Source organism: Lunatibacter salilacus, assembly GCF_009797935.1.
Classification (GTDB): Bacteria; Bacteroidota; Bacteroidia; order Cytophagales; family Cyclobacteriaceae; genus Lunatibacter; species Lunatibacter salilacus.
In genome coordinates, this window is sequence record NZ_VOLC01000003.1 from 346,029 (window position 1) to 455,990 (window position 109,962).

Here is a 109,962-nt window from a genome sequence, read left to right on the forward strand (position 1 = left end):
TTGGGGTTCAAGAAGTCTTAGCCGCCTATGTGGCTGGTACCCTAATCAAGTGGCCCAACGATTTTGTTCACATTTCGCAGGGCAAATTGGGCGGCATGTTAATTGAGAATTCTGTAAGCGGAAACGGAATAGAAATGTCAGTGGTAGGCTTGGGGTTGAATATTAACCAAGTGGAATTTCCTTTCCCTACTGCCACATCATTGGCTAAAATAGGAGGATCCGCCATTTATTTAGAAGAGTTTTTTAGAGTGCTGATAGCTTCTCTAGAAAAATATTATTTGCTTCTAAAGCAAGGAAAAAGGCAACAGATTCGGGAGGCTTATCTCCGTCACTTATACCGGCTGGGGCAATGGGCTTCCTATGCCGACAAAGATCCTTTTACTGGCAAAATAATTGGTGTGAGTCCATCAGGGAAACTTTTAATAAAAAAACAAAATGCCGAAACGGTGGGTTTTTCTTTTAAAGAGGTTACGTTCCTATAATCCAAATTTCCTTTTGTCTTTATAAATGTTTATTTTTGAACTTTAAAAATAAGCTAAAAAATTTATTTCAATTTGTATGTCAGATATCAAATCAAAAAAATATACCCAATTTAAGGTCAAAGATATATCCTTGGCTGAATATGGCAGGAAAGAAATCCGCTTGGCAGAAAGTGAAATGCCTGGATTAATGGCACTGCGAGAGGAGTTTGGCCCTACACAACCACTAAAGGGAGCTAGAATTGCAGGTTGCCTGCACATGACTATTCAGACGGCTGTTTTGATTGAGACGCTTGTTGCGTTGGGTGCTGAGGTAACTTGGTCATCTTGCAATATTTTTTCTACGCAGGATCATGCGGCAGCCGCAATCGCCGCTGCTGGCATCAGCGTTTATGCATGGAAAGGCTTAACTGCTGAGGAATTTGATTGGTGTATTGAACAAACGCTTTTCTTTGGAGAAGACCGTAAGCCTTTAAATATGATTCTTGATGATGGCGGGGACCTTACCAATATGGTCTTGGATCTATATCCTGAACTGGTAAAGGAGATCAAGGGGCTTTCTGAAGAAACAACTACCGGAGTGCACCGACTTTATGAACGCATGAAAAATGGCACCCTCCCAATGCCTGCCATCAACGTTAACGATTCCGTGACCAAGTCAAAATTTGACAACAAATATGGGTGTAAGGAATCACTAGTTGATGCAATTCGCCGCGCTACGGACATCATGATGGCTGGCAAAGTGGCTGTCGTGGCAGGATACGGTGACGTGGGGAAAGGCTCTGCGGCATCTCTGCGGGGAGCTGGTGCACGTGTGATTGTAACTGAAATAGACCCGATTTGTGCATTGCAGGCGGCTATGGACGGTTTTGCAGTGAAAAAAATGACTAGCGCCGTAAAAGAAGCGGATATCATAGTTACTGCTACCGGGAATAAAAATATTATCGGAGAGGTTCATTTTAGATCTATGAAAGATAAAGCCATATTGTGTAACATTGGCCACTTTGACAATGAAATAGACATGGCTTGGCTAAATAAGAACTATGGCAATACCAAAGATGTCATCAAACCACAGGTGGATTTGTACAATATTGACGGTAAAGATATATTAGTGCTAGCCGAAGGAAGATTGGTGAATCTCGGATGTGCGACAGGACACCCATCCTTTGTAATGTCCAACTCATTTACCAACCAAACACTGGCCCAATTGGAACTTTGGACAAACACCTCTGCTTATGAACCGGGAGTATATGTACTTCCCAAGCACTTGGACGAAAAAGTTGCAGCGCTCCACTTGGCGAAACTGGGTGTGGAATTGGATGAGTTATCAGAAGAACAAGCGGAATATATTGGAGTTAAACCTGAAGGGCCTTACAAACCGGAATATTATCGCTACTAAGTATTGTTGATGAGTGATTTAGTAGAAAAAGCTCCGTAGATCTACGGAGCTTTTTTCATTTCTACACCTTCGTCAAGTTGGATGATGGTATGGGTAGTACAGTCAGGTTCCCTGTGGAATGTAAGGCGGTGAATTACATTTGAGGTGCTACTACGGCTGACTGTCCATGTCTCTTGACCCGAACTGGGACGCACCAGGGGTTGATCAAGGCAGTCTAGCTGGATAAATTTTGGCTCGGTTATCTCCCAGTTTACGTCTCTTCCTACCCAGTTTCTTGCGTTGCCTGTCCCTGTGCTGTGCCCTTGGATAATTGAGTCCCCAGAAATCATTAATTCGTGAGCGATGTTAATGTTCACCCTACTGCTGGACTGATTTTGAGCTGTAATCAACACATTAGATGCGCTATCGGAAAAAACCCGCTTATCCCTATTTTGGGCGGTTATTTTCAAAATTCTTGAGCCTGAATAAGAATTTCCCTGAAAGCTATATTTGTCATAAATCACAGTCAGACTATATCCTTGAAAAATTGGTAAAGGGGTGTAAGAAAGTAAAAGTTTACCTGATCGGACGCTACTCATATCTGGACAGGTAACGCCTTCGTAGTCTAAAGTAACTTGGTTTGTTGCGGTATCCAAAGTCACCAAAGGACAGTCGGGAATACCGGCAAGTTTGGTACTATCTTTATAGAATGACATTGGTTGCCAAAGTAGAAAAAGGTGTTCATCCAGTAGTTTGGAAATCAAGTAAGCTTCTTCCCCCTCAAAAGATTGGTCTGTCTGCAGGCGGCGGATGCTATCTTCGACACAACCTGCCATAACTGCTAAAAACAAAGCTCCCAGCCATAATTTTTTTATCATAATTTTCTCTACTCAAATTGAATACCAATTTCAAACGGTTGACGGCTCAACAAAAGTACGTATATTCGTAGAAAGCTGTACTAAGAGCTTGACAAGTGGGACTATTTTTGTCTCAAAAAAAATCAGATGCATATGTCCTATAAAGATGGAATGTTGCGCGACGGAGCGCTGGAAGATAAGGTGATACTAGTTACTGGCGGAGGGACCGGCCTAGGCAAATCCATGGCAGCTTATTTTCTGAGCTTGGGTGCCAAAGTAGTCATCTCAAGCCGGAAAAACGCCGTGTTGGAGGAAGCGGCAAAAGAACTTAGCGAAGCGACCAAGGGTGAAGTCCTACCTTTGGCCTGTGATATCAGGGACATGGATCAAGTCCAGAATATGTTGGAAGAGGCCGTTCGTCATTTTGGCCGGGTCGATATTGTAGTGAATAATGCGGCTGCAAATTTCATTAGTCCCACAGAACGTCTTTCTGCCAATGCATTTCACACCATTCTAGATATCGTCCTGAAAGGAACTGCGAATATGACACTCGCAGCGGGGAAATATTGGATTGATGGGGGAATGCCCGGCGTTTTCCTAAACATCGTTACTACCTATGCCTTTACAGGATCGGGGTATGTGGTGCCCAGTGCCGCAGCCAAGGCAGGCGTGCTAGCCATGACAAGGTCTCTTGCAGTAGAATGGGCCAAATACAAAATCAGGTCCAATGCCATCGCTCCGGGACCTTTCCCGACCGAAGGAGCCTGGACCCGTCTGCTGCCGGGAGATTTGGCCGCCAAGTTTGATCCAGCTAATAAGGTGCCGCTTGGAAGGGTAGGGGAGCACCAGGAACTTGCAAATTTGGCGGCTTATCTGGTTTCTGACTTTTCAGCCTACATGACTGGCGAGATTATTACCATAGACGGAGGCGAGTGGCTAAAAGGTGCTGGACAGTTTAACGGATTCGACGCTGTACCAAAGCCCCTTTGGGACCAAATGGAAGCAAGTAGGGGGAAGAAATAAGCAATTAAGCAAAATTATTGGATTGCATCCGGGTCTTCTTTGAATATAGAAGGGGATTTAAAAGGAAGTGCCAGGCTGTTGTCCCAGTTGGGAAGTACCTTCTTTACGTTGCGCTCATCAATGGAAGTAGTCTCTATGAAATACCAGTTCTCCCTTTGACGGGTACCCACCGCAATGATTGTCGAAGGGGTAATCATCAAACCCCCGGGGACTTTTAATGTGGTAACAATTGGAACCAATGCGTGGATTTCGTCCAATACATGGGAATATACAATTGGTTCTTTTATTTCCAGCTCCTTTACTGTTTGTCCCTCATTGATTCTGGTCTGATGAATCTGGCCAAGTATTCGCTTCATGGCCTCCGGCCCTCCTGCTTTATCGATAAGTTCCGGATATGTAAAATCAAGTAAAATATCCTGGTCACCATGCATCTGAGCGAAGGCATAAATCTGCCCCGCAGTCTTAATTTCATCAATAATCTGTGCTTGGACATTCGTTGTCCACAAGTAGAAAAAAATCCCTAAAAAGCATGCGGTTCTAGCCATAAAATATTTTTTAACGCTGCTAAAATAATAATTTTGTAATTGAGTCTATGAATTTATTCTTTTTTTTACAATAAGCATCATCAAAACTTTTTATGTGAACTACTGTGAACTATGTGGTTAAAAAATGACCACGGAGGGCACAAAAAAGGCACAGAGTTTTTTTTAGAAATTCTCGGCGTCCTCTCCGCTTCCTCTATGGACTGGGGTCGTGTTCTTTAATTTAAGGCAGATACCTCAAAGAATGCGCAGAAGTCGCTACGAATATCAAAACTCTCTATGTGCACTACTGTGAACTATGTGGTTAAAAAAAAACACCACAAAGAAGGTATAAAGAGAACGGTTTTTTTATAAAATCCTCAGTGTCTTCTGTGTAATCTCCGTGTTCGTGGTTCCCTTTTTTTAAACACGTAGTATCTTTTTCTGTGGTTCCACTACGTAATTGCTTCAATTTTAATACATAAAGCCAAAGAGCCATAGCGGGATTCGTTTTAGAGTTCCGTATTCAATATCATCCGCTGCGATAAAGCTGCCTTTTACTCCCTTTATTTGATCCGTTGTTTTGTTTTTGCCCCCCACCTCGAAGATAAACTTTCCGTCAATTCTAAAATCCCCGTCCTTGACATACTCTACCGTATGGGAATTGGAGAGTTGATTGATAAAAAATGTCTCCCTTAAGTTGCCCAAGTCCGCATTTTTCGGGGTAAAGGCAAACTGGAAATTGGTGTTTTCCAGGTAAATCTTTTCCGGTTTCTGCATCTGCGTGATGCCTTTGATATCCTTGTAGAGGTTTTTGGTCAAATGGGCCTCCTGTAGGAAAAAAAGGTAGCTAACCAAGGTATTGCGGTTGATACCGATACGTTCGGCAAGCTTGGTCACATTGGGAATAAAGGGTACAGACTCGGATATGATATGCAATAAATGCTTCAATCGGGGTACGTATGAAATGTCCACACTTCGGAGCAGCGGCAATTCTATCTCCAAGGTCATATTCACCACTTCCTCCAGCCGCTGATGGTACAACGTCGGTACCTCCTGAAAGAACGGGAAGTACCCATGGTTCAGGTAGGAACCAAAATGCGCCAAAGGCTTTACTTTTTGAAGGATCTCTCTTGAAATGGAAACATGATTCGCAATTATTTCTTCCAAGCTATGTACAGCAAATTCCTGTCCGGTCTTAATTGCCAAATACTCCCGAAAAGACAATCCTTGCATGTGGTAGATCACCGCCCTCCGGCTTAGATCAGCTCTGGCATTTAGGATCTCCAACATGGAGGATCCAGTGAAGACAATTTTCAACTCAGGGAAATCATCGTAGATGTTTTTGATTTCAATAGACCAGTTTGGGTATTTGTGTACCTCGTCTAGAAAAATGTATTTGCCACCTCTTTTTGCAAAATCATCCACCAAATCCACCAGGTTGTTTTGTGCAAACCAGATATTGTCCAAACTCACATATAAGGTGCTGTGGTCTATGGGTAAGTTTTTCTTGATGTATTGTAAGAGAAGGGTAGTCTTGCCAACTCCCCTTGGCCCCTTGATGCCGATTAACCTAGCCTCCCAGCTAATCTTGTCAATCATGCTTCGGATGAAGGTTAATGAAGTGGCGTCGATTTTTTTCAGAAATCGTTCATCGATGGATTCCATATTTTTGCTTATCTTAATAAGCAAAAATAACTTATATTATTTACTTCACAAAGTATTTTCATGTAAAATTGCTTATTATAATAAGCAATTTTTTGACTTTATTGGTTATTATGCCAAGCAAATTCACTTAGGCAATTACTTAGAACTGGCTACTTGTTTTGGGTACGATTTATATGAAGTGGCTGGAAAACAACTAATAGAAATGAGGGATAATACTATGCAAGATCGAAATAGAGTACATCGGTCGGTAGTGTGGAGGTAAGCAAATGTGGGACATTTGTCGGCTGTACACCGAGCACAAGACATCTTCCATTAATACCAAATTTATTAGGATGATAAATTTATAAACTCTTGTAAAAGAGTAATTTATTGATGCATTTAAAGAATTAATTCAATTTTAGTAGGATGAAAAATCATATAAAAATAATTATATAGAAATCTATTTGTATGTGTAAATATAAGATTAATTTTACAAAAATTATTTAAATGAAAAAGTTTTTACCTGTCCTGATTTTTATGGGGCTCAGTGTCGTTTCGAGTTTTGGGCAGGAGCAAAGTCGTTCTGAGAGGCTTCCTGATGTTACGGGAAGCAGCGGGTACAGTGTAGGTATCAACACCCAATTTATGTTAGATGGGCTTTTTGACCAAAATACGATGACACCCTTTGAGCTAATGGTTCGGAAACGGACAAAATCCAACCAAGTCTTGCGGGCTAGATTAGGGGGAATGGCTACGCATAGTAACCGCGCAAATGCAGATGAGGAATTAGAAAGCCGTAAGACAAACTGGAATGCGGCAATAGGCTATGAGTGGCACGAAAGTCTGGGGAAGAAATTTGGATTTTATTATGGGTTTGATATGGAGGCGGCGTTTTACAACGAAAATAGGTCACGTAAAGTAGATAACTTTGGTACCCCGATTGGTGATCTTATTTCAGTGATAAAAGTTAAAGTACGAGAACAAACATACAGTATAAAACCGATGGTCGGTGTAACCTATCAGTTAACTAAAAGTCTGTACGCTTCAGGGGAGCTAAGACTTCAATTTTCATATAGGCAAGATAAACAAAACTACAATTGGTTTAACGCCACAACGGATGCCCCATCTGATTTTTCCCCTGGTTCGTATTCAATGATTAATAATTACCAGTTTGATCTCAGTCTTATGCCACTTGCAAATATTTTTATCCACCTTAAACTTTAAAAAAATTGAAACAGTTAAAATAATTTTTATAAAAAGACAGGTTTTAATTAACAAGTACATAAGCTAGTCGAGTTGTGAAATCAAGTAAGCGAATCTAGTATAATCCTTTCATTTTCAATAAGATATGAGAATAATTTTGATTTCGTTTTTATCCTATTTACTAACCTGCTTCGTTGGTTTTTCCCAAACCAATGCTATGCTAATACCATCGGAAGCGGATTCTATACCTGCGAGTAGGTTCGAGCTGGGCGTTAATACCTATTTTGCCATTAGCCGTCTTTTTGACCAGTCCGTAAGAGCCCCTATGGAGTTACTTATTCGCAAACGAATGAAGCGACAAAACCAAATGCTACGGTTGAGGGCATTTGGAGATTTACAACGGTTGAAATATGTAGAATTTACATATAGCGATGAAAGCCAAGATTTTTTGTATGGGCTTGCCTTAGGCTACGAGTGGATAAAGCCCATTAATGAACGATGGGAGGGTTACTATGGGTTGGATCTGGAGGGCAGTCAGAAACGTAGCTTCGACACTAATACTCGTGACGGTTATGACCCCGAGGCGGATCCGATTACGTTTAGGGAAAAAACAAACGTCTACCAACATACCGATAGAATCGCCCTATCTCCATTGCTTGGCATTCGGTTCTCGCTATCCAAGAAACTGCTCTTGAGTACGGAATTCCGGTTGGCGAATTATATGGAATGGACCAAAACCGGGGAGGAATATTCAACCAAACCGATGGAAGGGAATGGGGACTATCAAATTCAGACCCGGTCAGAAGAAACAGTCAAAGAGAAGGGGATTCGTTTTCGACCATACACGGGTATCTTTTTAAACTACCGATTTTAATCAAAAGGCAAAATAGGATAATGGATCATATTGGCTGATAATCATGCTTCAAAATGTTCATCTTCAAAAATATCATCAATCAGTAGTTGATCATCTCCACAAACATACATTTTTTCAGAAGCCAAAAACTTATTCATCGCTGCGAACGCTGCGACTCCCGTTGCGCCCGCTGCGTGAAATCAAACCCTTCCCAATCTCTTTGAAAAATTTGCTGAAAAAACCGACCAATATAAACTCTCACAAAAATTCTGTAAATTTGTTTATCAAAACCTTCATATCTTTGAAGCGTAAATACTACCGTGAAACAATCCATCAAAATAGCACTCCTATTACTTTATGTGTTTTTCAACGCAGGGCTGAGCTATTCCATGCATTTTTGCGAGGAGGATTTTAAGCGGATTAACCTTTTTGCGGAAGCAAAAACCTGCTGTGAGTCCAATGAGCCCATGCCTGGTTGTTGCGATGATGTTTCTAATTTGGAATTACCCAATACCGATCAGCAGATTTCAGATTTACTGGGTTTTCAGCCATTAATGGCCGGTTTTCCAGCAACGGTTTTGCAGTTCGAGTTGCCGTTATTTTTTTTCAGTACAGAGAAAACAGCTTTCACTGATTCCTCACCCCCGATACTTCAACACACTCCGAAATATATCTTTTTTCAGGTCTTTTTGATATAGCCTTTTGCCTAAGCGGGAGGAAGCTGAATGCTACAAGACATCTTTGGTTAGAGAGACCTGGAAGGTTTTAAAAACCTGCCAGGTCTGAACCCCTAATTTATCATCCCCTTCAAGTTTCCCCAATCAAAGTTCAATTCTCGGTAATCAATATCTACCAATATCTAATATCAACAAATATCTGATAATTCTACCAATCAGGTAAACCAGATATTTAGAGCTTAATTTCAGCATTTATGCTCAATAGAATCATCAAATTCTTCCTCGAAAACAAACTGGTTACAGTTATCCTTTTGGTACTTGTAGTACTTTGGGGGGTAGTTGTTGCACCTTTCAACTGGAATACCGGATTTTTGCCCAGCGATCCTGTCCCGGTAGACGCTATACCGGATATAGGCGAAAACCAGCAGATTGTCTTTACCGACTGGATGGGGCGCTCCCCGCAAGATGTAGAAGACCAGATAACCTATCCGTTGACCACTTCCCTACTGGGAATGCCCGGAGTAAAGTCCATTAGGAGCACTTCCATGTTTGGGTTTTCGTCCATTTATTTGATTTTTGAGGAGGATATCGAATTCTATTGGAGCCGGTCCAGAATTTTGGAGAAGCTTAATGGGTTGCCCTCGGGATTATTGCCAGAGGGAGTACAGCCGAAGCTTGGCCCGGATGCTACGGGATTGGGACAGGTTTATTTTTATACATTGGAAGGAAGAGATGAAAAAGGGAATCCAGCCGGAGGATGGGACTTGCATGAACTTCGAAGCATTCAGGATTATTACGTACGCTACGGTTTGGCAGGAACATCGGGGGTAGCGGAAGTCGCAAGCATTGGTGGGCATGTGAAGGAATACCAAGTGGACTTGGATCCTGTGGCTATGAAAGCACACAATGTCTCCATGATGCAGGTGATGAACGCTATCAAACAGTCCAATTTGGATGTGGGTGCCAATACGATGGAGATCAATCAGGTGGAATTTATCGTTCGTGGTTTGGGCTATGTGAAATCACTGGAAGATATCGAATTGGCAGTTGTCAAGATGACCAATAATGTTCCGTTGAGAATTAGGGACATTGCCAGGGTGAACATTGGGCCAGCCAGCAGGGCAGAGCGGGCAATTTTGGATAAAGGTGGGGCGGAAGCGGCTGGAGGTGTGGTCGTAGCCCGCTATGGGGACAACCCACTGCAGGTGATCGATGCCATCAAATCAAAAATCAACGAAATATCCCCCGGGTTACCAAGCAAAACGCTGGAAGACGGCACGGTGTCCAAGGTGACTATCGTACCTTTTTATGATCGGTCCGGGTTGATCAAAGAGACGTTGAATACGCTAAATGAGGCCATTAGTCTTCAGATTTTGATTACCATCATTGTAATCATGGTCATGGTTTTCAACCTGAGGGCATCTCTTCTAATTTCAGCACTCCTTCCTATGGCGGTGTTAATGTGTTTTATCATGATGAAATACGTCGGGGTGGATGCCAATATTGTTGCCCTTTCAGGGATTGCTATTGCGATTGGAACTATGGTGGATTTGGGGATTATTCTAAACGAAAATATTCTACGGCACCTAGAAGAGTCAGGGACTCAAAAATCCAAACTTCAGGTGATATACGAAGCGACCGCTGAAGTTAGTTCTGCGATTTTAACAGCCGTTTTGACTACGATTGTCAGTTTTTTACCTGTGTTTACCTTACAGGCTGCGGAAGGGAAACTCTTTGGTCCATTAGCCTATACGAAAACTTTTGCCTTGATAGCAGCATTGATTTTTACGTTGGTATTTATGCCCGCTTTTGCCCATTGGATTTTTGGTGTGAAATTGAAATCGAAAAACTACAAATCCATCCTTAATTTCAGCGTGTTGGTTTTGGGATTAATCCTGCTGTTTTATTTTCCATGGGGAGGACTTGTACTGATAGCATTTTCCCTCAACAATTTGTTTCATGCTTTCTTTCCTGAGAAAACAGCCAATGGGAAATTCAAAGAATGGATTTCTGTTGGGATTGCCGTTATAGCTGTGGCTGTTCTCTTGGCCTATGAGTGGAGGCCGTTGGGCTTGACGCAGTCGGTGTTTACTAATTTTGTTTTCATAAGTCTTATTGTGGGGTTCGTTTTGGGAGGGTTTTCTTTATTTATCCGATTTTATTCCAACATGCTAAAATGGTGCTTAGAAAATGCAAAGACTTTCTTTCTCCTGCCTGTACTGATTATCCTATTTGCTGTAAATATTTGGCTTGGCTTCAATAGTATTTTTGGTTTCGTAGCCAGAGGATTTGATCAAGTAGGTTGGAATATCCGGACGACTAGTGTTTGGGCAGGACTAACGCATGCCCTTCCCGGAATGGGCAAGGAATTTATGCCGGCTTTAAATGAAGGTTCTTTTCTTTTGATGCCGACTTCCATGCCGCATTCGGGTGTGGAGGCGAATATGCAAATACTCAAGCAACTGGATATGTTGGTGCAGGCGATCCCTGAGGTGGAAATGGTGGTGGGAAAAGCAGGCCGTGCCGAAAGTCCCCTTGATCCGGCTCCCATGTCCATGTACGAAAATATCATTAATTATAAGACGGAATACCTACAGGACGATAATGCCCAAAAACTTCGATTTAAGATCGATAGAGAAGGCAATTATCAGATTGAGTTGGATGGTAAATTGTGGTGGTATGACCGCAGGGATGGAGCCATTTGGGATGAGGATGATAATTATTTGGAAGAAGGCCAAAGAAGGGCAGCCCTTAGAAACATAGCCAACTATTTAGTCCCCGACGAGAGGAGAGGACAATATTTCCGGCAGTGGAGGGATGAGATCCGAACTCCGGATGATATCTGGGATGAAATTCAGGTCCGCACTTCCAATATTCCGGGAGTGACTTCCGCACCGAAGTTACAGCCGATAGAAACCCGGTTGGTGATGCTTCAAACAGGTATGCGGGCACCCATGGGGATGAAAGTATATGGCCCCGATTTGGAGACCATAGAGAACTTTAGTTTAAAGTTGGAGGCTTTACTCAAAGAAGTGCCGTCAGTTAAGGCTGAAGCCGTATTTGCGGACCGTTCCTTAGGGAAACCCTATTTAGAAATTGATTTGGATCGGTCCAGGCTCGGGCGATATGGACTGAACATCGCAGATGTGCAGGAATTTATTGAAGTTGCTATCGGGGGGATGACGCTGAGCACAACGGTAGAAGGTCGTGAGCGTTATGCAATCCGAGCACGATACGCCAGAGAATACAGGGACGACCCGGAGGCGTTGAAGCGAATCCTAGTCAGCACTCCGGCTGGTGCGCAGATTCCATTAGGTCAACTGGCAGAAATCAATTACCGTCCCGGACCCATGATGATCCGTGGGGAAAACACGTTCTTGGTCGGCTATGTACTCTTTGACAAACGGGATGGTTTTGCGGAAGGATCGGTAGTGGATAACGCCCAAGAATTCATCCAACAAAAAATCACTTCAGGAGAGCTCGACGTGCCGGCAGGTGTATCGTACACCTTCTCGGGCAGCTACGAAAACCAAATCCGAGCTGAGAAGCGTTTGGCGGTTGTAATCCCACTTTCCCTCGCAGTGATTTTCCTGATACTCTACTTTCAGTTTAGGTCAACGGCGATGGTATTGATGATTTTCTCGGCAATAGCCATGGCTTTTTCCGGAGGGTTTATGATGCTGTGGTTTTATGGGCAGGATTGGTTCCTGGATTTTAATTTTTTGGGAACAAATATCCGGGAACTCTTCCAAATGCGGACCTTCAATCTTTCTGTCGCCGTGTGGGTTGGCTTCATCGCGCTCTTTGGAATTGCCACAGATGATGGCGTTGTGATGGGGACCTACTTGAAGCAGAGTTTTGACCGCATTCGACCCGATAATGTGACGGAAATTCGCAAGGCCGTATTGGAAGCGGGTTTGAAACGAGTTAGGCCCTGCCTGATGACTACTGCCACTACACTGCTGGCCTTACTCCCTGTCCTGACCAGTTCCGGCAGGGGATCCGACATCATGATTCCCATGGCTATTCCGGCTTTTGGGGGGATGACAGTGGCGTTGATTTCGTTGTTTATTGTACCGGTGCTTTATGGGAAATATAAAGAACTGAAAATGAAAAATGATATTCGTTGATATTGGATATTTATTGATATTGGTTTGTAGGATGCAGTTTTAATTAAAGTTTGAATCTTTATGGAAGGAAAAAAGGAATATATAAAACTTGAGGATTTAGAGGTTTATAAATTATCCAGGGAGCTTTCGAGGTTGGGCTGGGAGATTTATTCAAAGTTGAATTGGCAAAATCGAAAAATCATTGGGGATCAATTTATAGAATCCATTGATTCTGGTGGGGCAAATATTGCAGAGTCCTACGGTCGGTTTCACTATTTAGATAGAATTCGATTTTTGTACAACAGTCGGGGATCTTTATTTGAGTCAATCAATCATTGGCTCGATTTATTGTTAGAAAGGGGAATTGTCTCAAATGACGAGTTACAAGAATTGAAATTGATATCCGATAAACTTTCCCTAAAACTTAACAATTATATTCAATCAATTTATAATGCGAAAAAGGAACTGAAATGAATAAAGCACTAAATTTTAGTTATCGATTCGGGCGATTTGAATTTGTTGCCGGCCCAAAACGCCAATATCAATTAATATCAAATATCCATAAATATCTTTTCCTAATCGCATTATTGGTATGCTTCAAAGGAAATTCCCAAAGTTTAGATAAATACCTTGAAGAAGCCGCAGATAACAATTTCGCACTTCAATCTTCCTTTAAACTGTATCAAGCTAGCCTTGAAAGAACAAATCAGATTAGTTTGGAAAGTCCCCAATTAAATATTGGAGTTTTTACGAGACCTATGGAGTTGTTGATGGGAAATCAGCGGGCGGAGGCTTCGGTGATGCAGATGTTTCCATGGGTTGGGATGCTGAAGACCCAAAGGGATGAAGCTACTCTGATGGCCGAAGCGAGATACGAGGAGTTTAGGCTGGAGCGGAATATGGTGCTTTATCAGGTAAAAGAAGCGTATTTTCAACTACAACAAACCCAAAATACAATAGATATTACTGAGGCTAATTTGGAGATCTTGAGGTCATTAGAAGAATTGGCAATTATCCGGTATCAGGGAGGGAATACTTCTGAGGCTGCGTCCACGGTTTCCAGTACGGTACGAAATTCTTCAAGGTCCAATCAAGGCACTGCTCTGGATGGAATGGGGATGGGAGGAGGTGGATCTACTTCATCTTCCGGTGGTGCTGTGTCATCGGGGGGGGCTTCGCCAATGTCATCCATGGGATCAAGTGGAGGGGGATCGGGAAAGCTGACTGATGTCCTCCGCCTTCAGGTGCAAATAAAAGCAATGGAAAGTGACATTGATCAACTTGAACAGGATAAAAAACCACTTTTGGTTCGATTTAACCAACTGCTAGGAAAAGATAGAAAGGAGCCTGTAAATTTTGAAACGGTCATTGATACTGAAAAAAAAATGGATTGGGAAATTTTGATGTTGGAAAATATCCTTGCAACCAATCCCATGCTTTTGATGCTGGATAAAGAAGGTATGGCATACCAAAAACAAGGGGAGATGGCCAAATTGGAAGGAAGGCCCATGTTTGGTTTGGGTTTGAATTTCATGGTTTTTTCCCCGAGGCCTGAATCGGGTATGGTAGGAGGGATGAACGGAATGGATTATATGCCCGCCGGGATGGGAGGTAATATGGTGATGCCTATGGCGACGGTGACTTTGCCAATCTACAGGAAAAAATATAAATCCCAGCAGGCTGAATCCAGACTTTGGTGGGAGGCCAATGAGAGGCAGACGGAGGATTTGCGGCGAAGTTTGGAAACTGAATTTGAGACCATTCTTGCTTCCATTAGGAATGCTGATCGAAAGATTAAATTATTGGAGGAACAAATTGAATTGACCGAGCAGACCATGGAACTTTCCGTCACAGCGTATGCCACAGACGGAAGCTCCTTCGAAGAACTCCTCAATATTCAGCAGGATTTACTCGAATTCAGACTCAATTCTTTGAATACAAGGGTTGAAAGGGAGCTGGGTTTTGCAAAGTTGGAGACTTTGGTGGGCCTATAACCTTTGAGGTCTTTTTTTGACCTCGAAGGTTTGAAGGTTGAGTGAATGGATACTGGTTGATATAAATAATTGAAATAATATGGAAATATGGCCTACGTCCGAAATATGCTTGATTGGATATTTGTTGATATTAGATATTGGTGGATATTATTGACGGGTTATTTGGAATACAATGGATTGTCCTTGAGCAAAATATCTATCAAATTCAATATCAATGAGTATCCAATATCCATTAATATCCAACAGAAAATATAGAAAAAGTATTGAATACAAAAGAGACATGAAACAGCAAAAAAGTATAATAATAATCATCTGCCTTTTCCTTGGTATTGTAATAGGTTGGATGATTCGGGGTGGGGGTGAGGATCATCCTGATGGCGAACATACACATATGGGAGAAAATGGAATAGAATATACCTGCTCCATGCATCCACAAATCCGTCAAAATGAACCCGGCCAATGCCCGATTTGTGGCATGGCATTGATACCGCTCGGTAGTAAAAAAGGAAAGGAGAGTGGCCCATATGTTCTTGAGATGACTCCTGAAGCGGTTGCGTTGTCCAATGTGCAGACCTCTTTGGCGAAACAGGATACGGGCACTGGGAAGCTGGTGTTGTCTGGAAAAATCCAATCCGACGAGCAAAGAACAAAAAGCCTGACTGCCAATTTCGCGGGACGTGTGGATCACCTTTATGTGAATTTCACTGGGCAGGAGGTAAAAAAAGGAGAGAAGCTGGCGACACTTTATTCTCCTGAATTGGTCAACGTCCAAAAGGAACTTTTGGAAACAGCGAAGATCAAAGACCGACAGCCGGCATTGTATCAGGCTGCCAAAGAGAAATTGAGACTATGGAAAATTTCTGAAGAGCAGATTGCTTCGATCGAAAGCTCTGGCAATGTGCAAACACAGTTTGATATTTTTTCAGATATTTCTGGCGTCGTGATGGCACGCAATGTGTCAGTAGGTGATTTTGTGAATAGGGGTACGCCGCTTTTTGAATTGGTGGATTTGAGCAACGTTTGGGTGATGCTGGATGCTTATGAGTCCGACCTGGGAGCTGTTAAAAAAGGGGATGAATTGAGTTTTCAGGTTTCCGCATACCCTGGAAAGGAATTTAAGGCCAAAGTGACCTATATAGACCCGGTATTGAATCCGGATACCCGAACGGTAGGGATACGTGCTGAAGCTGTAAATAGGAATGGAGAATTGAAGCCGGAGATGTTTGTGTCAGCTGCTATTTCTGTTTCCCAAGCGGGACAATCTGGCCTGATGATTCCTAAGACTGCTTTATTGTGGACTGGTCCAAGGTCGGTGGTTTATGTCCAGAAAGGCAGCAAAGAGGCACCTGCATTTGAAATGCGGGAAATTGAGACTGGAGCAAGGGTAGGGGAAGATTATTTGGTGATTTCCGGATTGGAGGAAGGGGAGCAGGTTGTCAGCAATGGAGTTTTTGCGATAGATGCGGCGGCCCAATTGAGTGGTAATTATAGTATGATGACACGGCCGGACGTTAAGACACTAGAAGTGCCAGAGGAATTCAAAACACAATTGACTGCTTTAATTAAAAGCTATCTGCTAATAAAGGATGCGTTGGTGGAAACAGATGTCAAAGCCACTCAAGAGGCAGCCAATCCAGCTAAGTCCAGTCTTACCCAAGTTGATATGAAATTGCTGGACAGCAAAGCCCACGAAAGTTGGATGGGATTGATGAAACCGATCCAGAGCAGTTTGGATAAAATCGCCCAGATCAACGATGTAGAAGAGCAAAGAAAGCATTTTGAGACTCTGTCAGATAATTTGATTGAGGCTGTGGAGATTTTTGGAATTTCCGGCGATTCCTTTTACAAGCATTATTGTCCGATGGCATTCAGAGACGAAGGCGCAGTATGGCTTAGTTTGGAAGAGGAAGTTAGAAATCCCTACTTTGGAGAAAAGATGTTAACGTGTGGTGAAATTCAGAAAACATATCGGTCAGAGTGACAGTATAGACAGCGTGAAAAGGTCTTGGAAGGTGTATAACCAAGAGATAAAGTCGGTTATTTCTATATCTGAAATATTGTCGTTTGTTTTTTTTAAAATAATTTACATTTTCCCTTATATTTGGTGATAGTTAATTTTGAAGTAATAGATTTTGAAAATCAGCTACCAAGCTGCATAGAAGGGTATGGGAAGATATTTTTTGTTTTTGCTTTTGCTAATAGGTACGATTGAGTCAGTTTTTGCACAGAATGAAAGCGAAACAATTTTGCGCCATTTGGCAAAAGCAGAAGCATTGCAGTATGAACTGAAAGACTCAGCAATTTACCATGCAACGATAGCCGAAGATTTGTCCCAAAGACTGGGGGACAATAGTCTGTTGGCGAAGACTTACAACCGTCAGGGTGCGGTACATTATGTTTCAGGAAATTACAGTAAGGCCATGGAAAGATTTTCCATGGCCTGGGAGATCTTCGATGAAATCGGGGATATGAAGGGGAAGGTGTTTGCAATGAATGGGCTGGGATTGATTTATTTGACCGAGGATGAATTTGAACAGGCCATAGACCTTTGGGAGCAATGTCTGGAAATTAACCGTAGTCTTGGGGATTCAGTCTCAGTGGCGAAAAACCTTTTCAATATAGGAATAGGACATTGTGAGCTCCTACAGCATGAACAAAGCTACGCTGCATATTCTGATGCGTTAATTTTTTTAAAAGGAAACGAAGGTCATGGTTTGAATTTGATGATCAGAAACCGAATGGCTAAGCACTTTTTTGATATCGGAGATCCTCAGCAATCCCTTTCCAATTATTTGGATGTTTTGGAGAATGTAGAAAACGTCAGTACTTGGGAGAAAGCCTATGCATATACCGGGTTAGGGGAAGTTTATTTAAGTATTAATGATCTCCAAAAGGCTGAAGAATACGGGGCTAAAGGATATGAAGAAGCACAACAGATAGGCGCACACTGGGACTTGGAACGGGTAACTTCACTGTTGTCAAAACTCTATCAACAAAATGGAGATATATCCAACGCATTATTTTTCACCCAACAGAATAAAGCGCACAGTGACAGTCTTTATACTTCTACGAAAAACCGGCAGATTTCCCGCTTGCAACTAAAGGTGTCCCAAGCAGTAAACGAGAGCCTAATAGCTGAAAATGAGGCCGCCCTTCAAAAAGTCAAGTTCAGAAATATCGCTCTGATCCTTTCTTTAATTGGATTAATAATATTGGCTGGGCTTATTTTTGTCATGGGCAAAAATATCAAATTAAAAGAGCGATTCAACAAGGAGCTAAAAGAGTTGAACAGTTCCATAAGGTTCCAGAATGATCAAATTGCCCAGCAGAATGCGAGTCTCTCAGCTATCAACCGAACCAAGGATAAGCTCTTTTCTATTTTATCACACGACCTTCGTTCCCCCATTCATTCGATTCTACAAACTTTGGAATTGCATCAGATGGGGTATTTCGACGAAAGCCAAAAAAATGAAGCGATGGATCTGCTCTACAAGCAAGTTTCCAAAACTGACAGCATGCTCAACGACCTACTTAAATGGGCAAGTGAGCAGACCGAAAACATCCATGCTAAATTCTCCTCGGTGGATGCAGGGAGCGTGATAGAAGAACTTGTCGAAGTGTATGATTTCCAAGCCCGCGCAAAAGACATACAGGTGCGGCATCAGCTACGTCCAATATCACCTATATGGGTTGATAGAAATCAATTTCGCATTATTTTCCAAAATTTATTCCACAATGCAGTTAAATTCACACCCTCATACGGTGAAATTTCCATTTTTTATGAAGAAGACGAATTCAGCGTTACCGTGTATTTGAGAGATTCCGGCGAAGGAATGGACGAACAATCCCTGCTTAGTTTTTCAGGGAAAAAGGAAGTTCGCATGCATTCTATGGTGGGGACTGCTGATGAGAAGGGATCTGGATTGGGCTTACTTCTGGTAAGACAGTTTGTTGCGCAAAATAAGGGTTTCATCGGATTGTCGAATTTGCCTGTTAAGGGAACAGAATTTAAAGTTACTTTTCAGAAAGCTAGTCCGGTACAAATCAACAGTTAAATCGAAATCTTTTATAAAGATCAGAGAAATGCGCCTAACTTCATTTGCTAAGCGCTAGTTTGACCATAATAAATTCAGAGATATTTTCTTGGTCAATCATACCTAAAAAGAGGTTTTCCTCATATACCAGCGCTACTTTTTTATTTTCAGTAGACATTAGTTTATACGCTTCTTCCAATGGTTGATAAACCTCTAAATTCAAGGGGTTTAGGTTGGCAACCTTTTCCACAGATGTACCTTCGTTTCCTTCTTTCAGGCCTCTCATTATTTCCTCCCTACTAATTGTGCCTATGGGATCGTCATCTTTGACCACCACAAAATGGGTAGACTGTCCATCCAGAAGCTTTTCGATGGCTTTTGACAAGGGTGCATCAAATGCGATGATTGGAAACTTCCGCATCAATACATCCTGAACCGAGAATCCTTTCAAGATGGAGGTTTGTGTGGTATGTGTAATTTCCGCCTGTGCACCCAGGAAAATAAAAATCCCTATCAATACCAAAATTGGGTTGTAAAACAATCCAATAAAAACGAAGGATATCCCCATAAACTGACCTATGCTTCCAGCAATTTGTGTTGCTTTGACCCGAGGCATTCGCAGTGAAAGTAGGGCTCTGAGTACCCTCCCTCCGTCCATGGGAAAGGCAGGGAGTAGGTTGAAAAGGGCCAAAAAGAGATTTGCAGACGCCAGAAAGAGAAGAATAGTGCTTCCATCAACGTGAGTATCCTCGACCAGTTCTACATTAAAACCCTTTAGGTAAACAACAATAGAAAGTAAGAAAAAAATAACTATGTTGACCAATGGTCCAGCCAAAGCAACATGCAGCTCCTGTCTTGGATCCTCTGGGATTTTCTCCAGTCGGGCAAGTCCGCCGATAGGTAGCAGAATTATGTCCTTAGTCTTAATCCCGTATTTTTGGGCTGTCAGCGCATGGCCGAATTCATGCAAAATGACACAAAAGAAAATAGCCAAAATGAATAAAAGAGACCATCCCGTATCACCAATGGCTACTCCAGATCTAGAATTGGATATAATAATCCATAGTAATAATATGGAGAATGTCCAGTGTATGAAAACTTTAATCCCCTTATATTTACCAAGATACAACGATACTTTCATGTTATTTTAAAATTTTTGGTGGAATCATGGTTTAATTTAGGGTATTTTTAGGATATTTCAGCTACGTTTTTAAAAACTAATGATTAACTGAAGTAAAGGTAATCTCTTTTGTTTAATAGATTACTCTGGGATATTGGAAATATGATGTTCGTTCAAAGCCCACCTTTAGTCGTTCTTCCCCAAGAAAGGGAAGATAACTGAAAATTTATAGCATGCAGCACCCTTATTCACTTAAAAACCCAATAAGAATCGTCACCGCAACTTCGCTATTTGATGGACACGATGTCTCCATCAACATCATGCGCAGGCTCATACAGGCTGCTGGTGTAGAAGTTATTCATCTGGGTCATAATCGATCCGTACATGAGATTGTGAATTGTGCCATTCAAGAGGACGTGCAAGCGATTGCCTGCACATCCTACCAAGGGGGGCATATGGAGTTTTTTACCTACATGTACGACCTCCTGCGTGAAAACAATGCAGGACATATAAGGATCTTTGGTGGGGGAGGGGGGACAATCCTGCAGGAAGAAATGGATCAATTACACGCCTATGGTATTACCAGAATCTACTCTCCTGATGATGGAAGAGCCATGGGATTGGAGGGGATGATCGCTGACCTGGTACAGAAATCGGATTTCAGTTTGAAGGGAAATACCCGAACAGGGGATGAAAATTTTGAGTTAACCAAGGAATTTTTACCCAGACTAATCACTCTTGCTGAAAACGCTCCGGAAGTTCTTGCTCCGATTATCTCCCAGCTAAGAGAAAAAGACATTCACCACAAAATTCCCGTGGTTGGAATAACCGGAACAGGAGGTGCTGGGAAGTCCTCATTGGTAGACGAACTGGTTCGGCGGTTTTTAATGGCCAATGTGGACAAGCAAGTCGCCATTCTCTCTATAGATCCCACCAAACGGAAATCTGGTGGAGCACTTTTAGGGGATCGAATCAGAATGAATGCTATCGACGATGCCAGGGTATATATGAGGTCTATGGCGACAAGGCAATCAAACCTTGCCCTATCCAAGCATATTTCGGAAGTCTTGACAGTAATGAAAGCGGTAAAGTTTGATCTTATTCTTTTAGAGACATCCGGCATCGGTCAGTCCGACTCGGAGGTTGTCGAATTTGCAGATGTGTCTGTCTACGTAATGACGCCGGAGTATGGTGCGCCGACGCAGCTTGAGAAAATTGACATGCTGGATTTCGCCGATCTCATTGTATTAAACAAGGCCGACAAGAAAGGAGCGGAAGATGCCCTTAGGGATGTGAAAAAGCAATACAGACGAAACCACTTGGCATGGGATTTACCAGAGGGGGAGTTACCGGTTTTTTCCAGCATGGCTTCTCAGTTCAATGACCCTGGAATGAACAGGATCTATAATTCCCTAATGAAAATGCTAAGTCACCGCAGTGGCATTCAATTTTCGGGTTTGAACACTGGAGGCGAAGAATTCAAGCAACCTACCTATATAATTCCTTCGTCCCGGGTAAGGTACTTATCCGAAATCACCGAAGCAAACAGAGAATATGACAACTGGGTGATTCGTCAGAAGGAGATTGCCCAGCAGCTATTTGGAATCAGTAAAGCTCTTGAAGTGATGGACATGGAGAATGCCGATGAAGTACATCCTTCCAGAATGATGTTAGAGGGGCTACGTGAAAAATTGGAGAACCGAATGGATCCAAGGTCCTTGGAATGGCTGCAGAACTGGCCCCAAAAGTCCCAAAAATATAAGGAAGAATATTTTTCATTTACAGTCCGTGACCGCGAAATAAAGGTTAAGACCTCATCGGAATCGCTTTCATCCACCCGCATTCCAAGAGTTGCATTGCCCAGTTACGAAGCATGGGGAGATTTATTGAAATGGGGCCTCAGGGAAAATTTCCCAGGGGAATTTCCATATACGGCAGGCGTATTCCCCTTTAAGCGAGAAGGAGAGGAACCTACCCGAATGTTTGCAGGAGAAGGTGGACCCGAACGTACCAACCGGCGCTTTCATTACCTTTCAAGGGGATTGCCTGCCAAGCGGCTCTCCACCGCTTTTGATTCCGTCACCCTCTATGGGGAAGACCCGGATTTCCGGCCGGATATATTTGGGAAAATCGGAAATTCGGGAGTAAGTATATGTACCTTGGACGACGCCAAGAAGCTCTATTCGGGATTTGATTTAGCAGATGCGATGACCTCTGTCTCCATGACGATAAATGGCCCTTCCTCCATTATTACGGCCTATTTCTTGCACGCAGCCATTGATCAGCAATGTGAAAAATATATTTCGGCCAACGGCATGGAAGGGGAAATTAAAGAAAAAATAAAGGAATATTATCAGAAGCTATCCACTGAAGTACCAACCTATGCTGCGGCCCTTCCTGAGGGTCATGATGGGTTGGGATTAATGCTTCTTGGTGTAAGTGGGGCTTGGATACTTCCTCAGGATGTCTACCAAAAGATAAAATCGGACACCTTATCCAGGGTACGCGGAACGGTACAATCTGATATCTTCAAAGAAGATCAAGCTCAGAATACCTGTATTTTTTCCACTGAGTTTTCTCTCAGGCTGATGGGGGATATGCAGCAGTATTTTATTGAACACCGGGTTCGAAATTTCTATTCAGTTTCCATTTCCGGATACCACATTGCGGAAGCAGGAGCCAATCCGATCACCCAGTTGGCTTTGACGCTTTCTAACGGCTTTACCTATGTGGAATACTACCTTTCCAGAGGAATGAATATAGATGATTTTGCACCCAATCTTTCATTTTTCTTCTCCAATGGCCTTGATCCCGAATATGCCGTAATTGGCAGGGTGGCCCGGAGAATATGGGCAAAGGCCATGAGGTTGAAATATGGCGCAAATGAACGTTCGCAGATGCTTAAATACCATATTCAGACCTCGGGAAGATCGCTCCATGCCCAAGAGATCGATTTCAATGATATTCGCACAACACTTCAAGCACTTTATGCTGTGTTCGACAATTGCAATTCCCTTCATACCAACGCCTATGATGAGGCCATTACTACACCAACTGAAGCCTCCGTGCGAAGAGCAATTGCCATTCAGTTGATAATCAACAAAGAACTGGGCCTTGCAAAAAATGAAAACCCATTGCAGGGGTCATTTATCATCGAAGAATTGACGGATTTGGTAGAAGAAGCGGTATATTTGGAGTTTGATAGGATCAATGACCGGGGAGGAGTGCTGGGAGCGATGGAAACCATGTATCAGCGGGGTAAAATACAAGAGGAGAGCATGCGCTATGAGACGCTCAAGCATTCCGGTGAGTATCCAATTATCGGTGTAAATACGTTTCTGTCCAGGGCAGGTTCACCTACTGTCACACCCGGAGAAATTATCCGCGCTACTAACGTAGAAAAGGAAAATCAAATACAAAATGTATTGTCACAAAAGCGTGCATTTGCCGGGGAGTCGAAAAATCATGTTGGTCAGGTGCAACAGGCATCTACAAGCGGTCAAAATATTTTCCATCAGCTTATGGAAGCCGCAGCCTATTGTTCGTTAGGAGAACTGACTCACGGGTTATATGCTGTGGGTGGTCAATATAGAAGAAACATGTAGCTCAATTCGGAACATAATAATTTAAATTGGTATTTTAAAAAGATATGTCTAAACGATCAATTACGCTCACAATGAAATCTGACCATGAATATGAGTCAGTAAATGCTACGGGAAATGTGGTGGGAATAGATATGTATGCTGGTGATGAAAAAAACCATCAGGCACCCATGGAACTTCTTTTGTCAGCCCTTGCGGGTTGCTCCGCCATAGATACTGTTCTAATGATGAAGAAAAAACGAAGGGAAATAGCTGATTTTAGGATAGAAGCAACGGGGGAAAGGCACGATGGAATCCCGGCTTTCTATACATCTATACATATGAAATTTACGTTGGTTTCTCCCGATGCTACACCCGAGGAGTTCGAAAAGGTCGTTAGGTTGGCAGTTGAAAAATATTGCTCTGTTGCCTCCTCCTTAAAACCGGAAATAACTTTTTCTACCGTTTTACTTCGGGAGATATGAGGATAGTGAGGGAACTCGTGAAAGAAGGGATTAGAATCAGCGTTTTTTCATGGAACAATAAATATTTGCTCAAGTTTGAAGACGGGATGATCGAACAGACCTTTAAAGTCAGCGAGTTGGATCTGACTTCGGAAAAAGATATAGATTTTTTTTTCGAGGGGGAGTTTTGGGAAAGGGTTAAAAAAAGATCCGATGAAATGCATCAAATGCTTAGAAATCAATTGGGAAATATGTAAATTTGAATAATATTTAATTATTCGAAGATGAAATATAGTGTTTTTGCATTAAAATTCGCTTTAATAACTTTTTTCGGTTGTAATACTGAAAAGAGATTTGATGATAGTACCGAGTTTGAACTATTGGATTCAATAATTACAACCCTCGAAGTTGAGCTATTGCCTTTAGAATTAGAAATTGTGGAGTTAGCCGCGTTTTCATCTCAATTGTATGCAAAAGAAGATAGCCTTATTTTTGTTGCGGAAAAGGAGAAGTATATAATAGATAAAAATGACTGGTTTTTTAATCCCAATCTGGCAAACAATGAAAGTACGGTGTTTATCTCTCTTCTCGCTCCAAACAGGACTCAGTCCGTTGATGAAGTCTATCTGACAGAACCTCTGGATCAGAAGTTCAAAGATATTGTTGAAAGATATCCCATGGTGGCTCAGGTTTATTACAATACCGAAAGTCAGCTGTCCAGGCTATACCCACCGTATGATTTGGTCAATACCATTGATCCTGATATTGACGTGACAGCATTTAATTTTTACTATTTGGGTGATGAGATCCGTAATCCGGAGAGAAAGCATTTATGGGTAGAGGAAATTTACATTGATCCCGCAGGGAGGGGGTGGATACTTTCCATTATACATCCAGTTTATTTCAACAATGAATTCAAGGGTGTTTTGGGTATTGACATTACATTGGCAGACCTGATGCGGTATTTTCTGGCCAAGTTTGACGAAAGTCTCGTTATAATAGATAATGATGGAACAATTGTAGCTGGATCCGGCAAAGCAATTGAGGCATTGAGTATGCCACCTTTGAGAAATCACACGTACGTTCAGACTATACTCGCCGACAATTTCAGAAAGGAGGACTTTAATTTGTTCAAGAGTAAAAGTAAGGAAGTACGGCAGATGGCCTCTAAATTCTTATTGGAAAAAGAAAGTGCCTTTGAATTTAATTTGGAAGGATATGATTACAAAGCATTTTGTAGAAAGATGAATATGATGAACTGGTATTTAATTAATCTTCAACAATAACATCGGAAAGAAATGCGAATAAATGAAGGCAAGGTATCAGAAAAATTTTCATGGCTCTTAAGCTTTGGGATTTTTTCTGTCGTTTTGACAATCTTGCTTGCCTTGTTTTTTTATCGGGCACTTTCAGACAACTTGATCGAGACAAGACAGATATTCCTGAATAAGCAAGTAGAGCTTGCTGCCAATGAAGCACAGCGGAGATTTACCAATCTCAATTCAGAGATAATATCCTTTGCCAACTCCCCTGAAAATCTAGACATTTTAGATCTGGAGGTCCAGGAGGTCTTTTATGATGCAAGGGCCCGTAGAATCCTAAATAGTTATTATAGCTTGATTGATACACTTTATATTCAACAACGGGGAAAGACCATCTATTACAGGCTTAATACCAACAATTATTTCGAAAAAGGTACAGTCCAAAAAGAACTTACCAAGGCGTCCTGTCACACCTGTCTTTTTGCGGCTTCAACGAGAAGTAATGTTAAGATTTTGCTGAAATTGAATTTGTATAATTTTTTCGCCGAGTCCACCTTGAATTATTATCTGGGAATGGGTGCTTACAAATTTGCCTTTCAAGATGATGAATTGCTAGAACTTCATACATCTAGTAATTTTCCAAATGGGGCCATAAACAAAACAGTCTATGACCGTATGTACCGTGAGATAACGGGTGGGCTGAGGGGGAGTTATGAAGGTGAACTTATAGACGGAGAAGGGCGGCGGGAACCTGTTCTCATAGTGCAATATCCCTTTAACCTACATGAATTGGGTCGGGGGTATGGTTTTGTTTTTGTCCAGGAGAAATCCCATGTTACCTCAGGCATTTATGGGACATATTTTTTTATTTTTGCGGCTTTATTTGGATTACTTTTGGTCATTTTGGTGTTTATTTTCAAATATTTAAAAACCTCAAACGAAAAAAATCTACTCCTCGAAAAGAATTCTAAAGAATTAGCGGAATTGTTTAGGCAACAAACCATGTTGCTGCAGCAAACCAAAGGGTTTATTTATTATCACGACAAGAATTGGAAACTGTATCAAGTCAGCGAAAATGTCAAAAATGTCTTAGGATATGAGACGAAGGAAATGCTTGAAACAGAAAAGAGCGAAATTTTTGAAGGGAATTTTCAGGCTTATCTAGACGAAATTGAAAAGAGTGTTAGGGAAAAAAGTGAATATTTCTATTACGAGTCCCATATTCGGGGAAGAAGTCGAGAGCAAATCCGAGTCAAGTTGTTTGAAAAGCTGTTTTACGATACCACAGGTGCGTTTAGCGGCGGAGTAGGCATTTGTACTGACATTGATGAGAAATATTTGGCGGACCAGGAGCTCATTAAAAGTGAAAACAGGCTTAGATCCGTACTAAAAAGTCTCCCTGACATCATATTCATATATGACAATGAAGGGGTTTATTTAGATTATTATGTCCAGGATGAATCATTGCTTCTGGTGCCGCCGGAGTTTTCAATGGGAAAAAGCATAAAGGAGGTCGTTCAGGGGGCTAAGGGGGAGGAACTTATGGAGGCATTCTTTAAAGCGGCTCGGACGGGGAAAATGCAAACCAGAGAAATGGAGTTACTGCTTGACATAGGCCGCAGGTTTTTCGAAATACGTTTTTTCAAATTGGACGAAAACCGAATTATGTCTGTGGGTAGGGATATAACAGGCCAAAAGCTCTGGGAAAGAGGCCTTAAGGAAGCCAAAGAAGCTGCAGAGCAAGCAAACATTGAGAAATCCCGCTTTTTGGCTAACATGAGTCACGAGATCAGAACTCCCATGAATGGGCTATTGGGCATTATAGGCCTTTTGCAAAATACCCGGATGACAATTGAGCAGGAAAAACTTGTGCGGGTCATCTCGGATTCAGGGGAATCGCTTCTCTCAATTGTCAATGATATTTTGGATTATTCTAAAATAGAAGCAGGCAAGTTGGAACTCAACCCCTTAAGTTTTGATATCCGAAAGGAATTGAATCGAATCATCAATGTGTTTACAGGGATGGCTCATTCCAAAAAAATCAAAATCCGTCTCAATATTGATAAAGAAATCCCGGAATTCGTCGAACTTGACAAGGATAAACTCAGCCAGATTTTTGTAAATATTATCGGAAATGCTGTTAAATTTTCCCACTATGAAGGAAAAATCTCGGTTGTAATTAAAGGAGAGATCTTATTTACTGACAACCTCATACTTCATTGTGTGATTAAAGACAATGGCATTGGTATTCCTGAAGACAAAGTTTCAATGTTGACCATGCCATTTACCCAAGTAGGAGAGTCCCAAAATTCAGAATATAAAGGCACCGGTCTTGGATTGGCAATTGCAAATCGGCTGATTGAATTAATGGGCGGTTCATTGCATGTGGATAGTGAAGTGGGGACTGGCTCTACTTTTTCATTTACACTGATGGCGCGGACCAAAAACAAGGAGACACCACTTTTGCAAAAAGAAGATTCCCAAGATACTCCCACAGATTTGGAGAATATTGCCGAATCTTATCCGTTGAAAGTGTTACTTGTAGAGGACAGTGAAATTAACCTTCAATTTATGACCATGCTAATGAGCCAAATGGGATATAAGGTTTCTGTTGCTACAAACGGGCTGGACGCAATTAAGATGGTGGAAAAAAAGCAATTTGACCTGATATTCATGGATAACCAAATGCCGGGAATGGACGGTATCGAAGCCACTAAATTAATTCGGGCTATTCCATATGGATACAACGCGTCCATCATAGGATTGTCTGCGAATGTTTTCAAAACAGATATCGACATGGCCCTAAAAGCCGGCATGGATGACTACCTTACAAAGCCTGTACGAATTAAAGATATTATCGACAAGATCAAAGATTGCCACAACGGGCTATACGGGAAAAAATAGTCATGTTTATTTAAATACAAATACCGTATTTTATTTTTTTCAGACGACGGTATTGGGGTCAAAATCCTCCAGATAATTGGCAACTTGTTTTACAAACATTCCACCTAAGGCTCCATCAACCACCCGGTGATCATAAGAATGTGACAGGAACATTTTGTGCCTGATGGCGATAACATCTCCGGAAGGTGTTTCCAACACAGCGGGTTTCTTCACTATCGTACCCACTGCCATGATACCGACTTGTGGCTGCATTATTATCGGCGTTCCCATAATATTGCCAAATGATCCAACATTGGAAAGCGTGTAGGTGCCACCGGAAAGTTCGTCAGGCGACAATTTGTTATCCCTGGCCCGTTTGGCCATGTCATTGATTTTTTTAGAAAGGCCGTTTAGGCTAAAGGTGTCAGCATTTTTAATCACTGGAACAATTAAGTTCCCATTTGGTAAGGCTACTGCTATCCCGATATTAATACTCTTTTTCTTAATTATTTGATCTCCCTCAACCGAAATATTTATCATCGGATAGTCTTTTAGTGCCTTTGCTATGGCTTGCACAAAGAACGGAGTGAAGGTTATACTCTCACCCTCCCGCTGTTTGTAGTCATCTTTAATTCTGTTTCTCCAGAGAACCAGAGCGGTAAGATCCGCCTCTACAAAAGAAGTGACATGTGCTGAGATGTTTCTGGACTCTATCATGCGTTGCGAAATCATGCGCCGCATCCGGTCCATCGTGATGATTTCATCCTCTCCACTACTTATTGGCTGAGCTTTCGCAGAGTTGCCATAAGCTTTGGGGACGCTACCACGGACTTTGAGATAAGCAAACATATCCTCCTTAGTTACCCGTCCCTCTTTACCAGTACCAGGAATTTGGGACAGTTCTTCTGGATATATGCTTTCCTTTTTGGCTATACTTAGCACCAGTGGCGAGTAAAATCTGGAGTCGTTTTCAGTAATGTAATTCTTCGGACTTGTCTCAGAATGCGTGATCAAAGCAGCAGTATTTGCGGGAGCAAGAGTCAATAATTCATCCTTTTGAAGGATATCCTCTCTTGTATTTACTTGATCATTTATTTCTTCTTCATCGCTAATCTCTATCAGGGCAATTGGTTTGCCTACCGCTACTACGTCTCCTTCTTTTGCTAATATTTTCTTCAATATGCCGGCATTGATAGCGGGAACCTCCGTATCTACTTTGTCTGTAGCAACTTCTAAAACAGACTCATCCTGTTCGATCTTGTCACCCTCCTGTTTGAGCCAGGTAAGGATAGTCCCCTCGATGATGCTTTCACCCATTTTGGGCATTATCATTTCAACCTCTGCCATGATAAACTATTTTATTGGGTTATATTATCAAGATTAAAATTATATTCCAAATTTTAAACTAATAATCGAATAATCAAAATTTTCAATCAGTCAACTCTAAAATACACATTCGTAACAAGTTCAGTGCCGATATAGCAGTCAGGTGAATATTTATAGACCGGTCAGCGGTGAGGTGCAACAACTTCGTGGCAACTCCCTTCGGATGGCTGCACGCAATCCAAACAGTCCCGACAGGTTTGTCAGGTGTTCCCCCGGCCGGTCCCGCAATACCACTACTGGCTACACCATAATCAGCGGCAAACTTTCTTTTAACTGAATTTGCCATTTCAATCACCGTTTGCTCACTTACGGCGCCCAAGGTCTTTAAGGTTTCTGTAGATACTCCTAGTAGATTTGATTTGAAATCATTGTGGTATGGAATCAGGGCTCCCTGGAAATAGCCACTCGAACCACCAATACTCGTAATCAAGTGGGAAATATAACCACCCGAACAGCTTTCCGCAAATGCCACTTTCTTCCCTTGTGCTAAAAGCAGTTGCCCCACAGCTTCTTGTAGGCTGATTTTGTCGTAGCCATAGATGTATTTTGAAATAAGAGGGTAGACTTTTTCCAATTGGGTCCCCACAGCCTCTTCCACAAAGGATTGGCTATCTCCAAAAGCAGTCAGCCTTAATTTTACCTCCCCCAAGGACGGCAAATAGGCCAGCCGGACATGACGTGGAAGTGAAAGTTCCCACACCTTTATTAAGTCCGAAAGCCAACTCTCACCTATACCTACCGTCTTTATTACCCTGTGATAAATTACGGGTAGGTCATAAATCGTTTTAAGCTTAGGAAGGACGAAATCCTTCATCAATTTTTTCATTTCATGGGGCACTCCAGGCATTGATATCCAGACAGCTCCATTCTCTTCAAACCACATGCCAGGCGCAGTCCCTACCTCATTTTCCACATAAGTACATTTGGTTGGCAAATGAGCCTGCAACTTATTGGTGTCGGTCAATTCCCTTCCTCTTCGTTCGAAAAACCTCCTGACAGATTCCAACGCCTCTGGAACGAGTTCGATGCCGCAACCGAAATACTCAGCAAGTACGGGTTTGGTCAAATCATCCGAAGTAGGGCCGAGTCCGCCAGTGATAATAACTACATCAGCAACTTTCTCCGCAGCCTCAAAGGCATGAAGCATATCGTGTCGATTGTCCCCCACTGTCGTTCGACGTACTACCCGCACACCGATTTTATCAAGTTCCTGACTGATCCAAAGACTGTTTGTATCTTGAATTTGTCCATAGAGCAGCTCATCACCGATAGCAAGGATTTCCGCAGTAACGGTTTTTTTCATGGGTTAGAAATTTTCAAGGGCTAATTTAACGAATTTCGTCAAGCCACTGACTAATTGCGGACAATTTTCGGACCTGTTGCAATCATCAAGAATAGAAATAACTGTAAATCAATGAAATTGATTGATGACGGGTGTTGAAGTCGGTGAGTTGCTAGCCAGGTCTTGGGAATGAATCGTTAAATGTTTTATCTGGTACATCCTATGTGCTAAATGGAACATATTTTTCTCTATTCCAAATTAACTAGGGCTAAGGTTTCCCAGCCGTTGAGTTCCTTGTTGTGACCCACAGTTTCCATTGCCTGTGAAATTTTATTTTTGAACGCCCAGCATGTCTCCCGCCGCAGTTCCAAAATCTCGGAGAGTTCGTTTAGAGTCAAATCAATGTCTTTTCTATTGGATAGGTAAAGAATATAAAATGCCTTTTCTATCGGAAACTTAAGTTTGTGAAATAGCGTATCCACTGTTGGAGACTCTAGGTAGTTACAGTTTTTACACCGCTTGCTGTGGCTCTTTCCATCAGAGTACTTATTATACCCGCATTTTTTACACCTAAAGCTTCCTTTCCATTTTAATTCAGAAAGAAATTCGAGACAGGCGTCTTTGCCGGGAAATACTTTTTTGAAGTCGTCAAAATCCAAGCCTTTCATCAGTGCCAAATTTTTGGTGACCTCTTCCACGCTAATCCGTAACTGCTCGTTGTTTTCTTTGAGATAATTGTTGATCAAGGTGACCTGGGAATTCAATTCCTGCAGAGTCAGGTTGGTCGTCTGAAGGGAAACATTTTTACTGGCCAAATCGGCAGCCATTAATTCAATCTCTCGAGTTCTTTCTTTGACTTTTTGTTGAAGCTGAGCATTCATTTCCTGAATCAGACGATTTTTTTCTTCAAGCGTTTGGGTTTTTTCCCGGGTAGCCTCTTTGTATTTATCTTGCAAAAATTTGAGTTGTTTGAAAATGGATAGGGAGAAAAATACGACTTCCAAAAAAATCACAGGATGTACAAAATACCAATTGAGTACAGGGTCATCAAAAAAAGCAAATTCTTTGGTATAGGAATGAACGATAACCAAAAACAAACAAGCATAAGCAAAGGTGTAGGACATAGAAAAAACCTTAACTTTCAGCAACATGACCAGCCCGGTGACGAAGGGTACCAAAAGGATCAATATAGTCCCAAAAATATAGGCCGTGGGAGCTATTGTATAACTGGCTGTCTGATTCATGAACAGAATCAACTTTAAAACTACAGCTACCATGGTGATATATATAAGCTCCTTCCTTTTGGTGTATTTTTGGACAAAGTGGTTGGAAAAAAGCAATGTGGATAAAATGACGCCTAATTCCGTAATACTATGAATGGTAAACTTATTAATCCAAGGGGAAGTTGGCCAGAGGTATTGAAAACCCAGTCCATCTCTACCAAGAGAGAACCAGATGCAGGCCAAAAGCAAGATTGAAAAGTAGATATACAGAAAATCCTTCAGTTTTATAAACAGGTAAACAGTAAAGGACAGGATAAGAACTAAAACTCCGTAATAGATGCCCAAAAGAAAGTATTCATTCAAAGAATGGGAAATGAATCTTTCATTGGTCCGAACGTGAAAACTAAATCCAAGTGGATAACTTCTTCTTACTTTTAGATAATAGACTTTTTCATCTCCCGGTCTCAGGTCTAGAAAAAAGTTGAAATTTTTATGATTGACCTTCCTGTTGGTAAAATCAAGATCGTACCCCGCCGCTGTCGGAACAAAGCCTTCGGTTTCACTTGGGAAGTAGAAAGTAATTTCATCTATGTCAAAACCCCAACTTTCGAAATACCAGGAATGGTCGGAATTACTTTGCCGATTTCGAACAATCATCCGTAGCCAGATTTCATCTTCCAATGACTCCGGTACGATATTGTCAGAAGTAACTGGCTGAAACCTGTCTTGATACATCGGCGAAGATATCTCCTGAACAGATTTACTGGCGGTGGTATCCACATAAAAATCAATTTTTCGGATTACGGGCAAATGAAAATCCCCATCTTCCAGCTTTATAACAGAAGGTGACCCTTGCTCAGCCAGTGTTACAAAACAGCAAGATAATATTCCTAGAATTGTTAGGTAAGCTTTATATCCCACAGGTCAAATAAAATCTAATTTTGACATTTCAGTCTCCGCCATTATCCAAGGCTTCGAATAGTCGAAATATAAATTACCTCCGACAATTTTACAATTTCAGATGATAAATAACATTTAAATAGTTGATAATCAATGATTTTATTTAAGCGCAATAATTTTTGATTACAATTCGCCTACCCGAAGTTAATCAGCATCTATAAACTGTTTTAACCAGCCATTTTTAATTAAATTCTAACTACACCCTGAAATGTAAATCTTTTACATTTAGATCAATTTAATTTCAATTTTGAATTAATTTTCCGCAATTTTTTGAATAATATGCATTGAAGTGGAGTTTGAAGAGAGGTTTAAGAATGTTAAAAAGCAATATCTTAGAAATAAATTGTCATCCAACACATTCCTTCAATTTCCCTGTCATTTAAGCACATTGAATCATTTAAACATTTGAATATCAAGTTATTGAAAAATTTAATACATTTTTTGTTTGTTGAGTTTCTTGTTAAGTTTGTTTCGTTCTGAACATGCTAACTAGTAGAAATAAGAACAGTCTGTTTCTAACCCTGTAACCACATGCGAAAATCGAATTTTACATTTTTAAATTCCTCAATAATCCTCGTTCTGGTGACATGCTTGTCATTCGTGCCACAGGATCCTGGAGTAAAGGATATTTTTGATGAGGACTTTTATATAGGTGCCGCTCTGGGGTCTTTTACTGTTAGAAATAATGACGCAGCAGTTCGCATGGTTCTGGAACAACATTTTAATAGTATCAGTCCTGAAAATTTGCTTAAATGGCAGTCAGTTCATCCTAGATTAGGGGAATATAATTTCAAAGATGCTGACGCATTTGTAGAAATGGGTGAGAAATTAAATAGTTTCATTGTTGGTCATACACTCGTTTGGCATAATCAGACACCTAAGTGGGTATATCAAGGTGAAGACGGATCACCTCTTGAAATGACTGAACTTTTAAGCCGTATGGAAGACCATATTGAGCAAGTGATGGGCAGGTATAAGGGACGGATCCAGGGTTGGGACGTGGTTAATGAAGCCTTTACTGACGATGGAAAGTATCGGAATTCAGAATGGTTTTCAGCAGCCGGAGTTGATTTTATAAAAAGAGCATTTCAGAAAGCTTCCGAAGTAGATCCTTCCGCAGAGTTATATTATAATGATTACAACATGTGGAAACCTGCCAAAGTGGATGCTTCAATAGCAATGGCCAAGGAAATGAGGGATGAGGGTATCAAAATAGATGGTATCGGTATGCAGGGCCATTATGGACTGACGAGTCCAAGTTTAGATCAGATCGAGCTCTCTATAAACAAAATATATGAAGCAGGCTTCACAGTAATGATAACGGAATTTGATATCGATGTTCTTCCCAACCCATCAAATAGGCAGGGAGCTGACATTGATGATAATTTTGGGTATGATGCAGCATTCGATCCTTATAAGGAGGGATTGCCGGATGAGATAAAGGAGAAGTTGGCAGCACGGTACAGGGAAATTTTCCAGTTGTTCCACCTCCATCGTGAGAAAATTAGCAGGGTGACATTTTGGGGAATAAGGGATCAGGATAGTTGGTTGAATAATTGGCCGATAAGGGGTAGAACAGCTTACCCGCTCTTATTTGACAAAAACTACCAAGTCAAGGAATATATTTTTGAACAGTTAAAGGGAATTAATTCCTGATTAAAAATATGAATCCTTTTAAAAATGAATTATTTATCAAACCTATAAATCAATGCTAGTGCCCTGGATTGACAAAATCCAGCTAAGAAAAATCTGAAGGCGGGTGGACTATATCCATTTGCATTCAGATTTTTTTGTTTATGTATCTTTAAAACCTATTAGCCGATATGTACAAAAAACCACTTCTTGCTCTTGCCATTCTATGTGGAATAGGTTGTTCTGGTAACGAAAGCACCACTCAGGAACAACAGGAAAATTTGGACACTACTAGCGTGTCATTCAGGAATCAGCCTTTGATTGAAAACATGTATACGGCTGATCCTTCTGCCCATGTTTTTGAAGGCAAATTGTATATTTATCCTTCCCATGATGTGGAATCAGCGGTGGAGGAAGATGATCTAGGATCACATTTCAATATGATGGATTATCATGTGTTCTCCATGGATTCTCCTGACGGGGAAATTACTGACCATGGAAAGGTGCTTGATATTGCGGATGTTCCCTGGGTTGGCCGGCAGATGTGGGCACCGGATGCTGCGGAAAAAGACGGGAAGTATTACTTTTATTTTCCTGCCAAGGATAAGGAAGATGTCTTTCGCCTTGGTGTCGCTGTAGGAGATAGTCCCGCAGGCCCTTTCACTGCTCAACCTGAACCCATGGAAGGCAGTTTCAGTATTGACCCCGCGGTCTTTAAAGACGACGACGGTCAACATTATATTTACTGGGGTGGTATTTGGGGTGGTCAACTTCAAAAATGGCGCACTGGGGAATATGTGTCAACCGGAGACAGTCCCTCTGCGGATGAACCCGCAGATGATGAACCTGCGATTGCACCGCAAGTAGCTAAGTTAAGCGAAGACATGCTTCAATTTGGTGAATCTCCAAAAGACGTATTAATTTTAGATCAGGAGGGAAATCCTATTACCGCTGGGGACCATGAAAGACGTTTCTTTGAAGCAGCTTGGATTCACAAGCATAATGATGTCTACTACTTTTCCTATTCTACGGGAGATACGCACAATATAGCCTATGCCAGCGGCGATAGTCCTTACGGTCCTTTTACTTATCAAGGTGTACTTCTTAAACCGGTGCAAGGTTGGACGAACCACCATTCTGTAGTAAAAATGGATGATCAATGGTATGTGTTTTATCACGACACGCAGCTTTCAGGAGAGACGCATCTGAGAAATATAAAGATGGCTCCGTTAAACCATCTACCTGATGGTTCTATAGAAGCCGTTGACCCCATGTCGGTAAATTAATCGGATATTACTTTATAAAAGCGTAAGGATGAATAACGAAGTAGCCACATTGGGATTGAGTAAAATGAGATTTGGATCAGTAGTAAACGCCTTGGTTGCTATTGCCTTTTTGTTGGTGTCTTGCAAATCTGGCGAGGAGAATGCCACAAATGAAAACGCTTCCGAAACAGAGACGTTTGAAAATCCAATTCTGCCTGGATTTTATCCGGATCCCAGCGTTTATCGTGTGGGCGAAAATTATTATCTGGTCAATTCTTCATTTGCCTATTTTCCTGGGGTGCCCATTTTCCAAAGTACTGACTTGGTTAACTGGGTTCAGTTAGGCCATGTACTGGACCGGCCGGAACAGTTGGATCTGGAAGGACTGGGGATCTCAAGGGGCATTTTTGCGCCTACCATTCAATATCATGAAGGCACCTATTATATGTTGACAACATTGATAGATAATGGAGGTAATTTTGTCGTTACGGCTACCGATCCAGCCGGCCCATGGAGTAATCCGCATTGGCTACCCACTGTTAGAGGGATAGATCCGTCACTCTATTTTGATGAAAGTGGCAAATCGTTTGTCATCTATAACGGTGATCCTCCAGGAAGGCCGCTCTATGACGGCCACCGGGCAATTCGGATGATAGAGTTTGACCTAGCTACATTAAAAACTATTGGAGAAGACAGGGTATTAGTCAATGGAGGAGTAAATATTGATGAAAAGCCTGTTTGGATAGAAGGGCCGCATATTTTTAAGCGTGGAGAATTTTATTATTTATGTGCTGCTGAAGGGGGTACCAGCGTCAACCATTCCCAGGTTATTTTCCGAACGAGGGATTTGAATGATCCCTTTATCCCGTATGAAAATAACCCCATCCTAACCCAAAGGCATATGGATCCAAATCGGGAAAACCCGGTTTCTGCTACGGGACATGCAGAACTGGTCCAAACTCAAAATGGAGAATGGTGGGCTACTTTTCTGGCTACACGTCCCTATGACCTTGACGATTCATATAATATTGGTAGAGAAGTTTTCCTAGCCCCTGTTACTTGGACAGAAGATGACTGGCCGATTATCAATGCCGATTTTGAGGCTGTTCAATTCAGTTATCCTCTCCCTGACCTTCCAAAGAGCAATCAACCTATGGACTTCCCCAAATCCGGCTCTTTTACGTTGGAAGATAGATTTGATTCAGAAGAGCTGAAACCCTACTGGATGTTTATCCGGGTTCCAAAAGAAGAATGGTTTTCATTGAGTTCTGATGGGATTGAAATGAAACTCCGGGAGGAAACAGTAGGAGGTACAAGTAATCCATCCTTTATTGGAAGAAGGCAACAACATCAGGTTGGATATGCCACCACTGATTTGGACTTCTCTCCTAAGGCTCCTGCTGAAAAATCCGGTCTGTTGCTTTTTCAAAATGAGACCCACCACCTGCTATTTGGTAAGTCACTTAATGGCGAAGGCGAGGTGGTTTTGGGATTGTGGCAGTCTGATGACAATGGAGAGTTAAATCTTCTGCAGGAGGAGGTATTGGAGTCAGATGGGAAAATCCAGTTAAAAGTAGTTTTCGACAAAGCCCTTTATAAATTTGAATATCGAACAGCGGTCAGTGAAAATTGGGAAGGATTTTATGATTTTGAAGAAGGGACTTTCCTAAGCACCCGTGTTGCGGGGGGATTTGTTGGTGTTGTTATGGGCCCATATGCTTCTTCTTCCGGAGAACCATCGTCAAATACGGCGCAATTCAGCCAATTTACCTATTCAGGAGAGTGATAGTAACGCCAAGCTTGAATTTTATTTACAGTTCAAGCTGGCTTCCATATTTTAGGAAGCTGTGGCAGGTAAAAGACGGTGTTTATCAATGGGTGATAGCGGTGATTCTGGGAGAGATGATTGTTTTGGATGTCAGCAAGGTTACTGCGCCTTTGACGGTCAGGTATGGATGGGCGCATAATCCGGGGAAAGCCAATTTGGTTATTAGGGAGGGGTTGCCTGCTTCGCCTTTTGAAAAGGTGGTTCAGGGTAATGATAAAAATAACTAAGTGTTACTTTTTTTAATACTCTAATGAGATGATAGGGTCAAATTCACAATACAAGTAAAAATAGCACAAAGAATTGTTTGATTTCAAATTCACTGGTTGATTTTCAGGTAGCCCAAATTTAAGGTCGAATTGTATATTCTATATGAACTCGTTTGACATATTTAATGTCCATTTGGTGTGACTTCTGCATTCTTCTTTTCTCAAAACATAAAGGTTTATTGTTTAAAAACAATGAGTTAGGTAAAAGCAATTTTTTTATAAATTTAGAAAAAAATAATAATGGAATTAGATGAGGATTTTTTTTCTTCCAGAAAGAGTTTAAGCCGAAAAATCAACATGTTTTTTGTTTTGCTAGAGGCTCATTGAATGTAAGAGGATCTTTTTCTATTTCCTTTTTTCAAGTTGACTCTGAAAAAAGCACCTAATCGAATCACGAGGGTGATTCCGTCGGATATGGTTCTAACCTGGCAATATATTCTGTTTTGATTCTTGAATATATTTTATTAATATCTCATTCCCCAATATCCCAGATTCTTTACCAATTCAGGATTATTGGTAAGCCAAATATTTGAGATCTATTTCGGCCGTAGGCCATATTTCCACTCTATTTCAGCCGTAGGCTATATTTCTTTTTCTTCCAACCCCAAAACCAAAAAAGGGCGTATCTAGACGCCCTTCGTTGATGTACTTCTTAAATTGTTGACCGACCAGGGCTCGAACCTGGACTCTTCTGAACCAAAATCAGACGTGTTGCCAGTTACACCATCGGTCAATTTTGATCCCCTTTTTTTAAGGTGTCACAAATGTAGGCGTACTTTTTTTTTAATGCAAATCTAAACCCAATCATTTCCCGTGTTTTTTTTCCAGACCGACTACGGATATGGAATTTTTTCGCCACCTGATCAAATAATATCATAATAATCAGTCATTTATTTTGAGGGATTCCAAAAATAATCTTTTTTCACCCCTACGGTAAATAATTCCAGTTTTGGACGTTAACCAATAATTTGACCATATAACACCTCTTTTTTGCTCTGACATAATTTAAATAGTTCTGTATCTTTCAAGGTCCCAACTTGCAAACAAATAAGGATTTATTATCTAATATCAATTTCATGCTTAAGCTTATTTGTCCCATTATTTTGGCTCTTGTTTTTTCATCGTCTTTGTATGCTCAGGAAACCTTCAAAGGAAAAGTTATCGACAAACAAAGCAAGGAGGAGCTCTTTGGCTCCTATGTTTTTCTGAAAACAGACGATGGAGAAACCCTAAGTTCCACATTTACGGATTTTGACGGCACCTTTACCATCAAAAAGCCTAGCCAGTCTGAATTTGTGGTGGAAATCTCTTTTATTGGTTACAAACCATTTGCGCTGAAAACCACGGCACCTGCTAACAATGATCTGGGGACCTTTGAAATAGAAAGTGATGGACAGGAATTGGAAACCTTTGAGATATCAGCCGATGCACTCGGCGGGGAAGTAAGGGGGGATACGGTTGCTTTTAATGCGGCGGCTTTTAAAACTAGACCTGAGGCAGATGCGGATGAATTGGTTCGAAAAATGCCGGGTGTAGTCATCCAAAACGGCGTTATTCAGGTTCAGGGAGAAGAGGTGATGGAAATATTGGTAGACGGCAGACCGTTTTTCGGTGATAATCCGGCCGCAGCCCTTAAAAACCTTCCTGCCGAAGTCATTGAAAGAGTGGAGTTTTTAGACAGAAAGAGTGACGAGGCTCAACTGACGGGCTTTGATGACGGGGAAACTGTTAAGACAATCAATATCATAACAAAACCCGACAGACGGGCGGGTAGATTTGGGAAGTTCTATGGGGGGTATGGAACGGACAACAATTACCTGGCAGGTGGAAACATGAACTTCTTTAACGGTGCCCGAAGGCTTTCCATATTGGGTCTGAGTAACAATATCAATCAGCAAAACTTTGGATCTGACGAATTGGGGGATTTGGAAGGCGATGATAGCCGTAGAGGCGGAGGATCAGACCTTACCGTGGGTAATTTGCCCGGCGTCACAACTACCAATGCCATTGGTGCGAACTTCTCTGACGAATACTTGGACGAGAAATTAAAATTGACGGGAAGTTACCTATTCAATAACCGGGACAACGTGCTAAATACAACCTCATCGAGGGAATATATTTTGCCTAATGACAGCCTGCAACTGTACAACGAGTCGAGGCTAAATCAAACAAATACAGAAAGTCACCGGATGAATTTTAGAATTGACTACAACATCACTGAAAGGCATGCGATCATATTGCGACCTCGATTTGGATATGATAAAAGCAGCTCTGTAAATATCCGGGATGCCATTAACCTTTTTGATGCGCAAAACCCTATTAGCAGAAATAATAATACAACAGAAAATAACAGGGAATCCATGAATTTTGGAAATTCCCTGATTTACCGATATAAGTTTGCCAAAGAAGGAAGGGTACTCTCCACTAGTTTGAATACCAGCGTCTACGACAGCAGAAGCTATTCGGATTTGGTTGCAGTGAACGAAAATTATCAAAATTCAAATATTGACAGCCTTATACAGTTTAGAGACAACGGCTACAACAGCACATCTTACAGAGCCCGAGTAAGCTATTTTGAGCCATTAAGTGAAAAATCCAACCTTCGGGTAAACTACAGCATTTCAAATAACCTTTCGGATACGGAACGAATCGTAACCTCCCGGGAGCAGGAGACAGCATTGGTTTCTCTGGATACTGCGCTTTCCAATCAGTTTGAAAACATGTACCTATCACAGTATGCCGGTGTAGGGTATAGCTATCGGTCCGATAAGATGTCGGTATATTCGAATTTAAACCTACAGTCGGCAAAAATCGACAGTGACAGGATTTTTCCTGGATTTGAAAATACACAACGCAACTTTACCAACTTGCTTCCACGGGTTGTAGTAAACTACCAATTTAACGAGTTGAGCAATATGCGGATTGACTACAACACCAGTACTACAGCTCCTACCATCCGGCAGCTTCAGGACGTCATCAGCAATGCCAACCCACTCCAACTTTCTAATGGAAATCCGGACTTGAATCAAGAGTACAGCCATCGTTTGTTTACGCGTTACCGTAGGATCAACCCGGAAACGAATAAGTCACTTATGCTATTCCTTTATGGGAATCTCCGAAGGGATTTTATAGGAAATGAAACGTTTGTTGCCAATCGGGACACCCTAATTCAGGGTGAGGTGTTGCTTCCTCAGGGGGGGCAGTTCAGCCGGCCAGTTAACTTGGATGATTATTGGTATGTCAGGGCCTACGCTAGTTATGGATTTCCGCTACGCTTTATGAAGAGCAACTTGAGTGTAAATACAGGCTTACGGATGAATAACCGCCCGGGAATCATTAACGGTGAATATAATTTCAACCGAAACACAGGCATTTCTCAGGGCATCAACCTAAGTAGCAATATCAACGAACGAATTGACTTCAACCTGTCCTCAACCGGAAATTATAATATCGTCCGAAGCAGTTTGCAGCAGGAGCTTTCAAACAACTTCTACACGCATAATACCCGAATGGATTTGTTCTGGAATTTCGCGGGTGGCTTCTTTGTAGGCAACAGTGTAAACCACCTCGTATATTCCGGTTTGGGGGAAGATTTTGATCAATCCATATTATTGGTCAACTTGGAAATGGGCTATAGAATACCTCCTTCCAAAAAGGCGGAGGTTAAGCTGACAGTTTTTGACTTAATGAATCAGAATACCAGTATCGACCGAAACGTTACGGATGTTTTTGTGGAAAATGTCCGTACTCAGGTTCTTCGTCAGTTTTTTATGCTTACAGTTACCTACAACCTTCGAAGGTTTGGTGGGTATAGTATGAATATGTAATAAAATGTAAAGACCTGGCAGGTTTTTAAAACCTGCCAGGTCTCTTTTCAATTAGCTATTCCGAGAAGCAACCCAATTCCTAGCATTGATAAATGCTTCGATCCAAGGGGAAATTTCCTCGTCTTTTCTTTCACGTGGATAATGGGGCCAATTCCAAGAAAAGATAGATCGCTCAATATGGGGCATAATGGCTAAATGCCGCCCATCAGCGGAAACGATTCCAGCCGTAGCAAAGTCTGATCCGTTTGGATTACCTGGATAGGCCTCATAGCTGTACTTCATAGCGATGTCATAGCTTTCTATTGATTGGGGAAGACTGAATTTCCCTTCTCCATGCGCCACCCAAACTCCAAGCCGTTGCCCTCCAAGTGATCCGAACATCACGGATTTGTTTTCTGGAATAGTGACGTTGACAAAGGCAGATTCAAACTTGTGACTTTCATTGTGCAGCATTCTTGGCTGCTTGTCGTGCTCGGGATATACCAATCCCAACTCCACCATAAGTTGACACCCATTGCAAACGCCCAGACTGAGGGTGTTGGGTCGATTGTAGAAATTGTCCAAGGCCCGCTTGGCTTTGTCGTTATAGAGAAAGGCTCCAGCCCATCCTTTGGCAGAGCCCAAGACATCGGAATTGGAAAATCCGCCGACAAATACAATAAGCTGTACATCCTCCAAATTCTCAGCACCGGATATCAGGTCAGTCATATGGACATCCTTCACATCAAACCCAGCCAACCATAAGGCATAAGCCATTTCCCGGTCTCCATTCACTCCTTTTTCCCGTATAATCGCTGCCTGGGTACCGGAAGGTGTCGCTCGATAAGGATCGAGACCTATTGCACTCAACCTTCCTAGCCAGTTTTTGCCAAATGAATATGAAAGGGGCTGCTGCGCAAAATTTTCCTTTCGCATTTTTGCCAATTTTTCCCCACTTTGCTTTCTATCCAGCAGATACGAAGAAAGAAACCAATTTTCCCGGTATGAATTTACATCTAGGGAGATTTCTTCACCGTCGAACCTGACAAGGGCATCCTGAGTAACTTTGGCAATGATTTCAGCTTTTATTCCTTCTTGGTTTAGTAAATTTATAGCTTCGCCTCCGGCTTCCACTTGTAAAACTACACCTGGATTTTCTGAAAATAAAGTTTGGACAGGGTCGGAGCCTAGGAATTTTTCCTTGAGTAGAAGACCAGCATTTTCCGTAGGAAAACACATTTCAAGTAACGTAGTGATCAATCCGCCAGATGAGATATCGTGACCTGCTAAAATCAACCCTTTTTCTACCAGCGTTTGGACGGTTGAAAAGGCCTTTGCAAAATATGCTGCATCCTTGATATCCGGAACCTCGTTCCCTACTTGGTTAAGTACCTGCGCGAGGCTACTACCGCCAAGTTTTAAATCATCACTTGAAAAATCAATCAAAACTAATACACTTCCGGAAACGGGAGTTAAATCCGGAGAAACGGTTTTTCTAATGTCAGCACATTCCCCTACAGTAGAGATAATCACTGTTCCCGGTGAGTAAACAGTTTGCCCCCCGGGATACTTTTGGGTCATAGACAAAGAATCCTTTCCGGTAGGAATATTAACGCCCAGTGCTATGGCGAATTCGCTGGTTGCTTTTACCGCTTGATAAAGTCGGTAGTTTTCTCCCGGGTTTTTGGCGGGCCACATCCAATTGGCACTTAGGGAAACCCCTTGTAACCCGTCTGTGAGGGGTGCCCAAATCAAATTCGTCAATGACTCCGCAATGGCCAGCCTGGAACCAATTTCCGGATCCGACAAGGCGGCTACCGGAGCATGTCCAATTGAGGTGGCAATGCCTTTATTACTTGTGAAGTCCAGGGCCATTACAGCCACATTATTTAGAGGGACTTGGATGGCTCCGGTACTTTGTTGGGTAGCTACCCGGCCGGTTACAGAGCGGTCCACTTTGTTGGTTAGCCAGTCTTTGCAGGCTACTGCTTCCAGTTGAAGTACATCGACCAGGTAGCTAATCCAGTTTTCTTTTTCATAGGATAGGGGAGGGAATGCCTGCGTTGGTTTTTGATCCTCCAGAATCGTTTTGGGTGAGGATCCAAACATATGTGCTAGGTTCCAGTCCACCGGCTTCTCTCCGGTACTTTCATTTTCAAATTTGAAATGCATATCCCCGGTAGTCTCCCCGACATCATAAATAGGTGCTCGTTCCCTATCCGCAATCCGCTTTAATGTTGGTAGATCCTCAGGCTTCACGACCAGCCCCATGCGTTCTTGGGATTCGTTGCCGATGATTTCTTTGGCAGACAGGGTTGGATCTCCCACTGGGAGTTTATTTAAATAAATGGTACCACCTGTTTCTTCCACCAGTTCGGAGAGACAATTTAAGTGTCCTCCTGCACCATGGTCATGAATGGAGACAATAGGGTTATCATTGCTTTCAGCCATGGCTCGTATCACATTGGCGACCCTTTTTTGCATTTCGGGATTGGACCGTTGGATGGCATTAAGTTCGATGGCATTGCTGAATTGGCCGGTATCTACGGAAGACACCGCACTTCCACCCATCCCAATCCGGTAATTGTCACCTCCCATTACAACGATTCTATCACCTTTTCCAGGTTTTCTTTTCAGGCTATAGGGAGCTTTGGTAAATCCAACTCCACCTGCGAGCATGATTACCTTATCAAAACCAAATTCCTTGTCCCCTTCTTGGTGTTCAAAGGTTAGCACACTTCCGCAGATCAGTGGTTGGCCAAACTTATTTCCAAAGTCACTGGCACCGTTGGAAGCTTTGATCAGGATATCCTCCGGAGTCTGGTAGAGCCATTTTCTGGAAGGGAGGTTTTTTTCCCAATTTCTGTCCGGTTCGGTTCGGGGATAGGCCGTCATGTACACAGCCGTTCCTGCCAGCGGAATAGAGGCGGTACCGCCAGCCAATCTGTCCCTGATTTCACCCCCGGCTCCGGTAGCGGCTCCATTGAACGGCTCCACGGTAGTGGGGAAATTGTGCGTTTCGGCTTTTAAGGAAAGGACCGTTTCCATGGGGGTAAGTTCAAAAAAATCGGCCTTATCCTGACTTTTTGGAGCAAACTGATAAGCAGAGGGGCCTTGTATAAACGCCACATTGTCTTTATAAGCGGAGACGATTTTTCCCGGATTTGCTTTAGCCGTTTGTTTGATCAGCTGAAACAAGGTGGCTGGCTGCTCCTCCCCATTTAAAATAAATGTTCCGTTGAAGATTTTGTGCCTGCAATGTTCGGAATTTACTTGACTGAATCCAAAAACCTCGCTGTCGGTCAAGGGTCTCCCCAGTTGCTGGCTTACCTGCTCCAGGTAATTAACTTCTTCGGGGTTTAAAGCCAGACCTTCTTGAGCATTATACCCAGCGATATCAGAAATGTGCCTAACGGGCTCTGGAGTGACATTTATTCTGAAAATCCCTTGATCCATTTGATCATAAATAGCCTGAAGCATGGGATCAAAGGAATCACCTTCCACAAACCTTTCGAATGATTCTATGCGAAGGATATCCGTCAACCCCATATTGTTGGCTATTTCCACCGCATTGGTGGACCATGGGGTAATCATCTCCTTTCTAGGGCCTACAAACTTTCCTTCAAGCTGGCCTACTTCTAGGAATGATGCATTGCCAAAGAGCCAAGAAATCCTTTCTATTTCAGTGACAGCCAAGGCCCGTGAAGCTTCAAGTGCATAGACTTGGTCGGGGGAGTATTGGAAAAATAAAATCATTGATTGAATCGCTATTTTATGGAAGGACAAAGGTAAGAAAAGGCATCATAAGTTCGCATCCGTTTTATAACCAATTTAACTTCCTTCAAAAGTGTCCGTTTTTGAAGATATTCTTCGGGATAATGGCCGTTATTGAACAGGTAATCATCCTGTAGATTTTTGACCTTTTCGGATTTGTTTAAATAATTTTATAGGTTAAACTAGTTTTTTAAATAATTTTTTCTGATATAAAAATCTGTCAGTTTCATAAAAATAGAATAATATATGGTGAGTGAATTGATTTAAGAATGAATATACTTCTGATTAACCCAAATTAGAAAATCGTTCAATATTCGCCCATTCAAAAAAACTTTGGAAACTTTGAACTAAGCAATAGTTTCCAAAGTTCTTGGACTGATATTTAGACTAGGTGCCGTTTGGAGACAAGAGAAAAGATAATTAAAGTTGCCATTAAGGAGTTTTCCCAGTTTGGGGTTAAATCCGTGACAATGGATCAAATCGCACGGGAGGCGGGGATGTCCAAAAAGACCATTTACCAAGAGTTTTCTGATAAGAAACAATTGGTGTATGAAACATTTTCGGGCGAGTTAGAAGTAAATGCCTGCAGAATGATGCAGCTTGAGGATGATGCGGATGGAGTTATTGAGCATTTGATAGCTTTTTCCAAATTTCTTAGGGAGCGGTTTACGGATATGCACCCTATGGTTCTCAACGAAATCAAACGGTATTATCCAGAAAGCTGGGCACTGTTTGAAAAGTTCAAAGAAGATTGTGCCATCTCTAATTTGGAAAATTTGTTGGAAAGAGGAAAAGAACTAGGCTATTTCAGGCCCGAGATCAATTCAAGACTTTTGGCGATGATGCGGCTGGAACAAATCTCATTTCTGTTCGACCCTGTCAAGTTCAACCCGGTAAGAATAAATCTTGTGGAATTACAGCTTCAAATGTTTGAGCACTTTCTTTACGGTATTTTTACCGACAAAGGAAGAGCTGCCTATGAGGAAAAAATGAACCATCAGCATTAATACTATGACAATTAAAATACACTTACTTTTAATTGGGTTTTTCACTTTTGTAGTGACTGTCAATCCCATATTTGCGCAGGAAACATTACAGTTGACCTTGGAAGAAAGTATCCGCTATGCATTGGAGAACAGTGTAGAGGCTAAGAATGCCCAATTGGAAGTTATGATTGCCAAAGCGACGATTGGCGAGCAGCGGGCACAAGGCCTTCCCCAGATTAACAGTACACTGGAATTTACCAAGAACCTACAACCGCCCTTGCTTATATTGCCCGCCGAGGCAGGTGACGTTATTGGAGGAGGCGGTGATAATGGTGGGGGGGGAGCTCCCGGGAACACCCCTTCGGACATTACCGTTATACCCTTTGCGGTAAATTACCAATCCAGTCTTACAACCACTGTGGAGCAGATGATTTTTAACGGTTCCTATTTCGTAGGTCTGAGAGCAGCGAAGACACTCAGGGAATTGACCGATTTCGATAGAGAGAAGGCCCAAATCGATGTGGTGGAAAATGTAAAAAAAGCATATTTCACGGTTCTGGTCAATGAAGAGCGAAAAGTATTGATCAGTTCCAACTTGGAAAGGCTGGATCAGTTGCTTACAGAAACCACAGCTATGTATGAGGCTGGCTTCGCGGAGAAATTGGACATCTCTAGAATCAAAGTTCAATACAACAACGTGAAAACTGAATTTGACCGAATAAATACTTCAATAGAAGTAAGCAAACAATTGCTTAAAGTTCAGTTAGGAGTTCCCCTTCATTTGGAGGTAGTTCTGGAGGAAAGTTTAAATTCCATGGGAGACGATGAACGGGATTTTTATTCGCTATTGGATGCCCAAATGCTAGACCGCGTAGAGATCGGGCAGCTCGAGAAAAATATGGAATTGGCTTCTTTGGATTTGAAAAATAACCAAGTGCAATACATGCCGAATTTTACTGCTTTTGGTACATTCCAGCGTGTAACAGGTGCGCAGGACTTCCGTAATGTCTATCAGGCCGACCGTTGGTTTTCAACATCTTTTGTTGGATTTAGAGTTGCAATTCCGATTTTTGACGGGTTACGGAAAAGCTATGTCATTCAACAGAACAGGCTTCAGATCAGACAGCTTGAAAACGTGAAATACAACACCCTTCAAAATATCCAAGTAGAGGAGTTCCAGGCGAAAGCAAACCTTAGAAACAGCCTCTCCGCTTTAAATGTACAACGCGAAAACAGGGAACTTGCTATGGAGGTTTTCAATATGACGAGAATAAAATATCAAGAGGGTGTCGGGTCAAATTTTGAGGTGGTCGAAGCTGATGCAGCCCTTAAAGAAGCAGAAACCAATTATTATTCAGCACTATATGATGCCTTGATTGCCAAGGTTGATGTGGAAAAAGCTTTAGGAATTTTAAAATAACAGGACGTTACGAACAGATGAAAAGGTATTATACATTTTTGATGATTGCATTGGCAGGTTTTGTAATCTCTTGCTCGAAAGAAAACTCAGACCTAGACCAGAAAAAGAAACAGCTTCAGGAATATCAAAATGAAGCTGCTGAACTTAAGGTAAAAATGGACGAACTAAGTACGGAGATCGCTCAATTGGATCCTGAGTTTGCCCGAAGTGAACGGAAGGCGGTCCTTGTTACCACCACTCAACCCAAGACCGGCACATTTACACATTATGTGGAAGTAACTGGGTCGGTATTGTCCAAGAAGAATGTAAATATTAGCGCGGAGGTAGCGGGTCGGATACAGGAGGTAAAGGCCATGGAAGGAATGCGGGTTCGAAAAGGTGAGGAGCTTGCGGTAATTGATGCGGAATCGGTGGATAGAAATATCGATGAGCTTAAAGGCCAACTTGAACTGGCTACCACCATTTTTGAGAAACAACAGCGACTTTGGGATCAGCAGATAGGAACGGAAGTTCAGTTTTTAGAAGCAAAAAACCGAATGGAAAATCTGGAGAAATCCTTGGCTACCTTAAATATCCAAAAAGACAGGACGGTGGTTCGGGCTCCCTTTGATGGGACAGTAGAATCGGTGATGGTACGGCTAGGTGAGTTGGTGCAGGCAGGATCTTCCATGTTCAACTTTGTAGGAGAGAGTGACTTGTATATAGAAGGAGATGTCTCCGAGAAATACGTGGGGGTATTGCAGCAAGGAGATTCGGTTCAGGTCGTGTTTCCATCTATAGACAAACAACTGGATACCAAAGTAACTGCAGTGGGTGCTGTAATAAACCCCAATAACAGGACCTTTAAAGTTGAAGTTTTCTTACCACGGATGGATCTGGTGAAACCGAATATGCTTTCGGTGTTACGGATTAACGACTATCAAAATAAAGAAGCCATTGTCGTTCCGAGCTATCTGATCCTTCAAGATAATCAGGGCGATTACGTGTTTGTGGTTGAAAACGATACAGCTAAGAAAAAATATGTCAAACGAGGCATGACACAACGGGATGATACAGAAATCATGGAAGGATTGGATGGTAGTGAGACCCTGATTGATAAAGGTTTCCGGGAAGTGGGCAATAACGCACGAGTTAACATATCAAGATAATCTATCCATAGCTATGCAGGATGAAAATAAAAAAGAGGTTATAAGGGAGTTTGGACTCACCACCCTCGCAGTGAATAACCGCACTTCGGTAATAATCCTTTCTTTTATAATTGCGTTTATGGGGATTTTCGCATATACCACCATGCCCAAGGAAAGTTTTCCGGAGGTGGTGATCCCTACCGTATATGTCGGTTCCGCATATCCTGGTAATTCACCGGTGGATATGGAAAACTTGATTACCAGACCTATTGAAAAGGAGTTGAAGTCGATCAATAACGTCAAGGATATAAAATCCACTTCTGTTCAGGATTTTTCATCCATTGTGGTTGAATTTAATCCCAATGTGGATATATCTAAAGCCTTGCAGGATGTAAAAGACGCAGTGGACAAGTCCAAAAGTGAACTGCCCACCGACTTGGACAGGGATCCGGATGTGCTGGAAGTGAATACTTCTGATTTTCCTATTATGAATATCAACATTTCCGGAAATTATTCAGAGGTAGAGCTTAAAAAATTCGGCGAATACCTCGAGGACGAGGTGGAAAAGCTTCCGCAAGTATCCAAGGCGGAACTTCGCGGAACCGTAGAAAGGGAAATCCGAATTGATGCGGATATCTTCAAAATGGAAGCCATGAAAGTCAGTTTCTCGGATATCTCAGAGGCAGTACAGGCAGAAAATGTAACTATCTCTGGAGGAAATCTACTATCTGGCGATTTCCGAAGGTCGCTTCGGATTACCGGAGAATTTGAATCCCCCAATGAATTGGAGGATATCATTGTAAAAACGGAAGAGAATAAAATCGTTTACCTGCGGGATGTGGCGGTAGTACGGGATACTTTCAAAGAGCGGGAAAGTTATGCCCGTAGTAAGACGTTACCAGTAGTTACCGTCAATGTGGTAAAGCGAAGCGGGGAGAATTTGTTAGATGCTGCCGATGAAATCAAGAAAATAATAAGCGATGCTGAGGCAAATCGATTTCCGAACGATTTGGAGATATCTATTACCAATGACCAGTCTAAAACAACCCGAGCTCAAGTTAAAGATTTGGAGAACAGTATTATTCTAGGGGTTATTCTAGTTGTATTGGTTTTGATGTTTTTCCTTGGGTTCCGTAATGCCCTCTTTGTGGGTATTGCAATTCCTTTATCGATGTTCATTTCTTTTCTGGTTTTGAACTCGCTTGGCATTACGCTTAACCTGATGGTGCTATTTTCTCTGATACTAGCTTTGGGGATGTTGGTGGATAATGGAATTGTGGTAGTTGAAAACATTTACCGCCTAATGCAGGAGGGCAAAAGTTCCGTGCGGGCAGCAAAAGAGGGTGTCGGCGAAGTGGCATGGCCGATTATTACATCTACGGCTACAACATTAGCGGCTTTTTTGCCGCTGGCATTTTGGGATAGTATTGTTGGTGAGTTCATGAAATATCTGCCTATAACCCTTATCATTGTGCTCTCTTCCTCCCTTTTTGTGGCCTTGGTGATCAATCCGGTGTTGACGGCGATGTATATGAAAATTCAGGATCTTTCAAAAGAAAAGCCAAAGCGAAACACCTTAATTTTCGCTGCGATTGTGGGAATTGTTGGTGTCATCTTATATTTCCCAGGATATACTACGCTGGCCAACGCCTTTGTATTGATTGCCCTACTTACCCTTTTTAATTTGTTTTTTATGCGTAGGGCTATTACATGGTTTCAAAATGTATTTCTGGCAAATTTGGAAAATTATTATGAAAACGTTCTTCTTCGGGCACTTAGAGGTCCCTACCCTTATGTTTTCTTCGGAGGGACAATTTTATTGTTAGTATTATCGATAGGATTACTTTATGTAAAGGCTCCCCAGGTTTTGTTTTTTCCAGACAACCAACCCGCACTGGTGAATATATTTCTGGAAAAACCTATGGGGACCGATATTGAAGCGACCAATACAATGGTGATGGGTTTTGAAGACGATTTGTCTGATATACTTTCTCCTTATCAGGATATTATTGAGTCTGTCATCACCCAAATCGGTGAGGGAACGGGTGACGTAATGGATGGACCAACCAATGCCGCTACGCCCCATAAGGCGAAAATCACATTGGCTTTTGTGGAATATCAATACAGAAATGGAATCAATACTAACGGTGTGATGGAGGAAATCCGGGAGTTGGCAGAAGGCTATCCCGGCGTTCAGGTGATTGTCGGAAAGCAAACTTCTGGCCCTCCTGTAGGCAAGCCAATCAATATTGAAGTTAGTGGAGAGGATTTCCCCAAACTGATGGATTTTGTGGCGGAAATGAGAGAATATGTAAATGAAGCGAATATTCAGGGGATCGAGGAACTAAAAACGGACCTTGAGTCCGGAAATCCAGAATTAATTGTGAATATAAACCGGGAAAGTGCCCGAAGGTTTGGACTGTCTACAAGCACCATTGCCAATGAACTCCGCACAGCGTTGTTTGGTTTGGAGGTATCCAAATTCAAAGAAGGCGAAGAAGATTATCCTATACAACTCAGATTGGCGGATGAGTATCGGTATGATGTGGCAGCATTGATCAACAAAAAAATAAATTTCAGGGATAAATTTGGCAATCAGAGTGAAATCCCGATTTCTGCAGTGGCTGATTTGGAATACAGCTCTACCTTTGGTTCGGTCAAAAGAAAGGATCTTAACAGGGTGATTACCATTTCTTCCAACGTGACAGATGGCTTCAATGCAACTGAAATCAATCAGCGGATAAAAGATCACCTTCAAACATTCGAGACACCTGATGGCATAACGGTTAAATTTACAGGAGAGCAGGAGGAGCAGGCCAAATCTGCAGAGTTTTTGACCAGGGCTTTGCTTATTGCAGTATCCGTTATTTTCTTGATTATCGTGGCCCAATTCAACTCCTTTGCGAGTCCTTTTATCATTATGGGGTCGGTGCTATTTAGTACTATAGGAGTATTTTTGGGGTTAGTGGCTTTCGACATGGACTTTGTGATCATCATGACGGGCATAGGGATCATTTCACTTGCAGGTGTTGTCGTAAATAACGCCATCGTACTGATTGATTATACCAACTTAGTTCGGGAGCGACGAAGGACAGAATTGGGAGTGAAAGAAGGAGATTATTTACCTTATGCTGACTTGCTGGATAGTATAGTTAAAGGTGGGAAAACTAGGTTAAGACCGGTATTGCTTACGGCCATTACCACGGTGCTTGGGTTGATTCCCCTGGCTATAGGGATGAATATAAATTTCGCTACTCTCTTCTCTTCTTTTGATCCCCAGTTCTATGTGGGGGGTGATAATGCGGATTTTTGGGGGCCAATGGCTTGGACAGTAATTTTTGGCCTAACCTTTGCAACGTTCTTAACGTTAGTACTAGTACCTGTAATGTACTTACTTACAGACAAAGTAAATATGGCTTTGCAGGGGAAAAAAAATAGAATTTAATAAAGGTTGGTGGTTTTTTAAGTGTTCAAACCTCCGGGATTCTGTCCCGGAGGTTTTTTATTACCATCTTTTTTTTTAAAAACTGCCCAACTGGAATTTATTTTTCATTACTAAAAACATTATTTGATCTGTCAATATCTGCCATAAGTAGGGAGGGATCAATCTCAATGGACTGAATATTTGCTAGCGGCCTATCCAATAAAATTTCTTTTTGTTCATTTGTCCAAGGCCACCTTTCAGTTAAGATTCGCTTGGGACCGTCTGCTTTTTCTGGCTTTTGACCCCTCTGGATGACCAATGGAAGGTATATCTGTTCTTGACTTCCATCGGTATAGGTGACCACCAAGTCTATAGGCATAGGCATGAGACCAATTCTTTCAAGAGTGATTTTTGTCTGTTGACCTGATGCCGACACATCCGAAATAGCATAATCAATGGTTTTGGTGGAAAACACCCAATATTCTTTGAACCAATCCAATTCCAAACCGCTTTGTTTTTCCATTACCCGTATTACATCATTGACATTGGGATGCTTAAATTTCCAAGTATTCCAATATCGTAACATCCCTTTGGCGAGATGTCCTTCGCCCATGATGTACTCCAGCTGAGAAAGGAAAAGTGAACCTTTGGAATATGCAGCAGACCCGTATGCGAAATTGGTGTTAAAATGATCGGCATGTGTAGAAAGCGGTTCTTCCAAACCTGAAGTTGCCAGACGTTCATATCCCGCATAAGAACCCCTGTGAGGAAATCCGGAGGGTACGTCGGAGAAAATATTTGCCATCGTAAGGTTTCCGGCATAGGTGGTGAACCCCTCATCCATCCAGGAATATAGGCTTTCATTGCTACCAAGTACACCGTGGAACCAACTGTGTATCAATTCGTGAACCATCACACCTACCAAGCTTCCAAGAGTTCGTTGACCTGTTATTAGGGTAGACATGGGATATTCCATCCCTCCGTCTCCTCCCTGTATCACAGAGAACTGCTTATAAGGATACTCTCCAAAATGCTCACTCATATAGGTAATAGCCGCGGGAGTATAGCTCTTTAATTTTTCCCAATTTGGGGCAGTTTGAGAATTTTTAATGTAGAGATGGTGGACAGTGATCCCATTGTCCATTTCGATGCGGTCATGTGTGTACTTAGGGTCAGCGGCCCACATAAAATCATGCACCCGGGGGGCATAGAAATGCCAAGTCAATTTTTCACCATCAATTTCCGGAACAGTCACACCAGGATCCTCATATCCGTGACCGATTTCATTGGAATTTTGAAGGTAGCCAGTTCCACCCAAAATATAGGTTTTGTCGATGGAAATGCTTACATCAAAATCCCCCCAAATGCCATAAAACTCTCTACCGACATACGGATTTGCATGCCAACCTTGGTAATCATAATTGGATATCTTTGGGTACCACTGTGACATGGAATAACGTACCCCTTCTTCACTGTCCCTACCTGAGCGCCTAACCTGTAAGGGAACCTGCCCATCAAAACTGGTTTCAAACAATACGGTAGTATGTGGCAATATCGGGTGGGGAAGATCGCCTTCCAAAACGGTTTCTACTTGCTCAAAGGAGACATCCAGTCCGTTCATTTTTAGCTGACTTACATTGAGGTAGCCAACTTCGTTCGGTTTTAGCTTTGAAATTCGGTCCGTAACCCTTCTGTCGGGGTCTACGATTGTTCGGGAGCGAACATCCATCATGCTGTTTGGCTGGAAGGCATTATAATATAAATGAAAAAAAACTCGGTATAACGTGTCCGGAGAATTGTTGGTGTAGGCGATGGTTTGTTTGCCAGTGTACTGGTTTGAAACCACGTCCATGTCTACCTCCATTTGATAACTTACCGACTGCTGCCATCGATCTTCCTGTCCGAAGGAGGCCTGGCAGATACCAAAAGCAGTAATAAGCATTCCATAAAATAATCCATTCAATCTTCTCATCATAAAATTAAATTAAGCCTTAAATATAGGTGGAAATTACAGAAGGTAGCAAACCGCTTATCCTAAGGTGGAAGCAATTAATACTTCTCATCAAACGACTTGACCTTAAGCGGACTTTGCCAAGTAATCACTGTTGAAATAGGGTAATGGTCGGAATAATCCACTTCGCTATGTGTTTTGAAATTTTTAACTTCAAAAACCTCGTCATGGAAAATATGATCTATTCTAAGGAAAAATAGTACTTTGTTATAGGTAAATCCAAACCCCCTGCCAGCTTCTTCAAAAGAATTTTTAAGGATTGTCTTTAAAGAGAAATACGTATAACTATATGGGACGTCATTAAAATCACCAGCCAAAATTACGGGATAGGGGCTGTTTTCAATGTGCTCTTTCAATATTTTTACCTGCTTAGCACGCAAGACAATACCACTTTTTAGTTTTTTAATTGTTTCCCTGTAGTGCATTTTAATGCCTTTTGGATCTGACAACTTACTTGCAGGGATACTCATTGATTCCAAATGGATATTATACACTCGAATCGTGTCTTTGTTAATTTTTAAATCCACGAATATGGACCCGTTGTGGTTCTGGTTATCGAAAGCGATACCTTCATTTATAATGGGAAACTTACTGAAAATCGCCAAGCCAATTGATTTTTTTCTGTTGTTTCCAAAGGAATGATAATAGTTGTTATAGCTTCCTTCTTGACTTATGATTTTCACCGCGTTTCGGGAAGCTGTCGTATAATCCTGCTGAAACTCTTGGAAACACTTGATGTCAGAGGGGTTACTTTTGGCCCATTCAATGGAGTTGGATACTTTTTCTCCTTCGTCATTTCCCCAGTTTTGGTTGAAATTCATCGTGTTAAAGGATAGCAACGTGACACCGGAGACATCTGCTGAGCGTTCATTCCATTGGAAAGTCACCGAGAAGAATCCCCAACCAACTGCCAATGCAATGATCGGATAAATTATCAACCTAGTTCGACCGAATAGAAATAGGATGCATAAAAGCACATTGAACACTAAAAAGGGGGGGATTAATAATGGCAATAGTCCTGTGTAAGATAACACCAAAGGTGAAATATGCACACTCAAAAAGAGGATTAAAGAGATAAAAAAAAATATTAAAACAATAGCCCTCATGTGTTTTCAGTGTAAATGGAATGCATACATACAAACATAGAACATGTAAACGGATAAATCAACGGAGGAGTAAAAGTTATCCCTGCGAATCTGGTAAATAATAAATTCACTAGTGTAGGTCAACTATTATTGCTAAATTGTACAGGAAATCAACAGATAAAAAAATGAGGAAAATTTTCACATTTCAACAAATTATTTTTCTAGCCAGCATCGCTATATTGGTGGGTTGCGGCGAGCAAAAATCTACTTCAGAGGAGGTTGTGGATTCAGCCGAGATCGAAGAAACGGTAGAGGAAACGAGGGCTAGCCCACTTCGTAAAATTGAAGGTAAAATCGGCGATAAAACCTTGAAAGTTCAGTACGGTTCTCCTGCAGTGAAGGGGCGTACCATTTGGGGAGACCTTGTTCCCTTCAGCGAAGTGTGGAGGACCGGTGCCAATGAAGCGACATTTATTGAGAGTGCCCAGGATCTGGTTGTTGAAGGCCAAACCCTGAAGGCAGGTAAATATTCTCTATTCACTGTACCTATGGAGAATGGGGATTGGACGGTAATCTTCAACTCCGAGTGGGATTTGGAGCATGGTCATTTTCAATATAAAGAGGAAAATGACGTGTTGCGAGTAACCTCCACCCCACAATGGGTCAATGAAAGTAAGGAATGGCTTTCAATCCAAGTAACATCACCTGGCTTGGTTGTAGAGTGGGAAAAATTAAAGCTGCCTATTGAAATCAAGTGATCAATTCGTGGGCACGAGTAGCTATTGCCAAACCTTCCCAATACGATTTGGGGAGGTTTTTTGTTTTTTAGGATTTTTTCTTCCCTACTTTTTTCATAATTTAGTAAAAATGTCAAAATGGCCTTTCTTTTGCAATTTAGTTAAGAACCAAACGGGTATTCTTTAATCTTACTATAAAAGACCAACGCAACTATGAGTAAAACAATCATTGTCTCCAACCGACTTCCTGTAAGTTTACAGCATAAAAATGGCAAATTTGAATTTAAACCTAGCGCAGGCGGGTTGGCCACTGGGCTTGGATCCATCTACAAGGAGGGTGAAAATATTTGGATCGGGTGGCCTGGTAATGACGTAGATAGCCCCGCCCAACGCCAAGAGGTAATAGAGGAGCTAAAGAACCTTAAAATGGCCCCTGTATTTCTTACGAAGGAAGATATTGAGTTGTATTATGAAGGTTTTAGCAATGAAACCATTTGGCCTGCTTTTCATTACTTCACCCAATACATTAATTATGAAGATTCGTATTGGAAATCCTATGTGGAGGTGAACCGGAAATTTTGTGATACGATTCTGGAGAAAGCCGAGCCTGAGGACACTATTTGGGTGCACGATTATCAGTTGCTCCTATTGCCTATGATGTTACGGGAGGCCTTGCCCCAGGCAACCATTGCCTTTTTCCAGCATATTCCATTCCCTTCTTATGAAATTATTAGAATGCTTCCATGGAGAAAAGAACTTTTGGAAGGAATGGTGGGTGCCGATTTAATAGGATTTCATACCTACGATGACATGCGGCACTTCTTGAGTGCTGTTGGTCGGATATTGGGACTTTCTAATGAAAGTGGGTACATACAGGCGGATAATCGCCTTGTAAATGTGGATTCGTTTCCCATGGGTATAGACTACGAAAAATTCGCAAAGGCGGCTGTAAGCAAGAAAAGCTTAGCGAATGTTAAAAAATTCAAATCACTTTTGGGTGAGCAGCAGTTGCTATTGACAATAGATAGATTGGATTATTCAAAGGGAATCCCTCAGCGTATTAGGGTTTTCGACGAGTTGCTTGAGGCAAACCCAGAATTTCACGGCAAGGTTTCCATGATCATGGTAGTCGTCCCTTCTCGGGCCAAAGTGAAATCCTACATGGAGTTGAAGGAGGAAATAGATACGTTGGTTGGGAGGATAAACAGTAAATATAGTACGCTTAACTGGGTTCCAGTTCATTATTTTTACAGGAGTTTTCCGTTTAATGAGCTAAGCGCATTCTACGCCATGTCTGACATTGCGCTGGTTACGCCATTACGAGATGGGATGAACCTGGTTTGCAAGGAATTTGTCGCTTCTAAAACAGACAAGAAAGGCGTGTTGATCCTTTCTGAGATGGCCGGTGCGAGTAAGGAACTTGTTGACGCCGTTCTGGTAAACCCCAATGATATGAAGGCTGTAAAAGAATCCATTATTACGGCACTCAATATGCCCGAAGAAGAGCAAATCCTTCGGATCAGTGCCATGCAGGCAAGTTTAAAAAAATATGATATTTTTCAGTGGGTTAAAGTCTTCATGAGCCGGCTAGCTCATGTGAAGGATAAGCAAAAAGACTTTCAGTCCAAAGCTATTGATCAGACATTTATAAATGAGTTGGAAAGTAAATTCAAAGCTGCCAAAAGGCCGGTTTTGTTTCTAGATTATGACGGGACCTTGGTTGGCTTTAAAGCAAGACCTAAGGATGCTTATCCGGATAAAGAATTGATAGACCTGGTGGGCCGATTAGCGGAAAGGTGTCAGGTAGTAATCATTAGTGGAAGGGATAAGGAAACTTTAGGAGAATGGTTTGCCGGACAGCAAGTGGATATGATTGCCGAACATGGGGTATGGATGAAGAAGCAAGGAGTTGATGATTTTGAACTTTATGCTGAGGTGGATGATTCTTGGAAGTCAGATATCCGTCAGGTCATGGATTATTATGTGTTAAGGACGCCTGGAGCATTTATTGAGGAAAAGCACCATTCTCTGGTTTGGCATTATCGGAAAGTGGAAAGTGGACTAGGAGATTTAAGGATGAGAGAATTATTTAGTCATCTCAAATACATGGCCAGTGGGCATAACCTACAGGTCTTGGAAGGTAATATGGTGTTGGAAATTAAACGTCCGGATATCAATAAAGGAAGGGCTGCTACTGCCTTTCTGAAAGGCGAAGAGTATGATTTCATCATGGCTTTGGGTGACGATTGGACAGATGAGGATACATTTAAGGCTATGCCAAAGGATTCGTATACTATCAGAGTGGGATATGCATATACCCAAGCCCATTACAATATCAAGAATCCTACTGAAGTACGGAATTTACTTTCCCAGTTAGTGAGATAGTGACTACGGAAGTATATGGAACCGTATTATACCCTTAGGTAATCTCCTTGCCAATCAGTGATGGCCTTTTTGATGGATAAAGCTTTTAGATTTTGATCGATTGCTTTTTCCATCAAAGGGACCAGTTCTCCGTCACCCGCAAACCTCAACGCAATAAGCTGAGATAGAGATAGTTTTTTTTCCATTTCCGAAAAAGACTTTCCAGTCAACTGAAAATACCTAAGCCTCATTTCCAGCCGTATAATTCTATTCTGGTTTTTGAGGGCATAGATTCTCGCTATTACCGGGATTAAAAATAGTATAATTGCCCCAACTAAAAGGTATATATAAAAACTCAGATCAGACCTGTCAACATAAGCCTCAGCCAAATTATAAATGGACCAAGATAAAAAAACCAATGACAAGGGGGTAATGACAAAATGATGGAGTGGATAGTATCGGATATGATTGCTGTAGGTCTGCATGGGTAACTTAATGAAAGTGGTCTGGTTCGGTGATATGTTGAGAATTGATTATATTTAGGTGTTTCCTCTTAGATTTTCACTTTTCTCTTGCTCAGATTTCTCATTCATACCCAACTCCTCAGTTTTTCTCACGATTTTGCGTATTATGACATCAATTTCCAGAGCTGAATTTTCTAAATGACCGAGGAATTCGTCGAACTCTTCAGACGGAATGATATTGTTTTTTATCAAATCAATTAGTCCAAGCATGCGGGATAGGGGAGCCCTTACTATGTGGGACTGCGTCCATGCGATTTCTTTCAGTCTTTTATTTTGATCTTCAATGATCTGGGTATGGCGGAGTTTCTCCGTTACATCGTTGGCTAAAACGACGGTTGCTTTTCTTCCATTAAAAAAAATTGTGTTGCTCCTAATGTCCACATCGATGATTTCGCCTGATTTTTTTCTATGCTTAAAAAGACCTTGGAAGAAAGGAGTTTCTAAGTTGGTGGTATCTTGAACAGTTTGTTCCATATCAACGCCGTCCTTTTGTCGAATATCCCAGATGGTCATGGACAAAAATTCTGTATGGGTATACCCGTAATTGCTAATGGCTGCTTTATTTACATCCAGACAGTAATGTGTTTCTACATCGTACACCCACATGGGTTGCGGACTTAGTTGGAACAAATCACTGTACCTCAACTCCGACTCTTTAAGTTTAAGCAGGTTTTTGTTCCGTTCTATATTGTAAGTCAGGCTTTTATAAAGTGTGATGGCGGTCAGGTCGTCTTTCAATAAATAATCTGAAGCGCCTAGTGCCAACGATTTAATGGCAAAAGACGCATCCGTATATCCAGTCAGGACGATTACCGGCCTTTCGTTCGCCAGCAAAATTATTGATTTTATCAGATCCTCTCCACTTTTGTCAGGCAGAGAGAGGTCTAAAAAGACAGCATTAAATCGGTGGGAATCATCCTTCAACTTGGAAAGAGCCCCTTTAAAATCCCCTGCTTGAATAATATTTGGGGTCAAAATCATCTCCTCCAAAAAATCTCTGACCAAGATATAGTCACCCAGATTATCCTCGATTACAAGTATATTATATAATTCCTTGTCTTTTCGCATTAATATTAGACTTTCGGAGGTAAGGCTACAACGTTAAACCAAAAATCTTCAATGACCGAAATAGCTTTGATGAAATCACCTACCTCTATAGGTTTGGTTATAAAACAATTAGCGTGATTTTTATAAGATCTTCTAATATCAGAATCCGATGAAGATGTCGTCAGCATAATAACTGGAATCTGTTTCAGGTCATCATGGGTTTTAATAAACTCAAGGACTTCATGCCCACTTTTTTTCGGAAGATTGATGTCCAATAAGATAATGTCTGGAGTTTTTGCCCGGCCGTAAATACCTTCCCTTAGCAAAAATAAGATGGCTTCCTTTCCATCCTTTACTACACTCATCTCGTTGATGATATTCCTTTCCTCTAACGCTTCCTTGGTCAATAAAATATCACCTTCATTATCCTCCACTAGTAAAAGATGTGTTCTTTTCATTCGCTTTAAATGTGTTTCTTTCAATATTTCTTGGTATAGCAAAAATTAATGATGCTACCCAATTTAATCGATTATGACAACCAATTTCTACGTCCAAAATTATTCCTGACGGTATTTGGAAATTAAACTACTATGCAAACTTACAACATCTTAAAGTAAGATTTCTAATTAGCTGGGTTTATTCCAAATTTCACACCGAATTTAGCAAAGTAATTGAATAGAGTATCCTTTGACTTATACTTTTGTATAAGTCCAATTGTGCTTCGTTAACCTAAAATTTAATCTAATGCGATATGTCTTGTCGTGCAGGATTCGAATCTGCTTGACCGTACAGAGGAACTCCTAGTATCGGTGAGGGTAATAAGTACGAAGATTTTTCATGTTAATTACATGCAATTTTTTGAACGGATAGTTCTGACCTATTCATTTTTTTCCTTTTTTACACTAAAATAAAATGTACTTCCTTTCCCAATTTCGGATGTCACCCAAGCATCACCTCCTAAAGTTTGTGCGATTTTCTTTACAATGGCCAATCCGACACCGGTACCCGTATAAGAGTTCTTGTCATGCAATCGTTGGAATATCACAAAAATCTTATCAAAAAACTCTTCATCTATCCCAATCCCGTTGTCTGCAACGGAAAATTCCCAGTTTGTATGCGTTTCCTGATGCCTAATATATATTTCCGGGGAACGATCTTCCGGGCAGTATTTGATGGCATTGCTGATTAGGTTTTGGAAAACCTGTAAGAGTAACACCCGGTGCGTTTTTATCACAGGCAGCCCAGAATAATGAAGGGTTACATGTTCTGTCTCCATGTTGTTCTCTATGTAGGAAAAAGCTTCTTCTACGATTGTTTGGACGTTGACAACCTCTTCGGATATATGCTCTTTCCCCACTCTGGAATATTCCAACAAGTCCAAGATGACTTGTTTCATCCGCCGGGATCCATCCACCGCAAAATATATATATTGTTTTGCCTTATCATCCAATTCCGGACCGTATTTGGTCTCCAGTCGGTTTAGGAAACTGGTAATCATCCGAAGCGGTTCCTGAAGATCGTGGGAAGCCGTGTAGGCAAAGGTTTCTAACTCCTGATTTTTTGACTGGATTTTCTGCAGCGATTCTTCTAAGCGTTCCTGATTTGATTTAAGTTCGTTTTTCAGCAGGAGTTGTTCGTTTAAAGTATCCTGCATTCCTTTAAATACCCGCGGAATGAGGATAGAAAACATACCGTTTAAGAAGATCAGATTAGAGGAAATTGCTACCCACGAAACAAGGTAGAATTCATCAGATGGATGTACAGCGAAAAATTCGAAATAGATGTTTATTCCATAGAGCGTACAAAACACAATATTGATGGCCACGGAGAGAAAAGCGAGTCTTTCAGGGAAAATGATGATCATAAATATGGAAACGGCGAGCAAGTAGACCAAGCCGGGTCCAAAACTCCCAAGCGCATCAAAAATAATGATTGCGAAAACATAAACGATACAGATGAAAAGTACTTTTTTCAACGCAGTTGGTATGGACCTGCTAAAGGCAATTAAAGCTAATAAAATAACTGCGGCTACATCGAAGACTAAGATTGCGTAGAATCCTGCCAACAAAGACGCTATTATACCGGGGATTAAGGCAATTAGGCTAAAGGGAATGATGTAAGTGATGGTAATGACAAACAAATAATCCCTCCAATAAGGCAGACCGGAATCTTTAGTGTTAATATCCAGGAAATTTCCTGAAATATAATCTTCGTATGTTTTCCAGATCTTCAATGGATTAGAATTAGTTTGACATTACAAAATTGAATTGTTTTTAGGCAAAGTAAAGTAAAAGGTGCTACCCTTTTCGGGTGACGACATTACCCAAACTTGGCCATTCAAGGTATCAATTATTTTCTTGACAATCGCTAATCCCATTCCGGAACCTTCCGGATTAAGTATGGGGTTGAGCTGCTGAAAAATGATAAATGCCTTGTCCATATATACATCTTCAATGCCTATTCCATTATCCGCAACTGCTATTTGCCAATAATTTGGATGTTCATCACAGGATACAGATACTTTTGGGGTGACTCCTTCTTTGCAAAAGATGAGCGCATTTTCCAATAGGTGGAATAAAACCTGCTGTAATGGGTGACGGAAGGAATATATTTTAGGCAAACCAGAGTGTTCAATTATGGCTCCGGTTTCAGTAATTTTGCTACTCAATTCATCGCAAATTTCGCCGCAAATTTCTTCCAAAGAAACAATTTCCAATGCTCCTTTTTCTTTGCCAACCCGGGAGAATTCAAGCAAATCCAGGATTATTTTCCGCATTCTCTTTGCACCATCTATAGCAAAATGAATATATTGGTGGGCTTTTTCATCTAGTTTATCGTCGTATTTGCGTTCCAGTTGCGCCATAAATGAGGTTACCATACGAAGTGGTTCCTGCAGGTCATGAGAAGCTGTATAGGCAAATTGCTCTAACTCCGCATTGGATGCAGTCAGATTTCGGGTTTGAATTTGCAACTTTGCATTTAATTTTTCCAGTTCCAAGATCTTTTCCTGAATGGAATTATTGTACCTTTTAGCCAGTAAATAGAGGAGTGCTCCCGTGGCTACTACATAAGTAATACCCTTGTATGTCTGATAATTAACGATGTTTTTATCGTCAAAAAACCACTTTAGCAAAAAGTCACTCAATAGAATCCATAAAACGCCTATTCCGGTATAAAAAATTGTCAATTTTAATTCAGGCTTCATATTTGGGATTTATAATTAAAAATATGTTAACTATTTCTTTGGTAACGTGAAATAAAACGTACTTCCAACTCCTGTTTTAGAATTTACCCATATTTGTCCACCAAGATTTTCCAGAATTTTTTTAACTATGGCTAATCCCATTCCAGTTCCGCTATATTCATTTTTACTGTGAAGCCGTTGGAAAATGATAAACACACGTTCGAAATATTCTTTTTCAATCCCTATACCATTGTCCTCGACAGAGAAAAGCCATTTGTTTTCCGATTCCACCGCATTGATTCGAATGATAGGAGGGATATCTTTTTTTCTGTATTTCAATGCGTTGCCGATCAGGTTTTGAAAAATCTGTACTATTGGAGATCTGAAGGAATCTATAGACGGTAAGTATCCAATCTGAAATTGAGCACCTGTTTCTTCTACCAATTTGCCTTGTAGTTTTAAAACTTCGGATACTATTTTGGTTAAAGATATTTGCTCCAAGGCATCTTCATGTTTTCCGATTCTGGAAAAATCCAAAAGATCTAAAATAATTTGCCGCATTCTTCTCGCTCCATCCACTGCAAATTCAATATATTGGTGCGCTTTTTCATCCAGTTGATGATTGTATTTGTTGTCCAGCTGTGTCAAAAAACTCGTAACCATCCGTAATGGCTCCTGTAAATCGTGGGAGGCCACATAGGCAAACTGTTCTAATTCAGCATTGGAAAGTGCCAACTCTTTGGCGTGTTTCTCGAGTTTCTTGTTCAGTTCCTTAAGGGATTCTTCGTAGTGATTTCTATCAGTGACATCTTGGGTGGCTCCAATCATTCGGGTGACTTTTCCGGACTTATCCCTGAGAATGATGCCCCGGTCGATGACGTAGGAATAACTGCCATCTGCACGCTTGTACCTATATTCGCAGTATAGGTCACAGATTTTTTGGTTTTCAAACAAGTTTTGGAAGTATGCCTTAATTCGTGGCCTGTCATCTGGATGGATCTTTTTTTCCCAAACAGACTGACTCTCATTACTCATGCCAGATTTATATCCAAATAGTGTTCGATAACCTTCACCGTGGTACATTTCACCAGTGATGGCATTATAGTCCCAAATCGCATCGTTAGTGGCTTTGGTTACGATTTCAAACCGCTCGTTGGATTCGCGTATCTGCTCAACGTATAATTTTCGCTGGGTAATATCTTTAAAATAAACCGAGATTCCGCTAGTATTGGGGTAGGCACTTATCGAATACCAGACTTCCAAACTTTCAAAATAGAGCTCATAATTTAAGTTTCCGTTAAAGGTTTTGATTTCTAGAAATTTATCAAAAAGGGTTATTTTGTGATTTTCTTTTACTACGTCCCAAAGATTATTATTGAGGATACTTTCTTTTTTGATTCCCAAAAATTCCTCCGCTTTTTTGTTCCAATAGGTTACGGTCCATTCATTATCCACACTATAAAATGCGTCTCCTATACTTTCTAGTATTGTGTTTTTTTCTTCGTAAGCAAGTAGGAGTTTATTTTCGGCATGCTTTCGGTCGTGAATATCTTGAAAGCTGCCGTAAATCCGGATAGTTTTCCCCTCTCTAATTTCCGCATTTCCTATGGTACGTATCCACTTTTCATTCTTCCTAGACGTGAGGATAGGAAATTCAAAGTCAAATGGAATCCCTTGCTCAAGGCAATTAAGTAGGTAAAGATGAACCTGTTCCCTGAAGTCTTCGCGATAAAAGCCCACAAATATTTCCAATGTGGGTTGAAATGGCCCGTCTACCTCATGGATTTCCAAACTGATTTTGGACCAGGTCTGGAATTCACTTCCAACTACCATTTCCCATCCTCCAATCTTAGCAAGTGAGGTAGCGCTATCCAGTAAATTTTGAAGCGTTTTCTGAATGGTCATGTCCTTAGCTACCGAGAATATAAGCTCCTCCTCCGATGAAGGCGTGGTAGACCAGGCTAGCCAGATGGTTTTACCTGACTTTGTAAGATACCTGTTCTCAAAATAAGAGGCCTGTTTTAAGGAAGGTAATAGTAAAAAGCGTTCAGCTGTTTTTTCTCGATCACCCGGATGGATCATCTCCATAAAGGGTATAGAAAGAAGTTCCTCTTCCGAGTATTCCAAAAGTGTACAAGCGGCCGGGTTGATTTTTTTAAAATATCCATCTAATCCGGATATACAGATTATATCTGGGGCTGTATTAAACAGGTTCTTTAATTCTTCTTCCAATTGCTTTCTCCTGATTTCCCCGCCCAGGAATGTTTCTAGGTTCTGAAATAGCGTTTTGTAGGAAAGTAATTCATTCGCATTTCCCCGACTTCCAAAAACCAGAACTCCCAGTAAGGTATCGTTGTGTACAAGAGGCAATCCGAGGACCGCATTCAAACCGGAACGAAGCGCACCTGCTTTTCTGGCAAATTCAATTTTTGAATCGACTTTGTCCCATATTTCGATTTTGCGGGTTTGCCAGACATACCCGGGAATTCCTTCATTAAATGAAAAGGAATTTTGGTGTCCACACTCCACATAAAACAATTCGGAAGTTTCATTTGCAAGTGCCTTTCCTAGGAGGTTGATTTTTTTCCGGTCTGCGCTGACAAGCCAAGCTTCAGCCAAATCAAAGTGTCCAAATTCTATCAAATGAGAAAGAACCAATTCCAAGGTTGGAATTAACTTGTTTTCTTGCGAAAACATCTCACTTATCCCATCTAAAAGCTGCTTCTGATAGGCTTCATTCTTCTGTGCTGTGACATCACGCTGAATAGAAATCCAATTAGAAATGGCACCATCGGAATTTGTTACGGGAGCTATGGAGAGGTTATTCCAAAATTCCTGCCCGTCTTTTTTATAATTAAGAAGTGTAACTTCACAGTGTTCCCGATTTTCGAAGGCTTGATTTAGTTTTTGAATATCTTCTTTATTGGTATTGGGACCTTCGAGAACGCTTGGCGATTTGCCAATTATTTCTTCGGGGGTATAGCCAGTAACCCGGCTAAATGCTTCATTGATATATAGAATTTGATGTCCATTTTCTGAATCTGAAACAGCGTTTGTAATTACTATAGAATCGTTAGTGTTTGTGATTACCTTTTCCATAAGCTTTAGGCGCTGCTCTTCCTGCTTCTTTTGGGTAATATCCTGCATGGCACCTATCACCCGGGTAGCCTTACCATCTTCACGCCTTATTATCAATGCTTTGTTAGATACATGGGCATAGGATCCGTCGGCTTTGAGATAGCGGTGTTCAAACCACCAGGTGGTTTCACGACTCTTAATTGTTCTTACAGCATGTGTCAGTAGCTCCTCAATTTCTTCTGGATGAATTCGTGCCATTACATTTTCCTCATCGCTTATGCTTGCATCGTAAACGAAACCAAAGACTTTTTGGTAATTTTCCCCCCAAATTACTTGGCCTGTATAGACGTTCCAGTCCCATATAACATCCGAAGTGGCTTGTGTGGCATAAATGAATCGCTGATGGCTGTCTTTGATTTCCCGTTGTGCCTGTTTTCTCTCCGTAATATCCTGTGCCGTTCCGTAAAGCCGTACAATCGTACCGACAGCGTCTTTTTCAATGTAACCAAATTCTTCAATGATCCTTTTTTCTCCTATTGGAGTGGTGATTTTATACTCGATGTTGAATGGTTTACCCGATTTCTGGGCATATTCGCTTGTTGATCTTACCAATTCTTTATCCTCAGAATCAACCAAATCAAGGAATGAATCAGGCGTTTCTTTAAATGTCTCTTTATCCGTGCCAAATACCTTGAATAATGAGTCCGTCCAAGTCAGCTTGCTAGAATTAAAATCATAATTCCAGCTACCCATCTTGGCCAAGATCTGGGCTTCGTTTAGTAGTTTTTCGTTTAGGATACCCTGTTTTTGTGCTTCTTTTAGTTCTGTGGCATCTCTCGCTATACAGAACATCAACTGATCTACTTCATCCCATCTTGCGGACCATATGAGGGGAACCCGTGTTCCGTCTTTCCTGTTATACTCGTTTTCAAAATGGGTAACAGATAGACCAGCCATTATTTCAACTGAAATCTTTTCTGTTTTTTCCTTAGTTTCCGCAGTAACGAACGAGATGAATGGTTTCCCAATCATCTCGTAAGGATCATAGCCAAAGACATTCCTACAAGCGGCGCTGACGGAGATGAACCTCCCTGATGCGTCTATGGAGCATATTACATCCATGGAGGACTCTAGAATTTTCCTCAGCTCTGAATTGGTTTTTTCAAGCGATTGTTCCGCTAATTTGAGGTTTGTAATATCTAAGACAATTACATCCCATATTGTGCCGCCATCGATGGTTTTTTTTGGATTTCCCGTGCCCTGATGCCAATTTATCTCCCCAGTAGGTCGAATTATTCTCCATTCTGACAACCATCTAGTCAGGTTTTCAGATGAATATCGCATACTATTCGCTATCGAGGAAAGGTCATCCGGATGTATCATGTCCCAAACCAACTTACTGTCTTCCATAACGGCTTCAGGCTCAAGACCCCATAATGATCTTGATCCATCGTTCAGCAAGAAAATGGAATCCGAACCATCCTTTTCGAGCTTATATCTAAAAACTGACCCGGGGATATTATTGGAAACGGAGGCCATTTGATGTTCCATCTCCTTAACTGAAGTAATGTCCTGCATAGATCCGTAAATCCGTGTTATCTTCTCTTCATATTGATCCAAATTACCAAGTGACCTAACCCACTTTTCCTGACCATCGGCCGACACCAATTCCAATTCTAAATCAAAAGAGCTTCCTTCCGAGAGACACTTTTCAATTGATTTTGAAATTTGCTCTCTATTTTTTCCAGCTTTAAAAAATTCCAATCCATTGTTTATATCCAATATGACATCATCTCCTATGCCAAATATTTCCCGGATAGTCCGTGTCACGCTAAGGGTTTTGGTGGTCAGATCGTATTCCCACGCACCTATCTTGGCTATCTTTTGGGTTTCTTCCAAGAGCTTTTGCATCTTGTTTTGTTCGGTGATATAGGTTTGCAGATCCTCTTTTGTAGATGCCAACTCCTCTTCCAACTCATGAACTCGGTTAGCTTTGAAACCACCTTCGTTTTTGGCCTGATCGCTTGCGATAAATCCCTCAATTTCCAATTTTTCAAAAATGACTACAAAGAGCTCTTCGAACGTGGGGGTATAGTTCAGCGGTTTAGCAGTAATCCTCACATAATGCAAGCTCCCAAACAAATCAAACTTTTTTATTTTACTTTTAAAACTGCTCCGATCTTTAATTGCGTTGGCAAGTACAGTGCGTACTTCCAGTTGTACCTCCGGGTTGACCTTCTTAATAAGGTTGTCTTGGATAGTGCCACTGCTGAGACTTAAAAATAGCCGCACATCACCACTTACCTCCAAAATATCATGATCCTTATTTACCACCACATAGGGATGTTCGAAGGTGTTAAAAAGTGTTTCCTTGACCAATTCGGCGATTTTCAATTCTTTTGCATCTTCATTTTTGGACTTAGTGGTGTCTGATTCAAATCTATCCATAGTATTAAGCTGGATTATGGTAATTAATGGGGATTGTAAAATAAAAAGTGCTGCCTACATGCAATGTTGAATCCACCCAAATTTGCCCGCCCCAATTCTCTACAATTTTTTTAACCAGCGCCAAACCCATGCCGGTGCCTTCATAGGCATCTTTTGGATGAAGCTTTTTAAAAATGACGAAAATATTATCAAAATATTCCTCCTCAATTCCGATTCCGTTGTCTGCAACGGCAACTATCCAATGGCCTTTTTCTTGCTGTACGGTGATAGTCATTGTCAAAGGGATTTGTATTTTTCTGTACTTTAGCGCGTTGTCTATTAAGGCGATCATTACCTGAATAAGCTGGTTTTTGTACCCCCAGATGACAGGAAGCCGATTAATTTTAAAAAACGTTTCTGACGACTTAAATTTTTCCCGAAGCAGATATTGAACTTCCTGCATGATTTCACTGAGATTTACTTCTTCAAGAGTTTCCTCCTGTTTTCCCACTGTTGAAAACTCCAGTAGATCCAAAATTATTTCTCTCATCCGTTTGGCTCCGTCTACTGCAAAATGAATGTAGGTTTGGGCTTTGTCATCCAGTTCATTCCCATATTTTCTATTAAGTTGGGTAAGAAAACTGGTGACCATTCGTAAGGGTTCCTGCAGGTCATGTGAGACCACAAAAGCAAATTGTTCTAATTCGGTGTTGGAAATGGACAATTGTTTTGCCCTGTCCTGAAGCGAAAGGTTTAACATTTTAAGTGATTCCTCATACGTTTTACGATATGAGATGTCTTGGGTGGCTCCTATTAACCTAATTGGGGTGCCATTTTCATTTCGAATGATCATTCCCCGATCTGCCACATAGGCATATTCCCCGTTTTTCATCCGGTACCGGTATTCGGTCTGGAATGATCCACTTCCCGAACTATCGGTTATGGCCCGTTCCATTAAATTATTGATTTTCAACTGGTCGTCAGGATGAATTCGGTCTTGCCAAATATCAAAGCTATACGGTTCGTGAAGGTAATCATATCCGAAAAGAGTCTTAAACCCCTTACCCATAAAAACGGAATTCGTTGTCATATCCCAATCATAAATGGCATCGTTGGTTGCCTCGGTCAATTTTTCATACCTTTCGTTGGACTGATTTATTAATTCTTCGGATTTCTTTTTTTCAGATATGTCTTTTAGGTAGGCGGTAACTCCATTATTGGAGGGGTACAGGTTCACTTCAAACCAGGCTCCTGCTTTGGCGTAATGGGTTTCAAATGACGTGGCGTCTTTTGTTCGGTTTGTTTGGTAAAATTTGGCAAGGAATCCGGGATCAGTTATTACGTCAAAGAAATACCAGTTATTTTCCAATTTTTCGCCTTCTCTTTTAAGTTGTAGCAATTCATTGGCCTTTTTGTTCCAATAGGTGACTTTCCCTTCATAATTAATAGTGAAGAATGCATCGCCTATACTTTCTAGAATATCGATTTTTTCCTTGTTTGACTTGTGAATTAGTGAAACATGGTCCTTTCTTTCCATCGCAATCCCTAGATTTGACGTGATGGATTTAAGAAATGAGATCTCATCAACTGACCAAACTCTCTCCGCAAAGCAATCGTCAAAACCTATATAACCGGAAAACTCTCCAAAATTAAAAAGAGGTATTTGTAGGATTGATTTAATTTGGGATTGCTCTAAAATAGCTCTCGTTGGACCATCCAAATCTTTGGCTAAATAGGCAAAAGGCTCTCGGGTTTTTACCTTCTCCAGAAACTCCGGGTGATCTGCAAGACGGAGATGTTGGTAGTCAGGATTGGTAATGTCGGCACTAACAATCCCATTTGTCCATTCATAAAGGAGCTTAGCGTACAGTTCGTTTGTTTCGGGATTGGTATGGCATTGGAAATAGTATACTCTGTCAGCTTTTACTGTTTCTCCCATCAGCCTCAATACCGCATCCACTACGTGTTCCCAGTTTTCATATTGGAACAGAAGTTCTACAGCTCTTGAATTGGACTGAATAAGGGTTGATTTGTAAGCGATTTTTTGACTAGATTCGTAATTTTCTATTCCCGCAGAGATTCTTGCTACGCTTCTTTCTAAAAAAGTATATTCTTCTTGGGACCATTTTCGAATTTCAGAGCATTGGTCACATCCAATAAATCCGAAAAATCCCTGGTTGATAACAATAGGTGCTAAGATGGCTTGTTTAATATTTTGGTCATTAAATACATCCAATAAATACGAATTGGTTATCGAACTGACTTCCAGGAGCTGAGTTTTCCTATTTTTTAATAGAGGAATCAAGTTACCCAAAAGGGAAACCGGCACATTCGTCATGTCAGGATCGTCAATGTGGGGGGGAGTTCCATCGGCCGCCCATTCTATCCGCTGACTTATTACTTCTTCGCTATTGATGGGGTTTGTTCCATATTCAAAATAATAAACCCGGTCCACAGATAACAACTCCCCGATTTTCTGGAAACACCTTTCCATCGCAGCCCAAATAGAATCTGCCTCCAAAAGAATCCCCTCTATCTCTGTGAGGGCTTCCATCAATAACGTTTTTTTCGCAAGTTTTACTTGGACACGTTTTAACCTGTCAATATCCTGAATACTACCAAATAATCTTGTATAAGTAGTTCCGTCTCCCTCTGTATCGCCTATAATTCTGACCCATTTGTCTTTTCCTTTATATGTTTGGATGCGGAGTTCTGCATCAAAAGATTTCCCCGATTTTATTGCTTTTTCAGCCGCCTCTCTAATGATTTGTCTATCCACGCCAGGTTTGAAAAACTTAACAACCTGGGGAATTCCGATTGAAACCTGTTCTTTTTTTTCTAGGATTTCAAAGCCGACTGCCGATAAATAAGTTGTGTTTTTCTCAAAATCGATTTCCCAACTACCGATTTTTGCAAGTCGGGTTGCATAACCAAGTAGATTTTCAAGTTTTTTTCGTTGATCACCTATATGAAGCCCCTGTCCAATACCAATAATTTCTTCCAAACTAAACGTTTGTCTTTTAGAGTCCTTTGAATTAACAGAAAATAGGGTGGATTGAATAAATGCTGAGTCACTTTCTAGGACATCTTCAATATATTTAGTCTTCTTCGGTTTTTCCGCACCAGAAATAGGAGCGGAGGATACTTTGTTTGAGCTTTTTCTCTTTATAGTTAAACGTCTGTCTTTTTCGGGAAAATATATCCTCTTAGGCAGTAACGATTCCTCACCGACGACCTGTCGGAAGGTGATTTCGCCAGATAGCGATTTTTTTAACGTTTGGATTTCTGCTTCTGAAAGCGGATAATTAGTGATGTAGGAAAGGTATCCAATGTATGGAAGTTGGGATAATATATCAGTTAAGCTTTCTAAATTGAGTACATGGGAATTTATTGTAATTGCAGTCACAGATAAATCTCCTGGTGTAAAAGCTGATAATGAGGTATCATTAAGTCCTGAAGCTTTGATTAAAGAGTTTAATTGTTTTTTTTCTTCCATGATGTTAAAAATCCAATAGCCCCGATCACTTCCTTTTATGGATACTAACTCCTTAGCGGCAATTCGCAATTTTGAGGCATCTTTTAAACTCAAATTTCCAAAGAAATTTCATTTTCATTCGAACGCACCTTTCAGGAAAAGTATCCTCTGAAATAATCAAAAATCATTTCGCATACCCTAATTATGTTAGATGTTATACTTTTTAGCACTTTGAAAAAGTACTTAAAAATCGGTGATTTGCCAACAAAAGTACCTTTTAATTTGACATTAGCTCCATTTTAGTTTTTTTTTTGCTTGCAATGGAATGGGAGTTTATTTTTTGATGCCTTTTCAAAATTTCAAAGGGAACACTTGCAGCGGAAGTGTAAATAGCAAAAAACTATATTTTAGTGACCATTCCCGGATTTGTGTATGTAAACTTTTATTAGGTGCAATTAAAGGGAAAAGGAGAATCATAGAAGTGGAAACCTCTTCTATTATGACGATACATTTTCAGATTCTTTTCGGATTTAGGATTCCTTTTAATATTTTCAGTATTTTAGCAATCTCGTAGAAAAATTCTACGAATTTGATTTACTAAGTAATTCATGAACAAAAGAAGAAAGATTCTTGCAGCATTGTCAGGATTATCAGTTGCTGCAATTTTTTATAACCCACTACAAGCTAAAAAAAAGAAAAACACCATGATTGTACACCAAGTATTTTTCTGGCTGCATAAGCCGGAAACCGATCTCAAGGATGTAATGGAAGGATGCCGTATTATTGGAGGTCTAGCCAGTGCCAAAGATTATTTAGTAGGTGTTCCTGCTAAAACCCCGAAAAGGGATGTCGTTGAGGACAGCTACCACATTGCTTTGACGGTTTATTTTGATTCTATGGAAGCCCATGATATCTATCAGGAAGACGCCGACCATTTGAAATTCATAGATGACCATAAACACAAATGGGCCAAAGTGCAAGTGTATGATTTTGAGGTATAATTGTAGATACCGGAGTTGAGATAAGGATTACTGGAGTAGGCTTTTGTTTACTACCACGTTCCACCAAATGATCCCAACAAAAACTCAACGATTAATCCATTTCACTTAAATTAACTTCCAAATAATGTTTCCTCCAAAGTCAATTTTTGAATAGAACCACAGAGGAGTACACGGAGGTAAAACAGAGTACACAGAGAAATTTCTAAAAAAACGCTGTGCACTTTGTGCCTTCTTTGTGTCCCTCGTGTTCTTCTTCTAAAATAGAACCACAAAGGACACGGAGGTTTCACAGAGGGCACAGAGGTATTTTAAAAAAAAACTTTGTGCTTTTAGGGGTTTTTTAGGGGAACCACAGAGGAACACAGGGGTAAGGTAGGAGGACACGGAGAAATTTCTAAAAAAACTCTGGGCTCTTTGTGCCCTTCGGGGTCTTTTTAGCTAGAATCAGAATTGATTTCATGATTGATGGCGCCGGGTTTTTCTTTCCCGCTTTATTTTTTTGCTCTATATTGATATTTCCAATTCACCTAAACACTACTGATTGCCTGCTACAATAATTAAAATCAATCCGGCCAGAAATAAGCCAAACATGGCTGCAATTAAACCGTTGGTCCCTTTTGGAGCAAACTTAAATTCTTTCCAGATAAATACTCCCCAGAAGGCAGCTACCATAGTTGCTCCCTGTCCGAGACCATAGGAGATAGCCGGTCCGGCCTGTTCTGCAGCGATGATGCTGAAAGACATCCCGACACACCAGATGACTCCACCTAATATGCCCACCAAATGGATGCTTGGTTTACCAGCAAAATACATTCGGTAACTCACAGGGTCGCCTTCCACAGGCTTACGCATCAGGATGGTGTTGAACAGAAAATTACTGACTAGGATGCCCAATGCAAATACGAAAACAGCCGAATAGGGCGTAAATTTGCCAGAGGTGGGGTTTTGAAAGTTCAAGGACATGGACTGTTGCACAAAAAAGTAAAACAGGGACATTAATAATCCACCAAGCAATGCCAGTCGGAGACCTTTTGAGGGAGGTTTTTGATTCTGATTGCTAAGTTTTCGGTAAGCCAAGGCATCAAGTACGATGGCAACGGTTACCAAACCAACACCTGCAAAAAGAAAAACAGGGTCACCCTGCTGCTCGGAAAAGTAATTGATTAAAACTCCCAATACCAAAGCTAACCCTATGCCTACCGGAAATGCAACGGCCATGCCGGCAATGGCGATAGCAGCTACAATTAAAATATTGGCCAAGTTAAAAATAACCCCTCCCAAAAAAGCCTTGAGATAGCTGGTCAGTTCGGCTTGTTGTAAATCCGCTACAAAGGACCTTCCTCCAGAACCGTTACTACCCAATGTAAATCCAAAAACCAGAGAAAGTAAGACAATACCGATTACATAATCCCAGTAAAAAAGTTCAAACCTCCATGTCGAGGCAGCTAATTTTTGGGTATTGGCCCAAGATCCCCAGCAAAGCATTGTAATGAAGCAGAAGATAACAGCCAATGAGTAAGATTCTATGATATACATGGTGAAAAGTTCAGTTAGCGTTGGGGATTAAATCTTTTAAGAAAATATAAGTTAACTTATAGGAATTCAGATGTCAAATATTAAAGGAGGCTGAATTGGTTAATTTAGCCATAACGTTCAACTACCGCTTGCCGGAGTGGGATGGAAGCTTGCGCTCCCATTTGAGTCACAGAAAGTGCTGCGGCCCGATTGGCAAATGTTACCGCTGTCACCCAATCCATTCCTTCCGCTAAAGCCACCGCCAGTCCGCCATTGAATGTGTCTCCCGCAGCAGTACTGTCGACTGCGTCGACCTTTGGTGCAGGTATTATTTGGTGGAGATCCTTCGAATGCAGATAGGCACCGGCCGCACCTAAAGTAATCACCACATTCTGTACGCCTAACGAAATCAATTTCTCCGCGGCTTTTTTGGCACTCGTTTCATCGGTGACCTTAATACCAGTGATTTGTGTTGTTTCCGTTTCATTGGGTGTGATTGCATAGACATACGGATATAGTTCCATAGGCAACACCGCCGCGGGGGCAGGATTTAGAATTACTTTTTTGCCCTGTTGGAATGCGGACTTTGCCGCAAATAAGACTGATTCCATGGGTATTTCCAGCTGCATAAGTAGGATTTCGCAGCTTTGAATCAAAGGCAAATGCCTTGCTAACTCGTCAGGAGTTAAGGACATATTTGCGCCGGATGCTACAACAATTGTATTTTCGCCGTTTTTATCCACAGTAATAAGTGCGACTCCGGAAGGTAGGGAGGGATGCTTGTGCAGACCCTGGGTGTCAATGCCTTCCTTTTGGAGATGTTGACACGTTTCCTGTCCAAAAATATCATCACCCACTCGGGAGATAAAAGTGACATTTCCCCCCAATCGTGCGGCGGCTACGGCCTGATTAGCACCTTTTCCACCCGGGTTCATAAGGAATTTTCCGCCAAGGATAGTTTCACCCGGGGATGGGAAATGGTCAGCAAGAATTACCATATCCGTATTGGCACTTCCAACCACCGTAATATTACCAGGTTTTGTCATAGTTAGGTTTATTTGAAGTCAATGTACGTAATATTTCTAAAAATCTCCTAAACCAGTTTTACCGATAGGAGTTTGATCAACATTTTTTATGAAAAGTCTGATTTGTCCGGCTAACCCCATTTAGTTACTCAATTCCCGGGATAGGTAAATACTTGAGTGCTAGCAAGATTAAAGAATTTATAGTAATACCATAAATCCGCAGCATTTTCCTATAGCTAAGTGATCCTTATGATGCAAAACCTTCCAGGTTTCACCCGTTTAATAGTAACAACTTGCTGATCAACAAAAGCTGGAAGGTTTACGCATATAAGGTATTACTAAGCAGGTTAAACGGTCTTTTTAGAGGAGATCAAAAGGGATTGGATTTCCGCCAATTCTTCGGGCCTTAAGTCACGCCATTTTCCCACCGGCATGTCCATTGCAATATTCATGATGCGGATGCGTTTCAGCTTGACCACTTCATAGCCCAAATAGGCACACATTCTGCGAATTTGACGGTTCAACCCCTGAGTGAGCACGATATTAAAGCTTTTTTTCCCTAATTGCCGGACTACGCAGGGAGTGGTAATGGTATTCAAAATGGGTATCCCTTCACTCATTTTCTTTACAAAATCAGGATCTAGGGGACGGTTTACCGTTACCACATATTCTTTCTCATGATTATTTCCTGCTCTGAGAATTTTATTGACAATATCTCCATCGCTAGTCAGCAGGATAAGCCCCTCACTGGGCTTGTCCAGCCGGCCAATGTGGAAAATGCGTCTTGGATGGTTAATAAAATCGATGATATTGTCTTTTTCGTTTTCGGTGTCAGTGGTACAAACAATTCCTACTGGCTTATTTAAGGCCAAATAAACATGGTCTTCCTTTGGTTCACGGATTGGCTTGCCGTCTACAGTCACCCGATCCTCATCGGAAATCTTCGTTCCCATTTCGGGTATTTGCCCGTTAATCATGACCCTGCCTTCCGCTATCAGACGGTCGGCCTCCCTTCTGGAGCAGTAACCTACTTCACTCAGATACTTATTGATTCGGGTAGCCATGATTTGTAAATTTAATCTAGTTCGTTTATCCAAGCCCCAATGTCCTCCATGACTTTCGGGCTAAAGGTTTCTTCAATTTCCCCATACTCGGATACAGCTCCAGTTGTGGAAGTCTGAAAGAGGTGGTTGAGATTGGGATAAGTCTTTATTATCCGGCCTGTGCTGTTGCCGGATAGGTCCTCCAAGGCACGATGGTTCAAAGATGCATTTACCTGAGTGTCTTTCCCTCCAAAGCCAGCCCATACCGGTACGCTGATTTTTTCAATCATTTGCGAAGGTTCTGTTTTTATAAAGACAAAAAACCATGGGTCCAGCAATTGTTGGTAGGCACTGACCTGTTGTTCTATATGTTTTGTCAATTCATCTCCGGATAGACCCATTTCTTTGCCTTTCATTTCTACAAATGATGCCATGGCTGCTTTGGCCTTTTCTTCGTCTGGTGAATTTTTAACTACCTTAAAGAGTTCCCGGTTGTATTCAGACTGCTCTCTCGCCAGATCTTCATCTCCGCTGCTGGCGATGATGACATCGAATGCCTGCTGTGCCATCAGCTCATTAATGGGCACTACCGGTGGAGCAAGAGCTACAAGAAAATTTGGCAGCTCCGAACCCGCCGCTCCCAGAATCCAGGCAATCAATCCTCCTTCACTATGTCCCATAATGCCGATTTTGTCTTTTTGGACAAATTCATATCCCTGCAAGCGCTGCATTGCAGCGTGAGAATCACTAGCGAAATCATAACTGGTAATTCCTTTAAAGGTGCCTTCAGATTCTCCCACACCCCGCTCATCGTAACGAAGGACTACGATGCCTTTTCTGGTAAGGTAGTCGGCCAACACCCAAAAAGGCTTATGGCCAAAGATCTCACTATCCCTATTTTGAGGTCCGGAGCCCGAAACCAACACTACTGCAGGAAAGGGCCCCTGACCAGAGGGCTTGGTAATAGTTCCCTTCAACGCAAATCCTTCAGGTCCGTTAATAAAGGTGGTTTGGATGATTTCATAAGGGAACGGGCCGATAGGCTCTTGTGGTCTGTTCAGCTCTATGGTCTCTTCTTTGGTCATTTCGATTTTAACCAAGGATAGGGGAAGACTTAAGCCCGCCTGCATAAATTGACCTTGAAATGCGTCTCCTTGATAAATCCCCTCAAAAGCAGCCTGCAGTTGCTTCATTTCCATCGTGAGGAGTTGGCCATCATATAGCACCTTGGATACCGGAATATCTTTGGCTTGTTGGCTGGGGCTGTCCATAGTGGTTTTCCACCCATCTCCATCAGGTTGGAAGTGAAAGATCAAAGGTAACTTCTGTAATCCCACGTCCAACTCACCCTTCCAACTCCCGGTAAGGTCTTGTTGGGCAAAAGCAATAGGGGTTAGAAAAATGCAAACGAGAATAAAACCTACAAGGAGAGAAAGGGTGCGTTGAATAGTTGTCATGTTCTAATTTAAGTAGGATACATTTTTAATTCTTGAAATAGGCATCAAGGAAGACTCCTATTACGGAAAGCTATTATACTCAAAATCCCTGCCTTTTGTTGATTTTACAATTTCCGGGTTAGTGGATCTTTGATTACCCGTCGCCTTCATCGACCAATTCTCTCAAATCTACGGGTACCACGCGTGAAACTCCGGCTTCTATCATAGTGATTCCGTAAATAATATCCGTACTGGCCATAGTCCGTTTGTTATGAGTCACAATGATAAATTGTGACTCACCAGAGAATGTCTGAATAATCTGGTTGAATTTGTCAATGTTCGCATCATCAAGAGGGGCGTCCACTTCATCAAAAATACAAAAAGGTGCCGGTTTTAACAGATAAATGGAAAACAATAGCGAAGTAGCCGTCAACGTCTTCTCCCCACCGGATAGTTGATTGATGGTAAGTGGGCGTTTACCTTTTGGTTTTGCGATAATTTCAATGGCACTTTCAAGCGGATTGTCGGGATCCAAAAGCCGAAGGTCACAATCATCTTCAGCGGTAAACAGTGAACGGAAAACGTTGACAAAATTGGCTTTGATCTTACCAAAAGCATCCAGGAATGTTTCCTTGGCGACTGTGTCAATCTCCTTAATGGTTTCCATCAGGGAGTTTTTGGCATTGATTAGGTCGTCTCTTTGGGCAATGATGAATGTATGGCGCTCCTTGATTTCGTCATAGGCTTCCATAGCCATCGGATTGATGGGGCCTATACGTTCCAATCTTTCCTTAGCCTTGTTTACTTCCTCCCTTATAGTTGCCTCTGATTTCTCCAGATAGGCTGGATCCACTTCAGGTGCCTCTTCCATCAGTTTTTCCAAATCAATCTCAAATTCAACACTCAGTCGTTCTTTGATACCGTTCATGCGAAGCTTGAGCTCATTAAGTGAGTTTTGAAGCTCCATTATGATTGTGTCGATGGTATTGAGGGTGCGTTGGTTATCCCTAATGCCTTTGTCGATTTGGTCGATGGAACCCCTATGGGCATAATATTCCTTTTCTGCTTCTCCTACACCTGCTTCAATGCGATCCTTTTCGGCATACAGCTCAATAAGCTCATCATCTTTGAGTTCGTTATTATCTATCAGATTACGGATTTCCTGGTCAATCTGACCCAGTTCGGTCTGTGCTTTAAAAATCCGTTCTTTACTTCCTTCAAAATTGTCTTTCTTAAAAGTTATTTCCTGGGAGATAGCAGCAGTTTTGTTCATCTGTTGATGATACTGTATATTCTCCTCATTGTAATTCTGAGAATGTTTTGAAACTTCCTCAGAGTCTTCTTGAAGTGTTTCATTCAGTTCAGCAAGTGAACTTTCCACATCACTGAATTCATTTTTTTCAGCCGCAAGTTCAGGATCAATATGGGATACCTCTTCGTTTAGGCGATCTATGCGGTCGAGTATATCTTCCTTTTTATTGGCGTTTGAAGAGAGCATTTCGCTCAATTGTTCTTTCTTGGTCTTTACGGAAACCCACTCCTGATTGATTTCATTAATTTCCTGCTGCAACGCTTCCACCTCCTTTTTGAAACTTATCTCCTTCAATTTAGACAGTTCGCTCAGGTTTCGGTCCAGATTGGAGCGTATTCCACTGATTTTTCGGTTGAGTTCCTTGATTTCTTTTTCAAGTTTTTCCAGATTTTTGGCCCTGCCTATCCGTTTCCCTTCAAAAAGGCCCACAGATCCCCCGGAGATACTGAATTTCCGTTTGATATATTTTGCGTTTTCTGTGATGAAAATGGCGTCCTCATCCGCAGGGATATCCGTTACACCGCCTTTGACAATATATACGTCATCCAGGATATAGGTGATTAGCCTCGCGTATTTTTCATCAAACTCAATGATCTCAGTAGCTGGAACAGCATTTGCAAAAATCTTGTTATGGGCTGGCTTAAATTTCCCAAACTGTTCCAATACAAAGAAATTGGCTTTGCCCTTTGCCGCATCGCTTAACAAATTAATAGCTGCCACAGCCTCCTGCAATGTGTCCACGACGTAATAGTTCATGTACCCCTCCAGGAAATTCTCTATGGTGACCCGGTATTTCTCCTCTGTGGTAAGAATATCCGAAAGGAGTGGAATATCCTTTCCCCAATTTGATTGTTTGCGCAAAAACTTGATGGCCTCAGGGAATCCTTCCAAGTTTTCAACCAGCGACTTGGTAAGATTGTATTCATTCTGTCTGGCATCAACCTTCCTGCTAAGCTGAGTAAGTTCCTCGCGGATGATCTCGCCTGTATGCGAAGTCTCCTCCAATTTTGCCAAGTGTGATTCCTCCTTGCCTTTAATCTGCGAAAGCGAAACCATTTTGGAATCCAGTGTTTCCCTTATCTCCAGTAATTTGTCTTCAAAATCCGCCAGACTTTCCTCCTGACTGTGGTCGTCGGAAGCCGTTTTTTCCAACTCCTGCTTCAATGATGACAGTTGAATTTGCTTGATCTCCAAGGATTTGGATAGTTGATAGATCTTGTCCCGTTTTAGCGCAAATTGACTGTTGAGTACCTTTTGCCTTTCTTGGGTGGCTGTATAGGCTTGTTTTTTGTCTTCATACACAAGCTTTAGGTCCTTCAATTGCATCTCTTTCTCAGCTAGAAGTTTTTCGGCTACTGATTTTTCCTGTTCAAGAGACTGTATGCTAAAGCTTGCCCTTTCATTGCTTTTCCGATCCTGGAGGAGTTGCTCTCTTAGATCTTGAGCACGGTTTTCCAGAAAACGAAGCCGCTCATTTTTGATTTTTTTGTCACTTTCAAACTGGCGGATTTTATTTACGTGATCGTTTAGTGATTTTTGGCGGGAGGACAATACTTTCTCCCGATGGATCAAATCAGCTTTTTGCTTTTCTAACACAGCTTCTTTTTCAGAGACCTGGGTTTGAAGGCTCAGTTTCTTGTCATTTTCCGCTTGGATCCTCCGGCTCAGTTCCATCAGGGTTTCACGCTGATCCGCCACACTTTTCTTCGCCAAGGCAATGCTGGCTGTTTTATATTCCTTTTTGATCTCGAAGTACCTTGCTGTTTGCTTGGCTTGTTTTTCGAGGGATTTGAGATTCTTGTCTATTTCATACAACAAATCCTCGACCCGGGCAAGGTCAGCGTCCGTACCTTCCAATTTCCTCAACGTTTCCTTTTTGCGGTTTTTGAATTTGGAAATTCCAGCTGCCTCCTCAAAAAGCTCCCGGCGGGAGTTGTTTTTGTCATTAAGCAACTCATCGATCATTTTCAACTCGATGATAGCATAGCTATTCGAATTGATCCCAGTGTCCATAAAGAGGTTGGTGATATCTTTCAGACGGCAGGCAATTCCGTTGAGGAGGTATTCGCTCTCTCCAGACCGATAGTATCTCCGACTGATCGTGACATGGGTGTATTCGGTGGGCAATAGATTTTTTGTGTTTTCAAATGTCAGAGAAACTTCCGCCATATTCAGCGGTTTTCTGGATTTGGTCCCATTGAAAATCACGTTTTCCATTTTGTCGGAGCGGAGCATGCGTGTTTTTTGTTCTCCCAATACCCACCTGATTGCATCCACTACATTTGACTTTCCACAGCCATTTGGACCTACAATCCCAGTAATGCCTTTGTCAAAGTGAATGGCCACTTTGTCACCAAAACTTTTAAATCCTCTTATTTCCAGTTTCGAAAGCTGCATGACTGTTAAATTAATCCTAGCAAAATTAATCAGTTCATCCCAATAAGCAAGGATTGAAAGCCGGTACCCATAACGAAGTTTGACCCCAAACGGGGGAAAGTGTTGTTGATAGAAAGAAAGAACACTTTGAGTTTTCCTATTGTTTTAATTTTTATTTGAATAATTATAAAATTGGGTATAAATTTAGGATGTTTTTTTGTGAAATAACAGATGCATTTTAGCAAAATTAAGTGTAATTGGTGATAAAAAGGTTTAGTGGTTCAAATTGAACAGGTGATATAGTTTACCTTGGAAATGTGTTCTTTTTTGAATTTTGGCAATTGAAGTATTTCATTTTTGTCAATGACAGATTAAATAAATTTGAGTTAACAAAATTATTTTGATTATTGGATTTTTAGCAGTTAATTGAGGGTATGATAAGCGCCGATACCTTTTTGGGGATTTTTGAAAAGGGATTTTTACGGTAAATAAATTAATTTATCGAGTTACCATGAAACGGAAAGATAAGATGATCTCAGCGAAATTAGACAAAGCTGAGGGTACTTCGTTTTTTGCCGAAACATTTAAAATGATTGGCAATATATCGGCGGAAAACGACATCCGTATAGAGGGAGTTATCCAGGGAAATGTGTCAACATCGAAAAAAATCGTTGTCGGTAAGACAGGCCAAATTTTCGGGGATGTAAAGGCCAGTCACTTACATGTTTTGGGGAAAATTATCGGAGAAATCTATATATCAGATTTAGTTAAAATCGGTTCCTCCGCTGTCGTGGAGGGTGGCATTATATCTCGAAACATTCAAATAGAACTTGGGGCCATCGTAGAGGCTACGTTAAAAAAACTGGTAGCAACCACTACAGAAGATCAATTGAGTGAATTGAAAAATTATGCTGAAATAGAAAAAAGAAGAGGTTTGACCCTGGAGTTAGGATCAAACCTCCTTTGATATTTGTTAACGGTTTCTGCATCAAAAAAATCAGCTTTTGAAGGAGGCCTTGTGAAGTGCTTGTTCGTTTAGGATGATTTTCCCCAAGTTTGCCAATACCGCTTTCATGTTTCTTTCGCCTGGATTGATTCCATTTATAATTATTCGGGCTACTCCCAAACCATCCACCAAATAAATGGGATCCTTAATTTCTTTTTTTGTACGTTTTATTTCATCATAAAGCATGGTATCAAATGTGTTGTCAGCTTGGTAAAAGACAGGAAACACATTTTCATCGCACAAATAGGAATTGATCCAGTTCGTACAAGCTAAGTGCTCTTCGAAGGAGCGGCTACTGAAACCTACGAGCTGGCAATTGAGTTCTCTCAAGTTCACCAAAGCATCGATTAATTCGACCTTTTCTGTTCGGTTGCCGGGGATCATGTCATATGGGTTGCTGTAGATCAACATCCATTTATTTTTGTACAACCTATTCAAATAGGTGTTTCCAAAATGGGTTTTCACGACTACATTCGGGAATGTTTTATTTACCCATACCAAGTTGTTTTGACCATCAGAATTTCTCATTTTTCATCAGAATTTTGCTGTTAATTTATATATACCTGCTATCTTAGTGAAAGATAATAAATAAATAGTAAAAAAGGTTATGTGAAAAACTATTTTTTAGTCAAAACTGACAAAAATCAGTTATTTTTAATTTTGACAATCGTATGTGGATTAAATTTAACTCATTAAATATGAAAAGTGATTTAGTTAAGATGCAAATCGAATTTCCCGTGTGGGTTGTTCAGTTGATCACTTGGGATTCTAATGGGGTTTTTTAGCGGTTATGGATAATTTTTTTTAACTTACGACCCAATTATCACCAATTATCTATGGATTCAGGTACCGTATTTTATATAATCGCAGTCATCATCTATTTCCTCTACACGGCCTTTCAACAAAGAAAGGCTAAAAATAAAGAGGCGGATGGGGATTCCCTTCCAGATTCTCCTCCTCAGGAGGCCCCACCCAAAGGATCATTTGACGACATACTGAGGGAAATCCGACGGCAACAGGAAGAGCGAGAACGGGATATTGTAATTGCAGGAGAAAAGTCCAGGCCTGCATCGAAAGAGGATGCTGAGTTGGAACCTGTGTATATAGAGGAGGAGATAGACGAACCTTCTTACCCTTCCAAGAAACCAGAATCAACCTATAAGGACCCATACCGAAGTTTATCTGAGTCAAGACCTCTTGTGAAGCTGGATGATCAGGTGGATATACACGAAGATGTAAAAATACTTGGGAAAGTGGAATCCTCCTTCGAAAGCCAGACGACCAACCCCTATGCAACGCTACTCAAGAATCCCCAAACCTTGGTAGATGCCATTGTCGTGTCAGCTATTCTCGAACGAAAGCATTTTTAGTTGCCAGTTTATCCTGGCTTAACCTTCAATATATTAGTAAATGGAAATAACATCCGGCGTAAAACGATCCTGGTGGCGTTCTCTTGGTCCTGGTTTGATTACAGCCGCCCTGGTATTTGGGCCGGGAAGCCTTACAGTCATGTCAAAACTAGGTGCTATCCATGGCTATGATCTCCTTTGGGTTCTTGTTATCACAACAATTCTCATGATGGCTTTTACGGCCATGAGTGCCCGTATTGGATTAGTCTCTTCCATTTCTCTTTTGCAACTTTTCAGGAACAAATGGGGAAAGGGAGTGGCAATCTTTACCGGCCTAGCCATTTTCTTTGTTACGGCATCCTTTCAAGCAGGAAATACGATAGGAGCAGGGATCGCATTTGCCGAATCCTTTCAAACCAGTGCGGCTCCATGGATTGTCTTCATCTCTCTTCTTGCTATAGGGTTGCTTTTCTTCAAGTCCTTCTATCGGATTCTGGAAAAAGTCATGATGCTCATGGTGGCCTTAATGTTAATTTCTTTCATTTTTACCGTAATTTTGGCCAAACCTAACTTGATTAACCTTGCGCAGGGCCTTATCCCTACTATACCAAAGGGTTCCTTACTTCTGGTAATAGCAATGGTAGCTTCCAGTTTCTCCATGGCAGGAGCGTTTTATCAAGCTTATCTGGTACAGGAGAAGGGGTGGAAACTTTCTGAAATGAAGTTGGCTACCAACGAAGGTCTTTCAGGGATCTTAGTGTTAGGCATGATTTCTGGAATGATTCTGATAAGTGCGGCGTCCATTTTACACCCGCAGGGAATCCAAGTAACAGCAGCTGGAGATATGGGAAAATCCCTTGAACCGCTCTATGGGAATTTTGCCACAGCGATCTTCATGCTTGGCTTATTTGGCGCATCTTTCTCGTCCTTAGTTGGCAATGCTACAATTGGGGGAACACTGTTTGCCGATGCCATTTCTCTTGGACGTAACTTAAATAGCTTTCCCGTAAAAGCTCTTATTACTACTGTTATTCTAATCGGGACCAGTGTAGCTTTGATCTTTGGTAAATTGCCGCTTGAATTGATAATTTTCGCACAGGGAATAACAATTTTTGCTGTTCCATTTATAGGTTTTGGTATACTGCTTATCGCCAATGATTCCCGGATCATGGGTGAGTATACCAACAAAAAGCGCCACAATATACCGGGAGTAATTGGCCTACTTGTACTCTTAGCGCTTGCCGGTACCAATTTTTATTCGCTATTTCTTTCCTGATTACTTGAGGTATAAAAAAGATCATATTCTAAGGTACTAAGAAAAGTCAATCAAAAAAAAGAGTCGGTAGTCCAGTTTTTTGAATACTGGACTACCGACAGATTGTTTATGTGACTTTTATTTAGTTGGGAAGTTTGTCCGAATATTTCCCATATACCCAAGTGCCTGCAATGGCACTCAATAACGTGACCAGAACTACCGTAAACCCACTTCCTATCTGGGCAAACAGTGGTCCGGGACAGGCGCCTGTGATGGCCCAACCGAGACCAAAGATAAACCCTCCTATGATCTGGCCTTTACGGAATTCTTTATTTCCGATTTTTACCTTTTCGCCGGAAATGGTTTTGATGTCAAACCTTTTGATTAATTGGATAGAAATGAGGCCTACTAATATGGCAGACCCTATCACTCCGTACATAAAGAATGACTGTAGCCGGAACATTTCCTGAATTCTGAACCAGGAGATAATTTCGGCCTTGACAAATACTATCCCAAATAAAACCCCAACGATGAGGTACTTTAGCAAGCTGTCTTTCTTTTCGCCCACTTGCATATTGGGTGCCTCGCACTCCGCAGGTGTAAGGGGGATATTTTTATCTGATAATTTATTAGTGTTCATAGTTTTTTGTTTCTTAATTTTATGTGATTACAACCCTACAAATTTCATAATATGCGGAAGCAAGAGATGTGTCATTGCAAATCCCCCCAACATGAAAGCTATCGTAGCAATTAAGGATGGGAGCTGTAGATTACTCAGACCCATGATGGCGTGGCCTGATGTACATCCGCCGGCATAGCGGGTGCCAAAACCTACCAGAAACCCTCCTATCACAAAGAAAAAGAGCCCCTTTAAGGTAAATAGGTTTGACCAATTGAAAATCTCCGAAGGCATTAGGGCACTAAAGTCAGTAAGCCCCAACGCCGACAAATCGGCCTGAGTGCTTTCAGAGATGACAATTGCATCGGGATTAGACAGGAGAAATCCCGCAATTACGCCTCCCAGCAATACCCCCAATACAAATACTATATTCCACATCTCCTTTTTCCAATCGTAGGTAAAAAAGGGGATACTGGCAGGAATACAAGCAGCACAGGCATGCCTGAGCGAGGAGGATATTCCAAATGATTTGTTTCCCAAAATTAATAAGGCCGGGACAGTAAGCCCGATTAAAGGTCCCGCCACATACCACGGCCAAGGTTGACTAATCCATTCTATTATTTGTTCCATTTGTTGTTTATTTGTTTTTTAATTAAAATTTATAATCCACTACTATATTTAAATTCCATAAGTCCACCCGATTGATTCGGTATTTGTCGGGGACTTCATTATTCTTTCCTGTCTTATTTATAAGCAGGAACTTTAATTTCATGCCATCCAAATATCCATGAAAACTGTAGTCCAATGCTCCGGCGAAATGATAATAGGAGGGTACCCCGTATTTATTTAAAGAAAACAGGTCGATATCGGGGTTATTTACAGAGCTTGCCCCGAGCAGTCCATTAAGATTGGGGTATTTCGCGAGGCTAAACTCGTATTTTGCCGTTAACGCAGTCACCCCCCCATTTCCTTCAAAGCGTTCTCTGGAAAGACTGGCAAAGAAATTCTCCCTTCCCCATTCCCTGGGGAATAAAAACCGTCCTTGGTCTGATATTCCGAGATAGTTTATCGAAAACGTGTTGCCTCTATGCTTAAGCCCGACTTTAGCACCAAAACCGGCAGACTTTTCTCCACGCATCATAAAGGTCAACTCGGGATCACTATTGCCCCCATGGTTGATCGCTGCTTGGTGAAATCCCTGGGCACCAAGGAGTAGGTCCATTCCCCCCAAATCCATCTGCGTATCAGCTTGAATGAAGTTTATGAGAAAAACGTTTTCAGCCAGATAGTTCCACACCTGTATTTTTGGTGAATCGTTTTTTTGGAAGATCGCTCCCAGTACTCCTATACCCTTGCTGGAGATATTCCCCTTGTAACCGGAACTGGTCCCATATACGTTCCTTCCGAAGGGATATACACCAAATGAATTCTCTACCGAATACCAATTCACCGTACCTCTCATGGTTACATGATTATACCAGGCAGCCATCCACTTCCAGGAATCTGTCTCATAGCCCAACGTTAACCCGTTGAAAATATTCGGCCTCATCCGGTTGTCCTGTTCGTTTAGCAACGGGGTATTGATTTTTTGTCTTCCGAAAACAGCTTTAAATTTATTTAGCTGATAGGAAAGGTATAAGTCCTCCAGCCGATCCAAGTCTTTTGTGTTTTCTACGTTGTTCATGTCATAGAGAAGTACTTCATATCGGTTAATATTCCCTGTACTCGGATCGACTTTATTCAGGTTATGCGCATAGAGTTGAAATACAAAGAAACCGCTAAAGCCAAACTGGAACCCTTTGAAAGAGGGAGAATAATAGCCAATACCCGCCCCTAGGGCATTAGTATGATAATCAGTCAACATTCCTTTATTGTGGGTTCCCATGAAAAAACTTCTAAGATGAAATTCCACCTTTCCAGTTTTTATTTTATCGCCCAAACTACCCTTGGAATCAACTACCAAACTATCACTATTAGTGGTATGTCCCTGCGTGACTCCTTTTAGCGGCAATCCAATAAAAAGGATCACCCCAAAGAGAATACGAATTAGAAAACTATTTGACATAATGTCTTTTCTTGGTGACTTTTATCACATGTGGTTCGCACATATGAAAAATGGCAGGGAACCTCCCCGCCATTTTAAACAAAACTACATCAACCTAACCTAAACCTAATTTCTAGAGTAAAGTACTCGGGCAAACATAATCGCTGACTTGTACTTTCCCTGTCGCCTTAATGGCGTCAAATCCACCTGATATATCCACAAGGTTATCATATCCCCTAGCTTTCAGCACGGAGTTAAATATCATCGACCGGTATCCTCCGGCACAGTGTACATAATAAGTTTCATCTTTGTTGATTTCTGCCATATGACTATTGATATAATCTAATGGAAGGTTTTTCACACCTAAAACATGTTCACTTTGAAATTCACTATTTTTCCGCACATCCAAGACCGGCAGGGATGGGTTTTTGGTTAACATCTCAGCCAATTGTTCCGCAGAGATCTGGGGTATTTCATCACACTCGTTGCCTTCAGCTTTCCAAGCTTCAAAGCCACCCTTAAGAAACCCCATAGTGTGGTCGTAACCTACCCGGGCTAGCCGGGTGATTACCTCCTCTTCTTTGCCTTCCTCTGCCACAATAATGATCTCCTGCTTCACGTCCGGAATAAGCGTTCCTACCCATACCGCAAAGCTTCCGTCAATTCCAATATTTATTGAGTTGGGAATAAACCCTTTGGCAAATACTTCTGGGGCTCTGGTATCCAAAACCAATGCACCAGTTTCATTTGCAATCACCTCAAATTCCGTAGGGCTCAAGGCCTGCATTCCCCTGTTCAATACATTGTCTATGCTATCGTATCCTTGGATATTCATCATCACATTCTGAGGGAAGTAGGCAGGTGGTGGGGTTAAACCAGTTGTCACTTCTTTAATAAACTGCTCCTTAGTCATTTCCTGGAGCGCATAGTTAGTTTTTTTCTGGTTTCCGAGTGTATCGGAAGTTTCTTTGCTCATGTTTTTGCCACAGGCACTACCTGCGCCATGTGCGGGATACACGATCAAGTCATCCGACATGGGTATTATTTTATTATGCAGTGAGTCATAGAGGTGGCCTGCTAGCATATCCTGAGTTAATTCAGCAATTACTTTTTGGGCCAGATCAGGTCTTCCCACATCCCCAATGAACAAGGTGTCTCCTGTGAAAATAGCTTCTTCCTTCCCATCCTCATTGATTAGTAAATACACTGAACTTTCCATGGTATGTCCAGGTGTGTGGATAAGCTTAATCTTGGCATCCCCTAACTCAAAAACCTCTCCGTCCTGTGCGACTTTAGCTTCAAATCCCATTTTCATGGAGGTAGGTCCAAATACGATAGTCGCACCTGTTTTTTCTGCCAGATCTTGGTGGCCCGACACAAAATCCGCATGAAAATGTGTTTCAAATATATATTTGATTGTGGCGCCGTTTGCTTTGGCTTTCTCTATATATGGCTGAACCTCACGCAATGGATCAATAATCGCAGCCACACCCGCGGATTCAATATAATAGGCTCCTTGCGCCAAACATCCGGTATAAATTTGTTCTATTATCATGTGTAGAGGGGGTTATATTGTGTTATTGAATAAATAGTAGTTGTCGTATTTCTATTATTCTGGTAAAACTAATAGGGCCAACTTGCGATCCCTCCATCCAGATTATAAAGACGGCTGAAGCCCATACTGGCCATAATGTCGCATGCCTGGCCACTGCGGTTTCCACTGCGGCAATATAAATAATAGGCCTTATCTTTGGGTAAGTTTTTGACTTGCTTCTCAAAAGAAGGAGAGGTAAGATCTAGATTCCGAGCTCCTTTTATCTTTTTTCCGGAAAACTCTCCGGCTGTGCGAACATCAATAAGCACTGCATCGGGAGCTCTCATACCTGTTTCAAATTCTGCGGAAGATAAATCCTGGTATTTTTTCTCTTTGGTTCTAAAGAAGTTAAACATAGCTGTTCTGATTTTATTACAACACAAAACTACTGCCTTTACCTCTAACAAAAAGTAATTTAAGTCACATAGGAGACGTAAATGAATTAGTTTTGGCTTAATATATCAGTTTTGAATAAATACAGACCTAGAATAAAGGAAAGCCCGATATTAATATTTGGCGAAAGATTGTTGCCAAACATAAAATGTTTGAAGAGTTCTATATAAACCATTCACTTCAAGGCACCGATTTCGCTATGGTTGTAAAAAATATTCAAAAAACGTATACATAATATCGTTGGACACATCATTGGGGTCATGATTGGGGCGATTACTCATTCCTACCCGGTGATCCAAACCATACAGCCTATTTACGGCAATGCTATGGTTAAGCGGAATCCATCTTTCCCGTGGATCTTCCGATCCGCCGGAGACAAAAAATGGCCTAGGAGCCATCAATACATGCAATTCATGCAAGTCCAAATTTTTTTCTAATAGTTGCGGGTATAATCCCGTCATAGGATTATCAGATGTTGGCATGCCACGGTTTCTCCAAGGTCTGGGATGGTAACCCAAGTACCACGGCTCCCAGTAATTAACGGCGGGTTTGGTTGACTCAAATACAATCCCCGGGTCTGACCATGCTGCCGCGGCAAATTTGTCTGTCAGGCAGGAGGCAAACATGGCCCATTTTCCTCCGTAAGAGTGCCCCGTAATGCCTATACGTGCGGAATCCACCTGGGGATGGTTGGATAGAAGCTCCCATGCCGTATTTGCCGCATAAGCGAGCATAGAGAGGGGCTGCACCGTAGCCGAATCGATCTCTGGAAAGTATATGGAGTAAGTTTGGTTTTCGGTGGATTCAGTAGTTCCCAAAGAAAGAGTGACAAATCCTCTTTTTACCAGTTGTAAGGCGAAGTCCCGGTTTGGTTTACCTTGCCCAATACCCGTTTCGGGCTCATAAAACACAGTGACCACAGCGGCGAGATCTTCGCCATGATGGGGTACTAACAGATATCCCTCAGTAAATTGACCGGGAACCCATTCAAAACGTATCTTTTGTTGCAGATGCGTGTCAAGCGACAATTCCTCCAAAATTTCAAAAGAAGGATTTGTTATTGGTTCCGGCCATTCTCCCAATAAACCGTGCCACTTTTCACGTATTTTCACCCGCTGTATTTCCCATTCCTCCAACGTGGTGATTGAGGAACCGTCTTCCTTTGCTAGTGGTGAGGGATATTCGCCAAATTCGTCAAGAAAATCATAGGGGACGGAAAAGTAGGGGATCAATTTTTCCCATTTGACTAGCTGAGCAAGAAAACCAGGGTATGTATGCCCCGTACTAGTGCCTGCCCCCCTCATATGAGATCCATATGTTAAGTTGTCTCCAAAACAGATTATTTTTTTGTTGCCGGAGATCCTTTTCTCCACAGTCAGGTAATTAAATAATTCTTTGGCTATTAGTTGGTATCCTGCCTGGGTAAGGTGGACGCCATCGTCTGATCCTGAATTTCGCTTGTTCATGATCAACTTTCCCGTATGCGCTTCCTTACCGTTTTCGGTAACAAATGCATCATAAAGATCAATAAGCGGAATCCCGTTGCGTTTTGCCAAAACATTAATTACCTCGTTTGCTTTTTTGATTTTGTCCTGAGGTTTTTCATGAAATAGTGATTCCTTGTACCACACCTTCAACGCTATCGTATCGACGGGAGTTAAATTCAGCAAAACGATTTCAAAATTTTGACTATGAAGTTTATTAATGATTTTTTGATAATTTTTCTCAAAGGTGTGGTAATCGATAAATTTTTCTAGATTGATCATGTCATTCATTCCAATCGAAAGAAAAACCAAATCAGGATTTTCTTGAATAATATCTTCTTGAATTCTGTTAAGCATCTCAAAACTGCTTTCTCCCCCCTTACCTTTATTCAAAATTGTCCATTGATCTACCGCAAATACGTTCAGTACATTGGAGTTACTTTCTTTTGGAAAGGTTGGATAAAAGAGTGCTGAAGTTATGAATGCAGTGACAAATAAAATACAGACAGGCAATTGTAACATGGGTTTGCTGAATTAGCAGATTTTGTAGACTTTGGTAGATTCGATCAAGGAATATGGTAGATGGATCAAATATACAGATTAATAGTAATAAATAAATTTTAAAACAAGGAAATATTACGGTTAAATAACAAAAAATGCACCTTAAATTTTTTGTGGAAATAACTATATTTTGAAATGCGGTTCTTAACCAGTTTATTTGAACTAAGGGGTTGTGGATTAAAAAAAGTCTATTAAACTTGCAGAGGCTTAAACGTCCGTTTAGGCCAATTTCTCACCTTTCTAAATAAATCGCATGACATGCATATCGTAAAGCGGACATTTTATTTTCTCCCAACTCTTCTCATCGGGGTACTTTTCCTTATAATTATCGGATGTGAGACACCACAGGGCCAAGTATTGTATATTTCAGGGGACCATGAGGGGGAGCTTTCGGCCTGGTTGATTTCTGAGGGGTTTGCCCTTCAAAATATATCAGATCCTGTAACCTCGATACATGAACTGCCGGATGAAGCTTCTTTATTGGTATTGGCTCCTGGGTATCCACAGCAGCAGGTGGAGTTGCCAGAGGTCTTTTTCGAAGTAGCAACTGAAAAAAAAATAAAACTATATTTAGAATTCCCCCTGTGGGTGCCAGAAATTTCAATGGAAAAGGAGATAATACAAACTAGGTTGGAAAGAGGTGTGGTGACCTCCGAGGTATTTGGGGCTGATCTGCCGCCCATGAAAATTTTGGGTATCAATGATTGTCACATCATTCCTTCAGATGCAAAGGATCCACTTTTAGTCTTGGCCAAAGTTGCCGGATTGGATCATGCTCCATATGGACTGGAAGGGGTCAGCCAATATCCATTGTTGGTGAACCAAGGGGATCACCTGTTTGCGTTTACCAAACTTTCGAATGTGGCTTCTGGTAGATACGGGCCTGAAGATCAATGGAAAAGCCTCTGGAGCTATATCATCCGAGAAATTGCCGGTGAGAAGGAATTTACTTTTGAGCATTGGCCCCGGTATTTGGAGCCAAGCTTTGATGAACAGACGGAACTGACATATGAAGATAAGAAAACCAGTGTCCGAAAAGGAGTAGACTGGTTTTATAAAGGAAGGTTTTTTATCCACCCCTCCTGGGAAGATACTTGGCTTAGGTATCAAAGTGACGGAACTAACCCAGTTGGACCTCCTATTGGCAATGACGCTCCCAACGGAGACGGAACACTCGGATTACTTGAAGGCCATTCATCAAACATTTACTACGACGGTTCTCAGCAGTACCGCTATTGGATCCGGGCAGATGTACAAGGGGAAGCTGCCTATGCATTGGCCGCGGCTGCCAATCTGTTGGACGAGCAATCATATACTACTCCGGCAAAAAATCTTGTTGACTACCTTTTTCAGTCTAATATGCGTACAGGGCCGAGAAGTGATCCCGACTCTGCCGCTTACGGGTTGATCGGTTGGTCGCATACCCATCCCGGGGTTTATTATGGCGACGATAATGCCAGAGCTATCTTGGGAATTCTTGGGGCTTCCGCCCACATGGATTCGGATCAGTGGGATCAGGAAATGGTGGAAGCCATTTTGGCGAATTTCCGGACTACAGGTACTTTGGGATTTAGGAGAAACCGACTCGAACAGCGGGACGTTCAGCGCAACGGTTGGAGGTATTATTGGGATAGGGAAGAAGTAAATCCAGCCCCACATTTCGAATCTTGGATGTGGGCCTTGTACTTATGGCTTTACGATAAAACAGGCCATGAACCTTTACTGACAAAGGCCAAATCTGCCATCAAGATCACCATGGAAGGATATCCCGAGGAGTGGTTATGGACTAATGGCATCCAGCAAGAAAGAGCAAGGATGATTCTTCCACTAGCGTGGCTGGTAAGGGTCGAAGATACTCCGGAGCACAGGGAATGGCTTGATCGAATTGTCAGTAAACTGCTGGAAAACCAAATGGATAACGGAGCCATCCGGGAGGAACTTGGGGGTGAAGGAAAAGGCCGCTATGGCCGTACTAAGTCAAATGCCGAATATGGCCTGCACGAAGCTCCGTTAATATTTGAAAACGGAGACCCCATAGCAGATATGTTGTACACGAGCAACTTTGCCTTCTTTAGCCTTAACGAAGCAGCCCATGCTACAGGTAATCCCAAATATGAGGAAGCTCTGATTAAATTATCAGATTTTCTAACCCGTATTCAGGTGAAAAGTGAGCATTTCGAAGATTTGGATGGTGCTTGGTTTCGTGCCTTTGATTATGGGCGATGGGAGTTTTGGGCGAGTAATGCGGATGTAGGCTGGGGAGCATGGGGTACCCTTTCCGGCTGGACCCAAAGCTGGATTGTTGCTACCCAAGTACTGGTGTTGCAGGACAATAGCTACTGGGAACTGACTTCAAACTCCGCAGTTAGCCAACATTTCCCAAAAACATATAAACTGATGTTTGAAAAATAAGATAAATGAAATCGAGCATGACGAAAACGTCAAACACAGGGATCATTATAGTGGCGAGATTCTCCCGAATTGATTTCGGGACAGCCAATGAGACCGTTGAAAAAACAATATAAACTCATGAAATCGAGCAAGACGAAAACGTCACACAGTGGGATGATTATCATAGCGAGATTCCATCTGACCATTAAAAAACAAAAAATAAACACATGAAATCGAGCATGACGAGATCGTCACACAGTGGGATGATTATAATTGCGAGATTCCATCTGACCATTGAAAAAAGAATTATAAACAGATGAAAAGAAGAAACTTTATTAACCAACTAGCCTTAAGCGGAGGTGCCTTATCAGCAAGTTCTTGGCTTGGAATGTCGTCTGCCGAAGGAAGTACCCAATTCAAAAAAGGAAAAGTAAATCAGCATGCTTCTGCCCTACATGCCGACGTCATCGTCGCAGGAGGCGGTCTTGGGGGTTGTGCGGCAGCCCTTGCAGCCCTAAAAAACGGACTTTCAGTCATCCTCACGGAGGAAACCGACTGGATAGGCGGACAAATCACTCAGCAGGGAGTGCCACCGGATGAACATCACTGGATAGAAACCCACGGTGCACCGCCATCATACCGTGAATTCCGTACCGGAGTCCGGGATTATTACAAAAGAAATTATCCCCTAACTGCCGATGCCAAAGCTAGGGAAAACCTAAATCCAGGTGACGGATCGGTTTCCAGACTTTGCCATGAACCTCGGGTAGCCGTGGCTGTACTAGAGGAGATGCTAGCTCCCTATCAAAGTAACAGACAACTCGTAGTTTTGCTGGAACATAAAATTCATAGAGCTCAGTTATCAGGAAAAAAGGTAGGAAATTTAATTTCCCGAAGCTTGGTCTCTGGAGATGAATGGAAGCTTGAGGCCCCCTATTTTGTAGATGCCACTGAACTTGGCGATTTGTTGCCTCTAACAGGTACGGCGTATGTTACCGGCACAGAATCAAAGGAAGAGACGAACGAACTCCATGCACCGGATAAGGCGAATCCTACCAATAACCAGGCATTTACGATGTGCTTTGCCATAGATTACGTGCCAGGTGAAAATCATGTGATTGAGAAGCCACTGGATTATGAATTTTGGAAAAATCACGTACCTCCTTTGACACCGGCATGGTCAGGAAAAATCTTAGACCTAATGTATTCCAATCCTAGAAATCTTGAGCCTAAAGCATTGGGTTTTCATCCAGAAGGGGTGCCAACAGGTGACTCGCTGAATCTTTGGAATTACCGACGGATCATAAACAAAAATAATTTTACGCCTGGTTTCCATAAAGGTGATATAACGATCGTAAACTGGCCACAAAATGACTACATGCTCGGGAATATTGTCGATGTGGACGAAAAAACTTTTATACACCACGTCAACCGGGCCAAACAACTGAGTCTCTCTCTGCTGTATTGGCTTCAAACTGAAGCCCCTCGCCCAGACGGGGGAAAAGGATGGCCGGGAGTTAGGCTACGCAAGGATATTATGGGTACAGAGGATGGTCTGGCCAAATATCCTTATGTTAGGGAGGCCCGGCGTATAAAAGCACTGTTCACGGTTTTGGAAGAACATGTGGGAGCCGAAAACCGAAAAATGGTCATGCAGGGAAGCGGTCCGGTCAAGGCGGCGGAGTTTTATGACAGTGTTGGCATCGGTTATTATCACATCGACCTCCATCCAAGTAGCGAGGGAGATAACTATATTGATTTTGGTTCTCTACCTTTTCAGATACCCTTGGGTGCTTTGATCCCTCAAGAAACTGAAAACCTTATTCCAGCCAACAAAAACATCGGTACCACCCATATCACCAATGGATGTTACCGCCTTCATCCGGTAGAATGGAGCATCGGTGAGGCTGTAGGATTGCTCGTTTCCTATTGCCTTGAAAATAAATTTTCCCCGAAAGAAGTTCGCGAAAATAAGGAGAACCTTACCAGATTTCAGGAGTTCATCCGGAATCAAGGCATAGAGACAGAATGGCCCGGATAGGCAGGCAAAACTATTTTGTGAATTATACGAATACATGTTAACGCTTAAGTTAAGTCCTAATGTCTATGGAAGCATCTTCGATACACTTACAATCTAAAATCCCAGAGGGTCCGCTGGAGGAAAAGTGGTCGACTTTTAAAAAAAACGCAAGACTTGTGAGCCCAACAAACCGATCCAAATATAAGGTAATTGTAGTTGGAACGGGATTGGCAGGTTCGTCGGCAGCGGCTTCCTTAGCTGAGATGGGCTTTGAAGTCAGCACCTTTTGTTTTCAGGACTCTCCCCGCCGGGCTCATTCGGTAGCAGCCCAGGGAGGGGTAAATGCCGCGAAAAATTACCAGAATGACGGTGACAGCGTTTACCGTATGTTTTATGATACCATTAAGGGAGGGGATTTCCGCTCAAGAGAAGCGAACGTCTACCGCTTGGCGGAATGCTCCGGGCATCTTATAGATCAGGCAGTTGCTCAAGGAGTACCCTTTGCCCGTGAATATAGCGGATATCTGAATAACCGATCCTTTGGTGGCGTGCAGGTAAGCCGCACCTTTTACGCAAGGGGACAAACTGGGCAGCAACTGCTTTTGGGAGCTTACCAAGCCCTTATGCGCCAGGTTCATTTGGGTAAAGTATCCAGTCATACTCGGCACGAGATGTTGGACTTGGTAGTAGCGAACGGAAAGGCCCAAGGCATCATTGTGAGGAATCTGGACACGGGCGAAATAACCCGTCATGCCGCCCATGCTGTTGTTCTGGCTACAGGAGGATTTGGGAAAATCTTTTACCTGTCCACCTTGGCTATGGGATGCAACGGATCGGCCATTTGGCGGGCTCACAAGAAAGGAGCACTTACAGCCTGTCCCAGTTGGACGCAGATTCATCCTACCTGTCTGCCTCAGTCTGGCACACATCAATCCAAATTGACTCTTATGTCGGAGTCGCTGCGAAATGATGGGCGAATATGGGTGCCTGCCAAACTGGGTGAAAATAGATCCGCCAAAGATATTCCCGAAGAAGATAGAGATTATTACCTAGAACGCAGATACCCTTCTTATGGAAATTTGGCTCCCCGGGACATTTCCTCCCGGGCGGCAAAAGAGCGAATAGATGCTGGATATGGGGTAGGAGCAATGAAAAATGCGGTTTATTTGGATTTCAAAGATGCCATTTTAAACCAAGGCAAAGCAGGGGTGAAAAAGAAATACGGGAATCTATTTGACATGTATCAAAAGATTACCGGTGTTAATGCCTACGAGCAGCCTATGCTCATTTCCCCTGCCGCCCATTTTTCCATGGGTGGACTGTGGGTTGACTATGAATTGAGCACCACAATCCCCGGCCTTTTCGCAATTGGAGAAGCCAATTTTGCAGATCATGGTGCAAACAGATTGGGAGCTAATTCACTCTTACAGGCCTGTGTGGACGGGTATTATATTTTGCCCTATACCCTTCCCCATTATTTGGCGGGATTAGGAAAGGATGAAAAGAAGCTTTCGACCGACCAAGAGGCATTTGACTTGGCTGAACAAGATATTAGGAGTGAAGTCAAACGATTGACTTCTGTAAATGGATCCAGAACAGTGGATGATTTCCACCGTTCCCTTGGAAAAATATTATATGATTTTTGCGGACTGAGCCGGACGGAATCGGGATTGGCTGAAGCAATCCAAAAGATAAATGATCTTAAAGATGCATTTCATCAGGATGTTCGCATCCCAGGATCATCAGATCAGATGAACGATGAGCTGGAAAAGGCATGCCGGGTGGCGGACTACTTGGAAATTGCCCGGCAAATGTGTGAAGATGCCCTAACCCGACATGAATCCTGCGGGGCACATTTCAGGGAAGAATACCAGACACCGGAGGGAGAAGCGGAAAGAAATGATTCCGAATTTGCATTTATTTCGTGCTGGAAGTACGGGAAAGAGGGGTCTCAACTAATCCGTGAACCCTTGCAATTTGACTATGTGAAACCAACAGAAAGGAGTTATAAATAATGAATTTTCTTCTGAAAATCTGGAGGCAACCCTCTCCCAAGGCAAAAGGTAAACTGGTGGACTATCCAATATCAGAAATTTCACCCGACATGTCATTTCTGGAGATGTTGGATACCCTTAATGAATCACTTATCGTAAATGATCAGGAGCCTGTGGCCTATGACCACGATTGCAGGGAAGGAATCTGTGGACAATGCGGGGTGGTGATCAACGGCCGTGCTCACGGGCCCTTGGCCAACACGTCTACCTGTACGCTTCATATGCGATCATTCAATGATGGAGATACCATTTATATTGAGCCCTTTCGCGCTGAGGCTTTTCCGGTAAAGAAAGACTTGAAGGTGGATCGTTCCGCATTGGATAAAATTATTATTTCTGGAGGATATATCAGTGTGCGTACAGGGCAGGCACCTGAAGCCAATAGCATTCCCATTTCAAATGAAGCCGTAGAGGGTGCCTTCGATGCAGCCGCCTGCATCGGCTGTGGGGCCTGCGTCGCCAGTTGTAAAAATGCAAGTGCGGCATTGTTTACCGCCGCTAAAATCAGCCATTTGGCCCAATTGCCGCAGGGACAGGTGGAACATAAAAAACGTACTAGGCAGTTAGTTCAGACTATGGATGAGTTGGGTTTTGGAGCTTGTTCCAACACAGGTGCCTGTGAGGTAGAATGCCCGCAGCATATTTCCATAGCTCATATTGCCCTGATGAACAGGGAATATTGGAAATCCTAACAGGCTAGATTTCTTTAGTGAAGTGAAAAGGTTTTTATAGACTTGCCATGGCTTTTATTACCTGGTTGGCTGGGTCGGTCCATGAGTTAAAGTCATCTATCAATTGTTCGAAAGACACCTGATGGGTTACATACATTTCGGTGGGAAATAACTTTTTGGCAAGGGTCTCCATCACAAATAAAAAGTCCTCCTTGGTTGCGTTTCTACTACAGAGAATGCTGGTTTCTTTGGCGTGGAGACTGGGATGGTGGAAACTCAGAAAATCCTTGTATAGCCCCACTAGCAGGTATTTCCCTCCATGGCCCATGAATTCGACGCCCGATTCCAGGGCAGCCTTGTTGCCCGTAGCATCGAATACCACATCACAGAGGTCTGATTCAGTCAGTTTACTGACTTCATTCTTAGCTGAACTGCCTGCTAGGAGGGTATGGTCCGCTCCGAAATGGGAAGCAGCTACTTGTAGGCGTTGTTCATTGAGGTCCATGGCTATTACAGTGCCCCCTGCCAGGTTGGCAAACCTGATAATTGCCAAACCGATAGGGCCGCATCCAATCACCAATATACGTTGGCCAGGGGTGATTTGTGCTCTTTTTACGGCATGAGCAGCGATGCAGAGCGGTTCAATGATTGCTATTTCTTCCCAACTTAAATTAGGGGCAGGAATTAACAGTCGGCCTGAGACAGCTATGATCTCCTGCATTCCTCCGTCTATATGCACACCTAAGACCTTTAGAGATGCACAGCAGTTAGTTTTTCCCGCACGGCATGCCAAGCAGGAACCGCAGTTTATGTAGGGAATGATAGCCACCTTATCTCCGGAGGTAAATTCCCGATTACCATTTGGATCGTATATTTCACCTGCCAATTCATGTCCAAGAATCCGTGGATAGGTAAAAAAAGCCTGATTACCGGCAAAGGCATGTAAATCCGTACCGCAAATACCGATTCTTCTGATCTTGACGAGCACTTCATCAGTTGCAGGTGTTGGAATTTCATGTGTTTTCAGCGTTAGTTTGCCTGGTATTTCACATACTATATATTTCATGGATGGGGAAGATTTAATAATAGCTTCCCAAAAGTAAAAAAAGAAGGCGAATACCGCCTTCTTTGATCTATTATATTCCAAATAATGATGTGATTCCCTAGGGCTTAACTTCTTCTGCTACTGCATTTATTGTTATCTTTTGGAGAATTAGCGGTTCTTGCAGCTTACTTGTAAGGATTTCCATAAAGTATTTCAGGTTAGGGTAATTTTCGGCAATTACAAAGTTGTCTTTGACGGAAAGCAATGCATTAACCTGTACGTTATTATTCATAGCAACTGTTTGATAGGAAAAGGATAGGGTGCCATCAGGAATAGTTAACGAGATATTTTCAGGATAATCATCCAGTTCGTACCCCTCAGGTACGATAATGTTGGCAGAATAACGGTCATTGACCGTGTAATTGAAATCAACTGGGAAGGTTCTTGCGTCTGCGGTAAATGGGTTTTCCGTCCATCGACTTATAGCGAAGGGTTTGATAAATACGTTTTCGCCTTCCCCATACTTTTCCCGGGTTTCGATGGAGGTTTCCAAAACGTGGCGGTTCGAAATAGTTTTAATGGAAGGTTCAAACTTTATTACTTCGACATCCGGAGTTATCAAAATACTATTCTTAAAGGATTCAAGAGCGTCTTTTTGAGTGATATCTCCATATACCAATGCGTCGTAATCCATTAGCCGTAGGTTAACAGTGGATATAAATCCATTATTAGGGGTGGATTTGATTTCTACAAACTGATTAATTCCAGATCGGTGCCCAATTTTTACAGGCATCAATCCACTCTCCTTTTCCATTAGCAAGAAACCCTCATTAACATGAAAATCCAACGGGAGGTACCCCAAGGGTCTATCTGGATTACATGCATCAACAAAGTGCAGCTTGTCCTCCGTATTTACGACTAGCATCAGGTGATTAAATTGATCGGCAAAAGGAAAGGCCACCAAATCAGATCTTCCATTGCCCTTACTGCTAATCATAACAGGATGCGCTACTATTCCCGATGCATTTAGTAAGGCCATTAAAGAAAGATTGATTTCCGCCCGGTTTCCTTTTTTGTTTACCAGCATATCCTTTAGCGATTGATCTGGGACTATACTTCCTTTACCGTCGTAGGTGAAGTTCTGGGTTACATAAGAATAGTATTCCTGCAATATTTCTGATTTGTTTTTCCCAGTAGTATCGATGACCGGAAATGATTTGCTCACGTTTTTATCGGGTTTTGTATAGGAAGCAAAGGCTCTCCTTTCCATGAAAAAATCTGCCAATTCCTGCCAATTGCTGAACATATTCTTGTAGTCGGATTCTGTTTGGCCCAATATGTTTGTTGATTGGGATTTATACCCGGCAAGTTGGAACTGCACCTTTTCAAGGTAATCCGAGAAATGGTTCATATACGGTTCAGCTTTGACAGACCTGAGATCAGTCAAGTTCCACCGATATAGTCCGCTGGATCCGATTCTGTATTTAGCAGTAACAACTTTAAAGCCTTGCCCTAACATTCTGTAATCAAGAAATTCAGGAACGGCAAGCGAATAGGATGATTTAATTGTGGGAATGTTGTTTTGAAATACCCATCCATCCACAAACAAAATGGCTTTGTCTAACTTAGTGTAGGCGTACTCTAAAATAGATCCCTCTTTAACTTCCGGAAAGGTGAAGCGTATTTCTTTGTGTCCGTTACCAGCATCCACTTCAAAAAAATCACTTTTTGAAAGCTTGGTTACTTTATCTATTCCATTCTCTCTATTTACAATCTGGGCTCGGAGACGCTGAATGGTTTCAATCCCTTCTTTGCCATCATAATATGCTAGATGCACATCGCCATGAGATTTCCCACTTTCCTTTAATACTTTAATCCGTCGGTGAATCTCACTGTGTAGCTGAACACCACTGAAAAAGCTGGTGTTGATTTCCTCCAAAACTACAGCGTCAGAACCAGGTTCAAAGGGGACATCAGTCAACTCAAACTCCCATGGGGAGTACTTCCCAAATTTCATTTCTTGGGCGTAAACGGGCCTTACCTCCAGTAGGATACCCACGAGAAAGGTAAAAATTAGTGTTCGTTTCATAGGGTTTTACTTTTTAAAAATTAGTTGTTTTTGAAATTCCTTTTGCATTCCTAATAAAATCTCCCCGTTGGACACACCGCTGTCGTAAGACGGAAGATAGGTGTTAATTTTTTTGTAAATCACCAGCTTTTTGGCCTCCTGAACGGTTTCCAGAGAATGTCTGTAATGGGGGGTTTCAACGGACCATGAGGGCTGATCTCCGTCAAAAACTAAGGGTTGGTCGGTGTTGATTTCAAGGGTTTCTTCGTATTCCCAGCTTTCATTGTTCATCTCTTCGATGGGGGATTTGTTCCAAGAAAGTGGTATCATTATCCGTTTTGCGGTATTTTGGGAAAAGCGGGCCACAAGGCCTTCGTAGGACACCTCCGCCGTGGGGATATTACGTTCTTGGCCGACAGAAATATGGAACGACTGCAAATTTAGACCCCTTCCTCCAAGGTGCGTGTTTAAAAAATCCTTTTGTTCCTTCTCCGAAAGTTGATACGTTAGGGGACCGAAAATTTCTGCAGGTTGTCCCTGATAGCTGGAGACACCTTTGATTTTAGCATCACCGTTTTCCATTAGGTCTACCTGTAACGAAACCTTTCTTTTGTTAAATTTACTGTCCGAATAGGAGGGAGTTCGGGCGATTAGTCCTCCATTTTCGTTAATGACCAAAACGGGACGGTCTTTGGTAAAGCTGCCTAAGTATCCGGCGGGAAGGGTATTGGAGGTACATTCCAGCCAAAGGGTGTCTCCGGGTAATGGAACACGCAAGATTACGTGGTTAAACTGGTTGGAAGGAAAACCCACATCAATGGGATCTTCGTCATCACCCGCATACACCAACGTATAGTCGGAGGGAATGCCTGCTTCCTTAAGTAGTGATTTCATCAGCATGCTTAGACCCTTACAGTCCCCGTATTTCAGGGCAGCCACGTCAGCGGCTTTCATGGACCTCCAGCCTCCGATTCCCATCTGTATACTGACATAGCGGTAGTTTTTCTGCAGGTATTTATATAGGATGCTAATTTTTTCAAAATCATCTGTTACACCGTCTGTCAATATTCGGACTTGATTTTTCATCTCATCAGGCAATTCGTCCCTTCCAGCATTTAGAAGGTTAAACCAACTGCCAAACGATTCCCAGGAATCCATAGTCGCTTCGTATCCTTCCATGGCAAATTTGACCGGGGCCAACGCTACGTAAGGAAGGTCCATGTCTTCATCGCTTTTTTCTATCACAGGAAGGTCACCTGCTTCCCATCTGAGCTTCTGCCAGCCTGTAGATTCACCAGGAGTTGAAATTCCACTAAGCAAGTTTTCTTTATACCTTAACCCCATGCTTTCAGGATAGAATACTTCCAGAGTTGATGCTGAGACCTTTTGATGATAGTAGCTGTTTGGATACCATTTGGGAAGGTTAAAATTTCCGGATTTTTTTAAAGTTACCGCCACCTCTACCCTTAATGGAACGGGAATATTTTCCAACATTAAATATTTAACCCTAGAATCCTCGAAAAATGAACCTTCTCCGATTACTGCCCGGTCGCTAAGATCCTTTGTCCGAATTCTTCGGATGGTTTTGCCGCTTTTGGGATCTATTATCCGGGCTTCGAAATTTTCTATTTTGGTGAATTGGTCGATGTTAATGGAATAGCTACCATGGTCAAGCCCTTTGGTGTCGGTAATCAGAGTGTTTTGTCGAATGTCAACGAGGTAGCTATAATCCTCCTGAATGGTTATCCGTTGGTGCTTTTCCAAAGTGGAATAGGCTCGCACATCATTTTGCGAAAAACCATTGGTTTTCACAAAAAAAAGGACGATAATAATCAAAAATCTGCTTAAAAATGTATTCATACTAAAAAAGGTTAAAGTCTACGAAATTTAAAATTTTTATTTGAAAAATTAATGCGCCGTATGACATTTTTTTTTCTTTTTTAAAACAAATTTTCTTCCGCCTATATTCCACCGAAAAATGGATTATGTCCCCTTTCTATTGAAGGGATAAACCTACCTGGTAAGGTATTGAGTTAACCATCGGTTTTGTTACTTCCTTCAATGAATTCGTTGATTTTCTATGACTTGTAACTTATTCCGGTTTGATAAAATTAGTCCGTGTCGATAATTGATACTTTAAATGGATATGGTCATTTGGATTGGTGAATGGATTTGGTGAACTTGTATTTTGTAAGGATATTAAAAAAAAACCGAACTCATCTTCAAAGAAGAACTGAATTAAAGAACAATTATATAAAGTAACGAAATGGTAGCAAATGAACTTCGGATCACATTTAAGGAAATGACAGACACCTTTGTGACTATTCTGTTGCAAAACGGTTTTTCACCATCAAAAGCCTCCCTTTGTGCGGATCTTTTTGCCAAATCCAGTTTGGATGGGGTGCCCTCCCACGGGTTAAATCGTTTTCCTGAATTCATTCGCCTCGTCAAAGAGGGATACGTGATCCCAACTGCCGAACCAACACAAGAATTTGCCCTGCCGGTATTTGAACGATGGAATGGCAATCTGGGTCCGGGCATGCTGAATGCCAGTTTCGCAATGCAAAAGGCTATAAACATGGCTAAACTAAATGGCATAGGTTGTGTTTCCTTGAACAATACCAATCACTGGATGAGGGCTGGAAATTATGGCTGGCAAGCCGTGGAGGCTGGCTGCGTGGGAATATGCTTCACCAACACCCTTCCAAACATGCCCGCTTGGGGAGGGAAGGAACCCAAACTTGGAAATAACCCGCTGGTGTTGGCTGTACCCTCCGGAGATCAGGGTGTGGTGCTCGATATGGCCATGTCCCAATTTTCGTATGGAAAAATGGGTACTTATCTGCGAAAGGGAGAAGATTTACCTTTTGACGCCGGGTTTGATGGGGAAGGACAGCTTACCAAAAAGCCCGCAGATATCTTAGCCGGAAATCTTGCCCTGCCATTTGGTATGTGGAAGGGATCCGGACTCTCTCTTATGCTCAATATGATCAGTTCGTTAATTTCGGGGGGTAAGGCAACGCATGAAATTGGACGGGAGAAAGAAGAACACGCCATTTCCCAATTTTTTCTCTGCCTGGATCCGGAGAAATTGGGTTTGGAGACCAAACTATTTAAGGAAAGAGCAGACGAAATTTTGCAGGATTTGACCGATTCTAAGGTGTTTCAAGGGAAGGAGGTCCATTTTCCAGGACAGCAATCCCTCAAGAATCGCCGGGTAAACCTGGCAAATGGAATACCTGTTGAAAAAGCGATCTGGGAAAGTGTCCTGCGGATGGTCAAGGAAAATAGTTAATCTATGAAAAAACTAATTTTGGTAATGGGTTTGCCGGGTTCAGGTAAAAGCTTCTTCGCAGAGCGGCTGGCTTTAGAATTAGGGGCAAAATACCTCAGTAGTGACAGGGAAAGAAACCGCCTGGGAAACAGAGACCAATACTCCCCCGAAGATAAGTTAAAAGTCTACCAGCATTTAAAGCGTTTAGCCAAAGAGGCATTGAGTAAAGAAAATACAGTTATCATCGACGCCACATTTTATCTCCAACAAATGCGGGATTTATTTTCAAACTTGGCGGTTGATGAGGGTGCTGACGTCTTTTATTTTAATATTACGGCGGACGAAGAACTGATTCGGGAGAGGCTTCGCCAACCCCGCTCCGATAGTCAGGCAGATTTTTCCGTATATGAACAAATTAAGGAAATGTTCGAGCCGTTTATCATGAAGGTGATTGTATTGGAATCCAAGAAAGACAATATCGCATTTCTGTTGGAAAAAGCGTTAGACTATATCGGCCATGGAGAAAACTGATGTCCAAGAGTTGGTGCAACATGCCGCACTCTACAGCCAAAAGTTTGAAGGGGATTTTCAGGAAACCCACATTTCCTGGGTGTTGTTTACGGCAGACTTTGCATTGAAAATTAAAAAGCCTGTAAAGCTGACCTTTCTCGATTTTTCTACCTTGGAACTACGCAAACATTTTTGTGAGCAGGAAGTAAAGCTCAATTGCCGTTTTTCAGAGATATACCTTGGCGTGGAAGCTCTTACCCGGGAAGGTAAAAAATGGCTAATCGGAAATGAAGGTAGTCAAGTGTGGGATTACGGGGTCGTCATGAAAAAGCAGGATAACTCGCTTCGTATGGACTGTCTTCTTTCCAAAAATCAGGTAAGCAAGGCGGTAATTGACCAATTGGCCCATCAGGTGGCGAATTTCCACAAAGATGCTGCTGTTATTTCAGCTCCATTTGAACTGAATAAGGCAAAAGAGACTTTTCGTGACCTTAGATCTGTATTGGTTCACTTTAAAAAGTTGCCAGATAATGAGTGGACTGATGTGATTGAAGACTCGATCAAATTTAGCGATGAATTTCTGACGGAAAATCAGGATCAATTTATTGACAGGACAAATGCCGGCAATGTTAGGGATGTTCACGGTGATCTGCATAGCCGAAATATTTTTTTGAGTCCAGAACCTGTCATTTTTGACTGCATCGAATTTAACGATACGTTTCGTCAGATCGATGTCTGGTATGAAGTTGCATTTCTTTGTATGGATATAGAGTCTTACGGACGTCGGGAGCTTTCAGAAGATTTTTTCAAATTATATTGTAGTCAAAAAGGGGAGTTTGTCAACAAGGAGGAAATGCGAATTTTCACCTATTTCAAAATGCTTAGGGCCAATATCCGGGCTAAGGTTTTGGCCCTTCAGGCTGGCGACGAAATTTCTTTTGAGACCACTATTAAAAGTTTGGCGGGGTCAATTCGTTACCTGCAACTAATGAAATCATATATGGAAGAGCTCAGACAACTCTAATACACTGAAAACTTGATTTAAATCATGTTTTGAAGTGATTAAGGTACTGGTTGCGCTTGATCTTTACTGGTAATTTTGTGTTTCTATTACAATAGCTCACACATATTTATTTACCCATGCAAGTATTATCCTCACCGCTTCATACCTTTCACATTCCCGTCATGGGATTGGGATTCACCGTAGACTCTCCGCTCAAAGTTGCCAAGTATGGAATTTCCAGTTGTGTTTCCATTATAGACGATTTTTTGTTAGAGGACATGCGTAAACTCTATAGCGAAAACCTGGAGATTTCTTATAAAGAAATCCCTGATACCGAACCGGATGTCAAAGCTAAGCGTACGACTGCATATTTAAATTTTTTGAACGCTCAGGTTGAGACTCAGGTGGCTGGTTTGCGGCAACAGGATTTTGAGCTAGACCGGGAAATCAACGTATATTTTGAGCTGTTGCCCGAAAATCATCCACTTTTCCTTCTGTACATGAAAATGCTTGAAAGTGATGGAAGCGAGAAGAAGCAATTGCAGGAAAAGCTACGAATGGCCATTGAGCCGGGCAGTATTGACGTAAATATTATGACCAAGGTAGATAAGCTGAATTATGATACCGATGGCAAAGAATTACCACGGGAGTATTCAGATGCTTTGGCAGCTTTGAGGGGGTATGCCCAGAGTGACTTGGATTCCGCAGTCATCTTTTCCGCGGGATTAAATCCTGCCCTTTACGCCTATATGGAGCAGTTCGCTGATTTTTTCCCGGACAGCACAGGGCATATTAAAAAGCGGGTTGTCCTAAAAGTCAGTGATTATCGATCCGCATTGATTCAGGGGAAATTCTTGGCCAAAAAGGGGATTTGGGTATCCGAATTCCGAGTTGAGTCTGGCCTCAATTGTGGAGGACATGCCTTTGCCACGGAAGGCTATCTGATGGGACCAATTTTGGAGGAGTTTAAGCGAAACCGCCAGGTGCTGGCACAAACCTTGGCCGAATCCTGTCAGCAAGTGCTTTCTGATAAGGGATTGGCTGCGCTACCGACTGATATTCAACCAAAAATCACTTATCAAGGTGGTTTGGGCGATGCCCAGGAGGATAAATTTGTCAGGGAATATTATGCCCTTGACGGCACTGGATGGGGGAGTCCCTTTTTATTGGTTCCGGAGGCAACCTCTGTGGATGAAGATACTATTCAGCGTTTGATTAATGCCAGAAAATCCGACTTTTACTTGAGCCATTCTTCCCCGCTGGGTGTGCCTTTTAACAACCTTCGTACTAGCAGTGGCGAGGAACAACGTAAAGCCCGGATACAGAAAAACAGGCCTGGAAGTCCCTGCTACAAGAAATTTTTGTCTTTCAGTAAGGAGTTTTCGGACATCCCCATATGTACGGCATCCCGGCAGTACCAACACCTCAAACTTAAGCAGCAGGAATCCGGAGAAGTCACTGCGGAAGAGGTGGCAAAGGTGTTGGAAAAGGATTGTCTTTGTGAAGGACTGAGTGCTTCTGCCATCCTCCGTCAGGGGACAAATCCCCGCAGGAATCTAAATGCGGTTACCATTTGTCCAGGACCGAACCTGGCTTATTTTAAAGGTGTATTCAGTCTCAAAGAGATGGTGGATCATATCTATGGAAAAATAAACCTGAATTTGGACCCTGAAAGACCCCATGTCTTTGTAAAGGAAGTTCAGCTTTATGTAGATTATTTGAAAAATGAAATGGCGAATGCCTTACCTGAGAAAACCCAAAAGGTAGAGGCTTACTACGATAGATTCAGGAAAAACTTAACTGAGGGGATTCACTACTATCAAAACCTGGTTGAAACCATGAAACCTGACGCGGAAGAAGTACTCGATAAAATGAAAAAACAGCTTAACCTGTTAAAAGGTGAGATTCAGCAATTGACGTTGACAGTCTAGTATAGAATACTGATTGGGCGGATTTGTACGGATTATTTTTATTGACGTCGAGGTTTAATCCAACACAATAAAATCCGCTTTATCCATTTTATCCGCAACATCCGTGTTCTATTTTATTTTGAAGCGATTGGAACACGGATTTGTCGGATTGTACGGGTGTGTACGGATTATTTTTATTGACGTCGAGGTTTAATCCAACACAAAAAATCCGCTTTATCCGTTTTATCCGCATCATCCGTGTTCTATTTTATTTTGAAGCGATTGGAACACGGATTTGTCGGATTGTACGGATTTGTACGGATTCTTTTTATTGACCTCGAGGTTTAATCCAACACAAAAAAACCCGTTTTATCCGTTTTATCCGCAACATCCGTGATCTATTGTATTTTGAAGCGATTGGAATATGGATTTGTCGGATTTTACGGATTTGTACGGATTATTTTTATTGATGTCGAGATTTAATCCAACACAAAAAATCCGCTTTACCCGTTTTATCCGCATCATCCGTGTTCTATTTTATTTTGAAGCGAATGGAACACGGATTTGTCGGATTGTACGGATTTGTACGGATTATTTTTATTGATGT

Annotated in this window: 71 protein-coding genes and 1 tRNA gene (1 of these 72 cut by a window edge); 39 read left to right on the top strand and 33 right to left on the bottom strand. The window is 41.7% G+C overall.

Features of this window, described 5'->3' with window-relative positions:
* A protein-coding gene (locus FQ608_RS06355; protein ID WP_158856977.1) for a biotin--[acetyl-CoA-carboxylase] ligase crosses the window boundary here: on the top strand, positions 1-482 show its 3' portion. 274 nt of this gene lie to the left of the window's left edge; the window shows 482 of its 756 coding nt (coding positions 275-756); its start codon lies beyond the left edge, outside the window; the stop codon is at positions 480-482.
* Between the two features lie 76 nt (positions 483-558).
* Positions 559-1,878, top strand: coding sequence for an adenosylhomocysteinase (gene ahcY, locus FQ608_RS06360; RefSeq protein WP_158856978.1), 1,320 nt, complete (start codon positions 559-561; stop codon positions 1,876-1,878).
* A 41-nt stretch (positions 1,879-1,919) separates the two neighbouring features.
* On the opposite strand, the gene FQ608_RS06365 is transcribed toward ahcY, so the two are convergent.
* The gene (locus FQ608_RS06365) at positions 1,920-2,735 is read right to left on the bottom strand and encodes a hypothetical protein (RefSeq protein ID WP_158856979.1); all 816 of its coding nucleotides are present in this window, start codon (positions 2,733-2,735) and stop codon (positions 1,920-1,922) included.
* A 132-nt stretch (positions 2,736-2,867) separates the two neighbouring features.
* Between FQ608_RS06365 and FQ608_RS06370 the strand changes: the two genes are divergently transcribed.
* Positions 2,868-3,737: an SDR family oxidoreductase gene (locus FQ608_RS06370; RefSeq protein ID WP_158856980.1), complete on the top strand. Its 870-nt coding sequence runs from the start codon at positions 2,868-2,870 to the stop codon at positions 3,735-3,737.
* Between the two features lie 14 nt (positions 3,738-3,751).
* Here FQ608_RS06370 and FQ608_RS06375 read toward each other — a convergent pair whose 3' ends face one another.
* On the bottom strand, positions 3,752-4,282 hold the full coding sequence (locus FQ608_RS06375; RefSeq protein WP_158856981.1) for a hypothetical protein: 531 nt from the start codon (positions 4,280-4,282) through the stop codon (positions 3,752-3,754).
* 450 nt (positions 4,283-4,732) lie between these two features.
* Positions 4,733-5,926 carry an ATP-binding protein gene (locus FQ608_RS06380; RefSeq protein ID WP_158856982.1) on the bottom strand — a complete coding sequence of 398 codons (1,194 nt, stop codon included), beginning with the start codon at positions 5,924-5,926 and terminating at the stop codon, positions 4,733-4,735.
* 486 nt (positions 5,927-6,412) lie between these two features.
* Here FQ608_RS06380 and FQ608_RS06385 point away from each other — a divergent pair, with 486 nt between their 5' ends.
* The 8 genes from FQ608_RS06385 to FQ608_RS06420 all read left to right on the top strand — a co-directional run bounded on the left by FQ608_RS06385 (position 6,413) and on the right by FQ608_RS06420 (position 18,796).
* Positions 6,413-7,129 (top strand): hypothetical protein, encoded by a 717-nt coding sequence (locus FQ608_RS06385; protein ID WP_158856983.1) that lies wholly within the window; start codon positions 6,413-6,415, stop codon positions 7,127-7,129.
* A gap of 196 nt (positions 7,130-7,325) precedes the next feature.
* Positions 7,326-7,982 carry a hypothetical protein gene (locus FQ608_RS06390; protein ID WP_158856984.1) on the top strand — a complete coding sequence of 219 codons (657 nt, stop codon included), beginning with the start codon at positions 7,326-7,328 and terminating at the stop codon, positions 7,980-7,982.
* A 299-nt stretch (positions 7,983-8,281) separates the two neighbouring features.
* Complete coding sequence (locus FQ608_RS06395; protein ID WP_158856985.1) at positions 8,282-8,659, top strand: HYC_CC_PP family protein; 378 nt, start codon at positions 8,282-8,284, stop codon at positions 8,657-8,659.
* A 233-nt stretch (positions 8,660-8,892) separates the two neighbouring features.
* Entirely contained in the window at positions 8,893-12,768 is a 3,876-nt protein-coding gene (locus FQ608_RS06400; RefSeq protein WP_158856986.1) for an efflux RND transporter permease subunit, read from the top strand.
* A gap of 60 nt (positions 12,769-12,828) precedes the next feature.
* The gene (locus tag FQ608_RS06405; protein ID WP_158856987.1) at positions 12,829-13,221 is read left to right on the top strand and encodes a four helix bundle protein; all 393 of its coding nucleotides are present in this window, start codon (positions 12,829-12,831) and stop codon (positions 13,219-13,221) included.
* On the top strand, positions 13,218-14,741 hold the full coding sequence (locus FQ608_RS06410) for a TolC family protein (RefSeq protein ID WP_158856988.1): 1,524 nt from the start codon (positions 13,218-13,220) through the stop codon (positions 14,739-14,741). The genes FQ608_RS06405 and FQ608_RS06410 overlap by 4 nt, the downstream gene beginning before the upstream one ends.
* A 280-nt stretch (positions 14,742-15,021) precedes the next feature.
* Entirely contained in the window at positions 15,022-16,722 is a 1,701-nt protein-coding gene (locus FQ608_RS06415) for an efflux RND transporter periplasmic adaptor subunit (protein WP_158856989.1), read from the top strand.
* Between the two features lie 184 nt (positions 16,723-16,906).
* Entirely contained in the window at positions 16,907-18,796 is a 1,890-nt protein-coding gene (locus FQ608_RS06420) for a tetratricopeptide repeat-containing sensor histidine kinase (RefSeq protein ID WP_158856990.1), read from the top strand.
* Positions 18,797-18,836: 40 nt separating this feature from the next.
* Here the strand turns inward: FQ608_RS06420 and FQ608_RS06425 are convergent, their stop codons facing one another.
* On the bottom strand, positions 18,837-19,916 hold the full coding sequence (locus FQ608_RS06425) for a site-2 protease family protein (RefSeq protein WP_158856991.1): 1,080 nt from the start codon (positions 19,914-19,916) through the stop codon (positions 18,837-18,839).
* Positions 19,917-20,128: 212 nt separating this feature from the next.
* Between FQ608_RS06425 and FQ608_RS06430 the strand changes: the two genes are divergently transcribed.
* The 5 genes from FQ608_RS06430 to FQ608_RS06450 are packed head-to-tail and all read left to right on the top strand — an operon-like array spanning position 20,129 to position 28,106.
* Positions 20,129-23,500 carry a methylmalonyl-CoA mutase family protein gene (locus FQ608_RS06430; protein ID WP_158856992.1) on the top strand — a complete coding sequence of 1,124 codons (3,372 nt, stop codon included), beginning with the start codon at positions 20,129-20,131 and terminating at the stop codon, positions 23,498-23,500.
* Between the two features lie 44 nt (positions 23,501-23,544).
* On the top strand, positions 23,545-23,961 hold the full coding sequence (locus tag FQ608_RS06435) for an OsmC family protein (RefSeq protein ID WP_158856993.1): 417 nt from the start codon (positions 23,545-23,547) through the stop codon (positions 23,959-23,961).
* Positions 23,958-24,197, top strand: coding sequence for a hypothetical protein (locus FQ608_RS06440; RefSeq protein ID WP_158856994.1), 240 nt, complete (start codon positions 23,958-23,960; stop codon positions 24,195-24,197). Before FQ608_RS06435 ends, FQ608_RS06440 begins: the two co-directional genes overlap by 4 nt.
* A gap of 27 nt (positions 24,198-24,224) precedes the next feature.
* The gene (locus FQ608_RS06445; RefSeq protein ID WP_158856995.1) at positions 24,225-25,226 is read left to right on the top strand and encodes a PDC sensor domain-containing protein; all 1,002 of its coding nucleotides are present in this window, start codon (positions 24,225-24,227) and stop codon (positions 25,224-25,226) included.
* Positions 25,227-25,238: 12 nt separating this feature from the next.
* Positions 25,239-28,106 (top strand): PAS domain-containing hybrid sensor histidine kinase/response regulator, encoded by a 2,868-nt coding sequence (locus FQ608_RS06450; RefSeq protein WP_158856996.1) that lies wholly within the window; start codon positions 25,239-25,241, stop codon positions 28,104-28,106.
* 39 nt (positions 28,107-28,145) lie between these two features.
* On the opposite strand, the gene FQ608_RS06455 is transcribed toward FQ608_RS06450, so the two are convergent.
* From FQ608_RS06455 to FQ608_RS06465, 3 genes are all read right to left on the bottom strand, one after another.
* The gene (locus tag FQ608_RS06455; protein ID WP_158856997.1) at positions 28,146-29,432 is read right to left on the bottom strand and encodes a dihydrolipoamide acetyltransferase family protein; all 1,287 of its coding nucleotides are present in this window, start codon (positions 29,430-29,432) and stop codon (positions 28,146-28,148) included.
* Positions 29,433-29,514: 82 nt separating this feature from the next.
* Positions 29,515-30,774 (bottom strand): competence/damage-inducible protein A, encoded by a 1,260-nt coding sequence (locus FQ608_RS06460; RefSeq protein ID WP_158856998.1) that lies wholly within the window; start codon positions 30,772-30,774, stop codon positions 29,515-29,517.
* 227 nt (positions 30,775-31,001) lie between these two features.
* On the bottom strand, positions 31,002-32,897 hold the full coding sequence (locus tag FQ608_RS06465; protein ID WP_234364092.1) for a 7TM diverse intracellular signaling domain-containing protein: 1,896 nt from the start codon (positions 32,895-32,897) through the stop codon (positions 31,002-31,004).
* Positions 32,898-33,467: 570 nt separating this feature from the next.
* Here FQ608_RS06465 and FQ608_RS06470 point away from each other — a divergent pair.
* The 4 genes from FQ608_RS06470 (at position 33,468) to FQ608_RS06485 (ending at position 37,888) form a co-directional block, all read left to right on the top strand.
* Positions 33,468-34,592, top strand: coding sequence for an endo-1,4-beta-xylanase (locus FQ608_RS06470; protein WP_158856999.1), 1,125 nt, complete (start codon positions 33,468-33,470; stop codon positions 34,590-34,592).
* A gap of 167 nt (positions 34,593-34,759) precedes the next feature.
* Positions 34,760-35,854, top strand: coding sequence for a glycoside hydrolase family 43 protein (locus FQ608_RS06475; RefSeq protein WP_158857000.1), 1,095 nt, complete (start codon positions 34,760-34,762; stop codon positions 35,852-35,854).
* A 28-nt stretch (positions 35,855-35,882) separates the two neighbouring features.
* Entirely contained in the window at positions 35,883-37,619 is a 1,737-nt protein-coding gene (locus FQ608_RS06480; RefSeq protein ID WP_234364093.1) for a glycoside hydrolase family 43 protein, read from the top strand.
* A gap of 14 nt (positions 37,620-37,633) precedes the next feature.
* Positions 37,634-37,888, top strand: a complete 255-nt coding sequence (locus FQ608_RS06485; protein ID WP_158857001.1) for a hypothetical protein — start codon at positions 37,634-37,636, stop codon at positions 37,886-37,888.
* 699 nt (positions 37,889-38,587) lie between these two features.
* Here FQ608_RS06485 and FQ608_RS06490 read toward each other — a convergent pair.
* Positions 38,588-38,660 (bottom strand) — tRNA-Gln (locus FQ608_RS06490).
* Between the two features lie 343 nt (positions 38,661-39,003).
* On the opposite strand from FQ608_RS06490, the gene FQ608_RS06495 reads away from it, so the two are divergent.
* Positions 39,004-41,754, top strand: a complete 2,751-nt coding sequence (locus FQ608_RS06495) for an outer membrane beta-barrel protein (protein WP_158857002.1) — start codon at positions 39,004-39,006, stop codon at positions 41,752-41,754.
* A gap of 51 nt (positions 41,755-41,805) precedes the next feature.
* Here the strand turns inward: FQ608_RS06495 and purL are convergent, their stop codons facing one another.
* Positions 41,806-45,489: a phosphoribosylformylglycinamidine synthase gene (purL, locus tag FQ608_RS06500; RefSeq protein WP_158857003.1), complete on the bottom strand. Its 3,684-nt coding sequence runs from the start codon at positions 45,487-45,489 to the stop codon at positions 41,806-41,808.
* Positions 45,490-45,905: 416 nt separating this feature from the next.
* Between purL and FQ608_RS06505 the strand changes: the two genes are divergently transcribed.
* From FQ608_RS06505 to FQ608_RS06520, 4 genes are read left to right on the top strand one after another with little or no spacing between them, the layout of a single operon-like run.
* Positions 45,906-46,514 (top strand): TetR/AcrR family transcriptional regulator, encoded by a 609-nt coding sequence (locus tag FQ608_RS06505; RefSeq protein WP_158857004.1) that lies wholly within the window; start codon positions 45,906-45,908, stop codon positions 46,512-46,514.
* 4 nt (positions 46,515-46,518) lie between these two features.
* The gene (locus tag FQ608_RS06510) at positions 46,519-47,913 is read left to right on the top strand and encodes a TolC family protein (protein ID WP_158857005.1); all 1,395 of its coding nucleotides are present in this window, start codon (positions 46,519-46,521) and stop codon (positions 47,911-47,913) included.
* Between the two features lie 17 nt (positions 47,914-47,930).
* Positions 47,931-49,061, top strand: coding sequence for an efflux RND transporter periplasmic adaptor subunit (locus tag FQ608_RS06515; RefSeq protein ID WP_158857006.1), 1,131 nt, complete (start codon positions 47,931-47,933; stop codon positions 49,059-49,061).
* A gap of 13 nt (positions 49,062-49,074) precedes the next feature.
* Entirely contained in the window at positions 49,075-52,485 is a 3,411-nt protein-coding gene (locus FQ608_RS06520) for an efflux RND transporter permease subunit (protein WP_394351633.1), read from the top strand.
* Between the two features lie 97 nt (positions 52,486-52,582).
* Here FQ608_RS06520 and FQ608_RS06525 read toward each other — a convergent pair whose 3' ends face one another.
* Both FQ608_RS06525 and FQ608_RS06530 read right to left on the bottom strand, forming a co-directional pair.
* Complete coding sequence (locus FQ608_RS06525; RefSeq protein ID WP_158857007.1) at positions 52,583-54,439, bottom strand: M1 family metallopeptidase; 1,857 nt, start codon at positions 54,437-54,439, stop codon at positions 52,583-52,585.
* 74 nt (positions 54,440-54,513) lie between these two features.
* Positions 54,514-55,413, bottom strand: coding sequence for an endonuclease/exonuclease/phosphatase family protein (locus FQ608_RS06530; RefSeq protein ID WP_317168897.1), 900 nt, complete (start codon positions 55,411-55,413; stop codon positions 54,514-54,516).
* Positions 55,414-55,745: 332 nt separating this feature from the next.
* Here FQ608_RS06530 and FQ608_RS06535 point away from each other — a divergent pair, with 332 nt between their 5' ends.
* Both FQ608_RS06535 and FQ608_RS06540 read left to right on the top strand, forming a co-directional pair.
* Entirely contained in the window at positions 55,746-56,318 is a 573-nt protein-coding gene (locus tag FQ608_RS06535) for a DUF2911 domain-containing protein (RefSeq protein WP_158857009.1), read from the top strand.
* Positions 56,319-56,510: 192 nt separating this feature from the next.
* Positions 56,511-58,682 carry a bifunctional alpha,alpha-trehalose-phosphate synthase (UDP-forming)/trehalose-phosphatase gene (locus tag FQ608_RS06540; protein ID WP_158857010.1) on the top strand — a complete coding sequence of 724 codons (2,172 nt, stop codon included), beginning with the start codon at positions 56,511-56,513 and terminating at the stop codon, positions 58,680-58,682.
* Between the two features lie 26 nt (positions 58,683-58,708).
* Here the strand turns inward: FQ608_RS06540 and FQ608_RS06545 are convergent, their stop codons facing one another.
* The 7 genes from FQ608_RS06545 to FQ608_RS06575 all read right to left on the bottom strand — a co-directional run bounded on the left by FQ608_RS06545 (position 58,709) and on the right by FQ608_RS06575 (position 72,510).
* Positions 58,709-59,146, bottom strand: a complete 438-nt coding sequence (locus FQ608_RS06545; RefSeq protein ID WP_158857011.1) for a DUF6526 family protein — start codon at positions 59,144-59,146, stop codon at positions 58,709-58,711.
* A 54-nt stretch (positions 59,147-59,200) separates the two neighbouring features.
* Complete coding sequence (locus FQ608_RS06550) at positions 59,201-60,253, bottom strand: response regulator (protein ID WP_158857012.1); 1,053 nt, start codon at positions 60,251-60,253, stop codon at positions 59,201-59,203.
* 5 nt (positions 60,254-60,258) lie between these two features.
* On the bottom strand, positions 60,259-60,690 hold the full coding sequence (locus FQ608_RS06555) for a response regulator (protein WP_158857013.1): 432 nt from the start codon (positions 60,688-60,690) through the stop codon (positions 60,259-60,261).
* A 419-nt stretch (positions 60,691-61,109) separates the two neighbouring features.
* Positions 61,110-62,465, bottom strand: a complete 1,356-nt coding sequence (locus FQ608_RS06560) for a sensor histidine kinase (RefSeq protein WP_158857014.1) — start codon at positions 62,463-62,465, stop codon at positions 61,110-61,112.
* A gap of 21 nt (positions 62,466-62,486) precedes the next feature.
* Positions 62,487-63,437: a sensor histidine kinase gene (locus FQ608_RS06565; protein ID WP_158857015.1), complete on the bottom strand. Its 951-nt coding sequence runs from the start codon at positions 63,435-63,437 to the stop codon at positions 62,487-62,489.
* Positions 63,438-63,467: 30 nt separating this feature from the next.
* Positions 63,468-68,942 carry a PAS domain S-box protein gene (locus FQ608_RS06570; RefSeq protein ID WP_158857016.1) on the bottom strand — a complete coding sequence of 1,825 codons (5,475 nt, stop codon included), beginning with the start codon at positions 68,940-68,942 and terminating at the stop codon, positions 63,468-63,470.
* 4 nt (positions 68,943-68,946) lie between these two features.
* Positions 68,947-72,510, bottom strand: a complete 3,564-nt coding sequence (locus FQ608_RS06575) for an ATP-binding protein (protein WP_158857017.1) — start codon at positions 72,508-72,510, stop codon at positions 68,947-68,949.
* A gap of 494 nt (positions 72,511-73,004) precedes the next feature.
* Here FQ608_RS06575 and FQ608_RS06580 point away from each other — a divergent pair, with 494 nt between their 5' ends.
* Positions 73,005-73,397 carry a Dabb family protein gene (locus FQ608_RS06580; protein WP_234364094.1) on the top strand — a complete coding sequence of 131 codons (393 nt, stop codon included), beginning with the start codon at positions 73,005-73,007 and terminating at the stop codon, positions 73,395-73,397.
* Positions 73,398-73,931: 534 nt separating this feature from the next.
* Here FQ608_RS06580 and FQ608_RS06585 read toward each other — a convergent pair.
* From FQ608_RS06585 to smc, 5 genes are all read right to left on the bottom strand, one after another.
* Positions 73,932-74,933 (bottom strand): GRP family sugar transporter, encoded by a 1,002-nt coding sequence (locus FQ608_RS06585; protein WP_158857018.1) that lies wholly within the window; start codon positions 74,931-74,933, stop codon positions 73,932-73,934.
* A 104-nt stretch (positions 74,934-75,037) separates the two neighbouring features.
* Positions 75,038-75,958, bottom strand: coding sequence for a ribokinase (gene rbsK, locus FQ608_RS06590; protein WP_158857019.1), 921 nt, complete (start codon positions 75,956-75,958; stop codon positions 75,038-75,040).
* A 326-nt stretch (positions 75,959-76,284) separates the two neighbouring features.
* The gene (gene rluF / locus FQ608_RS06595) at positions 76,285-77,001 is read right to left on the bottom strand and encodes a 23S rRNA pseudouridine(2604) synthase RluF (RefSeq protein WP_199856323.1); all 717 of its coding nucleotides are present in this window, start codon (positions 76,999-77,001) and stop codon (positions 76,285-76,287) included.
* Positions 77,002-77,012: 11 nt separating this feature from the next.
* Entirely contained in the window at positions 77,013-78,437 is a 1,425-nt protein-coding gene (locus tag FQ608_RS06600; RefSeq protein WP_158857020.1) for an alpha/beta fold hydrolase, read from the bottom strand.
* Positions 78,438-78,570: 133 nt separating this feature from the next.
* Complete coding sequence (gene smc, locus FQ608_RS06605; protein ID WP_158857021.1) at positions 78,571-82,125, bottom strand: chromosome segregation protein SMC; 3,555 nt, start codon at positions 82,123-82,125, stop codon at positions 78,571-78,573.
* Between the two features lie 490 nt (positions 82,126-82,615).
* Between smc and FQ608_RS06610 the strand changes: the two genes are divergently transcribed.
* Positions 82,616-83,071 (top strand): bactofilin family protein, encoded by a 456-nt coding sequence (locus FQ608_RS06610; protein ID WP_158857022.1) that lies wholly within the window; start codon positions 82,616-82,618, stop codon positions 83,069-83,071.
* 30 nt (positions 83,072-83,101) lie between these two features.
* Here the strand turns inward: FQ608_RS06610 and FQ608_RS06615 are convergent, their stop codons facing one another.
* Positions 83,102-83,638, bottom strand: coding sequence for a redoxin domain-containing protein (locus FQ608_RS06615; protein WP_158857023.1), 537 nt, complete (start codon positions 83,636-83,638; stop codon positions 83,102-83,104).
* 308 nt (positions 83,639-83,946) lie between these two features.
* On the opposite strand from FQ608_RS06615, the gene FQ608_RS06620 reads away from it, so the two are divergent.
* Both FQ608_RS06620 and FQ608_RS06625 read left to right on the top strand, forming a co-directional pair.
* Positions 83,947-84,480, top strand: coding sequence for a hypothetical protein (locus tag FQ608_RS06620; RefSeq protein WP_158857024.1), 534 nt, complete (start codon positions 83,947-83,949; stop codon positions 84,478-84,480).
* 40 nt (positions 84,481-84,520) lie between these two features.
* Entirely contained in the window at positions 84,521-85,735 is a 1,215-nt protein-coding gene (locus tag FQ608_RS06625) for an Nramp family divalent metal transporter (RefSeq protein WP_158857025.1), read from the top strand.
* 121 nt (positions 85,736-85,856) lie between these two features.
* Here FQ608_RS06625 and FQ608_RS06630 read toward each other — a convergent pair whose 3' ends face one another.
* The 6 genes from FQ608_RS06630 to FQ608_RS06655 all read right to left on the bottom strand — a co-directional run bounded on the left by FQ608_RS06630 (position 85,857) and on the right by FQ608_RS06655 (position 92,370).
* Positions 85,857-86,354 carry a DUF6691 family protein gene (locus FQ608_RS06630; RefSeq protein WP_158857026.1) on the bottom strand — a complete coding sequence of 166 codons (498 nt, stop codon included), beginning with the start codon at positions 86,352-86,354 and terminating at the stop codon, positions 85,857-85,859.
* A gap of 27 nt (positions 86,355-86,381) precedes the next feature.
* Complete coding sequence (locus FQ608_RS06635) at positions 86,382-86,963, bottom strand: YeeE/YedE family protein (protein ID WP_158857027.1); 582 nt, start codon at positions 86,961-86,963, stop codon at positions 86,382-86,384.
* 22 nt (positions 86,964-86,985) lie between these two features.
* Positions 86,986-88,398, bottom strand: a complete 1,413-nt coding sequence (locus FQ608_RS06640; RefSeq protein WP_158857028.1) for an OprD family outer membrane porin — start codon at positions 88,396-88,398, stop codon at positions 86,986-86,988.
* A 112-nt stretch (positions 88,399-88,510) separates the two neighbouring features.
* Positions 88,511-89,932 carry an MBL fold metallo-hydrolase gene (locus FQ608_RS06645; protein ID WP_158857029.1) on the bottom strand — a complete coding sequence of 474 codons (1,422 nt, stop codon included), beginning with the start codon at positions 89,930-89,932 and terminating at the stop codon, positions 88,511-88,513.
* Positions 89,933-90,000: 68 nt separating this feature from the next.
* On the bottom strand, positions 90,001-90,327 hold the full coding sequence (locus FQ608_RS06650) for a rhodanese-like domain-containing protein (RefSeq protein WP_158857030.1): 327 nt from the start codon (positions 90,325-90,327) through the stop codon (positions 90,001-90,003).
* A 234-nt stretch (positions 90,328-90,561) separates the two neighbouring features.
* Positions 90,562-92,370 (bottom strand): DUF459 domain-containing protein, encoded by a 1,809-nt coding sequence (locus tag FQ608_RS06655; RefSeq protein WP_199856324.1) that lies wholly within the window; start codon positions 92,368-92,370, stop codon positions 90,562-90,564.
* A 297-nt stretch (positions 92,371-92,667) separates the two neighbouring features.
* Between FQ608_RS06655 and FQ608_RS06660 the strand changes: the two genes are divergently transcribed.
* The 4 genes from FQ608_RS06660 to FQ608_RS06675 all read left to right on the top strand — a co-directional run bounded on the left by FQ608_RS06660 (position 92,668) and on the right by FQ608_RS06675 (position 99,566).
* Positions 92,668-94,821 (top strand): hypothetical protein, encoded by a 2,154-nt coding sequence (locus FQ608_RS06660; RefSeq protein ID WP_158857031.1) that lies wholly within the window; start codon positions 92,668-92,670, stop codon positions 94,819-94,821.
* 295 nt (positions 94,822-95,116) lie between these two features.
* Positions 95,117-96,841 carry an FAD-dependent oxidoreductase gene (locus FQ608_RS06665; RefSeq protein WP_158857032.1) on the top strand — a complete coding sequence of 575 codons (1,725 nt, stop codon included), beginning with the start codon at positions 95,117-95,119 and terminating at the stop codon, positions 96,839-96,841.
* A 65-nt stretch (positions 96,842-96,906) separates the two neighbouring features.
* The gene (locus tag FQ608_RS06670) at positions 96,907-98,835 is read left to right on the top strand and encodes a fumarate reductase/succinate dehydrogenase flavoprotein subunit (protein ID WP_199856325.1); all 1,929 of its coding nucleotides are present in this window, start codon (positions 96,907-96,909) and stop codon (positions 98,833-98,835) included.
* The gene (locus FQ608_RS06675) at positions 98,835-99,566 is read left to right on the top strand and encodes a succinate dehydrogenase/fumarate reductase iron-sulfur subunit (RefSeq protein WP_158857033.1); all 732 of its coding nucleotides are present in this window, start codon (positions 98,835-98,837) and stop codon (positions 99,564-99,566) included. The genes FQ608_RS06670 and FQ608_RS06675 overlap by 1 nt, the downstream gene beginning before the upstream one ends.
* Before the next feature lie 34 nt (positions 99,567-99,600).
* Here FQ608_RS06675 and FQ608_RS06680 read toward each other — a convergent pair whose 3' ends face one another.
* The 3 genes from FQ608_RS06680 to FQ608_RS06690 form a co-directional block, all read right to left on the bottom strand.
* Positions 99,601-100,611 (bottom strand): zinc-binding alcohol dehydrogenase family protein, encoded by a 1,011-nt coding sequence (locus FQ608_RS06680; RefSeq protein WP_158857034.1) that lies wholly within the window; start codon positions 100,609-100,611, stop codon positions 99,601-99,603.
* A 97-nt stretch (positions 100,612-100,708) separates the two neighbouring features.
* Positions 100,709-102,679: a DUF3857 domain-containing protein gene (locus FQ608_RS06685; RefSeq protein ID WP_158857035.1), complete on the bottom strand. Its 1,971-nt coding sequence runs from the start codon at positions 102,677-102,679 to the stop codon at positions 100,709-100,711.
* A gap of 6 nt (positions 102,680-102,685) precedes the next feature.
* On the bottom strand, positions 102,686-104,518 hold the full coding sequence (locus FQ608_RS06690; RefSeq protein WP_158857036.1) for a DUF3857 domain-containing protein: 1,833 nt from the start codon (positions 104,516-104,518) through the stop codon (positions 102,686-102,688).
* A gap of 406 nt (positions 104,519-104,924) precedes the next feature.
* On the opposite strand from FQ608_RS06690, the gene yiaK reads away from it, so the two are divergent.
* From yiaK to FQ608_RS06710, 4 genes are all read left to right on the top strand, one after another.
* Positions 104,925-105,953, top strand: a complete 1,029-nt coding sequence (gene yiaK / locus FQ608_RS06695) for a 3-dehydro-L-gulonate 2-dehydrogenase (protein ID WP_158857037.1) — start codon at positions 104,925-104,927, stop codon at positions 105,951-105,953.
* 3 nt (positions 105,954-105,956) lie between these two features.
* A complete protein-coding gene (locus FQ608_RS06700) occupies positions 105,957-106,463 on the top strand; it encodes an AAA family ATPase (protein ID WP_158857038.1) in 507 nt (168 codons plus the stop codon).
* Positions 106,450-107,466, top strand: coding sequence for a phosphotransferase (locus tag FQ608_RS06705; RefSeq protein WP_158857039.1), 1,017 nt, complete (start codon positions 106,450-106,452; stop codon positions 107,464-107,466). Before FQ608_RS06700 ends, FQ608_RS06705 begins: the two co-directional genes overlap by 14 nt.
* A 116-nt stretch (positions 107,467-107,582) precedes the next feature.
* Positions 107,583-109,376, top strand: coding sequence for a hypothetical protein (locus FQ608_RS06710; protein WP_158857040.1), 1,794 nt, complete (start codon positions 107,583-107,585; stop codon positions 109,374-109,376).
* Positions 109,377-109,962: the final 586 nt, after the last annotated feature.

What these genes read in the sequence shown, in the direction of transcription:
- ahcY (WP_158856978.1), top strand. Translation starts at nt 559, where the DNA reads ATGTCAGATATCAAATCAAAAAAATATACCCAATTTAAGGTCAAAGAT.
- FQ608_RS06365 (WP_158856979.1), bottom strand. Translation starts at nt 2,735, where the DNA reads ATGATAAAAAAATTATGGCTGGGAGCTTTGTTTTTAGCAGTTATGGCA.
- FQ608_RS06370 (WP_158856980.1), top strand. Translation starts at nt 2,868, where the DNA reads ATGTCCTATAAAGATGGAATGTTGCGCGACGGAGCGCTGGAAGATAAG.
- FQ608_RS06375 (WP_158856981.1), bottom strand. Translation starts at nt 4,282, where the DNA reads ATGGCTAGAACCGCATGCTTTTTAGGGATTTTTTTCTACTTGTGGACA.
- FQ608_RS06380 (WP_158856982.1), bottom strand. Translation starts at nt 5,926, where the DNA reads ATGGAATCCATCGATGAACGATTTCTGAAAAAAATCGACGCCACTTCA.
- FQ608_RS06385 (WP_158856983.1), top strand. Translation starts at nt 6,413, where the DNA reads ATGAAAAAGTTTTTACCTGTCCTGATTTTTATGGGGCTCAGTGTCGTT.
- FQ608_RS06390 (WP_158856984.1), top strand. Translation starts at nt 7,326, where the DNA reads ATGCTAATACCATCGGAAGCGGATTCTATACCTGCGAGTAGGTTCGAG.
- FQ608_RS06400 (WP_158856986.1), top strand. Translation starts at nt 8,893, where the DNA reads ATGCTCAATAGAATCATCAAATTCTTCCTCGAAAACAAACTGGTTACA.
- FQ608_RS06405 (WP_158856987.1), top strand. Translation starts at nt 12,829, where the DNA reads ATGGAAGGAAAAAAGGAATATATAAAACTTGAGGATTTAGAGGTTTAT.
- FQ608_RS06410 (WP_158856988.1), top strand. Translation starts at nt 13,218, where the DNA reads ATGAATAAAGCACTAAATTTTAGTTATCGATTCGGGCGATTTGAATTT.
- FQ608_RS06415 (WP_158856989.1), top strand. Translation starts at nt 15,022, where the DNA reads ATGAAACAGCAAAAAAGTATAATAATAATCATCTGCCTTTTCCTTGGT.
- FQ608_RS06420 (WP_158856990.1), top strand. Translation starts at nt 16,907, where the DNA reads ATGGGAAGATATTTTTTGTTTTTGCTTTTGCTAATAGGTACGATTGAG.
- FQ608_RS06425 (WP_158856991.1), bottom strand. Translation starts at nt 19,916, where the DNA reads ATGAAAGTATCGTTGTATCTTGGTAAATATAAGGGGATTAAAGTTTTC.
- FQ608_RS06430 (WP_158856992.1), top strand. Translation starts at nt 20,129, where the DNA reads ATGCAGCACCCTTATTCACTTAAAAACCCAATAAGAATCGTCACCGCA.
- FQ608_RS06435 (WP_158856993.1), top strand. Translation starts at nt 23,545, where the DNA reads ATGTCTAAACGATCAATTACGCTCACAATGAAATCTGACCATGAATAT.
- FQ608_RS06440 (WP_158856994.1), top strand. Translation starts at nt 23,958, where the DNA reads ATGAGGATAGTGAGGGAACTCGTGAAAGAAGGGATTAGAATCAGCGTT.
- FQ608_RS06445 (WP_158856995.1), top strand. Translation starts at nt 24,225, where the DNA reads ATGAAATATAGTGTTTTTGCATTAAAATTCGCTTTAATAACTTTTTTC.
- FQ608_RS06450 (WP_158856996.1), top strand. Translation starts at nt 25,239, where the DNA reads ATGCGAATAAATGAAGGCAAGGTATCAGAAAAATTTTCATGGCTCTTA.
- FQ608_RS06455 (WP_158856997.1), bottom strand. Translation starts at nt 29,432, where the DNA reads ATGGCAGAGGTTGAAATGATAATGCCCAAAATGGGTGAAAGCATCATC.
- FQ608_RS06460 (WP_158856998.1), bottom strand. Translation starts at nt 30,774, where the DNA reads ATGAAAAAAACCGTTACTGCGGAAATCCTTGCTATCGGTGATGAGCTG.
- FQ608_RS06470 (WP_158856999.1), top strand. Translation starts at nt 33,468, where the DNA reads ATGCGAAAATCGAATTTTACATTTTTAAATTCCTCAATAATCCTCGTT.
- FQ608_RS06475 (WP_158857000.1), top strand. Translation starts at nt 34,760, where the DNA reads ATGTACAAAAAACCACTTCTTGCTCTTGCCATTCTATGTGGAATAGGT.
- FQ608_RS06480 (WP_234364093.1), top strand. Translation starts at nt 35,883, where the DNA reads ATGAATAACGAAGTAGCCACATTGGGATTGAGTAAAATGAGATTTGGA.
- FQ608_RS06495 (WP_158857002.1), top strand. Translation starts at nt 39,004, where the DNA reads ATGCTTAAGCTTATTTGTCCCATTATTTTGGCTCTTGTTTTTTCATCG.
- purL (WP_158857003.1), bottom strand. Translation starts at nt 45,489, where the DNA reads ATGATTTTATTTTTCCAATACTCCCCCGACCAAGTCTATGCACTTGAA.
- FQ608_RS06510 (WP_158857005.1), top strand. Translation starts at nt 46,519, where the DNA reads ATGACAATTAAAATACACTTACTTTTAATTGGGTTTTTCACTTTTGTA.
- FQ608_RS06515 (WP_158857006.1), top strand. Translation starts at nt 47,931, where the DNA reads ATGAAAAGGTATTATACATTTTTGATGATTGCATTGGCAGGTTTTGTA.
- FQ608_RS06520 (WP_394351633.1), top strand. Translation starts at nt 49,075, where the DNA reads ATGCAGGATGAAAATAAAAAAGAGGTTATAAGGGAGTTTGGACTCACC.
- FQ608_RS06525 (WP_158857007.1), bottom strand. Translation starts at nt 54,439, where the DNA reads ATGATGAGAAGATTGAATGGATTATTTTATGGAATGCTTATTACTGCT.
- FQ608_RS06535 (WP_158857009.1), top strand. Translation starts at nt 55,746, where the DNA reads ATGAGGAAAATTTTCACATTTCAACAAATTATTTTTCTAGCCAGCATC.
- FQ608_RS06540 (WP_158857010.1), top strand. Translation starts at nt 56,511, where the DNA reads ATGAGTAAAACAATCATTGTCTCCAACCGACTTCCTGTAAGTTTACAG.
- FQ608_RS06545 (WP_158857011.1), bottom strand. Translation starts at nt 59,146, where the DNA reads ATGCAGACCTACAGCAATCATATCCGATACTATCCACTCCATCATTTT.
- FQ608_RS06550 (WP_158857012.1), bottom strand. Translation starts at nt 60,253, where the DNA reads ATGCGAAAAGACAAGGAATTATATAATATACTTGTAATCGAGGATAAT.
- FQ608_RS06555 (WP_158857013.1), bottom strand. Translation starts at nt 60,690, where the DNA reads ATGAAAAGAACACATCTTTTACTAGTGGAGGATAATGAAGGTGATATT.
- FQ608_RS06565 (WP_158857015.1), bottom strand. Translation starts at nt 63,437, where the DNA reads ATGAAGCCTGAATTAAAATTGACAATTTTTTATACCGGAATAGGCGTT.
- FQ608_RS06570 (WP_158857016.1), bottom strand. Translation starts at nt 68,942, where the DNA reads ATGGATAGATTTGAATCAGACACCACTAAGTCCAAAAATGAAGATGCA.
- FQ608_RS06580 (WP_234364094.1), top strand. Translation starts at nt 73,005, where the DNA reads ATGAACAAAAGAAGAAAGATTCTTGCAGCATTGTCAGGATTATCAGTT.
- FQ608_RS06585 (WP_158857018.1), bottom strand. Translation starts at nt 74,933, where the DNA reads ATGTATATCATAGAATCTTACTCATTGGCTGTTATCTTCTGCTTCATT.
- rbsK (WP_158857019.1), bottom strand. Translation starts at nt 75,958, where the DNA reads ATGACAAAACCTGGTAATATTACGGTGGTTGGAAGTGCCAATACGGAT.
- rluF (WP_199856323.1), bottom strand. Translation starts at nt 77,001, where the DNA reads ATGGCTACCCGAATCAATAAGTATCTGAGTGAAGTAGGTTACTGCTCC.
- FQ608_RS06600 (WP_158857020.1), bottom strand. Translation starts at nt 78,437, where the DNA reads ATGACAACTATTCAACGCACCCTTTCTCTCCTTGTAGGTTTTATTCTC.
- smc (WP_158857021.1), bottom strand. Translation starts at nt 82,125, where the DNA reads ATGCAGCTTTCGAAACTGGAAATAAGAGGATTTAAAAGTTTTGGTGAC.
- FQ608_RS06610 (WP_158857022.1), top strand. Translation starts at nt 82,616, where the DNA reads ATGAAACGGAAAGATAAGATGATCTCAGCGAAATTAGACAAAGCTGAG.
- FQ608_RS06615 (WP_158857023.1), bottom strand. Translation starts at nt 83,638, where the DNA reads ATGAGAAATTCTGATGGTCAAAACAACTTGGTATGGGTAAATAAAACA.
- FQ608_RS06620 (WP_158857024.1), top strand. Translation starts at nt 83,947, where the DNA reads ATGGATTCAGGTACCGTATTTTATATAATCGCAGTCATCATCTATTTC.
- FQ608_RS06625 (WP_158857025.1), top strand. Translation starts at nt 84,521, where the DNA reads ATGGAAATAACATCCGGCGTAAAACGATCCTGGTGGCGTTCTCTTGGT.
- FQ608_RS06630 (WP_158857026.1), bottom strand. Translation starts at nt 86,354, where the DNA reads ATGAACACTAATAAATTATCAGATAAAAATATCCCCCTTACACCTGCG.
- FQ608_RS06635 (WP_158857027.1), bottom strand. Translation starts at nt 86,963, where the DNA reads ATGGAACAAATAATAGAATGGATTAGTCAACCTTGGCCGTGGTATGTG.
- FQ608_RS06640 (WP_158857028.1), bottom strand. Translation starts at nt 88,398, where the DNA reads ATGTCAAATAGTTTTCTAATTCGTATTCTCTTTGGGGTGATCCTTTTT.
- FQ608_RS06645 (WP_158857029.1), bottom strand. Translation starts at nt 89,932, where the DNA reads ATGATAATAGAACAAATTTATACCGGATGTTTGGCGCAAGGAGCCTAT.
- FQ608_RS06650 (WP_158857030.1), bottom strand. Translation starts at nt 90,327, where the DNA reads ATGTTTAACTTCTTTAGAACCAAAGAGAAAAAATACCAGGATTTATCT.
- FQ608_RS06655 (WP_199856324.1), bottom strand. Translation starts at nt 92,370, where the DNA reads ATGTTACAATTGCCTGTCTGTATTTTATTTGTCACTGCATTCATAACT.
- FQ608_RS06660 (WP_158857031.1), top strand. Translation starts at nt 92,668, where the DNA reads ATGCATATCGTAAAGCGGACATTTTATTTTCTCCCAACTCTTCTCATC.
- FQ608_RS06665 (WP_158857032.1), top strand. Translation starts at nt 95,117, where the DNA reads ATGAAAAGAAGAAACTTTATTAACCAACTAGCCTTAAGCGGAGGTGCC.
- FQ608_RS06670 (WP_199856325.1), top strand. Translation starts at nt 96,907, where the DNA reads ATGGAAGCATCTTCGATACACTTACAATCTAAAATCCCAGAGGGTCCG.
- FQ608_RS06675 (WP_158857033.1), top strand. Translation starts at nt 98,835, where the DNA reads ATGAATTTTCTTCTGAAAATCTGGAGGCAACCCTCTCCCAAGGCAAAA.
- FQ608_RS06680 (WP_158857034.1), bottom strand. Translation starts at nt 100,611, where the DNA reads ATGAAATATATAGTATGTGAAATACCAGGCAAACTAACGCTGAAAACA.
- FQ608_RS06685 (WP_158857035.1), bottom strand. Translation starts at nt 102,679, where the DNA reads ATGAAACGAACACTAATTTTTACCTTTCTCGTGGGTATCCTACTGGAG.
- FQ608_RS06690 (WP_158857036.1), bottom strand. Translation starts at nt 104,518, where the DNA reads ATGAATACATTTTTAAGCAGATTTTTGATTATTATCGTCCTTTTTTTT.
- yiaK (WP_158857037.1), top strand. Translation starts at nt 104,925, where the DNA reads ATGGTAGCAAATGAACTTCGGATCACATTTAAGGAAATGACAGACACC.
- FQ608_RS06700 (WP_158857038.1), top strand. Translation starts at nt 105,957, where the DNA reads ATGAAAAAACTAATTTTGGTAATGGGTTTGCCGGGTTCAGGTAAAAGC.
- FQ608_RS06705 (WP_158857039.1), top strand. Translation starts at nt 106,450, where the DNA reads ATGGAGAAAACTGATGTCCAAGAGTTGGTGCAACATGCCGCACTCTAC.
- FQ608_RS06710 (WP_158857040.1), top strand. Translation starts at nt 107,583, where the DNA reads ATGCAAGTATTATCCTCACCGCTTCATACCTTTCACATTCCCGTCATG.